Annotated in this window: 120 protein-coding genes (2 of these 120 running past the window's edge); 49 read left to right on the plus strand and 71 right to left on the minus strand. The window is 54.3% G+C overall.

What is annotated here, in order from left to right; translation table 11 throughout:
- From ACYZUM_RS03455 to ACYZUM_RS03495, 9 genes are all read right to left on the minus strand, one after another.
- Window positions 1-176: the 5' portion of a hypothetical protein gene (locus ACYZUM_RS03455; protein WP_473061259.1), read on the minus strand. It extends 820 nt beyond the left edge of the window; only the first 176 of its 996 coding nucleotides appear in the window; the start codon lies at window positions 174-176; the stop codon falls past the left edge of the window.
- 79 nt (window positions 177-255) lie between these two features.
- Window positions 256-852 carry a hypothetical protein gene (locus ACYZUM_RS03460; protein ID WP_473061260.1) on the minus strand — a complete coding sequence of 199 codons (597 nt, stop codon included), beginning with the start codon at window positions 850-852 and terminating at the stop codon, window positions 256-258.
- Between the two features lie 9 nt (window positions 853-861).
- Complete coding sequence (locus ACYZUM_RS03465) at window positions 862-1,287, minus strand: hypothetical protein (protein WP_473061261.1); 426 nt, start codon at window positions 1,285-1,287, stop codon at window positions 862-864.
- A gap of 17 nt (window positions 1,288-1,304) precedes the next feature.
- Window positions 1,305-3,818: a hypothetical protein gene (locus ACYZUM_RS03470; protein ID WP_473061262.1), complete on the minus strand. Its 2,514-nt coding sequence runs from the start codon at window positions 3,816-3,818 to the stop codon at window positions 1,305-1,307.
- An 83-nt stretch (window positions 3,819-3,901) separates the two neighbouring features.
- Complete coding sequence (locus tag ACYZUM_RS03475; RefSeq protein ID WP_473061263.1) at window positions 3,902-7,030, minus strand: hypothetical protein; 3,129 nt, start codon at window positions 7,028-7,030, stop codon at window positions 3,902-3,904.
- An 84-nt stretch (window positions 7,031-7,114) separates the two neighbouring features.
- A complete protein-coding gene (locus tag ACYZUM_RS03480) occupies window positions 7,115-7,579 on the minus strand; it encodes a hypothetical protein (RefSeq protein ID WP_473061264.1) in 465 nt (154 codons plus the stop codon).
- Window positions 7,579-8,253, minus strand: a complete 675-nt coding sequence (locus tag ACYZUM_RS03485; RefSeq protein WP_473061265.1) for a hypothetical protein — start codon at window positions 8,251-8,253, stop codon at window positions 7,579-7,581. The genes ACYZUM_RS03480 and ACYZUM_RS03485 overlap by 1 nt, the downstream gene beginning before the upstream one ends.
- Window positions 8,254-8,462: 209 nt before the next feature.
- On the minus strand, window positions 8,463-8,891 hold the full coding sequence (locus ACYZUM_RS03490) for a hypothetical protein (protein ID WP_473061266.1): 429 nt from the start codon (window positions 8,889-8,891) through the stop codon (window positions 8,463-8,465).
- Window positions 8,888-9,574 carry a hypothetical protein gene (locus tag ACYZUM_RS03495; protein ID WP_473061267.1) on the minus strand — a complete coding sequence of 229 codons (687 nt, stop codon included), beginning with the start codon at window positions 9,572-9,574 and terminating at the stop codon, window positions 8,888-8,890. Before ACYZUM_RS03495 ends, ACYZUM_RS03490 begins: the two co-directional genes overlap by 4 nt.
- Before the next feature lie 146 nt (window positions 9,575-9,720).
- On the opposite strand from ACYZUM_RS03495, the gene ACYZUM_RS03500 reads away from it, so the two are divergent.
- Window positions 9,721-10,290, plus strand: coding sequence for a hypothetical protein (locus ACYZUM_RS03500; protein ID WP_473061268.1), 570 nt, complete (start codon window positions 9,721-9,723; stop codon window positions 10,288-10,290).
- A gap of 41 nt (window positions 10,291-10,331) precedes the next feature.
- Here ACYZUM_RS03500 and ACYZUM_RS03505 read toward each other — a convergent pair whose 3' ends face one another.
- Genes ACYZUM_RS03505 through ACYZUM_RS03525 form a run of 5 tightly spaced genes read right to left on the minus strand, consistent with a single transcriptional unit; the run spans window position 10,332 to window position 12,995 of the window.
- Entirely contained in the window at window positions 10,332-11,102 is a 771-nt protein-coding gene (locus ACYZUM_RS03505; protein WP_473061269.1) for a hypothetical protein, read from the minus strand.
- Window positions 11,099-11,443 (minus strand): hypothetical protein, encoded by a 345-nt coding sequence (locus ACYZUM_RS03510; RefSeq protein ID WP_473061270.1) that lies wholly within the window; start codon window positions 11,441-11,443, stop codon window positions 11,099-11,101. Before ACYZUM_RS03510 ends, ACYZUM_RS03505 begins: the two co-directional genes overlap by 4 nt.
- Window positions 11,444-11,445: 2 nt before the next feature.
- On the minus strand, window positions 11,446-12,204 hold the full coding sequence (locus ACYZUM_RS03515) for a nucleotide-binding protein (RefSeq protein WP_473061271.1): 759 nt from the start codon (window positions 12,202-12,204) through the stop codon (window positions 11,446-11,448).
- Between the two features lie 11 nt (window positions 12,205-12,215).
- Window positions 12,216-12,773, minus strand: coding sequence for a hypothetical protein (locus tag ACYZUM_RS03520; protein ID WP_473061272.1), 558 nt, complete (start codon window positions 12,771-12,773; stop codon window positions 12,216-12,218).
- A 51-nt stretch (window positions 12,774-12,824) separates the two neighbouring features.
- Complete coding sequence (locus tag ACYZUM_RS03525) at window positions 12,825-12,995, minus strand: hypothetical protein (RefSeq protein WP_473061273.1); 171 nt, start codon at window positions 12,993-12,995, stop codon at window positions 12,825-12,827.
- A gap of 356 nt (window positions 12,996-13,351) precedes the next feature.
- Here ACYZUM_RS03525 and ACYZUM_RS03530 point away from each other — a divergent pair, with 356 nt between their 5' ends.
- Entirely contained in the window at window positions 13,352-13,819 is a 468-nt protein-coding gene (locus ACYZUM_RS03530; protein WP_473061274.1) for a hypothetical protein, read from the plus strand.
- 212 nt (window positions 13,820-14,031) lie between these two features.
- Complete coding sequence (locus ACYZUM_RS03535) at window positions 14,032-14,289, plus strand: hypothetical protein (protein WP_473061275.1); 258 nt, start codon at window positions 14,032-14,034, stop codon at window positions 14,287-14,289.
- 52 nt (window positions 14,290-14,341) lie between these two features.
- Here ACYZUM_RS03535 and ACYZUM_RS03540 read toward each other — a convergent pair whose 3' ends face one another.
- From ACYZUM_RS03540 to ACYZUM_RS03605, 14 genes are all read right to left on the minus strand, one after another.
- Complete coding sequence (locus ACYZUM_RS03540) at window positions 14,342-15,019, minus strand: hypothetical protein (RefSeq protein ID WP_473061276.1); 678 nt, start codon at window positions 15,017-15,019, stop codon at window positions 14,342-14,344.
- Window positions 15,009-15,296 (minus strand): hypothetical protein, encoded by a 288-nt coding sequence (locus ACYZUM_RS03545; protein ID WP_473061277.1) that lies wholly within the window; start codon window positions 15,294-15,296, stop codon window positions 15,009-15,011. Before ACYZUM_RS03545 ends, ACYZUM_RS03540 begins: the two co-directional genes overlap by 11 nt.
- A 16-nt stretch (window positions 15,297-15,312) precedes the next feature.
- Entirely contained in the window at window positions 15,313-15,744 is a 432-nt protein-coding gene (locus ACYZUM_RS03550; protein ID WP_473061278.1) for a hypothetical protein, read from the minus strand.
- Window positions 15,745-15,917: 173 nt separating this feature from the next.
- Complete coding sequence (locus ACYZUM_RS03555) at window positions 15,918-16,508, minus strand: hypothetical protein (RefSeq protein WP_473061279.1); 591 nt, start codon at window positions 16,506-16,508, stop codon at window positions 15,918-15,920.
- 225 nt (window positions 16,509-16,733) lie between these two features.
- Window positions 16,734-17,084, minus strand: a complete 351-nt coding sequence (locus ACYZUM_RS03560) for a hypothetical protein (protein WP_473061280.1) — start codon at window positions 17,082-17,084, stop codon at window positions 16,734-16,736.
- A 62-nt stretch (window positions 17,085-17,146) separates the two neighbouring features.
- On the minus strand, window positions 17,147-17,659 hold the full coding sequence (locus ACYZUM_RS03565) for a hypothetical protein (RefSeq protein ID WP_473061281.1): 513 nt from the start codon (window positions 17,657-17,659) through the stop codon (window positions 17,147-17,149).
- Window positions 17,660-17,872: 213 nt separating this feature from the next.
- A complete protein-coding gene (locus tag ACYZUM_RS03570) occupies window positions 17,873-18,166 on the minus strand; it encodes a hypothetical protein (protein ID WP_473061282.1) in 294 nt (97 codons plus the stop codon).
- Window positions 18,167-18,603: 437 nt separating this feature from the next.
- Window positions 18,604-18,888 carry a hypothetical protein gene (locus ACYZUM_RS03575; protein WP_473061283.1) on the minus strand — a complete coding sequence of 95 codons (285 nt, stop codon included), beginning with the start codon at window positions 18,886-18,888 and terminating at the stop codon, window positions 18,604-18,606.
- The gene (locus ACYZUM_RS03580) at window positions 18,885-19,178 is read right to left on the minus strand and encodes a hypothetical protein (protein WP_473061284.1); all 294 of its coding nucleotides are present in this window, start codon (window positions 19,176-19,178) and stop codon (window positions 18,885-18,887) included. Before ACYZUM_RS03580 ends, ACYZUM_RS03575 begins: the two co-directional genes overlap by 4 nt.
- Entirely contained in the window at window positions 19,175-19,735 is a 561-nt protein-coding gene (locus ACYZUM_RS03585; protein ID WP_473061285.1) for a hypothetical protein, read from the minus strand. The genes ACYZUM_RS03580 and ACYZUM_RS03585 overlap by 4 nt, the downstream gene beginning before the upstream one ends.
- Window positions 19,732-20,181 carry a hypothetical protein gene (locus tag ACYZUM_RS03590; protein WP_473061286.1) on the minus strand — a complete coding sequence of 150 codons (450 nt, stop codon included), beginning with the start codon at window positions 20,179-20,181 and terminating at the stop codon, window positions 19,732-19,734. Before ACYZUM_RS03590 ends, ACYZUM_RS03585 begins: the two co-directional genes overlap by 4 nt.
- 214 nt (window positions 20,182-20,395) lie before the next feature.
- Window positions 20,396-20,785: a hypothetical protein gene (locus ACYZUM_RS03595; RefSeq protein WP_473061287.1), complete on the minus strand. Its 390-nt coding sequence runs from the start codon at window positions 20,783-20,785 to the stop codon at window positions 20,396-20,398.
- An 11-nt stretch (window positions 20,786-20,796) separates the two neighbouring features.
- Window positions 20,797-21,471, minus strand: a complete 675-nt coding sequence (locus tag ACYZUM_RS03600; protein ID WP_473061288.1) for a hypothetical protein — start codon at window positions 21,469-21,471, stop codon at window positions 20,797-20,799.
- A complete protein-coding gene (locus ACYZUM_RS03605) occupies window positions 21,468-21,956 on the minus strand; it encodes a hypothetical protein (RefSeq protein ID WP_473061289.1) in 489 nt (162 codons plus the stop codon). The genes ACYZUM_RS03600 and ACYZUM_RS03605 overlap by 4 nt, the downstream gene beginning before the upstream one ends.
- Window positions 21,957-22,109: 153 nt before the next feature.
- On the opposite strand from ACYZUM_RS03605, the gene ACYZUM_RS03610 reads away from it, so the two are divergent.
- Complete coding sequence (locus tag ACYZUM_RS03610) at window positions 22,110-22,268, plus strand: hypothetical protein (protein WP_473061290.1); 159 nt, start codon at window positions 22,110-22,112, stop codon at window positions 22,266-22,268.
- A gap of 51 nt (window positions 22,269-22,319) precedes the next feature.
- Here ACYZUM_RS03610 and ACYZUM_RS03615 read toward each other — a convergent pair whose 3' ends face one another.
- The 4 genes from ACYZUM_RS03615 to ACYZUM_RS03630 all read right to left on the minus strand — a co-directional run bounded on the left by ACYZUM_RS03615 (window position 22,320) and on the right by ACYZUM_RS03630 (window position 25,975).
- Window positions 22,320-23,048, minus strand: coding sequence for a hypothetical protein (locus tag ACYZUM_RS03615; RefSeq protein ID WP_473061291.1), 729 nt, complete (start codon window positions 23,046-23,048; stop codon window positions 22,320-22,322).
- Window positions 23,049-23,050: 2 nt separating this feature from the next.
- On the minus strand, window positions 23,051-23,401 hold the full coding sequence (locus ACYZUM_RS03620; RefSeq protein ID WP_473061292.1) for a hypothetical protein: 351 nt from the start codon (window positions 23,399-23,401) through the stop codon (window positions 23,051-23,053).
- 138 nt (window positions 23,402-23,539) lie between these two features.
- Window positions 23,540-24,319, minus strand: coding sequence for a hypothetical protein (locus tag ACYZUM_RS03625; RefSeq protein ID WP_473061293.1), 780 nt, complete (start codon window positions 24,317-24,319; stop codon window positions 23,540-23,542).
- A gap of 84 nt (window positions 24,320-24,403) precedes the next feature.
- On the minus strand, window positions 24,404-25,975 hold the full coding sequence (locus ACYZUM_RS03630; RefSeq protein ID WP_473061294.1) for a DUF6538 domain-containing protein: 1,572 nt from the start codon (window positions 25,973-25,975) through the stop codon (window positions 24,404-24,406).
- 532 nt (window positions 25,976-26,507) lie between these two features.
- Between ACYZUM_RS03630 and ACYZUM_RS03635 the strand changes: the two genes are divergently transcribed.
- Window positions 26,508-26,762 carry a type II toxin-antitoxin system HicA family toxin gene (locus ACYZUM_RS03635; RefSeq protein WP_108181956.1) on the plus strand — a complete coding sequence of 85 codons (255 nt, stop codon included), beginning with the start codon at window positions 26,508-26,510 and terminating at the stop codon, window positions 26,760-26,762.
- Entirely contained in the window at window positions 26,759-27,091 is a 333-nt protein-coding gene (locus ACYZUM_RS03640; protein ID WP_047598089.1) for a type II toxin-antitoxin system HicB family antitoxin, read from the plus strand. The genes ACYZUM_RS03635 and ACYZUM_RS03640 overlap by 4 nt, the downstream gene beginning before the upstream one ends.
- Before the next feature lie 117 nt (window positions 27,092-27,208).
- Here the strand turns inward: ACYZUM_RS03640 and ACYZUM_RS03645 are convergent, their stop codons facing one another.
- Window positions 27,209-27,415, minus strand: a complete 207-nt coding sequence (locus ACYZUM_RS03645) for a hypothetical protein (RefSeq protein ID WP_047598090.1) — start codon at window positions 27,413-27,415, stop codon at window positions 27,209-27,211.
- A 154-nt stretch (window positions 27,416-27,569) separates the two neighbouring features.
- Complete coding sequence (locus ACYZUM_RS03650) at window positions 27,570-27,761, minus strand: YegP family protein (RefSeq protein ID WP_108181957.1); 192 nt, start codon at window positions 27,759-27,761, stop codon at window positions 27,570-27,572.
- 276 nt (window positions 27,762-28,037) lie between these two features.
- Here ACYZUM_RS03650 and ACYZUM_RS03655 point away from each other — a divergent pair, with 276 nt between their 5' ends.
- From ACYZUM_RS03655 to ACYZUM_RS03680, 6 genes are all read left to right on the plus strand, one after another.
- The gene (locus ACYZUM_RS03655; protein WP_108181958.1) at window positions 28,038-29,003 is read left to right on the plus strand and encodes a glycosyltransferase family 2 protein; all 966 of its coding nucleotides are present in this window, start codon (window positions 28,038-28,040) and stop codon (window positions 29,001-29,003) included.
- A 3-nt stretch (window positions 29,004-29,006) separates the two neighbouring features.
- Window positions 29,007-29,717 carry a class I SAM-dependent methyltransferase gene (locus ACYZUM_RS03660; RefSeq protein ID WP_108181959.1) on the plus strand — a complete coding sequence of 237 codons (711 nt, stop codon included), beginning with the start codon at window positions 29,007-29,009 and terminating at the stop codon, window positions 29,715-29,717.
- A complete protein-coding gene (locus tag ACYZUM_RS03665) occupies window positions 29,714-30,100 on the plus strand; it encodes a GtrA family protein (RefSeq protein ID WP_108184368.1) in 387 nt (128 codons plus the stop codon). Before ACYZUM_RS03660 ends, ACYZUM_RS03665 begins: the two co-directional genes overlap by 4 nt.
- Window positions 30,097-32,181 carry a DUF6311 domain-containing protein gene (locus tag ACYZUM_RS03670; RefSeq protein WP_108181960.1) on the plus strand — a complete coding sequence of 695 codons (2,085 nt, stop codon included), beginning with the start codon at window positions 30,097-30,099 and terminating at the stop codon, window positions 32,179-32,181. The genes ACYZUM_RS03665 and ACYZUM_RS03670 overlap by 4 nt, the downstream gene beginning before the upstream one ends.
- 88 nt (window positions 32,182-32,269) lie before the next feature.
- A complete protein-coding gene (locus ACYZUM_RS03675) occupies window positions 32,270-33,190 on the plus strand; it encodes a LysR substrate-binding domain-containing protein (protein WP_041070352.1) in 921 nt (306 codons plus the stop codon).
- A gap of 170 nt (window positions 33,191-33,360) precedes the next feature.
- Window positions 33,361-33,726, plus strand: a complete 366-nt coding sequence (locus ACYZUM_RS03680) for a 5-carboxymethyl-2-hydroxymuconate Delta-isomerase (protein ID WP_041070350.1) — start codon at window positions 33,361-33,363, stop codon at window positions 33,724-33,726.
- A gap of 3 nt (window positions 33,727-33,729) precedes the next feature.
- Here ACYZUM_RS03680 and ACYZUM_RS03685 read toward each other — a convergent pair whose 3' ends face one another.
- Both ACYZUM_RS03685 and ACYZUM_RS03690 read right to left on the minus strand, forming a co-directional pair.
- Window positions 33,730-34,665 carry a LysR family transcriptional regulator gene (locus ACYZUM_RS03685; protein WP_108181961.1) on the minus strand — a complete coding sequence of 312 codons (936 nt, stop codon included), beginning with the start codon at window positions 34,663-34,665 and terminating at the stop codon, window positions 33,730-33,732.
- Between the two features lie 200 nt (window positions 34,666-34,865).
- Complete coding sequence (locus ACYZUM_RS03690) at window positions 34,866-36,047, minus strand: cyanate transporter (RefSeq protein ID WP_108181962.1); 1,182 nt, start codon at window positions 36,045-36,047, stop codon at window positions 34,866-34,868.
- Window positions 36,048-36,316: 269 nt separating this feature from the next.
- On the opposite strand from ACYZUM_RS03690, the gene rnd reads away from it, so the two are divergent.
- From rnd to ACYZUM_RS03705, 3 genes are all read left to right on the plus strand, one after another.
- Window positions 36,317-37,450 carry a ribonuclease D gene (gene rnd / locus ACYZUM_RS03695; RefSeq protein ID WP_041070344.1) on the plus strand — a complete coding sequence of 378 codons (1,134 nt, stop codon included), beginning with the start codon at window positions 36,317-36,319 and terminating at the stop codon, window positions 37,448-37,450.
- Window positions 37,447-37,740: a YcgL domain-containing protein gene (locus tag ACYZUM_RS03700; protein ID WP_003222599.1), complete on the plus strand. Its 294-nt coding sequence runs from the start codon at window positions 37,447-37,449 to the stop codon at window positions 37,738-37,740. The genes rnd and ACYZUM_RS03700 overlap by 4 nt, the downstream gene beginning before the upstream one ends.
- A 118-nt stretch (window positions 37,741-37,858) precedes the next feature.
- Entirely contained in the window at window positions 37,859-38,791 is a 933-nt protein-coding gene (locus ACYZUM_RS03705; protein WP_041070342.1) for a D-2-hydroxyacid dehydrogenase, read from the plus strand.
- Window positions 38,792-38,872: 81 nt separating this feature from the next.
- On the opposite strand, the gene ACYZUM_RS03710 is transcribed toward ACYZUM_RS03705, so the two are convergent.
- Window positions 38,873-39,466 (minus strand): nitroreductase family protein, encoded by a 594-nt coding sequence (locus ACYZUM_RS03710; RefSeq protein ID WP_047292309.1) that lies wholly within the window; start codon window positions 39,464-39,466, stop codon window positions 38,873-38,875.
- A gap of 165 nt (window positions 39,467-39,631) precedes the next feature.
- Here ACYZUM_RS03710 and ACYZUM_RS03715 point away from each other — a divergent pair, with 165 nt between their 5' ends.
- Both ACYZUM_RS03715 and ACYZUM_RS03720 read left to right on the plus strand, forming a co-directional pair.
- Complete coding sequence (locus tag ACYZUM_RS03715; RefSeq protein WP_086792005.1) at window positions 39,632-40,081, plus strand: YcgN family cysteine cluster protein; 450 nt, start codon at window positions 39,632-39,634, stop codon at window positions 40,079-40,081.
- Between the two features lie 36 nt (window positions 40,082-40,117).
- Window positions 40,118-41,347 carry a hypothetical protein gene (locus tag ACYZUM_RS03720; protein WP_108181963.1) on the plus strand — a complete coding sequence of 410 codons (1,230 nt, stop codon included), beginning with the start codon at window positions 40,118-40,120 and terminating at the stop codon, window positions 41,345-41,347.
- Window positions 41,348-41,424: 77 nt separating this feature from the next.
- Here the strand turns inward: ACYZUM_RS03720 and ACYZUM_RS03725 are convergent, their stop codons facing one another.
- The 4 genes from ACYZUM_RS03725 to ACYZUM_RS03740 all read right to left on the minus strand — a co-directional run bounded on the left by ACYZUM_RS03725 (window position 41,425) and on the right by ACYZUM_RS03740 (window position 43,668).
- On the minus strand, window positions 41,425-41,802 hold the full coding sequence (locus tag ACYZUM_RS03725) for a YgaP family membrane protein (protein WP_108181964.1): 378 nt from the start codon (window positions 41,800-41,802) through the stop codon (window positions 41,425-41,427).
- Window positions 41,803-41,884: 82 nt separating this feature from the next.
- Complete coding sequence (locus tag ACYZUM_RS03730) at window positions 41,885-42,355, minus strand: RNA methyltransferase (protein ID WP_007911337.1); 471 nt, start codon at window positions 42,353-42,355, stop codon at window positions 41,885-41,887.
- A 205-nt stretch (window positions 42,356-42,560) separates the two neighbouring features.
- Window positions 42,561-42,932 (minus strand): YajD family HNH nuclease, encoded by a 372-nt coding sequence (locus ACYZUM_RS03735; protein WP_007944009.1) that lies wholly within the window; start codon window positions 42,930-42,932, stop codon window positions 42,561-42,563.
- A gap of 49 nt (window positions 42,933-42,981) precedes the next feature.
- The gene (locus tag ACYZUM_RS03740) at window positions 42,982-43,668 is read right to left on the minus strand and encodes a spermidine synthase (protein WP_041070327.1); all 687 of its coding nucleotides are present in this window, start codon (window positions 43,666-43,668) and stop codon (window positions 42,982-42,984) included.
- Window positions 43,669-43,749: 81 nt separating this feature from the next.
- Here ACYZUM_RS03740 and ACYZUM_RS03745 point away from each other — a divergent pair, with 81 nt between their 5' ends.
- Window positions 43,750-44,034: a hypothetical protein gene (locus ACYZUM_RS03745; protein ID WP_108181965.1), complete on the plus strand. Its 285-nt coding sequence runs from the start codon at window positions 43,750-43,752 to the stop codon at window positions 44,032-44,034.
- Here the strand turns inward: ACYZUM_RS03745 and ACYZUM_RS03750 are convergent.
- Both ACYZUM_RS03750 and ACYZUM_RS03755 read right to left on the minus strand, forming a co-directional pair.
- Window positions 44,031-44,504 (minus strand): cyclic nucleotide-binding domain-containing protein, encoded by a 474-nt coding sequence (locus ACYZUM_RS03750; protein ID WP_041070525.1) that lies wholly within the window; start codon window positions 44,502-44,504, stop codon window positions 44,031-44,033. The two genes, ACYZUM_RS03745 and ACYZUM_RS03750, sit on opposite strands and share 4 nt — an antisense overlap.
- Window positions 44,505-44,696: 192 nt before the next feature.
- A complete protein-coding gene (locus ACYZUM_RS03755) occupies window positions 44,697-46,751 on the minus strand; it encodes a S9 family peptidase (protein ID WP_108181966.1) in 2,055 nt (684 codons plus the stop codon).
- A gap of 237 nt (window positions 46,752-46,988) precedes the next feature.
- Here ACYZUM_RS03755 and ACYZUM_RS03760 point away from each other — a divergent pair, with 237 nt between their 5' ends.
- Genes ACYZUM_RS03760 through ACYZUM_RS03770 form a run of 3 tightly spaced genes read left to right on the plus strand, consistent with a single transcriptional unit; the run spans window position 46,989 to window position 48,835 of the window.
- Window positions 46,989-47,486 (plus strand): MFS transporter, encoded by a 498-nt coding sequence (locus tag ACYZUM_RS03760; protein ID WP_086791999.1) that lies wholly within the window; start codon window positions 46,989-46,991, stop codon window positions 47,484-47,486.
- Between the two features lie 15 nt (window positions 47,487-47,501).
- Window positions 47,502-48,278 carry a class II glutamine amidotransferase gene (locus tag ACYZUM_RS03765; RefSeq protein ID WP_007969599.1) on the plus strand — a complete coding sequence of 259 codons (777 nt, stop codon included), beginning with the start codon at window positions 47,502-47,504 and terminating at the stop codon, window positions 48,276-48,278.
- A 14-nt stretch (window positions 48,279-48,292) separates the two neighbouring features.
- Window positions 48,293-48,835 (plus strand): DUF2937 family protein, encoded by a 543-nt coding sequence (locus ACYZUM_RS03770; RefSeq protein WP_108181967.1) that lies wholly within the window; start codon window positions 48,293-48,295, stop codon window positions 48,833-48,835.
- Between the two features lie 95 nt (window positions 48,836-48,930).
- On the opposite strand, the gene ACYZUM_RS03775 is transcribed toward ACYZUM_RS03770, so the two are convergent.
- Window positions 48,931-49,845, minus strand: coding sequence for a LysR family transcriptional regulator (locus tag ACYZUM_RS03775; RefSeq protein WP_108181968.1), 915 nt, complete (start codon window positions 49,843-49,845; stop codon window positions 48,931-48,933).
- Between the two features lie 158 nt (window positions 49,846-50,003).
- Here ACYZUM_RS03775 and ACYZUM_RS03780 point away from each other — a divergent pair, with 158 nt between their 5' ends.
- The 4 genes from ACYZUM_RS03780 (at window position 50,004) to ACYZUM_RS03795 (ending at window position 53,721) form a co-directional block, all read left to right on the plus strand.
- Window positions 50,004-51,290, plus strand: a complete 1,287-nt coding sequence (locus tag ACYZUM_RS03780) for an MFS transporter (RefSeq protein ID WP_041070314.1) — start codon at window positions 50,004-50,006, stop codon at window positions 51,288-51,290.
- A gap of 63 nt (window positions 51,291-51,353) precedes the next feature.
- Entirely contained in the window at window positions 51,354-52,106 is a 753-nt protein-coding gene (locus ACYZUM_RS03785; RefSeq protein WP_108181969.1) for a 5-oxoprolinase subunit PxpA, read from the plus strand.
- Window positions 52,103-52,807: a 5-oxoprolinase subunit PxpB gene (gene pxpB, locus ACYZUM_RS03790; protein ID WP_108181970.1), complete on the plus strand. Its 705-nt coding sequence runs from the start codon at window positions 52,103-52,105 to the stop codon at window positions 52,805-52,807. Before ACYZUM_RS03785 ends, pxpB begins: the two co-directional genes overlap by 4 nt.
- Window positions 52,804-53,721 carry a 5-oxoprolinase subunit C family protein gene (locus ACYZUM_RS03795; protein WP_108181971.1) on the plus strand — a complete coding sequence of 306 codons (918 nt, stop codon included), beginning with the start codon at window positions 52,804-52,806 and terminating at the stop codon, window positions 53,719-53,721. Before pxpB ends, ACYZUM_RS03795 begins: the two co-directional genes overlap by 4 nt.
- 88 nt (window positions 53,722-53,809) lie before the next feature.
- On the opposite strand, the gene ACYZUM_RS03800 is transcribed toward ACYZUM_RS03795, so the two are convergent.
- Both ACYZUM_RS03800 and ACYZUM_RS03805 read right to left on the minus strand, forming a co-directional pair.
- Window positions 53,810-54,988, minus strand: coding sequence for a vWA domain-containing protein (locus ACYZUM_RS03800; protein WP_027614532.1), 1,179 nt, complete (start codon window positions 54,986-54,988; stop codon window positions 53,810-53,812).
- Between the two features lie 12 nt (window positions 54,989-55,000).
- Entirely contained in the window at window positions 55,001-55,846 is an 846-nt protein-coding gene (locus tag ACYZUM_RS03805; protein ID WP_003222636.1) for an AAA family ATPase, read from the minus strand.
- 202 nt (window positions 55,847-56,048) lie between these two features.
- Between ACYZUM_RS03805 and ACYZUM_RS03810 the strand changes: the two genes are divergently transcribed.
- Together ACYZUM_RS03810 and ACYZUM_RS03815 are read left to right on the plus strand one after the other, a co-directional pair.
- Complete coding sequence (locus ACYZUM_RS03810) at window positions 56,049-56,279, plus strand: DUF4160 domain-containing protein (RefSeq protein ID WP_097086717.1); 231 nt, start codon at window positions 56,049-56,051, stop codon at window positions 56,277-56,279.
- Complete coding sequence (locus ACYZUM_RS03815) at window positions 56,267-56,764, plus strand: DUF2442 domain-containing protein (RefSeq protein WP_086791990.1); 498 nt, start codon at window positions 56,267-56,269, stop codon at window positions 56,762-56,764. The genes ACYZUM_RS03810 and ACYZUM_RS03815 overlap by 13 nt, the downstream gene beginning before the upstream one ends.
- Here the strand turns inward: ACYZUM_RS03815 and ACYZUM_RS03820 are convergent.
- On the minus strand, window positions 56,761-57,837 hold the full coding sequence (locus tag ACYZUM_RS03820; protein ID WP_108181972.1) for a DUF748 domain-containing protein: 1,077 nt from the start codon (window positions 57,835-57,837) through the stop codon (window positions 56,761-56,763). The two genes, ACYZUM_RS03815 and ACYZUM_RS03820, sit on opposite strands and share 4 nt — an antisense overlap.
- A gap of 127 nt (window positions 57,838-57,964) precedes the next feature.
- On the opposite strand from ACYZUM_RS03820, the gene cysK reads away from it, so the two are divergent.
- Complete coding sequence (cysK, locus tag ACYZUM_RS03825) at window positions 57,965-58,939, plus strand: cysteine synthase A (RefSeq protein WP_041070300.1); 975 nt, start codon at window positions 57,965-57,967, stop codon at window positions 58,937-58,939.
- 184 nt (window positions 58,940-59,123) lie between these two features.
- Window positions 59,124-60,062, plus strand: a complete 939-nt coding sequence (locus tag ACYZUM_RS03830; RefSeq protein ID WP_047292347.1) for an aspartyl/asparaginyl beta-hydroxylase domain-containing protein — start codon at window positions 59,124-59,126, stop codon at window positions 60,060-60,062.
- 260 nt (window positions 60,063-60,322) lie between these two features.
- Here the strand turns inward: ACYZUM_RS03830 and ACYZUM_RS03835 are convergent, their stop codons facing one another.
- Window positions 60,323-60,478, minus strand: coding sequence for a hypothetical protein (locus ACYZUM_RS03835; protein WP_473061295.1), 156 nt, complete (start codon window positions 60,476-60,478; stop codon window positions 60,323-60,325).
- Window positions 60,479-61,324: 846 nt separating this feature from the next.
- On the opposite strand from ACYZUM_RS03835, the gene ACYZUM_RS03840 reads away from it, so the two are divergent.
- Window positions 61,325-62,188: a DMT family transporter gene (locus tag ACYZUM_RS03840; protein WP_041070292.1), complete on the plus strand. Its 864-nt coding sequence runs from the start codon at window positions 61,325-61,327 to the stop codon at window positions 62,186-62,188.
- 135 nt (window positions 62,189-62,323) lie between these two features.
- Here the strand turns inward: ACYZUM_RS03840 and ACYZUM_RS03845 are convergent, their stop codons facing one another.
- On the minus strand, window positions 62,324-63,217 hold the full coding sequence (locus ACYZUM_RS03845; protein WP_086791982.1) for a DMT family transporter: 894 nt from the start codon (window positions 63,215-63,217) through the stop codon (window positions 62,324-62,326).
- Between the two features lie 219 nt (window positions 63,218-63,436).
- Here ACYZUM_RS03845 and aceK point away from each other — a divergent pair, with 219 nt between their 5' ends.
- The 5 genes from aceK (at window position 63,437) to ACYZUM_RS03870 (ending at window position 71,672) form a co-directional block, all read left to right on the plus strand.
- Window positions 63,437-65,158, plus strand: coding sequence for a bifunctional isocitrate dehydrogenase kinase/phosphatase (gene aceK, locus ACYZUM_RS03850; protein WP_108181974.1), 1,722 nt, complete (start codon window positions 63,437-63,439; stop codon window positions 65,156-65,158).
- Between the two features lie 180 nt (window positions 65,159-65,338).
- Window positions 65,339-69,250 (plus strand): ATP-dependent RNA helicase HrpA, encoded by a 3,912-nt coding sequence (hrpA, locus tag ACYZUM_RS03855; protein WP_108181975.1) that lies wholly within the window; start codon window positions 65,339-65,341, stop codon window positions 69,248-69,250.
- Window positions 69,251-69,569: 319 nt separating this feature from the next.
- Window positions 69,570-70,691: a beta-ketoacyl-ACP synthase III gene (locus tag ACYZUM_RS03860; protein WP_108181976.1), complete on the plus strand. Its 1,122-nt coding sequence runs from the start codon at window positions 69,570-69,572 to the stop codon at window positions 70,689-70,691.
- Between the two features lie 106 nt (window positions 70,692-70,797).
- Window positions 70,798-71,412, plus strand: coding sequence for an RNA polymerase sigma factor (locus ACYZUM_RS03865; RefSeq protein ID WP_003222662.1), 615 nt, complete (start codon window positions 70,798-70,800; stop codon window positions 71,410-71,412).
- A complete protein-coding gene (locus tag ACYZUM_RS03870; protein WP_473061296.1) occupies window positions 71,406-71,672 on the plus strand; it encodes an anti-sigma factor family protein in 267 nt (88 codons plus the stop codon). The genes ACYZUM_RS03865 and ACYZUM_RS03870 overlap by 7 nt, the downstream gene beginning before the upstream one ends.
- Window positions 71,673-71,812: 140 nt before the next feature.
- On the opposite strand, the gene ACYZUM_RS03875 is transcribed toward ACYZUM_RS03870, so the two are convergent.
- Window positions 71,813-73,135: a putative porin gene (locus ACYZUM_RS03875; RefSeq protein ID WP_007966005.1), complete on the minus strand. Its 1,323-nt coding sequence runs from the start codon at window positions 73,133-73,135 to the stop codon at window positions 71,813-71,815.
- A gap of 278 nt (window positions 73,136-73,413) precedes the next feature.
- Between ACYZUM_RS03875 and ACYZUM_RS03880 the strand changes: the two genes are divergently transcribed.
- Window positions 73,414-74,538 carry a GNAT family N-acetyltransferase gene (locus ACYZUM_RS03880; protein ID WP_108181977.1) on the plus strand — a complete coding sequence of 375 codons (1,125 nt, stop codon included), beginning with the start codon at window positions 73,414-73,416 and terminating at the stop codon, window positions 74,536-74,538.
- A 94-nt stretch (window positions 74,539-74,632) separates the two neighbouring features.
- Here the strand turns inward: ACYZUM_RS03880 and aqpZ are convergent, their stop codons facing one another.
- From aqpZ to ACYZUM_RS03905, 5 genes are all read right to left on the minus strand, one after another.
- Entirely contained in the window at window positions 74,633-75,328 is a 696-nt protein-coding gene (aqpZ, locus tag ACYZUM_RS03885; protein WP_041070268.1) for an aquaporin Z, read from the minus strand.
- Window positions 75,329-75,543: 215 nt separating this feature from the next.
- A complete protein-coding gene (locus tag ACYZUM_RS03890; RefSeq protein WP_047292369.1) occupies window positions 75,544-77,376 on the minus strand; it encodes an ABC transporter ATP-binding protein in 1,833 nt (610 codons plus the stop codon).
- A gap of 88 nt (window positions 77,377-77,464) precedes the next feature.
- Window positions 77,465-78,022, minus strand: a complete 558-nt coding sequence (locus tag ACYZUM_RS03895) for a peptidylprolyl isomerase (RefSeq protein ID WP_108181978.1) — start codon at window positions 78,020-78,022, stop codon at window positions 77,465-77,467.
- Window positions 78,023-78,025: 3 nt separating this feature from the next.
- On the minus strand, window positions 78,026-78,829 hold the full coding sequence (locus ACYZUM_RS03900; protein WP_108181979.1) for an alpha/beta fold hydrolase: 804 nt from the start codon (window positions 78,827-78,829) through the stop codon (window positions 78,026-78,028).
- A gap of 14 nt (window positions 78,830-78,843) precedes the next feature.
- Complete coding sequence (locus ACYZUM_RS03905) at window positions 78,844-79,767, minus strand: LysR family transcriptional regulator (RefSeq protein WP_041070257.1); 924 nt, start codon at window positions 79,765-79,767, stop codon at window positions 78,844-78,846.
- Between the two features lie 49 nt (window positions 79,768-79,816).
- On the opposite strand from ACYZUM_RS03905, the gene ACYZUM_RS03910 reads away from it, so the two are divergent.
- From ACYZUM_RS03910 to ACYZUM_RS03920, 3 genes are all read left to right on the plus strand, one after another.
- Entirely contained in the window at window positions 79,817-80,131 is a 315-nt protein-coding gene (locus tag ACYZUM_RS03910; RefSeq protein ID WP_108181980.1) for a 3-phosphoglycerate kinase, read from the plus strand.
- 228 nt (window positions 80,132-80,359) lie between these two features.
- Window positions 80,360-80,959: an FMN-dependent NADH-azoreductase gene (locus tag ACYZUM_RS03915; RefSeq protein WP_041070251.1), complete on the plus strand. Its 600-nt coding sequence runs from the start codon at window positions 80,360-80,362 to the stop codon at window positions 80,957-80,959.
- A 325-nt stretch (window positions 80,960-81,284) separates the two neighbouring features.
- Window positions 81,285-82,142, plus strand: coding sequence for a carboxylate/amino acid/amine transporter (locus tag ACYZUM_RS03920; protein WP_086791966.1), 858 nt, complete (start codon window positions 81,285-81,287; stop codon window positions 82,140-82,142).
- 90 nt (window positions 82,143-82,232) lie between these two features.
- Here the strand turns inward: ACYZUM_RS03920 and ACYZUM_RS03925 are convergent, their stop codons facing one another.
- Entirely contained in the window at window positions 82,233-83,531 is a 1,299-nt protein-coding gene (locus ACYZUM_RS03925) for a mechanosensitive ion channel family protein (protein WP_108181982.1), read from the minus strand.
- Between the two features lie 191 nt (window positions 83,532-83,722).
- On the opposite strand from ACYZUM_RS03925, the gene ACYZUM_RS03930 reads away from it, so the two are divergent.
- Complete coding sequence (locus ACYZUM_RS03930; RefSeq protein WP_108181983.1) at window positions 83,723-85,063, plus strand: DEAD/DEAH box helicase; 1,341 nt, start codon at window positions 83,723-83,725, stop codon at window positions 85,061-85,063.
- 63 nt (window positions 85,064-85,126) lie between these two features.
- On the opposite strand, the gene ACYZUM_RS03935 is transcribed toward ACYZUM_RS03930, so the two are convergent.
- The 3 genes from ACYZUM_RS03935 to ACYZUM_RS03945 form a co-directional block, all read right to left on the minus strand.
- On the minus strand, window positions 85,127-85,726 hold the full coding sequence (locus ACYZUM_RS03935) for a hypothetical protein (RefSeq protein WP_108181984.1): 600 nt from the start codon (window positions 85,724-85,726) through the stop codon (window positions 85,127-85,129).
- A 12-nt stretch (window positions 85,727-85,738) separates the two neighbouring features.
- Window positions 85,739-86,323 (minus strand): C39 family peptidase, encoded by a 585-nt coding sequence (locus ACYZUM_RS03940; RefSeq protein ID WP_108181985.1) that lies wholly within the window; start codon window positions 86,321-86,323, stop codon window positions 85,739-85,741.
- 264 nt (window positions 86,324-86,587) lie between these two features.
- Window positions 86,588-86,863 carry a hypothetical protein gene (locus ACYZUM_RS03945; RefSeq protein WP_108181986.1) on the minus strand — a complete coding sequence of 92 codons (276 nt, stop codon included), beginning with the start codon at window positions 86,861-86,863 and terminating at the stop codon, window positions 86,588-86,590.
- 187 nt (window positions 86,864-87,050) lie between these two features.
- Here ACYZUM_RS03945 and ACYZUM_RS03950 point away from each other — a divergent pair, with 187 nt between their 5' ends.
- Entirely contained in the window at window positions 87,051-87,443 is a 393-nt protein-coding gene (locus ACYZUM_RS03950) for a hypothetical protein (RefSeq protein ID WP_041070240.1), read from the plus strand.
- 78 nt (window positions 87,444-87,521) lie between these two features.
- Here the strand turns inward: ACYZUM_RS03950 and ACYZUM_RS03955 are convergent, their stop codons facing one another.
- The 3 genes from ACYZUM_RS03955 to ACYZUM_RS03965 all read right to left on the minus strand — a co-directional run bounded on the left by ACYZUM_RS03955 (window position 87,522) and on the right by ACYZUM_RS03965 (window position 89,577).
- Window positions 87,522-88,391, minus strand: a complete 870-nt coding sequence (locus tag ACYZUM_RS03955; RefSeq protein WP_108181987.1) for a DUF6279 family lipoprotein — start codon at window positions 88,389-88,391, stop codon at window positions 87,522-87,524.
- A gap of 71 nt (window positions 88,392-88,462) precedes the next feature.
- Window positions 88,463-89,182: a TorF family putative porin gene (locus tag ACYZUM_RS03960; protein ID WP_041070236.1), complete on the minus strand. Its 720-nt coding sequence runs from the start codon at window positions 89,180-89,182 to the stop codon at window positions 88,463-88,465.
- Between the two features lie 206 nt (window positions 89,183-89,388).
- Window positions 89,389-89,577: a hypothetical protein gene (locus ACYZUM_RS03965; RefSeq protein WP_016985943.1), complete on the minus strand. Its 189-nt coding sequence runs from the start codon at window positions 89,575-89,577 to the stop codon at window positions 89,389-89,391.
- Between the two features lie 350 nt (window positions 89,578-89,927).
- Between ACYZUM_RS03965 and ACYZUM_RS03970 the strand changes: the two genes are divergently transcribed.
- The 3 genes from ACYZUM_RS03970 (at window position 89,928) to ACYZUM_RS03980 (ending at window position 92,471) form a co-directional block, all read left to right on the plus strand.
- Entirely contained in the window at window positions 89,928-90,764 is an 837-nt protein-coding gene (locus tag ACYZUM_RS03970) for a CvfB family protein (RefSeq protein ID WP_041070234.1), read from the plus strand.
- Between the two features lie 102 nt (window positions 90,765-90,866).
- Entirely contained in the window at window positions 90,867-91,271 is a 405-nt protein-coding gene (locus ACYZUM_RS03975; protein ID WP_108181988.1) for a DUF2177 family protein, read from the plus strand.
- A 267-nt stretch (window positions 91,272-91,538) separates the two neighbouring features.
- Window positions 91,539-92,471 carry a DMT family transporter gene (locus tag ACYZUM_RS03980; RefSeq protein WP_108181989.1) on the plus strand — a complete coding sequence of 311 codons (933 nt, stop codon included), beginning with the start codon at window positions 91,539-91,541 and terminating at the stop codon, window positions 92,469-92,471.
- Here ACYZUM_RS03980 and ACYZUM_RS03985 read toward each other — a convergent pair.
- Window positions 92,416-93,597, minus strand: a complete 1,182-nt coding sequence (locus tag ACYZUM_RS03985) for an MFS transporter (RefSeq protein WP_108181990.1) — start codon at window positions 93,595-93,597, stop codon at window positions 92,416-92,418. The two genes, ACYZUM_RS03980 and ACYZUM_RS03985, sit on opposite strands and share 56 nt — an antisense overlap.
- A 104-nt stretch (window positions 93,598-93,701) precedes the next feature.
- Between ACYZUM_RS03985 and ptrR the strand changes: the two genes are divergently transcribed.
- Both ptrR and ACYZUM_RS03995 read left to right on the plus strand, forming a co-directional pair.
- Entirely contained in the window at window positions 93,702-94,595 is an 894-nt protein-coding gene (gene ptrR, locus ACYZUM_RS03990; protein WP_108181991.1) for a putrescine utilization regulator PtrR, read from the plus strand.
- A 142-nt stretch (window positions 94,596-94,737) separates the two neighbouring features.
- Complete coding sequence (locus tag ACYZUM_RS03995) at window positions 94,738-94,866, plus strand: PA1414 family protein (RefSeq protein WP_003184145.1); 129 nt, start codon at window positions 94,738-94,740, stop codon at window positions 94,864-94,866.
- A 121-nt stretch (window positions 94,867-94,987) separates the two neighbouring features.
- On the opposite strand, the gene ACYZUM_RS04000 is transcribed toward ACYZUM_RS03995, so the two are convergent.
- From ACYZUM_RS04000 to speB, 5 genes are all read right to left on the minus strand, one after another.
- The gene (locus tag ACYZUM_RS04000; protein WP_108181992.1) at window positions 94,988-95,713 is read right to left on the minus strand and encodes an MBL fold metallo-hydrolase; all 726 of its coding nucleotides are present in this window, start codon (window positions 95,711-95,713) and stop codon (window positions 94,988-94,990) included.
- 84 nt (window positions 95,714-95,797) lie between these two features.
- Complete coding sequence (locus ACYZUM_RS04005; protein WP_041070225.1) at window positions 95,798-97,177, minus strand: sodium:solute symporter family protein; 1,380 nt, start codon at window positions 97,175-97,177, stop codon at window positions 95,798-95,800.
- Between the two features lie 185 nt (window positions 97,178-97,362).
- A complete protein-coding gene (locus ACYZUM_RS04010) occupies window positions 97,363-98,874 on the minus strand; it encodes a purine-cytosine permease family protein (RefSeq protein WP_108181993.1) in 1,512 nt (503 codons plus the stop codon).
- 54 nt (window positions 98,875-98,928) lie between these two features.
- On the minus strand, window positions 98,929-99,351 hold the full coding sequence (locus ACYZUM_RS04015) for a YybH family protein (protein ID WP_108181994.1): 423 nt from the start codon (window positions 99,349-99,351) through the stop codon (window positions 98,929-98,931).
- 10 nt (window positions 99,352-99,361) lie between these two features.
- Window positions 99,362-100,312 (minus strand): agmatinase, encoded by a 951-nt coding sequence (gene speB, locus ACYZUM_RS04020; protein WP_003222717.1) that lies wholly within the window; start codon window positions 100,310-100,312, stop codon window positions 99,362-99,364.
- A 323-nt stretch (window positions 100,313-100,635) separates the two neighbouring features.
- On the opposite strand from speB, the gene ACYZUM_RS04025 reads away from it, so the two are divergent.
- Both ACYZUM_RS04025 and ACYZUM_RS04030 read left to right on the plus strand, forming a co-directional pair.
- Window positions 100,636-101,529, plus strand: a complete 894-nt coding sequence (locus ACYZUM_RS04025; protein WP_041070221.1) for a LysR family transcriptional regulator — start codon at window positions 100,636-100,638, stop codon at window positions 101,527-101,529.
- Between the two features lie 5 nt (window positions 101,530-101,534).
- Complete coding sequence (locus tag ACYZUM_RS04030) at window positions 101,535-102,131, plus strand: tRNA-uridine aminocarboxypropyltransferase (protein ID WP_086791944.1); 597 nt, start codon at window positions 101,535-101,537, stop codon at window positions 102,129-102,131.
- A 144-nt stretch (window positions 102,132-102,275) separates the two neighbouring features.
- On the opposite strand, the gene ACYZUM_RS04035 is transcribed toward ACYZUM_RS04030, so the two are convergent.
- From ACYZUM_RS04035 to ACYZUM_RS04045, 3 genes are all read right to left on the minus strand, one after another.
- Window positions 102,276-103,637 carry an HlyD family type I secretion periplasmic adaptor subunit gene (locus ACYZUM_RS04035; protein WP_108181995.1) on the minus strand — a complete coding sequence of 454 codons (1,362 nt, stop codon included), beginning with the start codon at window positions 103,635-103,637 and terminating at the stop codon, window positions 102,276-102,278.
- A gap of 195 nt (window positions 103,638-103,832) precedes the next feature.
- A complete protein-coding gene (locus ACYZUM_RS04040) occupies window positions 103,833-105,995 on the minus strand; it encodes a type I secretion system permease/ATPase (RefSeq protein ID WP_108181996.1) in 2,163 nt (720 codons plus the stop codon).
- 139 nt (window positions 105,996-106,134) lie between these two features.
- Entirely contained in the window at window positions 106,135-107,493 is a 1,359-nt protein-coding gene (locus tag ACYZUM_RS04045) for a TolC family outer membrane protein (protein WP_108181997.1), read from the minus strand.
- Between the two features lie 532 nt (window positions 107,494-108,025).
- On the opposite strand from ACYZUM_RS04045, the gene ACYZUM_RS04050 reads away from it, so the two are divergent.
- On the plus strand, window positions 108,026-110,228 hold the beginning of the coding sequence (locus ACYZUM_RS04050) for a retention module-containing protein (protein WP_108181998.1). 7,145 nt of this gene lie beyond the right edge of the window; 2,203 of the gene's 9,348 nt are visible here — the first part of the coding sequence; the start codon lies at window positions 108,026-108,028; its stop codon lies off the right edge, out of view.

Genomic DNA, 110,228 nt, shown 5'->3' on the forward strand with positions numbered 1-110,228 from the left:
AATCCTTTAAAATCAATAGGCCCACGCTCAACAGGCTTTTTCGGTTCTTCCTCTGAAACTTCAAATGTTGTTGTAGCGTTTAAAGGTGTTCTGAATTCATATGTAGCAGCGATACTTTGAGTTGAAGCTAAAGCAGCAATGGCAACGACCAGTAATGATTTTGTTAATTTTTTCATTTTTAAAATATTTTGTTAGTATAATCATTATATCGTAAATAAACATATAATCAAATTAGTCAACAAAAATAAACCATTTTTAAGTGGTTATTTTCTTTGGCGTGAAAGCATAGTGTTTTTGGTCATTTCCTTTTTTGTAGAAAAAAGACAATCTCTCCTTTGTCGAAGTATTTATTACTCCAATCGCATAATCACTTTCTGAAATTAGATCTTGCCTAGTAGCATTCAAAATCTCTGGATAATCTTTTTTCATGTCATTTATATCAGTGAACAATATCCACTCTTTGTGATTTTCTCTTGTGGTGACAAACAACCCTGAATGAATCTTTAGCTGATATTCACTAGTTTCATACAAATTCAAGTGGATTGCATTGTTGCTCTTTGTCGCGTCGAATGTTTTATAAATATTGTTGTTGTTCATAGATAAACACAGTGCAGCATTGTGAAACACACCAGATTTTAGGGCTTTGCTGCGAAAAATGTCGATTTCCTGATGACGAAACATTATGTAGTTTTCGGCTTTGCCGTCTGGTATCAAAAACCCTAGCCCTGTGTATACCAGCAATGGATTCAACTCTTGAGATTTGATTGTTTCGTCTATTCTGGCAATGAGTTCTGACATTTCATGTTTGAAGGCTTCATAATCTTGGTTATATGGTTTTTCAGTGGCTATCATATCTTCTCCTTAATTTGTTTTTATTTTGATCAAAGCTTTTTCTCTTGCATACACTTCTTTCAGTGCTGGGAATTGTAAAGAGTCCCAAATAGTAATCGAGCTATTAAGTTCAATAAATTCTTTTGCGTATTGGTAGAAGGTTTTGCTGTAGTTAAATTTGTTTTCGTGCAATCTATCTATTTCATCAGTCATTTCACTGTTGATTGAGATAGAGTATGGTTTTTTATTCCTATCACTACCTGTATCTTTTTTTAATACAGTAACGTTATTACAGGATAAAATGCTTCTTAAAAATTCACTGTAAACGTGGGTAATACTTATGCCACAGCGTTTTTCAATGATTCTCTTTAAGTTCGCTATTTGTACAGTATCGACATATATGCATGCAGTTTTTTTACTGACTTGATTTTGTATTGCTGTCGTTTTGTTTTTCATTGTCTCTCCTTGTTGATTTATTTTATGTTACGTCCTACGTTAATCAATTGTTTCTCCGCACTCTGAGCTTCATATCCTAATTGTCCAGAAATGTTATTCTCGATTCTAGATACGGCCTCACTGCCCTCATACACGCCTTTGTAAACGTAATACACGTAGAAGAATAAAGTTATAAAGCCACAGAACACCATATACAAAACGCCAGAGAGATTATTAGCAAAACCAGCTCCACCATTACCCAGCGCAGCAATCCTTTCTCCAGAAATGTAAGTGCTTACGGTTATTGGCACGATTGTTAAAACAATCACCAATCCCAGCATGTAACTTACGAAAGATAAGCTTGAATCAATCATTAAACCCAAAGCACTACCAAAAGCGTTTTCCTTATTTTGGTTTGCAAATCTCACGTAGTAGAAAACCAAAAGCGGGGAGAGCAATGTGAAGGTTAAAAATGAACCGATGAACAAAACGTATCCGTAGCTAATAATTAAATATAAAAAATAACGGAATGAGTAAGCTAAGAAACCAGCGGGATAACCTACTTGCTCCAATTTAGCTAAAAGGTTGTTTGAGGATTTTTCGTTAAACACAAAAACCATTGAAGCCGCTTTTAAGGCATTGCTATAAATAGCAGATTTGGAATCGAAGTCTGCATACATGCTCGGGGTTAAATCTGTATCTAATGCCTCAGAAATTGCAACAGCGCCTACAGCTTGAACAACCATTTTCTTTGCAATAGCTTTTTGAATTGAATCAGTAGCACTGATGAATTGAGTTTTGTTTGCCATTTTGTTTGACAGCACAGCAAATTTTACTTGAGTAACAAACCCAATTATTGAACGCCCTACGGCTGTCATTTCACTTGTTGCTGACCCACAAGAATAACCACTTGCATAGGTATTCTGATTTTCTATTTTTGAGCAGACATTGAATTTGTCTAGATTCAAGAAACCGTTATCACTTTTGATAAGCTCCATTGGTGAATAATCTTCATCGTCAAAAAGCTTATTAAACTCATTCTTTCTATTTTCAGAGAAATTCATAAAATCGCTTTCGTCAAAATCTTCTGGTTTCGCGATTGAGAATTTAGATGAAAATATCGCTGAGTTAGTGTTGGTTTGTTTTGTACTGTCATTCAGATTGTTGTAAACAAATTGAGCAGTGAATTTATCCGCAAAATTTCTTGGTGCTGTATCAATCTCAATTTCATCTTTTATGAGAAAGATCCCAGCTTGAGCTAATCCTTTAGCTCTGTATTGCTGCAAGAAGGTCAATTGCTTTTCAAAGTACAGCGCAGAGGCGCAGCTATAAAGGGACTGGTCACAAGCCTTAGCCACACAATCCTTTACCTGCTTACCGCCCTCACCCGGTCTGTAGAACGGACGGCCACCAGATTGCTCAGCAGACTCACACAGCTCAGCTTGACGGCCAATCAGCATAGGGGAAGGGGTTACATCAGAAATCGACTTGATGAAGGTTGCAGACAGCTTCATGGGTACGACTGTTGCGTATACGTATGAGTCCTTACGGCTCACTGGGAGCGCTAGGTTCACAGGGTTGATGTCTTCTATGGTTTGCGAACTGCTACCCGTTGCATAAGCTGTCGTTGTGGCCTGTACAGCGGCTGCTGTCTGTTGAAGCAGTATGTCTACAGACGCTTTCAGCTTCTGCTTTTGGATTTCATCAAAGTTACCAACAGAAAGGCCGTACAGAGATACATCGTTCTGTAGATTTGAGTCATAACCAATATTCATTTGTAGTGTGCAATATTTGTAATCCGCTGTAGCCCTCAGCGTAGAATCGTCAATCTTAGAAAAATTCAGGGAAATATCAGCACCGCCCCTTGAGGCTACACACAAACCGAATCTCAATAATTCTTGTGTTTCGAGTATTTTATTATTTACGTCTGGAACTTTTATTGATTCAAGGTAAAGCCTTTTGTTGTCAAATCTTTCCAAATTCATTTGTTCAGCGATATTCCAAAACGTACCGCCAACCCATAGCCAGCTCATAGTTATGTAGCTGATTGGTTTATTGTTCGGAAGATTAACAATCGTGACTATTGCAAAAACAGCTAAGATATTACTTGTAAAGAAAAATAGCGAAACCCTTCTAACCATGTGGCTATAGTTATATTTAACTAAATAGACAACGAGTAACAAAATCAAAATTATGACTACGCCAGCGTTTATCATTTCAGCGGTTTCAAGCGTGACAGCGTTCGCAATCCAAGTTTTTGCTCCACCAACGGATTGTGTGTATTGCTCTAATTCTGAATCCGTTAGGTTTTCGATTTGCTTAATAACATTATCCGAAGCGCTGTAGCTTACAAAGAAAGCACAACCATGTTGACCAAAGACCGAACAGATAAAAGCTGATGTTGTATTTTGGAAAACCTGTTCAATGTCATTGAATATAATGTGATCTTTCAAATAGTCTCTTTCTTTGTATCCCTCAGCGAAAGCTGATTGAGATTGCAAAAAAAATACTGTTATGAAAACCATCAGGCATTTATAAAATTTATTAGTCATATGATTGTTGTTGTTATATATTTTATTATAGTGTTAAATTAATATAATGCAAATCGTTTGGAATAAAAAACCGCACAAGGCGGTTAAATATCTTCATCTGGTTTATCATTCTTAATACCTCTTTTTTCATTTAGGAATTTCTCTGATTCCTTTGCAACCTCTTCATCTAAAGCTTTTTCAGCTTCACGTTTTGCTTTGGCCTCATCTAATTCTTTCTTGATTAGACGTTTAGACTTCGGTTGTCCATTTTCGTGTGTATCACTAACCTTTAAATCTTCAACCTGATTTTCATTTTCATGGGGTTCAGCTTTTTCTTTACGTTCTGCTTTTTTCAATAGGCGCTTATCTTCTTTGGTTAGCGTGCTCGCTCTGGCACCACGTTTTCTGTAAGCACCATCCTTGAAAGCTTTTGTGACGTTATAAACCACAAGGTAAGTACCGTTTTTAAATCTTCTTGCAATGTCTATTGCGCCTTGTGTATCCATTGCTAACACGCCCATTATTTTCATAGTTTTTTGGTAGAAAATCGTATAGCAGTTTCTAAAAACCCAAAGAATGATTGCAGGTGGGAATGTCAAAAATGCAACAAATATTAAGAGATACACAACAACTGTACCAATCCAAGACCCAGAACCAGTTATAGCCGTTATCATAATATCAACGTTCATTAAGAATAAATAAAATATTGTCACTGTAAGGTTCAATAATGAGTCAGCCAATAAGAATGTGAACGTTGCTACTGGTTGTGTGAATAATAAAAGTATTGTTGAATAAGTTAAAAACTTTATTATTGTCTGCATGTGGCCTTTAGCTAGAAGTGCCCAGACGATGACAGGCCCAGCTAGCACATAGAAGGAGAGCATGATTTGAAAGCTAATTTGTATTGTCGTATGGAATGCAAAAGGCAGATAATCAGTCACTACCTTTGTAGTCGCAGAGAGGAAAAGAACAGTAGAGGATATTTTCATGAGCAAATCAGAAAATAAACCCCAGCTCTTTTCTTTCGCCCCGCTGGTTCTTTTCTTCTTGGCAGTTTTAGCCTTTTTGTCAGATAACCCTTTCTCCTTATCTTTCTCAAAACTCACATTGCCGCCGTTTTCAGCCGCTTTTGAGTCTTCATATTTCTTCTTTTTCATGTCCTTACTAAATTCATAATCCTTTGCAACGCTGTATCCATCTGCCACCATCGAAGAAACTAAAGCAATAGAGAATAGCTGTGCATACTGGTTGAAAACTGATTGTGAGAAATTACTAACACCAAACATAAAATCATTCTGGGGGGCAGGGCAGAGACTTTTGTCTATGTCAAAACAAGAATACATTCCCTCAGACGTGAGCTTTGCAGTATCCTTTATGCCAAGGCTATTTCTTAGCATTGTGTCAGGTGATCTCAAATCGAATAAAGCACCATCATCGGTTGCATTTTGAACCTTGTTATTGAGCTGGGTTTCAATGTCATCAGGCTCCATGTAATCCGAGTATTTTAATAAAGGCATGCTTTTAGCAAACATAGCGTCAATCGTGTTTTTTAGATCCGTTGTATCCCCAAGCTTCGCTTGAATTTCTTCAAACTCACTGTTGCCGGTGCCGTTGAAGTTTTCATCAATATCAGGAGTGATTTTGAGGCTGTGTCTGAGGTTCGCTATGTCTTGAATCACAGCGTTGCGTGAGCTGTATTTAACAGCCTCTGGGAAGTAGGCAATGCCCTTGGCTCTGTAGTCGGCCCAAGCGTCAAAGCTCACGTAGGGTATGCCCGCTTCATACCTAGCCTTCTCGATCTGGAGCTTTGCCTTCACGATAAGCTCTAGGGTTGCGCTAATGGTCGCGTTACCGTTGGTTAGCAGTGCGTCATACGTCACACCGTCTTTCAGTATCAACGTGCTGTAAACGCTCCCTGTGTCGTCCCACGCACCACAGAGCTGGATCTGTTTCTTTCGCTCTAGAAGAATATTTGTAAAGCCAACGTTGGGGTTTCTTATGCAGTCAGCAGAGATAGAATCAATAGCAATTGATCTGGCTTTTTTGTTGATAAGATCAAAGGATTTTCTATAAACTTTATCGTCAATTTTATTAATTGAAATTAAATCCGCACTCATCGTTTGAAAATAATGGTTGAGAAATACTTTAACGATTTGTTTTTTCTGGTCTGTGTCTACTTGCCCCAGCTCACCAAGCAAACGTCTTTCAACTTCGTTCCAACCATCTTTAACGCTTTTAGTATCTTCAACTGATAATTCTGAAATGGCTTTTTCAAGGATATTTGTGTACGTAATATCCATAGCGTATTTTTTTATCTTTGGATCTAGATTGTTCAAATTGACGAAATTGGTTTCCATTTTGCCAATCGTGTTTACTGTGTCTACGTCACTGATGAGTTTGAAAGAACTACCCACGGAAAAGTTTCTATTCAGCATAGTTACCTGTGTTGTGTTTACAATGAGTTGCGTTGTTGCATCCTTGTGAGCGACTTTTATTTTATTTTCATCATTGATGAGGGCAACGTTCATTTTGACGAGTTTGGATAAATCAACATAAGCCAGATAGTAGTTTTCGTTTCGTTTCAAGGATTGTTCTGACTTTACATATTCGTCTATGTCAGTCAAATTTGTTACTGAGTCAGCGGTTTGTATGAAAGAAAGATAAGTAGAATAAATGATTGTGCCTAGCGACAAGCCTTTAACAGCAATGAAAAGAAAAAACAACTGTAGGAAGGTGTAACCACTGAAAGCCGGGTAAAGAATGATTATGCAAAATCCAACAATGATTAAATCTCGCACTGCATTATCTACAGTCATATCAAATTGATCTTGAGTAACAATTGTATGCTTACCGATGAAGTTTATTAAGAAACAAACCATGATTAACAGCGTGCCACGGCCAAAATCGAAAAAAGCTCTACTGACAGATGAATAGGAATGTTCGTTTTCTTTAAGCTCTACTATCTTATCTTCACTCGCAAGATTGTCTGAGTGCTGAATAATATTCTCAATCGTAAATTCTTTTAAAGGCAAATACTGTTCACAAGCAGTTGGAAACAGTCTACATATGTTGGTTAGGTTTAAATCTTTTTTACTTAAACAACCTGAAAACGGTTCAATAAGGTTGTTATTGATTCCGCAGCCGCTGGCTAAAATGGGTGATGTAGTCTTATCGTCTGAATAGGCAGTTAGGGACAATAGAGCCAAAAATATAAATGCAATAATTCTTTTCATGTTGTTTTTATTGTTATTATTATTATTGTATTGTAAAAATAATATAAAGCAAGATTGCGGATAAATTAAAACCCCATTACGGGGTCATTTTTGCTTGGGTGTATTGTTTGCGTTGTAGCCTTCCGTTCTTATATACGCCAATTTGTAATAGCTCATGTTGTTCAGTGGAATCATTTCTTTCACACACTTTTCCTCAAATGCTTCAAGCTCAAACAGCGGCCTCAGCTTGTGAAGATTTTGTAGCACTGTGTCATCAGGATATTCTTTTACTACGAGCTGATTAAGATACTCGGACATGATTTCATTATCTGTGTTTTCAAAGCCCGTTTTCTGCAAGCTGTTAGCCATGAATAAGCTGTGTAGGAAGTGAGTTTTGGAATCCTTATTCTCTCTTAACTCAATGCATTTAAGAGAATATTCACTGTCCAGAACGCTCAATATTGATATTCTCTGTTCCTTGCAGTTATTCGCTATTTCAACCAGTAAAGCTTTTATATCCATGTCCTTTCGGCTAATGCTGGATCGGATTATTTTTAATGAATCTGACATTAGTGTTTCCTCCTTTTCTCTATGATGTCCTCATATTTTTGATTTGTGAGAGAAATAATCCAACTATCCAGATCAATCATTTCTTTCTTTGTGGCTTTCTTTTTTGCGTGGGTTGATTGTACAAGCAGCCCTTCAATGAGTTTGTTCAGTCTTGTCGATTTTCCATCATAGATAACTTCGCTGTTCTGTATTAACAGCAGATCAAATTCTTCTTTACCATTGTTCGTGTTAACAGAGGTTCGCCACGAGGCAGGCTCTTTTGGGTTTTTTCTAAAATCATCATCTGGGTTTTTTGTGTAAGCAATGGCTTTTTCTATGTAACGCTCAACGAACAATTCTGTTAAATACCTAAAATACCCCCTCACAAAGTTTGTAAAACTTTGCCCAGATGCTTTTGAAAATGCTTCTGGCTTCTCTGGTTTTAGGATTGATTCAAGTCTGATGATTAAATCGCGCACGACCTCAAGATCCAGTTCAGCAAGAGAGGTGTGTAGGGAGGGGATTGAAATGAACTCGCCTGATTCTTCTAGGAGTTCGTATTCAAAGAAGCATGAGTTTTTTATTTCCTGCACGTCTAATGCAGTGAAGTTCTGGACTGATTCGTTTTGCTTTATCTTGTTGTAAAGCTCAGTAGAAACACGATTCTGGATTTGTTTGTGGAATTTCTCATTCATTTAATTTAATGTTGTTAGTTATTTTTATTATAATATTTCCTTTCTCATTTACAATACTCCGCAGTCAGCAGGGTTTATCAAAAAACTATGCGTGCGAATTGTGCAAGATAATGTATGAAAATTAAAAAACCAGCATACATTGAAACTTCATAAACCAATCTGATACTTTTCTTTAAAATGTACATATTCAATTACTCCTTTTAGTTGCATTAATTATTGCGTAACCCTTTTAGTTTTTCAATACCTTTTGTCGGCTTTATTGTATTCTTGTAAGAGTTATAATCCTGATAAAGAGCTACATTTATCAGCGCATAAGTTCCTATGAAAATATATGTCGAGGTTGAAAATAAACCATACGAAACCCAAGCTGGAATCAACGTCATTGAAAAAACTACAAATGATATAATGCCTGTTGCCATTCTGAAAATATATTTAGCTTTAGCGTATTTTTCAGTTTCATCCTTGTTGTAAAAGCAATTTTTTATCCATTTGAAATTACCAAATAAAAACTTTATGGCTGGAATCAAAGGGTATCCACTTACTCTCAAACCAGCGTAGAGAATATAATAAACTATCGTTAATGGAATATTCAGTATGTCTACTGTTTTCCACCAGATTTTCTTTAATGTCGCAATCATAAATCACCAGCTATTTTTTGACTGGCCTTAGCCTTCTTCACAATAGCTGTAATCTGTTTAACCAAAGTTTTGTCATTGTATTTGTTGTAAAACCAAGTCACTTTATGGTCAAAGAAGGTTCTGTTTACCGTGTCGTCATCGAGCAGCTCTATAGCGTCTATACCCTCAATAATCTCAGGTTCAATGTCAAATTCTTTGATAGCCGCATGATTCAAGAACTTTACAATTTCATCTCTGTTTGGAAGTTTTTTGTAAGCTTCAAAGTATTCATCAGTACCATAACTGTTAATCGCAATCTGAATTTTTGCCGCATAGCAGAAATCAATAAGGTTTAAAGCGAGAATTTCAAAAAAGTCAATCTCCTGATTCGATATTGTTTTTTTGTAATCAGAGAGTTTGAAGCTTTCAGACGCCAAACGATTATCGACAATATAATATTTTGATTCATAGTCGCCACCCAAGATATTTTCCATTATTTCAGTGTGGCTCATATTGGCTTTTCTCTCAGCGATTATATGATCATCTTTCTTTACAGTCTTAAAGCCAATTAGGTATGAATAAATACCAATATCCAGCTTGGTTTTTCTTAGAACTTGGCTTATCACCTTTTCTTCAATGCTCTTATATTCTTTGAATTGTTCTTCTGTTATAAGTTTTAAAGCAGGCGTTCTTTCGTAAATCATATTAAACCTTTTTATTATCTATATAATCATCTTATCATTTGATATTAATAGATCAAGAGTAAATCAAAAATAAATATAAGGCTCCGCACTATTTACTTGTTAAATATATATGATAAATTGTTAATAACAATATCAATAGAGGGTTTATGGAATTACAAGGTGTTAGCTACAAAAAGGAATCAATAGACGAACTGGCTGCACTCTTTGAGCAAGCTCAAAAAGTTATTAAAACGAAAAATGGTGTTTTGGTTATTGAGACTAGAGACACATGTACAGCAATGAACACTATCATTGAATCTCTAGATAAAACTGCTGTATTTGAAGCCGGTTTGTTTCACGCAGAGAAGAAGTCAGTTAAGCGCAAAACGCTTATCAGTCCTAAAATTTGCTATTCAACTGAGATTGAATCGGTTGAGATGCATAACAGAAAGAAGATTTTTTATGTTAGGAAAGAGGTTAGGGAAACAAAGAATGGAGAGAAAAAGCTAGCCCAGATTTTCAAGTTCAACAATGAAAACACGATTCTCATAAAAGAAAAAAAGAAGAACCAGATCAGAATGAATGTCGGAGAACTCACAATACTTTATTTCCCCGGCTTTGACATAAACACAGTTGTAATTAAAGAAAACACAGTGTCACAATCAAAAAGCAAAATAATTGATAAAGAAATTCACTTGGATAAAGCCTCTGGGGTTTATTATTATTTCATTGATTGAGGTTGAAGGCAGGCTAAAGTTAACACTCCAATTGGAGTGTTTTATTTATTGTGGTTGTGGATTTGTATACTGAGATCTGTAGGAAAAACTCTGAACAAATCATTTTCATAATGGTCTTGCGCCTTTTGTACAATATCCAGTGCTATTTTTTGAACATGCTTCTTATTGAATCTATCATAAATCAATTCTCCTTTGGTTTCGTCAATCAAAATGCACATTTCTAAATCACTATTCACTAAAGTATCAAAAGTGTCAGGGCTTATGTTGTAGTAAATATTTGATAGGTAGACAGCCTTGTCGTAAATCTCAGACCTACGATTGTATTGAAGATTGTAAAAGAGCTTTAAGTCATGATCTGGTGCTTTTGTTTGGTTTAAATACAGCGGATAAAATAGCTCTAGGATATTGTTTATGTAAATTCGATCAACCAGTGAGTCTCTGAGGTTTCTAAAAAACGGTGTTCTACAGTCTTCATTAATTTTGTGCAGGTATACAAAATCACCAATATTATTTTTGAAGTATTCATGGTTGACGATTATTTTGTGATCTGTAGCAAAGCTTGCATAATCTGAAGTTGTAAGCATGCAGTAAATTTCATCGTCAATGTAGCCCGACATAGCATAGTCGTTTAAGAAATTTTGGTTATCAGTGATTGCAGAAGTGAAAATTTCAAAATCATGTGCGCCGAAAAGAACCTTTTGAAAATTTAGAGTAGGGTTTAAATTTATGCTTGTGTAAACCATGTATTCAATCTTGTCTAAAATTTCTTCCTGTTCGTCGTTAATGATTCTTACATTGTTGTAAAAGCTCATTGCTCCCCTTTCAATTTTTTATATTCTTCAACTATTTTTGCATTTTCTTTGATTATTTCAAGGCGTTTAACTTCTTCCGTTAAGAAAAAAGCTAAAGCCTTCCTATAGAGCTGTGCATTCAATTCTATGTCTGCCCCAAGCTCTAAACATTGTTCAAACAAGGCCACTTCTTCATGCTTAGAATTTGGCCTTAGTTTAAGCTCTTTATATGCGCGATTAGGTTTTTCTGGTGTTGGTGGGGTAATGACTTTTTCTTCTTCAACAATTGAAATTTGTTGAGTCCTATTGAAGTGCATTTCTTTGAACATATCATCGAGATTACCAATAACTTTTTTTGACATGATTACCCTCTATTTTTTATTATGTTGTGTCTTGTGTTCATGAAATCTAAGTAAAGCGCTTTTATTTCCTGTTTAGCATTGTGGTAAGACATAATTTTATTTTCTGTATCGAGTTCAAAAATAGAAGCCCCAGTGTTCATACATTCCGTGAAAGGCTCCCTACGGCAGATATTGAAGTCACATTGTTGAATCAATCCCGTTGCTACTAAATCATCAACAGGTTTTCGGCACTTGCCTAACTGTTTCTTAGCGACATTAGGAATGGGGCTGACTCCGTTATAAAAGGTCTTGTATACACAGGATTTTGTGATCCCGGTTTCCTTCCTTAATTTAATATCTGCTAAAATTCCTACTTCAAATTCTTTTGATTTGTATGTTGAAACATTGCTAACGTCGCATAGGTGATAAGCAATATCTGAAAAATACTGGACTTTTGTTAAATCAATATTGTCTGCACCGGCTGTATCAATAAAGATAAAATCTGACGTGTGGGAAGCATCCAAAATATCTTGAGCAAAAGTGGAGTCTGATTTTTTCTTAATGATTTTGAGATTTGGCAGATCAGGAAGCTTGTTTTTCTTTCTGTCAGCCATTAACTCGATCATACTTTGCTGGGGATCAGCGTCAAAAATTATTACTTCCATTCCTTTATTAAACATAGCCACTGCAAGTGCACACTGAGCATGAATGAATGTCTTTCCTAGACCTCCTTTAATATCTGGACTTGAAGCGATTATGCAATTATTTTTAGTTTTTATCATTGTAGTCTCCATTATTGTTTTTTCGTTACAGCTTCCTTATTCATGTGTACAGCGTAAACCTCTTGAGTTTTCTGCGCTTTTATTTCCAATATTCTTTCAAATGATGGTTTGAAGCTGTCTTTTATTAAATTCATTGCGGAAGTTAATTGCTCACTGACAGCCTTGTATTTGATATTTTTATCTCTAAGTGAATCGCTGCTGTCTTTAATAGTGTTGAGTAAATTGACGTACTGGCCTAACTCAACTGTTTGCATTTCATAAACACTGTTCTCTAACTTATCAAAATCTTCGCTGTAATTAGCATTGATTTCTTCAACCTTTCTTTTAGTCGCTTCCAAGCTATTTGAGTCTTCTGACAACTCAGATATGGCGTGCATGGACTGTATAACTTTTGCTGATTCAACAGTTTTTGCCCCGCTGGATTGTTTCAAACTGCATTCAGTTTTCTTTGCGTTTTTGCATGTATCTACTGCGTTCACTATATTGGTTTGCTCAACTGCATTTGAAACCTGAATCGCCCCGAAAAATAGTAATATGGCGAGTGTTATATTGTTGATAGTGTTTTTCATTTTAGTCTCCTTAGTTTTATTGTTGTTAGCCTTGCTTTGTTTCTAAAGCTCTTACTTTTCAATTTTACTTATTTTGTGTTTTGTTACTTCCGAATTAATCACTTTCTCAAAAAAATCAGTAGCCATTTCGTTTTGCTCAATAAGCATTTTCTCAAGACTCTTTTTTAACTCTGGTTTTATTTTGAAATTGATTTGCTGTGTTCTTCCTTTTTTATCTTTCATGTATTCACTTTATTAATGTTGTTTTTAATAAATTAGCACGCCGTAAAATTAAATCAATAGTAAAGATATAAAATATATAGATATATTCTATCTTTTTGATTTGATGGTTAAAGAATGTTAAGATGAATGTTATACAACAAACATTTAATTATATGATTTTATTGATACAGAAGCTTTATATAGCCTTACGCTCAGAGATTGAACTCAACAAAATAATCACTAACCAGATTTCCAGAATCGATCAAGAAAATAAAGAGCTAAAAATAGATAGTAAAAAGATATAAAATTTATATCTAATCTATTGATGTTTTATTTATTCGTGCTATTGTTATATTATGTAGACAAATATTATAATAATGAAAATACTAAGCCCGTTTCAAATTGAAGAAATAAAAAAACAAAACCTACAATCTTTTATCGTTAATGAAGAAAAGATATACGACTTCCTCAAGCACTCCCCAGCAATTAGACTTTCGCACAAAATATCTTCTTTAGCATTGAAAATGCTATCAGTCTCAGCTTTGCTTTCCTGCATTCCTCTTTTAGCAAATAACTTGATGATTCCAAGCTCTTTGAGCGAAAGCGCAATTTTTGTGTTTCTGTTTTCAATCGAAGCTTTAGTGATCAACTTAATATTCCAAGCTTTTTTGAACAATTACATTGAGCATAAAGCCATAACCACAGATGAAAAATATTCTGAGGTTGTCGATACAGACATTGCTATAGAAGAATTCCACCATGTTTTGAACGTCACTGATGGCTCTCAGCTTGCAGTATTCAATTACTACTGCATCAACCGTGAGGCTTTTCATGCCAGTGCTTAAGCTCCTTATGGTGCTAGCACTCACAGCCTCTACAAACGTTTATGCCGTACCAACATCACCAGATGCACCAGCAGTAACCCCAGAGACTTCAACGTCTGAGGGAGCAACACAGGAAGCCGGAGAGGGCACACAAAGCCCAATCATCAAGGCGCTTTTGAAAAAAGACGAAAAGAAGGAAACCAAAATAACTAACAAATAAAATAGGCTAAATCATGAGAAAATTACAAACTAAAAAAGACGACAGACAGTATTATATAAATCTTGAGGCAGATAGAGTTTTTAACGAATTAACATTTGAATTAGAAAAAATTAAAAATCATGTTGATATTTTTGCGTTCTTTGGAGTGGGCACGAAAATAGCTTTATTGCTTTTGCGTATTGATTACGACAACTCTAAGCCAGAATGTATAAGTATTGTTACAGAAAAATTCTATGAAAAGTATGGGAAAGATAGTAGCAAAATTCTATGATTAAACGAGTATAAAAAAAGCAGCTATAGGCTGCTTTAATTTTATCTTGAATTTATGAAGTCATGCCAAAGCTTTTAAGTGCATTGAAAGCTAATTCAATCACGAATCCCATGTTACAAAGACAGCCGCCGAAAAACATCATTGCGAACGCTCTTGAATTACTCTCACCAGTACCTTTGTAATGAATGCTGTAAAGCATGAACACAGCCTTAATTATCGTGAATACACCAAGCACTAGGAATCCATAGAAAACAGTATCAATGATTTCCATAAATGCTTTTGAGCCGCCGTTTATAGCTTCAACTTTATCTCTAATTGGTCCTGTTAGTTCTGAGCTTGCAGCGCTCCAACAACCAGAACTATCGCTTGATAGGCCGTCACAATATTTGTGATCCCCGCCAAGCAATGTCACTGTTATGAGATTTAAAAATTTTGGAAGGTTTAAAAGCAGCGCTGCAAAGACCATGCAGGCTAATGGCTGAGCGAATGATTTAGGTCCGTTTTGTGTATTCAAGCCTAAAAACATTTTTATTGATTTTATCAACAGGAATAAACCAGCAAACATTGAAAGGCTTTCAATGAACATGTGAATCTTTTGTAAACCATCAGCAAAACTAGAAACACCGTTTGCTGTTGATTCTAGGTCTGTAGCTGCAAATGTATAGCCAATGCTGCAATATAGAATCAGTGTGATTATCGCGGCCTTTGATATTCCTTTATCATTTACCATTGCTCTCCTGTGTTTGTTTATTTATTTCTGACTCTATGTAAGCGTCAATTCCTTTAAAACGTTCATAATTTCCTACCAAATCAAGAGCTACTATTATCGCGACTACTACTGATGCAAACCCGAGCATGAAAATAACGCCCGCGCTGTGTGGGTATGTTGAAATCATAAACATCAAGTTTGTCGTGTGAGCAATAAGCGTTACTGAAATTAAAGCCATGAAGGCGCTTATAGGTGTTGTGTGTTTGAGTATTCCTTTTATGTTTTGTAAGGTGTTCATTTTTTCTCCTTTTTTATTATAGGTTAGCATTTTGTTTTGTTTCATCAATAGCGTTATTAAAATATTTATATGGCTCCGCTTTTTCAAGCATTGCACAAAAAGCTGTCTGCAAATGCAAATAAACTAATAGCGTGCTCATAGTTAGGTTAAAAAACATTGCCACCAAATAAAAAGGAGTTATAAACATTCCAAGAACGTCCTCAAAGGCATTACTGGAGTTTCTATAGACGCTTATAATTAAGTCTTGAATGTTATGACTGTTATTCAGAGTTTCTAATAAAAAATCCGCTTGTTTCGTAAGCGCTGTTACTGCTGGTTCGAAAAATCCATTTAAAAATATCGTAAATGCCGCACCGATTCCAAGCGTTATCAAACTCATAACTATGCAATACGCTACATCAAATATTTTCCATTTTCTTTTCATTTTCATATACATAGGAATTGTCATGTATTCTGATCCTTTGAGTCTTTTGTCTGAAATCATATAATATCTCGTTGTTATATAAATAGTTATATCATTTATTTTAACCTTATCAATAGTGTATTAAAAATAAATACAAGGCTCCGCAAATTCTAGGCAATAAAAAACCAGCTTTTAGCTGGCCTCTTAAAACTAACTTCCTACAAGACTTTATATTTGAGATACGCACAGAGCATGTCTATATCTTGCTCAGTGAGCTTTTCTTTGAATGACACTACAACGTCACTACCGTCTTTAAGCAACAGCTTAACCACCTCAACAGCTTCCAGAGGCTTTGCAGGATCTACAGCTAGGACTGGTTTTGTGTTGAGGGGAAAGGTTATAGGGGCTGGGACAGGCGCAGCAGGTGGGGAGGGTGTACCTATCGGCATGAAGGATTCAATCAAAGCTCTCCCTTGGGCTATGGCGTCCTTTTCATCGTGGATTGAGTAGGTTCTAGCGTCCTTGGCAATTAACGCCTTAAACCAGCCTTTAAACGTGTCCTGAAAGACTTTCACGTCGAAGAACTTACCATTGCCGCCGTGTAGGTGAAGATGCTTCTGGAGGTGGTTTGCGAAGTCTTTGATGATTCTGTGCTTAGCAGTAGGGCCAGCGTAAGCTAAAATCATACGCTGGTTCACGCTTACCTTAATGTAGTAAATGTTCTTTTCTTTTAGCAATACCGTCTCAGGAAAAGGTACTGTTAATAAGGGTGCTGCTATTTTATCTTTCTTGTATGTTTGTTTAGTCATATTGTTCCTTTTTGTTGTTGTCTAATTATTATTCTATTATATAAAAGGTAAATGTAAATAGAGGAATTAAAATATTTATAAGGCTCCGCAATAATGTTAAATATTAAAAGCAATGCCGTATTCCCATTAAACCCAGAAAAAGCTATAGAGCATCTGGAGCGCCTATGGCGTGGGAAAGGATTTTCTAAAGACACAAAAAAAGCGCCTTAGCGCTTCGATTCAATGTTAATCAATTTTGCAAAATCGTTCGTGACGTGTGATTGGGAATGAAAAACCATGCTGTAGAAGATCAAATCCCTTTGGCGTGATTCTATAAAATCTCTCTGTTTCGTAATATCCGTCATAGTCGCCATAAATTCTAGACATCTGTTTATGCGTAACTTTGTTTTCAGTGCATTCCAGTAGTTTCTGTTGAATCAAATACTGAATCCTTCTGTAACGTAATGTCGTGCCCGTGTTGCTACCTGTTCGGTATAGATGACCGCCATTTTCATTCATAAAATTTATACGGTCTAGGAGATTGGTCGGTGTTATTAGTCTGAATAAAAATTTTACTTCATTTTTACTTATTTCCATTTATGCTCCTTATAGGTTATTAGAATATTTTGTTCGGTCTTTGTCGGAGTTAACTTTCAGAATCATTTAAAAAATTCATCTTTGGCTTCGCCGCCCGCTGCTGGGACAACTCTTACACGTCTTATTTCTACATCATCGTTATTTTCATTGTTTGATAAGTCTTCTCTTTCTTTTTTAACGGCACTGAAATAATTCAGGAGGTTTGTATTGTATGACAAAGCTTTTTTAAAATCCTCATTAGACGGCTGTGAATTGTTATTTATTTTCAACCCTTCAACGTGAGGCTTTTCTAAGATAGCGTTTCCCTTATCTTCATAATCAGTCCCAAATGCTTCTTCTGCTTTTACATATGGGCCACCGTTGTCCGCAAATGGGTTCATTCTAATGGCTCCCATAAGAAAAATCATAATGACTGTAAAAGCTAATGTGACAATGAATAGAATGATTTCACTTTTGATATTTTTGGAATCATCAAGGGTATCATCTTCTTGAGTTACTTCTTTGGTTGCTGTTGCAGATTCTAGTTTCAACTTCTGTCTAGCTTGATTCTTTTTTGCTCTTTTAGTTGTTTTCATATTTATAATTGTTGTTTATATATATAGTTATACCATTTGAATTAGTAACGTCAATAGTAAAATGAAAATAAATATAAGGCTCCGCAAAATCTAAAAGTTTATTTACAAAGACGTTAACCTACCGCACCAAAACTCCCCAGAAAGAGCTGTAGAGCTTCTGGTGTGCCTATGGCACTAGAAAAGGGGCTTTTCTACAGACACAAAAAAAGCACCTCAAGGCGCTTTATCATCAAACAGAAATTTCAAAAAGTTTAGTTCATCGACCCCGGACGAATAAGAATCTTCTTTGGACAACCTTATTTTATCCTCTAAAGTTATCTCGATATATTTAAATTCTGTACCGTCATACATGAAATCTAACTGGGTAACATCAAACGTCGAAGCGTATTCCCTAGAAAGCTGTATTTTTGTTTCTTCTGGTACTTCTGAGTAATCCTCTATTATGCCTTTTTTAGCGTTGTAAATTTTAGTATCCCTCAATCTAGTTGTTTGTTTATTTTTATTCATATGTCTCCTTTATTTTGTTATCTCAGTTTCTTTTGATTTATCGGTTAAACAAGAATTTCTCACAGTCTTTGATATAAGTCTTCATGTCGCCGCTAAATTTTGGTATCAGTTCAAATTTAAATCTGTTGTGTTCATCTTTTTCAACTTGTTCAAGATTGCTTTGTATTAGCATGTATGGCGCTAATTTCTGTGTTCTGTTTGGCACTATCATTTTCTTCTCCTTGATATTATTAATTCTATCACTGATTTATAAAACTCTGACACTATAATTGGAAAAGCTAAAATTGACCAGAAACCTACCAAAAGCATTGAGATGAAACCAAGTATCGGATAATTTGTTTCATAATAAGGAGTTTTAGTTAGAAGCATAAATAATATTACATATGTTCCTGCTTTCGAATGAATGGGCATGTGCTTAAAGAAATCTAGTACCCTCTTCATATTTCCTCCTGCTTTTTCAGTTCAGATTTTATCAGCGCCATTCTTAAAATTAGGCCACCTATTAAAATTAATAGTGCGCCGGGAGCAAAAAAGCTAGAGAAAAAGTAACAAGTGCTAATGCCTTTGTCGAGGATTGCACCCATAATGGAATTTGGATTTACAAAGACGTATGCTTTAAGAAGATAGAATATCAAACTAAATGTAGCTGGTACAAATAGAAGCGCTAATGCTGTAAATTCTAAGTCGAATAAGACAATTTTGTTTTTTTGTGTATTTTTCATTTTTTCTCCTTTTTTTTATGTGCAATTATTTTATCTAATATTTTTAATAGGCGAATTGCAATCAATGCTGGTATCGCACAAAGAGCAAATGAAAATAACAGCCAGAAAGAAATGATAAAACCTATATAAGTAAATAACCCAAAATAAGAACTTGGATTCACAAAGGCTGATATTTTTAGTAAATAAAATATTCCAGTAGATGTAGCGAGTATGAGCAACATTAAAATCATACCTATTTCATTGTGACATTCTTTAAGCAATAATTCGTATCTTATTTTTAGATTTTTCATGATTTCTCCTTAGCTTCTTCACCTTCACCTTCCTCTAATTCTTCATCCTTTGTTGGGTATAAGAAGTAGGCCCACGCTAACCACATAAAATAATGACTTGAATAGCTGCTGATAAGGAAGTTGAATAGGTCTTTAAGAAAGATTTGTGTATTCTGTAAAGTTGTATAGGATTGTTTTTTTCGTTCTAACTCTGCAATTAATTCTTCTTTGTATGCTCTTGCATAGCATTGACCAATTTTACTGACATATTCCTCCTTCTCTTTGTCTTTGCATTCAAACTCAGGGATTGCTGTTAAGTCATTCAATCCGTTTTCTTTTCTAAATGAAATGTCAGAATTTATCATGGCTTCCATTATGGGACCGCCAAATTTGTCACCATAGATTCTCATGTTCAAATTTGGGATCAGCTTATACTCTAAAGAATCCCAATATTTTCTAGTTTCCTCTAATCTGTCTTTCTTAACATATTCCTTAAAGTTACCAATGTCTGTACCTATTAATATTCCAAAAAAAACAAGGATTAAATATATGTAAGTATTCTTCGATATGATTTTCATAAAATAACCTTTGCTTCTTGTTCTTTATATTTTCCAAATCTCTGTATCACTAAACCTAATAAAAAGAAGCCACTCACAGATAAGACGAGAATTAAAAATAGTGGTGTTTCCTCTGTAGGTCTCTCATAAGCAATATAATGATTGAAGATTTTGTAATTCAGTTCCTCAGCGTTAATCATTGGTAAAACCTTCAAAGTGTCTTTATCAAAGGTTTCTTGTTTTTCTAATTTGATTCTGAAAAATCCCGCATTACCTGAATGGCGTAATGTTGAGAGTTCTGATTTCAGTGTGTCTAACTCTACTTGAGAGTTAATCATTGAAACTCTAATTTCTTCGATTCTATTTTTAACAGTTATTTCTCTTGAGGATTCTAGATAATCACCAGCAAGGCTTATACTTGAAAAAGCTAAAAGAGTGAATGCGTAAACTATTGTTGATATTTTCATTTGGTGTTTAATTGTTATCTATATATAGTTATATCACTTAAATAATTAACATCAATAGCAAAATGAAATTATTTATAAGGCTCCGCAAAAGATAAACAATAAATCCAACAACACTACGAACTAGCCCCAGAACAGATCAAAAGCTTCTGGTGTGCCGTAGGCACTAGGGAAGGGCATTACTTAAGGCGTAAAAAAAGCGCCTTTAAGCGCCGTTTCAGGTTAGAAGAATCAAACTTCCATATATCGGGTTCCTATGTGTCCTTCTCAGCCTCACAAGCCGTTTCTGATAGATCTGCGCACGACTCACCGCAAGTGTTGCCATACGCGCCAAGCGAGCCTTTGACCACGTATAGAGAGCCTTCTGTATGAATAGATAGAAACCCTTGAGAGCTGGAGTCAGCACGAAGCCCAGTAAGCTCATGTACACAGCCGCTATAGCCACGCTGGAGGCTTCAACGACCTTACCCGCTATGGCTTTCACTAGTGACGATTTAGGCACGTCCTGTTCAGCTACAGAAGGATTGCCGATAGCAGGTAAAGCAGCGGCGGCACCACCCACCGATAGCATTAGCGTAAGGAGTATTGTGGTTATTGTTTTTTTCATTTGGTTCTCCTTCATAATTTATTGTTGTGAGTTTTAACTTTTGTAGCATCAACAGTTTTCAATATGATTCTGTTCGCAACTACCTTTTCTTCTTTGTTTGTAGAGGCGTGTCTCTGTTGTCGTATTTTTTGTTGTATTTTCTCGACGGCTTCCTTCCTCTTTTTATTCTGTAATTCCAAGTTGGTATCCGTCACAAGTTTTGATTTTTCATCATATGCTTCATCAAAAATATCATTTTTAAAAATATAACTAAGAATTAAAGGTATTCCTTTTGCAATAAGAATAATCGTCCAAGGTATTATATAGAATCCCAAGAATACTGTAAGTCCTATATCTTCATAATCAATAAGTGAAATTGAGCTATCGTATTCATAGTTGTGTGCCAGTATTTTTAGAAATATGTAACATCCTGATGAAAGAGCTAATTTAGTGTAATTTACGTGCTCAAGTATAAACTTTATCGGTTTTTGAAATTCCTCAATGTTATTATATGCAAAGTCAATCGTGTAAGCAAAAAGTGTGAGCGTTAAAAAGACATGTAAAGCAGTTTTTTTTAAATCTAGCTCGCCTTCTGGATCTAATAAGTTTATGCCAAGCGCATATAGGATTAACGAAGGAAGTAAGCTTGTAATTGCCAGAAGGATAAACAATTTAGCAAGCATTTTATCTTTTTCTGGTTTATTCATGCTTCACCCTTTGTTTTATTACAGTTCTTTATCCTTTTGGTCGTTGTCTTTATCAAAGATGCTGACTGGATTAGGAAGACTAAAAAGAAAAATATTAAAGCGTAAAAAAGCCTTTGAAATACATCAAGTGATAAAAGCATTATGGTGAATGTAGATATAAGACCTACGCACATCAAGGCTGTATTGAGCATAGAAAATGGGTTTTCTAAAATCACCAATAGGAAGCATAAAGTGATAAGGAAGGCATAACCATAAAAGAATGTATTTACAAAAATATCTTCGAATTTTTCAAGTAAAAAAAGCAATATGGTAAATGTAATAATAATTCCTGCGCACATCAAGGCTATAGAGAAAATAGAAAGTGGATTGACTAGAGTCTTTAAAATAATTAATATGAAGGAAAAGGCAGTCAAGGAAGTCATTAATACAGAAAGAATTAATGTGGGTATGGCTGCTATGTACTTGGATATAGTTTCAATATTCATGAAGCTTTTATTTGTTGTTATTATATTAATACCACACACAAAACTTTCATCAAGTCGAAAACGAAAATAAATATAAGGCTCCGCAAATTTACAAGTTTGCCATTTTATTTGTACGGGTTATATTTTAATGAGAATATCTAAGAAAGGAGTTGTATGAAGAAAACCGCAAAGAACAAACCAACCAAGACAGAAGACCAGACGGAAGATGAAATCATTATTTCAGAAAAGGTTGATATGTACCTCAACAGCTTACCAGTCGGCGCTGGCGAACCTTTGGGACTTATGAAGGACTATTACAAGCTTTTTAAATAAAGGCATTTCTGGGGCGCTTTGCGCTTGGGTAGGGCTTTGAAGGACTGCCATTCATTCTACATTTGGAAATGCTATCACTGTGAAGAAACGGTTCGTCCTTTCCACTTCAATTCCCGCCTGTTTCATCACGTCATATCCACGATTTGTGATCCTACAAACAATCCCAGACACTGATTCATATGAGTCCATGTGGACTGATTTTGTATAAGCCAGATCCATACAGGCTAAAAGTTGAAAATAATCTATTAACCATTTAGATGAGGGAAATGGATTTTTGCTATTGCCAGAACGTGTTTTTTTTATGATTTCATCTTTATAAAGATAATGAATCATTGAAGCTTCACTATGTTTTTTTGTGAGCTTCAATCGCTGTCTTTCCAAGCACTCTATTCTTTTTATCAGATAACTTAAGTCTTCATTGTCTAAACTATATTGAACGTCATTGTCTCTAATCAGCAATGCTGTGATTGTTCCTGTGTGTCCTTTACACCTTCGGTCTGTGAAGAATCCGTTTGTCGAATCTCTATCAAAATATAATTTAAGCTTCAACGTGTTTTCATCAATGTACTCCACAAGCCTTGTGTTTGTAGCAAGTGATACCGCTGAAATGATGTATTCAAAGAAATATCTTTCGATATCCAGATTTAAAACCTTGCTCACGTTAATCTGAAAGTTTTGCTGGCTTGTACTGGAATCATAAAGTTCGTTAATCAATGCAAGAATGCCGTTTGCATCACGGTCAGCGACTAGGGTTGCGTAATCCAAATTGAGAATCTTCATACTCAACGCCCAAGACTTGGTTTTTTGAAATGATTGTGCGGCTTCTCAGCTTGAGCATCGACAGCTTTAAAATACCTGTCTAAACCTGTCTCATCGTCTTTTAAAATACCTACACGAAAGATTGGCTGTGCCATTATTTCAATCGCCTGCACTGGGCCTTTCTGCTTGTCTTTGATAAGCCCTTCAATTTTGTCTGAGACGCTTCTTGCGAGCTTTAAATTGAAATCGCTAGCTTGGATACCAGCAAACTCTAAAATGTCCTTGTCAGACCATGCAGAAACCCCAAAGCCGTTCATTTCATAATTGCAGTCGATCAACTGAACAAGCTTGTCTATTTTGTCGTTTAAATCCATATGTCTCCTTTTGTTGTTTTTATATAATTAATTATCTCATGCCTTAAGATTAATTCAAGTTTGCGTAATCTGGGTTTGTTCTGAAAAGGTCAAAATTAATACAAAAAATAAAAGCCTTGTTTAAAGGCTTTTTTGTTTTCATCTTAATTGTAGCATGGGTATGAGACTTTCCATTATTTCTAGATGCTCTTGTTTCTTTAATATTGTTTTGGATTTGTAGTCCACATCTAGATATATCAATTCATTTGCTATTTCGTGATAGCTTGTAGAAAGAATTTCGTTTGTTCCTTTGTTTATGAACTCTACTTCATGACTAAATTTGTCACTGCCTGTTTTAAATTCATTGAAGTTTAGTTCTTCTGCTGAATTATCTTTATGGCTGCTTACCAATGATTTGACGAAGCGAACCATTTGTTCAGATTTCTTTGATAATCTTTCTAGCCAAATGTCAGCTTGTTTTTCTATAAGAGCAATATCATCTTCTAAAAAAACTGTATCGTGTCTATAAGTATTGTTTTCTAGAAAAGTTAGTACGACTGTAGCAGTGCCATCCAAATCTTTGAAGTATTTACCAGAATTGTTTTCTCTGAGTTTAATCTTCATCAAAAATTCATTTTCTGAAATAAATTCCCCGTAAATAAAAAATTCATTTTCGTCATCTTCATACCATTCCATAAATTCTGAATGAGAAACCAATGGATTTGTTTCGTGATTGAATATCTCTGATATTTTATCTTTAAGTTTTTCTTGACCTGTGAAATCTTCAACAACGTCGTTTATGTTGATTAAGTATTCATGCTCATAGTGCATTCTCCATTGGATTTTATCTAAAAGATCGCTCTTTTTTATTGTTGATCTTGCGCTAAATGTGTTTTTGTTTCTGATTCTCGATAGTATTTCTTGATCTGTCATTGTCATATTTTAGTCTCCTAGTTTGATTTTGGTATTCATCTAGTTAAATGAATACCTTAACCGTAACATATAATAATATTAATTCAATGCTCATTCAAAAATATACTTGATTTTTTGAATGGCTTCATATTTTTGTTTTGCAGAAGCCCCATCTGAATAAATATCAAAAGTTACTGTGCCGTGGTCATGACCAACAATTGAAACGATAGTTAACGCTGGAACGTCTGCGCGTTGCAATTCTGTAATGACCGTGCCACGGAAACTATGGAATACGTATTTGTCATCGAAGCCCATTGAGGTTTTCAAACGTCCAAATGCTTTGGACAAATAATCAGACCTTATTCCATATTTATTCCCAGCAGGGGAGGGCATTAGGAAACCATCTTTGGAGTCGGCCTTGAGGCGTTCAATCAAAGGCAAAAGGTCAGGGTGAATAGGAATGTTGCGGATTGCTGATTCGTTCTTACCATCGTCCAGCGAAAAGCTATACACCCCTTCATCATCAATCAAATCACGCTCAATAACGAGCTTGCAGATTTCTTCAATCCGCATTCCTGTAAATGCGCCAATACGGATTGCATCAAGCAAAGGCTGTTTGTTTTTGCCTTTCATTTCTTTAGCTTTAGCGTAAATGCTTTCTACTTGATCTTTCGTGTATTTCTTACGCTTACCCTCTTTTTGTGCTTTACCAGTACGTGCTATTGGGAATTCATGATTCTGAAACGGGGGCTTTATGTCCTGATATTTTTCTTCAAAGTCAGGAACGTTATTCATGGCCCATTTGTAGAACGTATTCCCCGCAAGAATGTATTGCTTCTTGGTCTTTGCTGTAATTGATTGCTCTGTTTCAATCCACGTCCTAACGCTTTTATGATTTAGCTCAAGCTTTTCTTGAGTCATAAATTCACGAATCGTTTTCAAGCGACTGACTTGCATATCAACAGTTTTTTGAATCACCTTTCTGACTTCGATTTGGTGCTTTGAAAAGTCTTCAAGACGACTATCAGAGAAAGGCGTTTTTGGAGTAAAAGAAATTGGTGAAACCAAAATCTCTTTTACACGCTCAGTTTCTTTTGGTTTTAGATTTGAATTGTGTGTGATTTCACTAGCTGCAAGGTCATTAAATACTTTCGTGAATTCAGAATATGCTTGAACCTTTTCACCAATCGAGAGATTAGTTTTGTTGCCGTTAGCGTCTTGGCTGAATTTTTCAGGCTTGTACCAATCTGCTTTCCATTTTTCAAAATACTGAGTCAAATGATCAAATTGATTCTTGCTCATTTGTTTTTGTTCAAAGCTCGATCTGAAAAAGAAAAGCTGTGTTTGAAGCATTCCTTCAATCGTGTGCGCGTAGTCCAGCCACATTGATTCTTTGAGTATTTTGCTAATCGTTTCTTCACCTAGACGCTCAAATTCTTTCGAGTAATTGAACGCTTTTTCCTCAAAATCGAATGTCGTCCCTTTCTCAAGCTGTGCCCTTGCACGGTCAAATTCCTTTCGCCACACCGCCAGCACTTGGCTTTTGCGGGCGTTGGCTTCTGCCTTGTTGCCGGTCTTGAGGCTCTTAGTCAGCTCGTACTTGCCCAGTACCTGCCGCAGCTCTGGCGGCACTGCTACGCGCACGTGATACGTGCTTACCTTCAATCTGAGGTTGTCTGTCATAGCCGTTTCTCCGAGTGGCGCAATCTGTATAATCGGAGGCTAGCATCATTTTTGACATTTCTGGACCAGTTTTCTGGACCAAAAATGCGAGGTAAGCTTGAAAGGTGCCTGAAAATGCCCATTTTAGGAGGGGTTTCGGTTTTTGCGTAGGGGGGGACTTAGAATCCCTATCTCTCCGCCATTACATAGAAAAAGCCCCGTAGCTGAAGAGTTACGGGGCTTTTTTGTTTCTGCTCGCTTGAGTAATCAGAAAATCCTGTCGTCGGAACCCGAGGTTGAAAAGTCGATAATCGGATGTGACTCGATTGATGCCGGTTCGTACGTAACTCTCGGAGTCTACCTACAGCTCTGTTTCAAATCACTCCTTATCCTGACCTGCGTGCCCAATATTGACCGAAATTCGGAGAAAAAGACGCCGCTTTTCAAGCCTGGAGGGTGGCGTTGTCCGCTTGTTCAAAGGGGGGCGCTTCATCGATCAGCGATATGAATCGCGATTGGCAATTTTTCCTGCGCGGTATCATGGTGTAATACTATGAACAACAAACAGCTCGGTACGCTCGCAGCTATATTTTCACGACCCACACCCGCCACGTTGGAATGGGCGCGCATCGAGTCTCTTTTCAATGCGGTCGGGGCCAGAACCTTGGAAGGCAATGGCTCGCGAGTTCGGTTTGAATTAAGAGGTGTGGTCGCTACGTTCCACCGACCTCACCCGGATAAAGAAGCAAAGCCCTATCAGGTTCGTGATGCTCGGGCTTTTCTTGAACAAGCAGGAGTCACTCCATGAACGTGATGAATTACAACGGGTATGCCGCCCGAATTGAATACAGTGATGAAGATGGTCTTTTTGTTGGTCATATCGCTGGGATCAAGGACGTTGTAGGTTTTCATGGCGAATCTGTAAAAGAGCTTCGGTCAGCGTTCGAAGAGGCTGTTACTGACTATCTGGAGACTTGCGCAAAACTGGGCCGTGCTCCTCAAAAGCCTTATTCGGGCAATCTCAGTCTGCGTTTGGCGCCAGCTCTTCATGCGACTGTTGCCGTAAAAGCGCAATTGGCTCAAAAAAGCATTAATCAGTGGGTTGCGGATGTTCTTGACCGAGAGGCCCATGCCTAGCTTGATTCTGGTCTGTCGGTTGTACGTCGTTCCCGAACAGAGCAAATAGCCCCGTAGCTGAGAAGCTACAGGGCTTTTTTGTATCTGCGGGCTTTACCAAACACCCGCCTCAGCCACTTACGGCTGTGAATGCCCCAGCTTCTGCTTGATCAAGTCATACACTTCCTTATGCGTAGAGTTACGCAGGGTGTTGTCCTTGCAAGCCGAGGCCAGGAAGGTCTTCACTTCATCCTTGGCGTGCGGGTAGAGGCTGGCGACGTAGTCGGCTTCGTGTGTTTGGGTGCAGTTGAAGTGTTTGTCGTCTTTTGCTTTGTCTCTAGCCATGGTGCGGCTCCTTTTTTGAGTTGAACGTCATATGGCTTAACAGGGCTGGATCGCCCCATACGCTGAAGAGCGTAGGGGCGCAGAAGTGCTTCGCCAGTGGTGCAGGCAAAAAAGGAAGAGGCTGTAGGACGCAGCGCTGTGCTGCCCGGTGCGGTCAGATCTCCTTCACCGGCGTATCGCTCTGCACACCCTTGATCAAATCGATCACGTGTAAACAGTCAGCCTTGTTCACATAGGACTCGCCACTGGCAACCGTCTCGTGGTTTCCCGCCCGCAGCCGCCAGCGCCATTGGCCTTTGCCGGTGCTCGAGGTGCCTCGGGATTGCCTGTAGATCTCGAAATACATTCAGTTCGCTCCTTGCGATGGTGTTTGCGACAACCTGTGTGTCGCATCGACGCAAGCCTAGCGGAGCGAGTTTTTTTCGCTATCGAGCATTTGTTTCCAATCGTTGGCAGATGTTTCTGAGGAGTGCGGGCTAGAGCGTGCGCAATGGCGTCTGGATTGGCCGGAATGTCGCCATTTGCGCCTTGCAAGGCTAACAGCGCTACTGCTTAATACGGGACGGCTCATGGTGTCGAAAATGCTTCGACGACCGACAAACACTATAAAAAGAGCATTCCCTTGACTGAGCATGGAACAGCACAGGCCACACGGGTCACGTTATCGCTGGTTATCCCGGTTTTTAACGAGGAGGACAGTCTCGACGCGTTCATTCTGCGCATCGACGAAGTCTTCCGGCAGCAGACCTCGATTGCTCTGGAACTGGTGTTCGTCAATGACGGCAGTACCGATGCCACGCTTGAGGGGCTGCTGGAGCGGCAACGGCACGACTCGCGGCTGCGCATCGTCGATCTGAGCCGTAACTTCGGGAAAGAGGCCGCCTTGTCCGCTGGCCTGCAGATTGCCACCGGGCAGATCGTTGTCCCCATCGATGCCGACCTGCAGGACCCGCCCGAAGTCATTCTGCAAATGATCGAGCGCTGGCGCGAAGGCTATGAAGTCGTGCTCGGCCACCGCATCAGTCGCCGCAGCGACACCTGGGCCAAGCAGACTTCCGCCCACTGGTTCTATCGCCTGCACAACAAGATCGCCGAACAACCACTGCCGGAAAACGTCGGTGATTTCCGCCTGATGGACCGTTGCGTGGTCGACGCCTTGCTGACTTTGCCCGAGTCTCGGCGCTTCATGAAGGGCCTGTTTGCCTGGGTCGGGTTTCGCACCACCCATGTGGATTACGAGCGGCCCGAACGCGTGGCCGGGCAGAGCAAGTTCAACGGCTGGCGGCTGTGGAATTTTGCCCTGGAGGGCATCACCAGTTTCAGTACCGAACCGCTGCGAATCTGGACTTACATCGGCGCGGCGGTGTCGCTGGTCTCGTTTGCCTTCGCCATTTTTATTGTGGTGCGCACGCTGATCCACGGCGTCGACATGCCCGGTTATGCCTCGTTGATGGTGGCTGTGACGTTCCTCGGTGGCCTGCAGTTGATCGGCATCGGCGTACTCGGCGAGTACTTGGGGCGTACTTACATCGAATCCAAACGCCGGCCGGTTTTTCTGGTGCGTCGCGTCTATGACCCCAAGGACTGATACATGGATCTCAAGGAAACCGACATCCTCGGCGACAGCATTGGCGAGCATTGGTATTACTGCTCCAAAGCGGCGGCAACGCGGCGCCTGCTCGGTGAGGCACCGATCACGCGGATTCTCGACGTGGGCGCCGGGTCGGGTTTTTTTTCGCATCATCTGTTGACCCAAACCTCGGCGCAGGAGGCGTGGTGCGTCGATATCAGCTACCCTGCCGATTCTGATGCAAGCACTGCCGGCAAACCGGTGCATTATCGTCGCGATATCGAAGCCGTCGACGCGGATCTGGTGCTGCTGATGGACGTGCTGGAGCATGTCGACGACGACCTCGGCCTGCTCAAGGCTTACGTCGATAAAGTGCCGTCCGGCAGCCGTTTTCTGATGACCGTGCCGGCGTTTCAGTTTCTGTGGAGCGGGCATGACGACTTCCTCGAACACAAACGCCGCTACACCCTGGCGCAGTTTGAAGCCCTGGCCCGTGACGCCGGCTTGACTGTGCAGCGCGGTGCCTACTTTTTCGGTGCGGTGTTTCCGATCGCGGCGGTCTTGCGTTTGCTGCCCCAAGGCCCGCAGGCCGCCGCGCCGCAGTCTCAACTCAAGCGTCATCATCCGTTGGTCAACGGCGTGCTCAAGACCCTCTGCCGCCTTGAACTGCCGCTGATGGGCATGAACCGTCTGGCCGGTCTGAGCGTGTTTGTGCTGGCGTGCAAACCGTGACTTCAGCCGATAGATCGGCGTTGATCCAGCGCGGCTTGCGCTTTGCCGTGACCGGGCTGTTCGTCACCGCTCTGCATGCGCTGGTGGCGGTGCTGTTCATCAACTTCGTGGCCCCGCATCCGCCGTTGGCCAACGGTGTGGCATTCGCTGTGGCGACGGTGGTGTCCTACGTGATCAACACCACCTGGAGTTTCTCCGCGCGGCTGCATGGCAGAACATTGGTGCGGTTCATGCTGGTGTCCTTCGGCGGGTTCTTGCTGGCGATGTTCGTTGCGTGGGCAGCGCAATTGGCTGGACTGCACTATTTGCTGGGCATCGGTGCCGTGGCACTGATCATTCCGGCGTTCACCTTTGTGCTGCACAATTTCTGGACGTACCGATGAAAGGCTTGAACAAGCATCCGGCCTTGGCGCTGTTGCCGCTCCTGCTCGGAGCGCTGGCGTTTTTCCTGGTGATCGGCCCGCGTGCCCTTGATCCGCAAAACATTGCCTGGCTCAAGGACGGCGACCCGGCGACGCATTACCTGGGCTGGGCGTTCTTTCGCCACTCGCCCTGGACCTTTCCGCTCGGGCTGAATCCGTCCTATGGAATGGAGTTGGGCAGTGCGATCATTTTTTCCGATTCCAATCCGTTGCTGGCGTTGCTGTTCAAGCCGTTCAGTGCGTGGCTGCCGGAAACATTCCAGTACTTCGGCATGTGGTTGTTGCTGTGTTTCGTTCTGCAGGCCTGGTTTGCCTGGAAGCTGCTCGGACTGATCACCGACAATCCCGAGTTGCGCTTGCTCGGCACCGGGCTGCTGGTATTTTCGCCGCCGATGTTTCTGCGCACCGGTGGTCATCTTTCGCTGGCCGGGCACTTTCTGATTCTTGCGGCGCTGTACCTGGCGTTGTATCCGGCACTGCAGCGGCGGCGTCTGGCATGGGGCATGTTGCTGGCCGCGACAGCGCTGGTGCATGCCTACCTGTTGGGGATGGTGGCGCTGATCTGGGTGGCTGATCTGCTTGGCAAGCTGCGGGGCGGCAAGCTGATCCGCCGTCAGGTCCTGATCGAGCTGGGCAGTTTGTTCGCACTGGTGAGCGTGTGCTGTTGGCAGGCGGGTTATTTCAGTATTTCCGGTGGCGCGGTGAGCGGTGGTTTCGGCTTTTATCGAATGAACCTGCTGTCGCTGGTGGATGCGGACGGTTGGTCTTACATTTTGACTAACATTCCCACGGCCGGCGGCGATTACGAAGGCTTCAATTATCTGGGGCTTGGCGTGCTGTTGCTGGTGCCCTTGGCCTTGATTGGCGGGTACCGCAGCGGCATTTCGCTGAAGGCACTGGTGAGCCGTCGTCCGTTGCTGTTCTGGGCGTTGATCGGGTTGACCTTGTTCGCGCTGTCGAACCATATCGGCGTCGGCCTGCAGACTTTCAGTTATCCGTTACCGAAGTTTGTGGTGAAGCTTTCGAATATTTTTCGTGCCTCGGGTCGGATGTTCTGGCCGGTGTTTTACGTCATCGTGATATTGCTGACTTATCTGGTGGTGCGCGGCTATCGAACGCGAGTCGCCATGGGGCTGCTGGCGCTGGCGTTAATGGTGCAAGTCACCGACACCCGGATTGCCTGGGCAGGTTTGAGAGCAGCGAAAATGCTGCCCGAAGCGTCGGCCTGGGCCAGCCCGATGCATGATCCGTTCTGGGCCAGTGCGGCGGCGCACTACAAGAGCATCCGTGCCGTGATGCCGAAAAATCAACCGGACCAGTGGCAGGCGATTGCCGATTTCGCCGCCACCCATGGGCTGAAAACCGATGCCGCCTACCTGGGGCGTACGAGCCCCCAAGCCCTGGAAAAGCTGCAGCGCACGACGCAAAGCCAACTTGCCAATGGCCAGTACGACCCCGACTCGCTGTACATCCTTGATGACGATGCGCTGATGCTGGCGGTAAAAAGCATTCGCAGCGACAGCGATCTGTTGACCCGGGTCGACGACTTTGTCGTGCTGGCTCCTGGCTGGAAACACTGTGATCAATGCCTGGCGATGGTCGATCAGGGGCGAGCGCTGTCGCCGATACCCTTGAGCCAGCCGGGGCTGGTGCAGACGTTCAACCGCAGTACTCGACAACTGGTCAAAGGCTGGTCCACACCGGAAGCCTGGGGCACCTGGAGTGACGGACAGGATGCGCAACTACTGCTGCGCGTCGCTCCCGGCTCGCATGCGCTGGTGATTGATGCCCTGGCCTTTGCCATGCCGCCGAACCTCAGCCAGCGGGTGATCGTCAGCATCAATGGCGTCGAGGCGTTGTCGACGCGTCTGACCCAGGTGCAGGGTAATCGGCTGGAAATTCCGCTCAGCGCGGCGCAGGTCGCCGAGGAGTATCTGAATGTCCAGCTGCATCTGCCAGATGCGGTCAGCCCGAAAAAACTCGGCTTCAATGACGATGCGCGAGTCATGGGGCTGGGATTGCAAACCCTGACGGTGCAGTGAAATTGTCGAACAAACCGCCAATCGTCTGATAGACGCCGATCCCAAGGACTTCATACACTGCCAGCAGTCTGGGGATCGGGGGCAATGGATGAATCGAAATGAACTACGCAAGGCCGACATCAACCTGATGGTGGTGTTCGAGACCTTGATGCTCGAGCGCAACGTGACCCGGGCGGCGGAGAAGCTGTTTCTCGGCCAGCCGACCATCAGTTCGGCGCTCAATCGCTTGCGCGCGATGTTCAATGACCCGCTGTTCATCCGCGTCGGCCATCGCATGGAACCGACCGCCCGCGCCGAAGAGTTGTTCAGGTATCTGTCGCCGGCGCTCGACTCGCTGTCGGTGGCGCTGAGCCTGACCCACGACTTCGACCCCGCCGTGAGCAACATGACGTTCCGGATCGGCCTGTCCGATGATGTCGAGTTCGGCCTGTTGCCGCCGCTGTTGCGGGCACTGCGCCAGGAGGCGCCGAGCGTGGTGTTCGTGGTGCAACACGTCGACTACTGGCGCATTCCCGATCTGCTGGCTGCCGGCGATATTACCGTCGGCATCAGCCAGACCCGTGGCTTGCCGGCCAATGCCAAACGCAAGCTGCTGCGGCATATCCAGCCGAGCATCCTGCGTGCCGATGCTTCGGACTCACCGCTGACCCTCGACGAATACTGTTCACGCCCACACGTACTGGTGTCGCACACGGCCAACATCAGCGGCTATGCCGATGAGTGGCTGGCGGAAATCGGTCGCACCCGGCATGTGGTGTTGTCGGTGCCGCAATACAGTGCGCTGCCGGCGTTGCTCGCCGGTACCGACCTGATCGCCAGCCTGCCGGACTACACCGCCGAAGCCATGGCGGCTTCAGGTCGATTGTTCAAAGAACCGTTCCCGTTCAAGACCCCGATGCTGGATCTGTCGATGGTCTGGCTCAGCCATGTCGACAGCGATCCGGCCGAACGCTGGCTGCGTTCGCGGCTTGAGGCATTCATGAGCGAACGGCCACTGACCGCGCCCTGAATTCCACCACAAATCTCCCCTGTGGGAGCGAGCCTGCTCGCGAAAGCGCAGTATCAGACAATATTGATTTGACTGAGACGTCCTCATCGCGAGCAGGCAAAAACCCGCACGGGAGCAGGGCAATGCTGTGGTATATGTACGACCTTTCTGCCGACTGACTGGAGCACCCCATGCCACATCTGCACATGGAATACACCGCCAACCTGCCGCAATTGAACGCGGATGTGGCGTTGATCCGGCTCAACAACACGCTGGTGGGGTCCGGTCAGTTCGCGGCGGAGTTCGATATCAAAAGCCGGGCGGTGAAGGTCGAGACTTTCAAGGTGGGCACCGGCATGGGCGAACGCGCCTTTGTCCACGTGAAGCTGGCGCTGCTCAGCGGTCGTTCGCCGCAAATCAAGAAGCAGCTCTCGGAAAGTCTGTTGGCGGTGCTCCAGGATCTGTGCGAGTGGCCGGCTGGGGTTGAAGTGCAGCTCTGTGTGGAGTTGCTCGATATCGACCGCGATTCCTACACCAAGACCGCCATCGGCGTGTAGGACTCAGGCCGCTTCCAGCTCACTGCAGACCTTGATCACCTGCTCGCGCAGCCAGACGTTGGCGCTGTCCTGATCGGCGTTCTGGCTCCATTGCATGTCGAGGGTGAACCCCGGCAGGCCGTTCGGCGCTTCGCAATGATTGAACACCGCGTCGTTGGTCAGCAGACGCTGGATGCGCCGGGGCAGGGTGAGGATGAAGTCGGTGCCGGTGATCATTTTCAGCGCCGCGCTGTAGCTGTTGGAGCGGGCGACTATCTGCCGTTTCTGCGCCTGGCGCGCCAGCCAGCCATCAACCATGTTAGTGGAGGACGTCCACGGTGTCGGGAACACGTGTCGGCGCTCGGTGAACGCCTGCAGGCTCAGACGCGGTTCCAGTGGTGTGGCGCGTTTGTCGAAGACGCAGACCAGATCGTCTTCCAGCAGCATTCGCGACTTGAGGTCGGTGTGGCTGCGGTGGAAGTTGGGGCCGAAACAGATGACCAGATCGAGGCTGCCTTCGCGCAGTTCGTCGGCGGGTACGTCGGTCTCGAACTTGTGCATGTTGACCACCACCGGCAAATCGTCGAAGTCGAAACGCTTCAACAGGCGCGGCAACACCAGTTGCTCGAAGTATTCCGGCGCACAGATGTTGAAGGTTTTCGCTTGGTGGGTCGGGTCGAAGGCCGGGGCACCGGCGTGGCACAGGTTGATGCTTTCGAGAATTTTCTGCACATGGCCGTACATGGTGCCGGCCTTGTAGGTGGGGCGCATGCCTGTGCGGGTGTTGATGAACAGATCGTCTTCGAAACTGGTGCGCAATTTTTTCAGGCAGTAGCTGACAGTGGACTGGCTGACGCACAGCGTCTCCGAGACATCCGTGACGCTGCTTTGCTCATACACCGCGATAAACACCATGAGGTCCTGCATGTCGAGCTTTCGAAGCAAGTTACTGTTCAGCATCCGTTCCGTCTCGCTGTGCTCCTTGCGCTGAATCCGCGCAAACGTGTGCGCATGATCGTAACGGAACGATGGTGCCAGGACAAAGCTTTGTAGGACGATTCAATGTCAGTTGTGGGACAGAAAGTTTTAGCAACACGACGTCGCCAGATAAACCGCAAAAAGATGGCAAGAAGCCTCTAGCCCGGCGATGGTATCTGGCTTTAACGGATGTGTCGGGCGTACTGCCGAGGGTCGAAACGCAGCACCATCAGCAACATCACCGTCATTACTGCAGTCAGCGACCACCAGGCCCATTCGAAGCTGCCGAGCCGGTCGCGGATCATTCCGGCCAGCAGCGGCGAAAGCCCGGCGATCAAGTAGCCGACACCTTGCACGAATGCGGTCAGGCTGCCGGCGCGCTGCGGGTTGTCGAGGTGATCGAGTGAGACGATCAGGCTCATCGGGAACAAGCCGCCGATGCCCAGCCCCAACAGGCACGGCCACAGCAGGCTGAGGTGTTGCGGACTGAGGACCAGCCCGCAGAAGCCTGTGATGATCAGCAGCAGTAAGGCTGCCAGGACCGCGCGACGATCACGGCTGCGGTTGGCGATGGCTGGCGTCAGCAGTCCGGAAATCACCTCCATGGCGGTCAGAAAACCCAGCAGTAGCCCGGCATCCTGTTCGTTCCAGCCTTGTTCCACGTAATACGGCGCCAGCCACGCGAGTACGCAGGTGTAGGACGCCGTGCCGAGGCCGAAAAAGATGGCAAGCAGCCAGGCACGGGTATTACGCGCGAAGGATTCTTTTCCTGCAGCGGTGTTCTGGATGGATGACGAGGGCGACTGTGTCCGCCAGACCAGCAACGCGAGCAAAGAAAGTGCCGCCCAGATCGCCAGCCCGATACGCCAACTGCCGGACTGCACCAGCACCAGCGGCGACAACGAGGCGGCCAGTGCGGCGCCGCCCATGATCGACGTGACATACAGGCCCATGCACAGCGCTACATGATCGGGGAAGCGTGACTTGATCAGCGCCGGCATCAACGCCTGAATCAAAGCAATGCCAATCCCCGCCAGCACCGCGCTGCCAATCAACGGCGGCGCCGAATCGAGCCACAGCCGCGACAGCGTCGCCAGTCCGATAATCAGCAGCGACAGGATCACCGCGCGTTGCTCGCCCAAACGTCGACTGATGCCAATACCGAAAAACATCGCCAGTCCCATCGCCATCACCGGCAGCATGGTCAGCAGCGAAGCCAGGCTGAAACTCAGTGCAATGTCGCCGCGTATGGCCGACAGCAAGGGACCGACGGCGGCCATGGACGGGCGCAGATTCAGCGCGACGAGGATGATCCCGAACATCAGCCAGACAGCGGGGCGGGCGGTGGTGCGGACGTTTTCCATCGGCAGACTCTGGATTGCGGAGGCTGCTGATTAGGCGGTGTGGCGCACTTATCGGCAAATCAGATTTCCCCGGTACTATTTAAAAACTAAATATCACTCTCCCCGTGTAGGAGCTGCCGCAGGGTGAGGTTCGGATTCATCTTGTTGCTCACGCTGTCAGACTATTCTTTATCTCTGGCAGGATATTTCGTTACAGCTCTGGTCCTGCGCAGGCGCGTAAAACGCCGGCGGCGATATATACTGCGCGCCATTCTTCAAGGGAGAGCCGTGTGGCCATCGATATTCACTGGATTCGCGACAACGAAAGCCTCGCGCAGCTTTGCGCCGAGTGGCAGCAACTGCCGTTCGTTGCCCTCGACACCGAATTCATGCGGGTCGACACCTTCTACCCGATTGCCGGTTTGCTGCAGGTCGGTGACGGCAAACGCGCCTACCTGATCGATCCGCTGACCATCGACGCCTGGCAACCGCTGGCAGCGCTGCTGGAAAACCCGGCGGTGCTCAAAGTCCTGCATGCCTGCAGCGAAGACCTCGAAGTGCTGTTGCGTCTGACCGGCAGCTTGCCGGCGCCGTTGTTCGACACTCAATTGGCCGCGGCCTATCTGAACCTCGGGTTCTCGATGGGCTATTCGCGGCTGGTGCAGGAGGTGCTCGGTATCGAGCTGCCCAAGGGCGAAACCCGTTCCGACTGGTTACAGCGTCCGCTGTCCGACACGCAGATCAGCTACGCCGCCGAAGACGCGGTGCATCTGGCGGAAGTTTTCGTACAACTGCGGCCGAAACTGTCTGACGATAAGTTCGCTTGGGTGCTGGAGGACGGCGCCGAACTGGTGGCCAACCTGCGCCGTGAAACCGACCCGTACGAGGTCTATCGCGAAGCCAAGTTGGCGTGGAAACTGTCTCGTGCGCAATTGGCGGTGCTGCGTGAGTTGTGCGCCTGGCGTGAAAAAGAAGCCCGCGCCCGTGATCTGCCGCGCAACCGTATCGTCCGTGAACACTCGCTGTGGCCGCTGGCCCGCACGCAACCGGACAACCTCGCGGCGTTGGGCAAGATCGAAGACATGCACCCGCGTACCGTGCGTCAGGACGGCCAGTTTCTGCTTGATCTGATCAAGCGCTCTGGCAGTGTGGGGCCTGATCAATGGCCGCCGGCGGTGCCGGAGCCGTTGCCGGTCGAAGCCGCTGCGCTGATCAAGCAACTGCGCGCCCTCGGCCAGGTCGAAGCCGAGCGTCTGGGCATCGCGCCGGAACTGATGCTGCGCAAGAAAACCCTCGAAGCGCTGGTTAAAAGCGGCTTCCCCGAGGGTCCTTATCAATTGCCTGAGTCGCTGCGTGGCTGGCGCCGCGAACTCATGGGCCAGAAGCTGCTCGACAGCCTGGCCACCGCCGGAGAACAGCCTTGAAACGTATTTGCTCCATTTACCAAAGTTCGAAGAAACCCGGGATGTATCTTTATGTGCTCAAGAGCGATGCGCTTGAGCGCGTGCCCGAGGCGCTGATGGCGGCCTTCGGCAAGGCGAAGCATTCCTTTGACCTGGTACTGACCCCCGAGCGCACACTGGCGCGCGAGGACATCACCGTGGTCCTGGAAAACCTCGACAAGCAGGGCTATCACCTGCAGATGCCACCGGCCGAGGACGAGTACATCGAGCACCTGCCCGAAGAGTTGCTGCGACGCAACGACCCGGTCTGATCTGCGAGGCCCTGTTCTGGGCCTCTTGCCACCCTGGAACTGATTTTACGGCGACGACCGCCACGAAGGAGCACGGCTCTTTCGGCGGTTGCCTGCACGGTTTGCGAAAGGTTTGAAGATGCGCGTTCTGATTGCTGAACACGACCACGCGGTGTACGCCCGGCTACTGCGCCAGATGGCCCCCGAACTTGAAGTCCTGACCAGTGGCGACTCTGCCGAACTGGCGCGTCAGGCTGCCGATTGCCCGGTGTGGCTGGGGCAGCCGGACCTGTTGGCGACCCTGCTGCGTCAGGGCCACCAGCCGCAATGGCTGCAATCGACCTGGGCCGGCATCACGCCGCTGCTCGCTGATGGTCTGCGCCGCGATTACCGCCTGACCCGCGCGGTGGGGATCTTCGGTCAGGTGATGGCCGAATACGTACTGACCTACATGCTCGGTCACGAACGGGAAGTGCTGGCGCGGCTGGTCAGCCAGGTCGAGCGCAAGTGGGATAACCGCACCGGCCAGAGTCTGGTCGGGCGCAAGGTGCTGATCGTCGGGACCGGCGATATCGGTCAGAGTGTGGCGCAGTTCCTGCTGCCGTTTGGCGTCGAGTTGTACGGCATTGCCAGCAGCGCGCGTGAGCAGGCGCCGTTCATCGAAGTCGGTTCGATGGCCGATCTGCCACGGCTGGTGGGCGCGGTCGATTACGTGGTCAACCTGCTGCCGAACACTGCGCACACCCACGATATCTACGATGCGGCGCTGTTCAAGCAGTTCAAGCCGACCGGGTTGTTCATCAACGTCGGACGCGGCGTGGCGGTGGTGGATGCGGATCTGGTGGAAGCCTTGAAGGAAGGGCATCTGGCCGGTGCGGTGATCGACGTTTGCCGTCAGGAGCCGTTGCCGCAACGCCATCCGTTCTGGACTGCCTGGGGCCTGCTGCTGACTGGACACAGCTCGGCGCCGACGTCGCCGGCGTTGATGGTGCAGTTGTTCGTCGAGAACCTGAAGGCGTATCAGGCGGGAGAAGCGTTGCGCGGGGAAGTGGATTTCAACCGCGGTTACTGAGGTGTAATCAAAAGATCGCAGCCTTCGGCAGCTCCTGCATTGATCCCAGTAGGAGCTGCCGAAGGCTGCGATCTTTTGCGTTTAAAGGGTGAAGTTGCCTTCCGCCGCCAGCTCGCTCAGCGGACGACGCGGGCTCGGCTCCTCACGGGCCTGCAGGTACTCGGCCAGGGTCGCCTTGTCACCCAGCTTGCCGACAGCGACCGCCGCATGCAGCGCATAACCTTGCGGAATATTCAGCTCCTTGCGGGTCAGCTCCTGATCGAAACCGGCCATGCCGTGGGTGTGCCAGCCGCTGATGCTCGCCTGCAGCGCCAGGTGGCCCCAAGCGGAGCCGGTATCGAAGGTGTGCCACAGCGCCGGGGTCTCTTCGCTGGCACCGGGTGCGGTGAAGGTGGTTTTCGAAATCACGATCACCAGCGCCGAAGCGTGTTGCGCCCAGCTGCGGTTGAATTCATTCAGCAGCCCCAGGAAGCGTTCCCAGTTCGGCGTGTCACGGCGCGCATACAGAAAACGCCACGGCTGCGAGTTGTACGCCGAAGGCGCCCAGCGTGCGGCTTCGAAAAAACTCAGCAGGGTTTCTTCCGGGATCGCTTCGCCGGTGAAGGCACGAGGCGACCAGCGATCGGTGAACTGCGGGTGAATGGCGTAATCGGCAACGCGAGGGTTGGCACTCATCAAAAGATTCCTTGCTGTGTTTGCGTCATGAATTCGTGGCAAAACCCTACTGGGCGGCGATTCGGCTGACAAGCGCGATTTACCGACAGTCGCCAGCGCTTGGCCCGCAGGGCCTTGGGCACTAGACTGGCGGCCTTTTCACCACCTGATGTTGATGCTTGAGCCATGGCCGCCAAAGTCGAACCGTTCTGGAAACGCAAAACCCTCGAGCAACTGGATCACGAGGAATGGGAATCGCTGTGCGACGGCTGCGGTCTGTGCTGCCTGCAGAAACTCGAAGATGAAGAAGACAACAGCGTCTACTACACGCGCATCGCCTGCAAACTGCTGGACCTGAAGACCTGCCAGTGCAGCGACTATCCGAATCGCATCAAGTTTGTCCCGGACTGCATTCAGCTCACTCCGGGCCAGGCCGAATCATTTAAATGGCTGCCGCCGACTTGCGGTTATCGCCTGGTCAGCGAAGGCAAGGATCTGCCGCTGTGGCACCACTTGGTGTGTGGCGATCGTGACGCTGTGCACCACGAACGGATTTCCCAGTCCGGACGCATGCTCGCCGAAGGCAGCGTGCCGGAGGATGACTGGGAAGATCACCTGATTTTCCGCGCCGGTTAAGCACCAAGGGTTTCCAGGATTCAACAAGGAGTGTGTATGGCTGGGGGATTGCTGCGGGCATTGCTGATCGCCCCGCTGGCGCTAAGCGCACCGGTGTGGGCGGCAAAGAAAGTCGATCTGGATTACCACGTGCGCCTGCTGCCGCAAAGCGATCAGGCCGAAGTGCGCCTGACCCTGGCCAAGGGCGAAGCGGTACGCAGCCTCGATTTTGACCTAGGCGATGGCAGCCACTACAGCGACTTCAAGGCCGATGGTCAGTGGCAATTGTCTCCGGGCAAGCACGCTCGGGGCCTCTGGCGTCCGAGCGGCGACAAGCCCAGCCTGACTTACCGCGTCAGCATCAGCCACGGCCGCAAGAGCGGCAGCTTCGACACGTGCATGACCCCGACCTGGGCGCTGCTGCGCGGTGATGATCTGGTGCCGCCGGCCCGGCTCGATCAGCAGGATGGCGTCGAGCTGGTGTCACGTCTGCAATTCGAACTGCCCAACGGCTGGCAAAGCGTCGAAACCGCCTGGCCGCGCATCGGCAAAAACACATTTCGCATCGACAACCCTTCACACCTGTTCGACCGCCCGACCGGCTGGATGCTCGCCGGTCACCTCGGCAGCCGCCGCACGCGCCTGGGCGAAACCGAAGTCACCGTGGCTTCGCCGCAAGGGCAGGGCATGCGCCGCATGGATGTGCTGACCTTGCTGACGTTCATCTGGCCGCAGGTGCAAGCGGTCTATCCCCGGCATCCGAAAAAATTGCTGATTGTCGGCGCCAACGACCCGATGTGGCGCGGCAGCCTCGGCGCGCATGAATCGATCTATCTGAATACGCGCTTGCCGCTGGTCAGCGAGAGCGGCAGCAGTGCGCTGGTGCGTGAGCTGGCGCAGGTGTTCGGGCGCATCAACGATGAACATCGCAGTGACTGGATCAGCGAAGGCTTTGCCGAGTATTACGCGATCGAGCTGGTGCGCCGTGCCGGCGGCATGAGCGATGAGCGCTATCAGGCGTTGCAGGCGAAGTTGACCCGGGACAGTCAGAAGGTGACGACGTTACGCGGCGAACAGATCAGTGCGGCGCAGCTTGCAAAAGCGGTGATGGTGTTGCAGGAACTGGATCGCGAGATTCGCTTGAAGACGCGCAACAAGCGTTCGCTGGATGATGTGTTGCGCGGGGCGATGCATCTGGGGGCGGTGAGTACTAAAGAGTTTGTGCAACTGGCTGAGAGCGTGCTCGGCGAGACCTCTAAAGTCCTTGATACCGCATTGTTGCAGTAAAGATCAAAAGATCGCAGCCTGCGGCAGCTCCTACACCAATCTCTGTAGGAGCTGCCGCAGGCTGCGATCTTTTGCTTTTAAACCCCGGCTTTCGGTGATTTCACCGAATCATTACCGGTAACGGTGGCGGTCTTGGTCGCCGCCTCGGCATTGGCCTTGAGCTGGCTCAGTTCTTCACCGGCGCGCTCGATCTTCGCCCGCACGTTGTTCATGTCCTGACGGCTTTTCTCCAGCAGGCTCTTCACCGAGCTGTGCCCGGTGATGCCACGGGCCATCGCCACGCCGCCAATCGCCACTTGAATCAGACCGAACACGCCGCCACGGCGCAGGCCCTTGCCAACCATGATCACGCCACCGGCCAGCGAGCCGATGCGCTCCCAGCCCTGGACGTTCTGCTCGGTGGGGCTCTGGAACGGGGTGGAATCGATACGTTGGACGCGTTTGAGTTCGGTCATGATCTGTCTCCCAGGCAATGTGCAATAGATAGATAAGCTGACTGCCGCAGCGCCCGGCTCGTTCCATCGGATGTGCGACGTTTCAGCGGAATTTCGGTCCCGAGCGGGTGTTCAGGCCTTTGGCCATGCGGTCGTAGAGCACCACGTTGACCGTCGCCGCCAGGTTCATGCAGCCGGTGGTCGGGATGTACACAACGTCTTCGCACCAGTCGCGGATCTCTTTATCCAGCGAGCCGTCTTCCGGGCCAAAGATGTATAGCGCGCGATCCGGGTGGGTGTATTCCGGCAGCGGGCGGGCGCCCTCGACCAGTTCCACGGCGACCGGGACGCAGTTGAGCGGGAGGATCTTTTTCAGGTCGTCGATGCCGATCAGCGGGATGTCGTAGTGCACACGCTTGGTGTCGGTGACGAAGTCGGCGGCGCGTTCATAACGCTTCCCGGTGTAGAACACCGACGCCACGCCGTAACAGCCTGCGGCGCGCATCACCGAACCGACGTTCTCCGGTGATTTGGGGTTGTACAAACCAATGCAGCTGTAACGTTTGTCTGCCACGAGCGGGGTGCCTTCGGGAAAAAGAGGGCGATTATACGGGGATTGGGGGAGGGCGGGCAGATTCGAGATCTGTGGTGTCTGGTCTGGCCTCATCGCTGGCAAGCCAGCTCCCACAGGTATCTCGGGTGTTCACAAAATTTGTGAGCGACCAAAATCATTGTGGGAGCTGGCTTGCCAGCGATGGGGCCAGTAATGGCAATGAAGATCAGTCTTCTTTTTTCATCAGGCCGGCGAGGGCGGCAAACGGGTTATGCGTGGCCTTGGCGATTTTCGGTGTGCTCAGCGAGCCTTCGCCGAAATACTGCTGGTCGGTGTAGCGCGAGTGCTCATTGTCGTGGCAATACAGGCACAACAGTTCCCAGTTCGAGCCGTCCTGCGGGTTGTTGTCGTGGTTGTGATCGCGGTGGTGTACGGTCAGTTCGCTCAGGCGCTTGCCGGAAAACTCACGGGCGCAGCGGCCGCAGACGTGCGGGTACATCTTCAGGGCCTTGTCGCGGTAGCCCATTTCCTTGTCGCGCTGGTTGTCGGCAAGGATGCGATCGAGCTTCGACGTGTTGGTCGGGGTGGACGAACTCATGGGTTCACCTTAGTAAAAAGACTAATGACGGTTATGTGCAGAGTTTAGCTCAGCCCTTGAGCTTCTCGGCAATCCAGATCGTGTGGCGGGTGCCCTTGTTGCCGTGGGCGAACACCTGGACTTCCTCGGCCTTGAAACCGGCCTTCTTCAATTTGTCGGAAAACTGCCGGTCGGCGCTGGCCGACCACACCGCCAGCACGCCCTTGGGCCGCAGGGCCTTGGCGCAGGCGTTCAGACCGGCGGCGGAATACAGCCAGCTGTTGGCCTTCTGGGTCAGGCCTTCGGGACCGTTGTCGACGTCGAGCATGATTGCGTCGAAGCCGTTCGGCTCGCTTTGCAGGACCTTGGCGACGTCGTCCTGGCGGATCACCGTGCGCGGATCGAGCAGCGGGCGCCCGGACTTTTCCCCGAGCGGGCCGCGGTTCCACTCGACCACGCCGGGCACCAGCTCGGCGACCACCACTTCGGCGCTCTTGCCCAGATGCTTGAGTGCCGAGGCGAGGGTGAAGCCCATGCCCAGACCGCCAATCAACACCCGTGAATTCGGCCGTCCGGCCACCTTGCGGCAAGGAATCTCGGCTAGCGCATCTTCCGAACCGTGCATGCGCGTGTTCATCAATTGCCCGCCGTCGCCGCCCTGGATCTTGATGACGAAATCCTCGCCATACTCGAACAGGCACAGGGCGCCGCCGCTGTCAGGGATCGGCGTGGTGTCGAGCAGAACGAAACGTTTCATGGAAATCTCTACAAGGGGGGAAGGCAAGCAGGCCCGTTGGGAGTAGCCTGAACGCAGACTAGAGGCCAAACGGAGCCCTTGATGAAGCGCATCATTCTAACGGCCATTGCCCTGGCCGCGCTCGCGATTACTGCAGTGCAGGCGCAGCAGACCATTCCGGTCAGCCCGACGCCGCAACCCGGCTCGCCGGGTACCGCTACGCCAACACCGTATCCGCAAATCACCCCGATCAGCGCACCGAAGGCCGGCGCCGGCAGTGGCAGCCCGCCACTGGTGCCAATCGAAATGCCCAGCCCGCCAAGCAAGGATCAACCGGTGCCGGGCATCGAACCGAACAGCACCAAGGCCAAATCCCCCGGCGGTTAAACCTGTTGCGCCGCCAGTTGGCCGTCGGCCATGCGCAGGCGTTTGGAAAGGGACACGGCGAGGGCGCGAATGATCTTGGCGGCGATCTTCGGCGCGTCGTTGAGCATTTTTTCCAGCGAGTCCTTGCCCAGGTTGAGCAGTTGGCAGTTGCTCGCCGCAACGCAGGTCGCCGAACGGCGCTCACCATCGAGCACCGCCATTTCGCCGAACGCCCGACCGCTGCGCAGGGTGGCCATGGTGATGACCTGGCCGTCAGGGCCAGTTTTCTGCACCGCGACCTGACCGGTGTGGAGGATGCACATGAAACTGCCGGCATCGCCCTCACGGAAAATCGCTTCACCTTCAGCCACGGTGCTAATGCTGAAGTAGCCCGAGGCCGCGGCGAAGTCCGCCAGTTGCAATTGATCGAACAGGCCACAGTCCATCAGCCAGTCGCGGATTTCGTTGTTCAGTAAGGTCGGTTCTGACATGTCGTTGCGGTCTTTATTGTTTTCACATTTTCAAGGCACTACACGATCCCCTGTAGGAGCTGCCGAAGGCTGCGATCTTTTGATTTTGAAAGGCAAGATCAAAAGATCGCAGCCTTCGGCAGCTCCTACACGGGTTCATGAGTATCGGCCTCTTGGGTCTGGAGTTAAGACCCAAGTGACCGATGGAGTTCCTCAGGCCAGGCCCAAAACCTTGAACACAAATGCATATTCGAGCGCTACGTCACGTAATCCCTGGTAACGCCCGCTCATGCCGCCATGCCCGGCGCCGTGTTCGGTCTTGAGCAGTAGCACGTTGTCGTCGGTCTTGGTCGCGCGCAGTTTTGCCACCCACTTGGCGGCTTCCCAGTACTGCACGCGGCTGTCGTTGTAGCCGGCGATCACCAGCATTGCCGGATAAGCCTGCGCGGTGACGTTTTCGTATGGCGCGTACGCCTTGATCCGCTCGTAGACGTCCGGCTCTGCGGGGTTGCCCCACTCGTCGTACTCAGTGACGGTCAGCGGCAAATCGGGGTCGAGCATGGTGTTGAGCACGTCGACGAACGGCACTTCGGCAATCGCCACGCGGAACAGGTCCGGACGCTGATTGAGCACCGCACCAATCAACAAACCGCCAGCGCTGCCACCGCTGATCGCCAGTTTTTCAGCGGTGGTGATGCCGTTGAGGATCAGAAATTCGGCGCAGGCAATGAAGTCGCTGAAGGTGTTGTGCTTGTGCTCCTGTTTGCCGGCGCGGTACCACGCTTCGCCCAGCTCACCGCCGCCACGCACGTGGGCGATGGCGAACGCCATGCCGCGATCCAGCAGGCTCAGGCGCGCGTGGGAGAACCACGGGTCGAGACTGGAGCCGTAGGCGCCATAACCGTACAGATACAGCGGCACCGGTTTGCCGACCATTTCGCGTTTCATCACCAGACTGATCGGCACCTGCGTGCCGTCCGGCGCGGTGGCCCACAGGCGTTGGCTGACGTAGGCGTCGGCGTCGAACGGGCCGAGCACCGGGGTTTCTTTCAGGACGGTTTGTTCGCCGCTGTCCAGCCGTAACTGCCGCACCTGCGCCGGACGATTCAATGCCTCGTAGCGCAGACGGATGCGGTCGCTTTCGAACTCCAGGCTGTTCTGCACATAAAGGCTGTAAGCCGCGTCCGGCAATTGCACGCGATACGGCGTCTGGCCCTGTGGGTGAACTTCGATGATCGGCAGACCGCCTTCGCGCAGGCTCAGGGTCATGGCCGCCGTGTTCAGTGTCACGCCGTCGAGCATCACTGTGTCGCTGTGCGGGATCAGGTTCTGCCAGTCGGCCTCGCTCGGCACCACACCGGTGTCCGGCGCCTGATACAGGGCGAAGTTGATGCCGTCGCGGTTGGTGCGGATGAACCAGGTCCACGCGCCATCCAGCGCGCCGTGGTCGACATCGTATTCGTGATCCTCGACCCGGGGCGCCAGGCAGGTGAAGGGCAGGTGCGGCTGATGCGCGTCCAAGGCCCAGACTTCGCTGGTGGTCTTGCTGCCCAGGGTCAGCAGCAATTGCTGCTCGGAGCTGGAGCGGTAGCAATGCAGGAAGAAACGTCCGTCCGGCTCGTGGAACACTTCTTCGGCAGCGGTGCCGTCGAGGCGATAGCGAAACAGCTTGTGCGGGCGATGGGTGTCGTCGAGCACGCCGAAGAACAAGGTCAGGCTGTCGTTGGCCCAGGTCATGCTGCCGTCGCAGTCCTGGAATTCCAGCTCGCTGACCTTGTCGCTGGCCAGTTCCTTGACGAACAGCGTGTAGATCTCGTCGCCCGAAGCATCGACGCTGTAGGCCAGGCGCTGGTGATCCGGGCTGATGCTGAACGCGCCGAGCGAGAAGAAGCCGCCGTTGGCCAGCACGTTGGGGTCGAGCAGCAGTTGCTCGCGGCTCTCGTCGAGGGTCAGGCTGTCGTCGGCCGGACGCGGGCAACGGTAATGGCGGGCGTACTCGTCACCCGCCGTGGTGCGCGTGTAATACAGATACGGGCCCCAGGGCGAGGGCAGGGACAGGTCGGTTTCGAGGATCCGGCCCTTGATCTCTTCGAACAGGCTTTCGCGCAGGCCGGCCTGATCGGCGGTCTGTGCTTCCTGATAGGCGTTTTCAGCCTTGAGGTAGTCGAGCACCGCGTCGGCGTCGCGTTCCTGCAGCCAGGCATACGGGTCGGCACCAGCAGCCTTGTGGGCGATCGGGGCGCGGATGACGTGGGCGGATTCGGGCATGGAAGGCTCTCGGACAATATTCGGAATAAAGGTTTTCGCAGCTCTTGAAACCATCGCACTCTCCTGTGGGAGCGAGCTTGCTCGCGAAGGCGTTCTGTCAGATGACATTTGTTTCACTGACCCGACGCTTTCGCGAGCAAGCTCGCTCCCACAAGGTTTGCTGTTGGCCGTCTGGCATTGGGACAAGCCTGACAGGCGAAAAGTCGTTACTATAAGCGCCTCTTTGCCTGCCTTGCCATGGACACCATGACCGAGAACGACTATCTGATCGCCTGGGGCCTCTACGCCTTCGCCGCTGTGGGCTGCCTGTTGGTATGGATGCGCCTGACCCGCTGGATGTGGCGCTGGCTGCGCGAGCCGCTGCGGGTGCTGATGGCGGTGTTGCTGTTCAGCCCGACCATCATTGATCCGGTGAAAGCCAAGGTTGCACCGTCGATCGCCATTACTGCGCTGGATCTGGCCTTCAAGGTCGGCAACAACGCCTGGCGGGCGATTTCCGACCTGTTCATGTACGGCATGATTGCGTTCGGCATCTACCTGATTTTCGTGCTGATCCGCTTCCCGATCGAACGCGCCTCACGCGCCCGTCGCGAGCAGGCCGAAGCCGCCAAGGCCGCGGCGCGTGCCGATGATCGCGACGACGATCAGCCGTTCGGCGCTGCCGGTGATGACCGCTACGGTCGCCCGCCATTGCCGAACAATCCGCAGCGCATGCGCGTCGAGCCGCGTCTGTAATCACGAGGTCAGCACATGTGTGAACTACTGGGCATGAGTGCCAACGTGCCGACCGATATCGTGTTCAGCTTCACCGGCTTGATGCAGCGCGGCGGGCGTACCGGCCCGCACCGCGACGGCTGGGGCATCGCCTTCTATGAAGGGCGCGGTCTGCGCCTGTTTCAGGACCCGGCCGCCAGCAGCGAGTCGGAAGTCGCCAATCTGGTGCAGCGCTATCCGATCAAGAGCGAAGTGGTCATCGGCCACATTCGTCAGGCCAACGTCGGCAAGGTCTGCCTGTCCAACACCCACCCGTTCGTCCGCGAACTGTGGGGCCGTAACTGGTGTTTCGCGCACAACGGCCAGCTCGCCGATTTCACCCCGATCAAGAGCTTCTACCGCCCGGTGGGCGACACCGACAGCGAAGCGGCGTTCTGCGATTTGCTCAACCGCGTGCGTGCAGCCTTCCCGGAACCGGTCGATATAGAAGTGCTGCTGCCGGATCTGGTTGCTGCCTGCGCCGAATACCGCAGCAAAGGCGTGTTCAACTGCCTGCTCAGCGACGGCGACTGGCTGTTCTGCTATTGCTCGACCAAACTGGCACAGATCACCCGGCGCGCACCGTTCGGCCCGGCGCGGCTCAAGGATGTCGATGTGATCGTCGATTTCCAGGCGGAAACCACGCCCAATGACGTGGTTACGGTGATCGCCACCGAGCCTTTGACCGAAAACGAAACCTGGACCCGTTACCAACCGGGCCAATGGAGCCTGTGGCGACGCGGCGAATGCGTCAGCCAGGGCACGACCGAATAAAGGATCTCTCCTCGATGTTGCTCAGTTATCTACGGCTGGTGTTGTTTGCGGCGGGCCTGTTGATCGGTGTCCAGGTGCCGGGGTTCATCAACGATTACGCCAAACGCGTCGAAGCCCATCTGATCGAAGCGCAGACCGCTCTGCGCGGTTTTCAGGGCACCGCCGAGCAGTTTTTCAAGGGCGACTTGCAAGCGCTGGTCGCGCACTACCGCGCCAGTGACGACCCGGTATTTCGCAGCGATGCCGACAGCCTGAGCACCTTGCTCAACCGCCAGACAGCGCTGGATAAACAGTTCCAGGCGATGCAGGGCCCGTGGTACATCCGCTTCCTGCAAGTGGTGCTGGCCGCCGACCCGGACATTCGCAAGGAAACCTGGAACGGCTACAGCTACCAGATCCTGCTGACCCCGGAAGCGATGATCTGGGGCATGAGCGGCGCGTTGCTGCTGTCGTTCGGCATCGAGTGCCTGATTCGTCTGATTGACTGGGTGGTGCTGGGTGGCCGGCGTTTGCGCCAGAGCCGGCCGATAGAAGATCGCGACGTGCGCGGCTTGTAAAAGGTCTAGAGCAAAAGATCGCAGCCTGCGGCAGCTCCTACAGGGAAACGCATATTCCTGTGTAGGAGCTGCCGAAGGCTGCGATCTTTTGCTTTTCAGCTACTCAAAACAATGTACTTTTCACCGACCTTGCGCGCATACCCCGCCAGCACCTGCTGACACAACGTCACCATCTCCTCGACCCACTCCACGCCAACTCGCCACGACACCACCACCTGCAAATCCGACGGTCGCAGATCGATATCGAGCAAGGTCAATTCCCCCCGCGCCAATTCCTCGGCCACCAGCACCGGCGGCAGTACGCCAATACCAAAACCGTCACGCAACAGCCGGGTGATCGCCGACACCGAATTCACGCAGTTCAGGCGCGGAGCCAACACACCGTTGGCCTGCATCAATGCCAGCAGATCCTGATGCGGTCGGGAGTTTTTCGAGTAGGTGATGATCCGTTCCTGCGCCAATTCACCGAGGTCGGCGTAGTCACGGTTGTAGATTGAGTTGCTCGCGACGATCCAGCCCAGCGGATGGCTGGCCAGCTCGAGGCTGCGCACGCTTTCGTGGCGCACCAGATCGGTTTGCAGAACGATGTCGAGAAAGCCTTTTTGCAGCTGATCGCAGAGATTCAGCGAGGTATCCGCCACCAGCTCGATTTCCACCCGCGGATACCGTTCGGTCATCTGCGCCACCAACGGGCTGAGCCAGGTGTGGATTACCGTGTCCATCACGCCGATGCGCACCCGGCCGACCTTGCTCGAGCGGGTCTCGATTGATTGCTTGAGCGCCGACATCGTATCGAGCATCTGCTCGGCGTAATCCAGCACTTTCAGGCCTTCGGGCGTCAGGCTGACGCCGCGTGAGTCGCGCAGAAACAGCTTCACCCCCAGCTCGCCTTCGAGCACCGCGATGCGGCTGGAAATCGACGCCTGGGTGGTGAACAGCTTGTCGGCGGTCAGGCGAAAACTCTTCAGCCGGGCGACCCAGACAAAGGTCTCGAGAAACTTCAGGTTCATGGCAACGGCTCGGGTGACAAATTTTTCTTATGCCTAAGGCGGGTTTTTATTCGTTGGACGCAGCAGGGCCGGGCGACGAAAAATCGGCGCATCCGGTTCCCACGATAGGCGTCGTCGGAACTTCGAACAAGACCAATAAAAGCCTGCGGAGACTTGCCATGCGTGCGCCCGACACCCTCGACCTCCCCAAGAGCACGGCCCGTCCAGGACCGTTCGACTGGTATCGCAATATCAATCAGCAAGAGCGTCGCACCTTCTGGAGCTGCAAGATCGGCTATGGCCTGGACGGCATGGACACGCAGATGCTCAGCTTCGTGGTGCCGACCCTGATTGCCATGTGGGGCATCACCACCGGGCAGGCCGGGCTGATTCACACCAGCACCTTGATTGCCTCGGCCATCGGCGGCTGGGTCGCGGGGATTCTCTCCGACCGCATCGGCCGCGTGCGCACCCTGCAACTGACGGTGCTGTGGTTCGCTTTTTTCACCTTCCTTTGCGGTTTCGCGCAGAACTACGAACAGCTGCTGATCGCCCGCACCCTGATGGGCTTCGGTTTCGGTGGCGAATGGACCGCCGGCGCGGTGCTGATCGGTGAAGTGATCCGCGCCAAGGATCGCGGCAAAGCGGTGGGCATGGTGCAATCCGGATGGGCGCTGGGGTGGGGGCTGACGGCGATTCTGTATGCGTTGCTGTTCTCGGTGTTGCCGCCGGAAGAGGCCTGGCGGGCGCTGTTCATTCTCGGCATCGTCCCGGCGATTTTTGTGATTTTCGTCCGTCGGCTGGTGAAAGACCCGGAAATCTACCGCGAAGCCAAGGCGGCGCAAACCCCGGAAAACCCGGCGAAGTTCTACGAGATCTTTGCCCCGGGCATGCTGTTCACCACGTTCCGCGCCTCCTTGCTGACCACCGGTGCACTCGGCGGTTACTACGCGATCACTTCGTGGCTGCCGACCTTCCTCAAGAACGAGCGCGGTTTGAGCGTGCTCGGCACTGGCGGGTATCTGGCGATGGTGATTGTCGGCTCCTACGTCGGCTATGTGATCAGCGCTTATCTGACTGATCTGCTCGGGCGAAAAAAGAACTTCATCCTGTTCGCGGTCGGCTCGTTCACCATCGTCTTGCTGTACACGCAAATGCCGGTCAGCAATGGCGTGATGCTGTGGTTGGGCTTTCCACTGGGCTTCTTCGCCTCGGGGATTTTCAGCGGCATGGGCGCGTTTCTCACCGAGTTGTTTCCGACGCGGATTCGCGGTTCGGGGCAGGGTTTCTGCTACAACATCGGCCGGGCGCTGGCGGCTCTGTTCCCGCTGCTGATTGGCCTGCTCAGCCAGAAGGTGCCGCTGAGCGTGGGGATCGGTGCGTTTGCGGCGGTGTCCTACGGCGTGGTGATTCTGGCCGCGTTGAGCCTGCCGGAAACCCGTGGCAAGCAACTGGATGCGCAGTAACTGATAACCTGCCGGGCAAGTGTCCTACAGATAAAAAGACCAGAAGCTACAGGAGTGTTCACCGTGAGCCGCCTGCTATTGAACTGTGACATCGGCGAGAGTTTCGGCAGCTGGACCATGGGTCTGGACGCCGAAGTCATGCCCTTCATCGACTGCGCCAACGTGGCCTGCGGCTTCCATGCCGGTGACCCGGGCATCATGCGCAAGACCGTCAGTCTGGCCCTGAGCCACGGCGTGCAGATCGGCGCACATCCGGCCTATCAGGATCTGGTTGGCTTCGGTCGGCGTTCCATGGCTTATTCCGCGCAAGAGCTGCAAGACATCCTGCATTACCAGATCGGCGCGCTCGACGGCATTTGCCGCGCGCAGGGCGGGCGAGTCAGTTACGTCAAACCCCACGGCGCGATGTACAACGACATGATGGCCAACCTGGCACAGTTGCGTGCGGTGATTCAGGCCGTCGCTGCTTACGATCGCAGTTTGCCGCTGATGTTAATGGCCACCCGCGACAACGCGGCGGCGCAACAGCTCGGCGACGAATATGGCGTGACCCTGTGGTTCGAAGCCTTCGCCGACCGCGCCTACGACAGCGCCGGCCGACTGGTGTCGCGGCAACTGGCGGGCGCGGTGCATCACGAACCAGAAACAATCATCGAACAGGCCCTGACCATCGCCCGTGGCGGTGAACTCGTCGCCAGCGACGGCAGTGCGCTGCATCTGCAGGCCAACACCTTGTGCGTGCATGGCGACAACGCCAGTTCGGTGGCCGCCGTGCAGCGCATTCGCGAGGCCCTGAATCAGCAGAGCGCGCCATGAGCCCACGGATTGAAGTGGTGGCCCTCGACTGCCTGATGTTGCGCCTGTTCGATGAAATTGCCGAAACCAACATGCCGTGGATGCTCGCCGCCAGTGAGCGTCTGCGCGCGGTATTTGGCGCGCAGTTGATCGACTTGGTGCCGTCCTACACCACGTTGATGGTGCATTACGACCTGACTGCGTTGAGCCCGAGTCAGGCCCGGGAACTGATCGCTGAAGCCTTGATCGACCTGTCGCCGAATGCGCGTACCAGCGGCCAGTGCCATGTGTTGCCGGTCTGGTACGACCTGAGTGTCGGCCCCGAACTGAGCCTGCTGGCGCAGCGCAGCGGGTTGGCGGTGGAGGAGGTGATCCGCCGTCACAGCGCTCGTGAATATCAGGTGTTTGCCCTCGGCTTCGCACCGGGATTCGCCTTCATGGGGCTGGTGGAAGAAATTCTCGCGGCGCCACGCCTGGACACCCCGCGCAAGAAAGTCGCGGCCGGCAGCGTCGGTATTGCCGAGCGGCAGACCGCGGCTTATCCGGTGGTGTCCCCCGGCGGCTGGAACCTGATCGGCCGCACCCCGGCGAAACTGTTCGACCGCCATCGCGACGGCTACAGCCTGATGCAACCCGGCGACACCGTGCGTTTCGAAGGGGTGAGCCACGCCGAGTTCGTCAACCTGGGCGGCGATGATACGCCACTGGAGGCGCTGGCATGAGCCGATTGACGATTGAGGCCAGCACGCCGCTGTGTTTGTTGCAGGACGCCGGGCGTTTTGGCGTGCGCCATTTGGGCGTGACTCAGGGCGGCGCGGCAGATTGGTGTTCGATGAACTGGGCCAACTGGCTGCTGGGTAACCGGCTGGATCTGCCTGCGATCGAAATCACCCTCGGCGGATTTGCCGTGGTGGCGCAGGACGACTGCTTGCTGGCGCTGGCCGGCGCTGATCTCGGTGCGCAGATTGATGGGCAGGCGCTGGCGCCGTGGCGCAGTTTCAAACTGGGCCAAGGGCAAACATTGAGGTTCACCCAACCGCTGCTCGGCGCCCGGGCTTATCTGGCGGCGCCCGGTGGTTTCGACGCGCCGCAGGTGCTGGGCAGCAGTGCCACGGTGGTGCGCGAAGAACTCGGTGGATTGGATGGTATGGGGTTACCGCTGACCAAGGGCGCGACATTGAGTTATTGCGGTGCGGCGCTGCAGGTGCGTGAAGTGCCGCTGGCGCATCGACCTGATTTGCGCCTCAATGCACCGCTGGATCTGGTGCTCGGCGCACAGATCGGCCAGTTCAGCGGGCAGAGTCTGTTTGATGTGTTCAACAGTCCGTGGACGCTCGACAGTCGCGCCGACCGCATGGGCATTCGACTGTTGGGCAAGGCGTTGCAGTACCAGGGCCGGCCGATGATTTCCGAGGGCATTCCGCTGGGCGCGGTGCAGGTGCCGCCGGACGGGCAGCCGATTGTCTTGCTCAATGATCGGCAGACGATTGGCGGGTATCCACGGTTGGGAGCGTTGACGCCGTTGGCGCTGGCGCGACTGGCGCAATGTCTGCCAGGGGCGCAGGTGCGGTTTAGGCCGGTGGTGCAGGACGTCGCACACCGCGAGCATGTCGAGTATTTGCAGCGCTTTGGTTGAAGATCAAAAGATCGCAGCCTTCGGCAGCTCCTACATGGAAACGCGAATTTTTCTGTAGGAGCTGCCGAAGGCTGCGATCTTTGGCTTTTTATTTGGACAAAAACCGCATCCCTTCCTCAAGCCCACGCAACGTCAGCGGATACATCTGATCCTCGATCAAATCGCGCACGATATTGGTCGACGAGGTATAGCCCCACGTGTCCTTCGGATACGGATTGATCCAGATGAGCTTCTTGTACTTTTCCATGAAACGCTGCATCCACAGGTATCCCGGCTCTTCGTTCCAGTGCTCGACGCTGCCGCCGGCCTGGGTGATTTCGTAGGGCGCCATGGCGGCGTCACCGATGAAGATCACTTTGTAGTCGGCGCCGTACTTGTGCAGCAGATCCTGCGTCGAGAAGCGTTCGGACGTGCGGCGCATGTTGTTCTTCCACACCGATTCATAAATGAAGTTGTGGAAGTAGAAGTACTCCAGATGCTTGAACTCGGTCTTGCACGCCGAGAACAACTCCTCGCAGATCTTCACGTGGGCGTCCATCGAGCCGCCGATGTCGAACAGCAGCAACAGCTTCACCGTGTTGCGCCGCTCCGGGCGCATTTGGATGTTCAGCAGGCCGGCGTCTTTGGCGGTGTGGTCGATGGTGCCGTCGATGTCCAGCTCTTCCGCCGCACCTTGCCGGGCGAATTTGCGCAGACGCCGCAGAGCAACCTTGATGTTGCGCGTGCCCAGTTCCACCGAATCGTCGAGGTTCTTGTATTCGCGCTGATCCCAGACCTTGACCGCTTTGCCCTGACGCTTGCCGGCATCGCCGACCCGAATGCCTTCCGGGTTGAAGCCGCCGGAGCCAAACGGGCTGGTGCCGCCGGTGCCGATCCATTTGTTGCCGCCGGCGTGGCGTTCCTTTTGTTCTTCGAGGCGCTTCTTGAACTCTTCGATCAGCTTGTCGAGGCCACCGAGGGACTGGATCTGCGCGCGTTCCTCATCGGTCAGCGAACGCTCGAATTCCTTGCGCAACCAGTCTTCGGGAATCAGCGCCTGCAAGTGATCGTCGAGCTTTTCCAGGCCATTGAAGTAGGCGCCGAACGCACGGTCGAACTTGTCGAAATGCCGTTCGTCCTTGACCAGAATCGCCCGCGACAAGTAGTAGAACTCGTCCATGTCGGCGAAGGTTACGCGCTGCTTCAGCGCGTTGATCAGGTCGAGCAGCTCGCGCACCGACACCGGCACCTTGGCGGCACGCATTTCATTGAACAGGTTGAGCAACATGGCATCAGCCTCTTAGCGAGAACCGCGACGGCTCATGAACGCCAGGCGCTCAAGCAACTGCACGTCCTGCTCGTTCTTCACCAGCGCACCGGCCAGTGGCGGAATGGCTTTGGTCGGATCGCGCTCGCGCAGCACCGCTTCGCCGATGTTGTCAGCCATCAGCAGCTTCAGCCAATCGACCAGCTCGGAGGTCGACGGCTTCTTCTTCAGGCCCGGCACCTTGCGCACGTCGAAGAACACGTCCAGTGCTTCACTGACCAGATCCTTCTTGATGTCCGGGTAGTGCACGTCGACGATTTTCTGCAGGGTGCTACGGTCGGGGAAGGCGATGTAATGGAAGAAGCAGCGGCGCAGGAAGGCGTCCGGCAGCTCTTTCTCGTTGTTCGAGGTAATGATGATGATCGGGCGCTTCTTGGCCTTGATGGTCTCGTCGATCTCGTAAACGTAGAACTCCATCTTATCGAGTTCTTGCAGCAGGTCGTTGGGGAACTCGATGTCAGCCTTGTCGATTTCGTCGATCAGCAGAATGACGCGTTCTTCGGACTCGAACGCCTCCCACAACTTGCCCTTCTTCAGGTAGTTGCGCACGTCGTGGACTTTTTCGTTGCCCAGTTGCGAGTCGCGCAGACGGCTGACCGCGTCGTACTCGTACAGGCCCTGATGGGCCTTGGTGGTGGACTTGATGTGCCAGGTGATCAGCTTGGCGCCGAACGATTCGGCCAGTTGCTCGGCGAGCATGGTCTTGCCGGTGCCCGGTTCGCCCTTGACCAGCAGCGGCCGCTCCAGGGTGATGGCGGCGTTGACCGCCAGCTTCAGGTCATCGGTGGCGACGTAGGCCTGGGTGCCTTCGAACTTCATCTGCTAATCCTCGAACGGTAACGCCGACCTGCACGGGCAGGGCGGGGGCGAAAAAATCGGATGCCCCGACTATAACGCGCAGCCCGGTCGACTGTGAACGCAGACGGCTTATTCAGTCTCTGAATGGGGCGTCACATGTTGACTCGGTTTCGGCCAGAGGCCAGTATTCAGGTATCGCCGATTTGGCGATAGTCTGTCGGGCATGACGACTAAATACCGATTTCGCGACAAATACCGCATTCAGTTACGTGAGAAGGATCACCCGCCACCCCATGTCCACTTGATCGGTGGCGGTGTGGACGTGATGCTGAGCCTTGAAACCGTCGAAGTCATGACGGGCAAGGCACCGCCGCTGATTATCAAGGAAGCGCTGGCTTGGGTTGCGGCTCATCAAGTGCAACTGCTGGAGGACTGGAAACGATGTTACCCATGAAAAGGCCTCGGCTGACGGCTGTGCAGGCACTGTCAGGTTATCGATTGAAACTGACCTTTATTGATGGTCAGGATCTGACCCTTGACCTGAGCCGAGATATCCACGCTTATCCAGGTCTGCAACCATTGCTTGATCCCGAAGTGTTTGCGGCTGCGACCCTTGACGACAATGGCTGGACGGTCGAATGGCTTGAGCCCGATATACAGATCGGCGCAGACACGCTTTATATGGATGCGCTGGCCCAAAACACTGTCGATGAAAACACTCGGATTTTCATCGATTGGCGTGCACGTACCGGACTCTCACTGAATCAGGCAGCCGAGGCGCTGGGTGTCAGTGCCCGCAGCATCAGCCGATACAGTAATGGGCGGGAGGCGGTGCCAAGGTCATTAGCCTTGGCTTGTCTTGGTTGGGACTCATTGCAGCAAAAGTCCACGCTGGCGGCTGAAGAGTCTGGTCGATATGTCGTTAATCGTAAGAATTAGCCCGCATCCGGCTTCGGCCGCTCATACCGCGCATTGAAAGCCTGAATGAAGCCATTACGCAAAATCTGCAAAAACGCTTCGAACGCACTGATGTTTTGCTGATGCACGTTGCCACTGAGTTCGACCTTGGTGGCGAACTGGTTTTTGGCCTGGTTCTTCAGCACGGTTTCCGTGCCGCCGACGATGGCCTCCCAGACGGAGCGGAAGATGCTCTTGTCCTTGTTTTCCACGTCCTGCTGCCAGTTGAACACTTCGACGTCGCGCAGCAAGGGTTTGATGTAGCCGCTGACCTGGGCTTTTTTCGCCTGGGCTTCGATGACCACGTCGCCGTGGCCGGCGTTGAAGTCGAACTTGCCGTAGGCCGAGGCAAAGTCGTTCATGCTTTTGAGTTCGATGTCGCGGGCGCGCAGGCGGAACTGGAAGTCTTCGAAGTTGCTCAGCGGATCGAAGGTGGCGCTGGTCTCCAGCGGTGCATGGCCGAGCAGTTTTGCCTTGCCTTCGAAACGGGCGTCGCGTTTGCCCTGTTTGTCGACCACGTTGGTCAGGTTGTAGATGCTCGCCTCGACGTTGCTGGCGTTCATGTTGACCGGCGGTTTGGAGTTGAAATTGCGGAAAGTGATCTTGCCGTCGTGGATCTGCACCTCGTCGAGAGTGATCGGCAGCAACTTGCCCAGTTGCGCCCGCCAGTCGGTGCCTTTACCAGTCTGCGAGTTCTGCTTGTTGGGGCCGCCATCGACGAAGTTGATCTCGGGATTGAAGAACTGCACCTGCGCCACCACGGCATGGTCGTACCACAGCGAATGCCAGCTGACCGCCAGATCGATCACGGGCGCATTGACGAACGGCACCGGCACCTTGCCGTCGACCTTGACGATTTTCAGGCCGTTGATCTTATAAGCGCCGCGCCAAAGGGCCAGATCGACATCGGTGATCTGACCGCGGTAATCGCCCATGTCGGCGAGCTTGCCGTTCAAGTAATCGCGTACCACGTAGGGCAGGGCGATGTGCAGGGCGATCAGCAGCACGACGATGATGGCGAAAATTCCGATGGGCCAGCTGTAGCGACGCTTCATGGCGGTAGTTCCCGAACGATGTAAGCGATTGACTGTTGCGCGTCGCAGACGTTCGACCCGACTGGACTGCATCAGGCAACAGGCATACCTTGAAAGGCTGAATTCAACGCTGCATAAGGACCCAGCCATGAGCCGCATTTTCGCTGACAACGCCCATTCCATCGGCAATACGCCGCTGGTGCAGATCAACCGCATCGCGCCGCGTGGCGTGACCATTCTGGCCAAGATCGAGGGACGCAACCCCGGTTATTCGGTCAAATGCCGAATCGGCGCGAACATGATCTGGGACGCCGAGAGCAGCGGCAAACTCAAGCCGGGCATGACCATCGTCGAGCCGACGTCGGGCAATACCGGCATCGGTCTGGCCTTCGTTGCCGCCGCCCGTGGTTACAAATTGATGCTGACCATGCCGGCCTCGATGAGCATCGAGCGGCGCAAGGTGCTCAAGGCCCTCGGCGCAGAACTGGTCCTGACCGAACCGGCCAAGGGCATGAAAGGCGCAATCGAGAAGGCTGCCGAGATCGTTGCCAGTGATACCGGCAAATACTTCATGCCGTCGCAATTCGATAACCCGGCCAACCCCGCGATCCACGAAAAAACCACCGGCCCGGAAATCTGGAACGACACCGATGGCGCCGTCGATGTGCTGGTGGCTGGCGTCGGGACCGGCGGAACCATCACCGGCGTTTCGCGGTATATCAAGAATACCCAGGGCAAACCGATTCTGTCGGTCGCGGTAGAACCCGTCTCTTCGCCGGTGATCAGCCAGGCCCTGGCAGGAGAAGAGATCAAGCCAAGCCCGCACAAGATTCAGGGAATTGGCGCCGGTTTCGTGCCGAAGAACCTCGATTTGTCGATGGTTGACCGGGTGGAGCAGGTCACCGATGACGAGTCCAAGGCCATGGCGCTGCGCCTGATGCAGGAAGAAGGGATCCTGTGCGGGATCTCATGCGGCGCGGCCATGGCCGTGGCGGTGCGTCTGGCCGAAAAGCCGGAAATGCAGGGCAAGACCATCGTGGTGATTTTGCCGGACTCCGGTGAGCGGTATCTGTCGAGCATGTTGTTCAGCGATCTGTTCACCGAGCAGGAGAATCAGCAATAGTCGAATTGACTCAGATCAGCCGGGGTTCAGGATCGTTATGCTAATAAATGCTTTGTTGCGCAATTCTTAACACTGAATCTTGGGTTCAGCGGGTTTTTCCCGAGGCCGGTAGTGTTTATCATGGCCGGCTGCCATGCCGGCTAAAGGGCATTGCGCAGCGTTGTCTTTATTCAAGGAGTCGTTGATGACCTTTTCGTTAGCCGCCAAGGTGTTGGTGTTGCTGCTGTTTGTGGGCAGCATCCTCTATGTGCATTTGCGCGGCAAGGCGCGTTTGCCGGTCCTGCGTCAGTTCGTCAACCACTCGGCGCTGTTCGCCCCGTACAACGCGCTGATGTACCTGTTCTCCGGCGTGCCGTCCAAACCGTATCTGGATCGCAGCAAGTTTCCGGAACTGGATGTGCTGCGCGATAACTGGGAAACCATTCGCGACGAGGCCATGCATCTGTTCGATGAGGGCTACATCCGTGCGGCCGAGAAAAACAATGACGCTGGTTTCGGCTCGTTCTTCAAGAAGGGCTGGAAGCGTTTCTACCTCAAGTGGTACGACAAACCGCTGCCGTCGGCCGAAACCCTGTGCCCGAAAACCGTGGCGCTGGTCAGTGCGATCCCTAACGTCAAAGGCGCGATGTTCGCGCTGTTGCCCGGTGGCAGCCACCTGAACCCGCACCGTGATCCGTTTGCCGGCTCGCTGCGTTATCACTTGGGCCTGTCGACGCCGAACTCCGACGACTGCCGGATCTTCGTCGACGGTCAGGTCTACGCCTGGCGCGACGGTGAAGACGTGATGTTCGACGAGACCTACGTGCACTGGGTGAAGAACGAAACCGAACAGACTCGCGTCATTCTGTTCTGCGACGTCGAACGCCCATTGAGCAACCGTCTGATGACCCGCATCAACCGCGCCATCAGCGCCTGGCTGGGACGTGCCACCGCCCCGCAGAACCTTGATGACGAACGTGTCGGCGGCATTAACCAGGCTTATGCCTGGAGCAAGAGCTTCAGCGACAAGTTCAGTGGCGTGGTCAAACAGTGGAAACGCCGCAATCCCAAGGCTTACCGCATCCTGCGTCCGGTATTGGCGGTGCTGGTGTTGACGTTGCTGGGGTATTGGCTGTTTGGTTGAGGCTGGGTGTTGAAATAAAAAAACCGCTCCTTGTGAGCGGTTTTTCGTCTGCTGATAAATCTACAGTCGGCCAGCGGCGAGTACATTCGGCTCTTCGCTTTCAGTGCCCTTTATCAGTAACTGCAGCAGACGCCTCTGACTCGCAGTGAGCGTTATCTCACCGGATTTTTTGCCGAGAGGAGGTATCTCTTTTCTGGAGGACGGCTTCTTTGTTGATTTGCTCATTTCTCCTCCTGTGTTGATCGTTAATTGAACAGTTTTCACGATACTAGGTTCTCCAGGGTTTTGACAAGGCGGCCACCAGTGTCGAAGCCGAAGCCAAGCTCTTGATAGTGTGAAATCGCGCCCTTCAAAGGTTCTTGGATCTCGAGAACCTTGCTGCCTATGAGTTGGGCGTATTGTTCAATCACAATCATCGCCAGTGCCCCGATACGTCTTTTTAACGGATGGGATGGGATTCGTAGGGGCGTCCCTCCAGGCGCACAATTCGTATTCTGTTTTTGCTGGCATTTGGATTTGCGAAACACAGCCCGCACAGTTCCTCTTCAAACCAGATAGCGATGTCCAGAGATAAAGGCTCTCGACCTTTCCACTCAATGACCTCATTCCAGCAAAAGTGCTGGTCTCTCCAGAGGGTTGATGCCTGAAGTGCTTGTTGGTCGATAGGTTCGAAACGTACTTTCGACAAATCGATGGCAGTCGGACCATGGCGTTCCAACTGAAGCTGTAGTTGAAGGGTAACGATAGCAGCCTGCTTCCGCGCCTCTGACCGATAGACCTGATACCGCAAATATGTCCGTTCCCTTGGCATGTGATCCCGAGCATTCCCTGTCTCCCCATCAATGGGCCTATCCGTTGCTCATCAGCCTATTCACCTCGCCGCCAACTGTCCCTGCTGGCCCTTTGTCCAAATCGTTGCAATCCATGTCCCACGCTGGTTATAGTCGGCGCTCGTGAATCAGCTGATTCACTCTCCAAACCCTTCAAAAAAGATCAGCCCAATGCCTGCATCCCTCATCAACGCGGTAGTCGATTCAGCGGTCAACGCTGGCGTCGTGCCGTGCGGGAATCAGCAGCCTGGGCAGATCAGTCATTACCCTCCACCTGTCAGTAGCACGCCGGTGTGCGTTGTCGTATCACCGCCGGGCGTTGGCGTTGCGGGCTGATCGGCATTCTCCGCTGACCCCCTGCGCCCGCCAGAAACACCTACTGAATTTCAGCCTCGGCTGAGTTGGCTATTTGCCTGACTACAGGTGGTATTCATGTTTGTCCTTTCGAAAAAATCCGCGCTCGCGGCGATGTCCACGAGCCTGTTCGTTCTGCTGTGGAGCAGTGGTGCGATCTTCTCCAAATGGGGCCTGGCCCATGCCTCGCCCTTTGCCTTTCTGCTGATTCGCTTTGTGATCGCCCTGTGCGGGCTGCTGCTGTTGACGCCGCTGCTCAAGTTGAAGCTGCCCAAGGGCGGCAAACCGATGCTGTTCGCGATTGCAACGGGCCTGGTGTTGTTGGGGGCGTATCAGATTTTCTATCTGCTGGCGCTCAACACCAAGGTCACGCCGGGGGTGATGGCGACCATCATGGGTGTACAGCCGATCCTCACCGTGGTGTTGATGGAGCGGCAGCGCTCGGCGAGCCGGATGTTCGGTCTGGCGCTGGGCTTGGCGGGGCTGATCATGGTGGTTTACCAGGGGATCGGTCTGGCGGGGATGTCTTGGGCCGGCATGCTGTTTGGCCTGCTTGCACTGGCGAGCATGACTCTGGGTTCGATCATGCAGAAACGCATCACCGACAATCCCCTCGGCACGCTGCCAGTACAATATCTGGCCGGACTGCTGTTGTGCGGGATATTTGTGCCGTTTCAACCGTTCCACTTTGAGCACAGCGCCGGTTTCATCGTGCCGGTGTTGTGGATGGGACTGGTGGTGTCGGTGCTGGCGACGCTGTTGCTTTACCGCCTGATCGCTCGGGGCAATCTGGTGAACGTCACCAGTCTGTTCTATCTGGTGCCAGCGGTGACGGCGCTGATGGACTATCTGATTTTCGGCAATCGTCTGGCGGCGCTGAGTGTGCTGGGGATGCTGTTGATCATTGTCGGTCTGGCGTTTGTGTTCCGTAGAACTGCTTGAAAACCTTCAGGCCGCCCCGGGCATTTTCAGTGTCTGGGCCGGCCTCTTCGCGGGCAAGCCCGCTCCCACAATTGGAATGCATTCCTCCTGTGGGAGCGGGCTTGCTCGCGAAGACTGACTTATCAACGCCGCAAATCAGCGGGCTGTAGCTACCGCCGGCTTCAACACCAACCACAACGCCAGCGCAATCAACACCCCGCCGTACAAGTGAGCCATCGACAGCGGCTCATCCAGCAGCAACGCACCCCACAACACGCCGAACGCCGGGATCATGAAGGTCACGGTCATCGATTTGACCGGGCCGATGGAACTGAGCAAGCGGAAATAGATGATGTAGGCGAACGCCGTGCAACCCAGACCCAGGCCCAGCAGCGACAGCCAGACGTTCCACCCACCCCAGCTTGCCGGAGGGGCGGTGATCACGCTGTAGCCGAACAGCGGCAACAGAAACAGCGAAGCGCCGAGCATGCTGCCCACCGCCGAGAGACGACTGTCGAGCCCGCCGCTGTGATCCAGCCAGCGTCGCGTGAGAAATCCGGCGAAGCCGTAGCAGGTGGTGGCAAGCAGGCAGGCGAGGGCGCCCATCAGCAATGGCAGATCGAAAGCCACCGGCCCTGCACGCGTCAGCACACCGACACCGAACAAGCCGAGAAACACCCCAGTCAGCTTCGCGGCAGTGAGTTTTTCACTGAAAAACAGCCCGCCAATCAATACGCCCATCAACGGCGTGGTGGCGTTAAAGATTGCCGAGTAACCGGCGGGCAACACCTGCGCCGCGACCGAATACAGCGTTGCCGGAATCCCCGAATTGATCACGCCCAGCAACATCACGGTTTTAAGCTTGCCTTTGAAGTCCCAGCTGATGCGCATCAACCCGAGAATCACCAGCAGCCCGACGGCCGCTATCGACACCCGAAAGAACGCAGTCGGAATGGTGCCGATGACCGGCGCAATAATGCGCATGAACAGGAAACTCGCGCCCCAGATGGCTGCCAGCGACAGCATGCGGAAAATATCGACAGCGCTCACGATGGCACTCCTTCCTTGATCGGGACGAGAGTGTTGCCGAGCGCCCCGGCGATGGCAACCGCTAATCGGGCATTTAATTCGCTGCAGCGGGTTGCCTGGTGAAAAATGCCCGCGATGTGCGCTGGCGTTCCGGTTTTGGCAGAAATTGCACTTCACCTTCACCCGGTTCCGTGGCTAAGCTCAGGCACAGATTTCCACTTGCACGCCGAGGTCTCATCTATGCCGCAGCAATGGCCAGCCACCGACATCGCCCGCATGATCCTCGATGGCTTTGACGATTACCGCGAGCATTTTCGGCGGATCACCGACGGTGCGCGCGAGCGCTTCGAGCAGGCGCGCTGGCAGGAAACGCAGACCGCCTCGGCGGCGCGGATCAATCTTTACGAGGAAAAGGTCGGCGAAACCATCGCCCGCCTGCGCGAGCATTTCGACGACGAGACGTTGATGAATGTCGGCAGCTGGCCGTTGGTGAAAAGCGCCTACATCAGCGTGATCGACCTGCGCTTCGACGATGAGCTGTCCGAGACCTGGTACAACTCGATCTTCTGCGGGCTGTTCAGCCACGACCTGATCAGCGACGGCTGCATGTTCATCCACACCACCCGGCCAAGCCTGCGCCGCGCCCGGGCTGCGCAAACCCGCACCTACAAGCCGCAGGGCCAGTTGTCGTCGATGCTTGCAAGCATCTTTGCCGACTACCGTTTCAGCGAGGATTACGCCGATCTGCCCGGCGATCTGCAGCGCCTCGAAGCGCAACTGCGCGAGAATTTGCCGGACTGGGTGTGCAAGGATCCGGAGCTGAGCGTCGAGCTGTTTTCCTCGGTGCTGTACCGCAACAAAGGCGCGTATCTGGTCGGGCGCATCTACACCCGCGACGAGCAGTGGCCGCTGGTGATTCCGCTGCTGCACCGCGAAGGCCGCGGGATTCAGATTGACGCGCTGATCACCGACGAAGCCGATGTGTCGATCATCTTCTCCTTCACCCGTTCGTATTTCATGGTCGATGTGCCGGTGCCGGCCGAGTTCATCGGTTTCCTGCGGCGCATTTTGCCGGGCAAGCACATCGCCGAGCTGTACACCTCGATCGGCTTCTACAAACACGGCAAGTCCGAGTTCTACCGCGCGCTGATCAATCACCTGGCCAACACCGACGATCAGTTCATCATGGCGCCGGGCGTGCGTGGCATGGTCATGAGCGTGTTCACCCTGCCGGGCTTCAACACCGTGTTCAAGATCATCAAGGACCGTTTCTCGCCGTCGAAAAACGTCGACCGGGCGACGGTGATCGAAAAATACCGATTGGTGAAAAGTGTCGACCGCGTCGGGCGCATGGCCGATACCCAGGAATTCGCCGACTTCCGTTTTCCACTGAGCAAGTTCGATCCGGCGTGCCTGGAAGAACTGCTGGAAGTCGCGCCGTCGACGGTCTCGGTCGAAGGCGACACGGTGCTGATCCGTCACTGCTGGACCGAGCGCCGCATGACCCCGCTCAACCTCTACCTGGACAACGCCAACGACGCGCAGGTGCGCGAGGCGCTGGAGGATTACGGGCTGGCGATCAAGCAACTGGCGGCGGCCAATATCTTCCCCGGCGACATGTTGCTGAAGAACTTCGGCGTCACCCGTCACGGGCGGGTGGTGTTTTACGATTACGACGAGATTTGTTTCCTGACCGAAGCCAACTTTCGCCACATCCCCGCGCCGCGCACCCCCGAGGACGAAATGGCTTCCGAGCCGTGGTATTCGATCGGGCCGCTGGATGTGTTCCCTGAAGAGTTTCCGCCGTTCCTGTTCGCCGATGCCGGGCAGCGCAAACTGTTCGATCAACTGCACGGCGAGTTGTACAACGCCGATTACTGGAAGGGTCTGCAGGAGGCGATTCGCGCCGGGAAAGTCATCGACGTGTTCCCTTACCGCCGCAAAGGACTGGATAACGAATAACCCGTTGTCACCTCAATCCTGTAGGAGCTGCCGCAGGCTGCGATCTTTTGACTTTGATTTTTAAAAACAAGATCAAAAGATCGCAGCCTGCGGCAGCTCCTACAGGGGAAGCAGGTCAATCGAGAGCAAATCTGCGACAATCCGCCCCCTGCACATATAGACGACCGAATTGCGTACCCGATGACCGACGAATCGCCCTCCATCGACAAACTGCTGAAAAACCTTGATCACGCCATGCTCGCCGACCGTCACCGGCTGCGGCGGCAGTTGCTCGAGCTGCGCAAGAAACCCGACGAGGCCAAACTGGCCCAGTGGGTGGCGCGTCTGCAGGCGTCCAGTGATCAGGTGCTGGCGCGCCGTGCCAGCCTGCCGGTGATTCGTTACGACGACAGCCTGCCAATCGCCGCCAAGCGCGATGAGATCAAGGCTGCGCTGGAGAAGCATCAGGTTCTGATCATCGCCGGCGAAACCGGTTCGGGTAAAACCACCCAGTTGCCGAAAATCTGTCTTGAAATCGGTCGCGGCCAGCATGGCTTGATCGGCCACACCCAGCCACGCCGAATCGCGGCGCGCAGTGTGGCCAGCCGGGTCGCCGAAGAGCTCGGTACGCCACTGGGCGCGCTGGTCGGTTATCAGGTGCGCTTCGAAGATCAGAGCGATGCCAACACCCTGATCAAACTGATGACCGACGGCATCCTGCTGGCGGAAACCCAGAACGACCGTTATCTGGAACGCTACGACACGATTATCGTCGACGAAGCCCACGAACGCAGCCTGAACATCGACTTCCTGCTCGGTTACCTGAAAACCCTGCTGCCGCGTCGTCCGGACCTGAAAGTCATCATCACCTCGGCGACCATCGATCTGGAGCGCTTCTCCAAGCATTTCGATGACGCGCCGATTGTCGAGGTGTCCGGCCGCACCTTCCCGGTTGAAACCTGGTATCGCCCGCTGACGCTTGAGCAGGATGAAGAAGGCAACCGCGTCGAAGACGACCTGACCGTGGATCAGGCGATCCTCGCCACCCTCGACGAGATCGCCGCCTACGAACGCAGCGAACGCCGCAGTCCCGGCGATGTGCTGGTGTTCCTGCCCGGCGAGCGCGAGATTCGCGACGCCGCCGACATGCTGCGCAAGGCCCAGCTCAAACACACGGAAATCCTGCCGCTGTACGCGCGCCTGTCGCCGGCTGAACAGCAGCGGATTTTCCAGTCGCATCCGGGGCGGCGCGTGGTGCTGGCGACCAACGTCGCCGAGACCTCGTTGACCGTGCCGGGCATCCGGTACGTGATTGACAGCGGCACCGCACGCATCAGCCGCTACAGCTATCGCGCCAAGGTGCAGCGCCTGCCGATCGAAGCGATTTCCCAGGCCAGTGCCAATCAGCGTAAAGGTCGTTGCGGCCGGGTTGAACCAGGGATTTGCGTGCGGCTGTACAGCGAGGAAGATTTCCTCGGTCGCCCGGAATTCACTGACCCGGAAATTCTGCGCACCAACCTTGCCGCCGTGATCCTGCAGATGCTGCACCTGCGCCTCGGTGATATCACCGCGTTCCCGTTCATCGAGCCGCCGGACGGCAAGGCGATCAGCGACGGTTTCAACCTGCTGCAAGAACTCTCGGCGGTGGATCGCAACAGTCAGCTGACCCCGCTCGGTCGCCAGCTCGCGCGCCTGCCGGTGGACCCGCGCATGGGCCGCATGCTGCTCGAAGCGGCCAGGCTCGGCAGCTTGCAGGAAGTGCTGATCGTCGCCAGCGCCATGTCGATTCAAGACCCGCGTGAGCGTCCGCCGGAGCGTCAGCAAGCGGCGGATCAGGCCCACGCGCAGTGGAAGGACAGCGATTCGGACTTCGCCGGTCTGGTCAATCTGTGGCGTGGTTTTGAAGAACAGCGCCAAGCGCTGACCGCCAGCCCGCTGCGTAACTGGTGCCGTAAGAATTTCCTCAATTATCTGCGTCTGCGCGAGTGGCGCGATTCCCATCGCCAGTTGAGCCTGATCTGCCGCGACATGCAGTTGAGCCTCAACAAGGAACCGGCGGATTACCCGAAACTGCACAAAGCGGTGCTGGTCGGCCTGCTCAGTCAGATCGGCCAGAAAACCGAAGACGGCGATTACCTCGGTGCCCGGCAACGGCGCTTCTGGATTCACCCGTCGTCGGGCATCGGCAAGAAGCGCCCGCAGTGGTTGATGACCGCCGAACTGGTGGAAACCACCAAGCTCTATGCGCGCATGGTCGCCAAGATCGACGCCGACTGGATCGAGCCGCTGGCCGGGCACCTGATCAAGAAAAACCACTTCGAACCGCACTGGGAGAAGAAGCGCGGCCAGGTCGTGGCCTACGAGCAGATCACCCTGTTCGGGCTGATCGTGGTCGGTCGCCGCCCGGTGCATTACGGCCCGGTGGATCCGGTGGTGTCGCGTGAGCTGTTTATCCGCGAGGGCCTGGTGCGTGGCGAGATTCAGTCGAAAGCCAAATGCCTGAGCGCCAACAAACAATTGCTCGAACAGCTCGACGAACTGGAAGCCAAGGCCCGGCGCCGCGACATTCTCGCTGACGAAGAAACCCTGTACGCGTTCTACGATGCGCGCTTGCCGGCGGAGATTCACCAGACCGCGACCTTCGACAGCTGGTATCGGGTCAACAGCCAGAAGAACCCGCAGCTGCTGATCATGCGCGAAGAGGACGTGCTGGCCCGCGAGGCCAGTGAGGTCACCGCGCGCGACTACCCGGACACGCTGCACATTGGTGATCTCGAACTGGCGCTCAGTTATCACTTTGAACCCAATCACCCGCGCGACGGCGTGACCCTGCGCGTGCCGGCACCGCTGCTGCCGATGCTGCCGCCGGAGCGTCTGGAATGGCTGGTGCCGGGGCTGATCGAGGCCAAGTGCATTGCGCTGGTGCGCAATCTGCCGAAAGCCCTGCGCAAAAACTTCGTGCCGGTGCCGGATTTCATCAAAGCGGCGTTGCAGCGCATGAGCTTCGCAGAGGGCTCGTTGCCGCAATCGCTGGGTCGCGAACTGCTGCGCATGACCGGCGCCCGAGTCAGCGATGAGGCTTGGGCGGAAGCGGCGCAGCAGGTCGAAAGCCATCTGCGGATGAACCTGGAAATCGTCGACGGCCAAGGCAAGTTTCTTGGTGAGGGACGCGATCTGGCCGAGCTCACCGCGCGCTTCGCCGAAGCCAGTCAAGCGGCTTTGGCCGTGCCGCAAAGTGCGAAAAGTCAGCAACCGGTGGAAGCCAAAGTGTTTGCTCCGGTGGCGGAAAAGACTCAGCAGAAGATTGCCGGCCTGTCGATGACGGTCTATCCGGCGCTGGTGGAAGAGGGCGGCACGGTCAAGGAAGGGCGGTTTTCGACCCCGGCCGAAGCCGAATTCCAGCATCGCCGCGCCTTGCAGCGGCTGCTGATGCAGCAACTGGTGGAACCGGCGAAGTTCCTGCGCAGCAAACTGCCGGGCATCACCGAGTTGGGCCTGCTATATCGCGAGTTGGGCCGAGTGGATGCGCTGGTCGAAGACATTCTGCTGGCCAGTCTCGACAGCTGCATTCTGGAAGGCGAAGACCCGTTACCCCGTGATGGCGCCGGGCTGGCGGCATTGGCTGAGCGCAAACGCGGCAGCTGGACCGAACACGCCGAGCGCGTCGCGCGGTTGACGCTGGAGATTCTCAAGCTGTGGCACGGCCTGCAAAAACGCTTCAAGGGCAAGATCGATCTGGCGCAGGCTGTGGCGCTGAATGACATCAAGCAGCAAATCAGCCATCTGGTGTATCCGGGTTTCGTCCGGGAAACACCGATGCAATGGCTCAAGGAGCTGCCGCGCTATCTGAAGGCGGTCGAGCAGCGTTTCGAGAAACTCGGTGCGCAAGTACAGAAGGATCGCGTCTGGAGCGGTGAACTGGCCGGCCTCTGGGCGCAATACCAGACCCGCGCGGCGAAACATGCCCAGGAAGGCAAGCGCGATCCGCAGCTGGAGTTGTACCGCTGGTGGCTGGAGGAATACCGGGTGTCGCTGTTCGCCCAGCAGTTGGGAACGAAAGTGCCGATCTCGGACAAGCGGCTGAGCAAGCAATGGAGTCAGGTCGAGGCTTGAACCCGCGACAGGCAAGGACTTTGTAGGAGCTGCCGAAGGCTGCGATCTTTTGATTTTGCTTTTTAAAGGATCAAGATCAAAAGATCGCAGCCTTCGGCAGCTCCTACAGGGAGTGCGTTTAGCGGGAGAGGCGCCAAAACCTTGGGTTTATGGCAAACTTCGCGACCATAAACGCCGGTTTCGTGACCCAGAGCCTTCGGCCGGGTCACGTGGCGGAATAAAGCGATGCCAGGTCAGCGTCCCCGGACGGGAACAGACCCTTTGTGTGTTGGTACGTCGGTGCCAGCGCTTTCTGCCTGAACAGATTAGAGAAACGACCATGCATAACGTCGTCATCAGCGGCACCGGCCTGTACACCCCGGCCAACAGCATCTCCAACGAAGAGCTGGTGCAGTCTTTCAATACCTACGTCGCGCAGTTCAACGCCGACAACGCCGACGCCATCGCTCGCGGTGAAGTCCAGGCGCTGACCGAATCCAGCGCCGCGTTCATCGAAAAGGCCTCTGGCATCAAGAGTCGCTTTGTCATGGACAAGGATGGCATTCTCGATCCGCGACGCATGGCCCCGCGTCTGCCGGAGCGTTCCAACGACGAATGGTCGGTCCTCTGCCAGATGGCCATCGGCGCCGCCGAACAGGCGTTGCAACGTGCCGGCAAGACCGCCGCCGACATCGACGGCGTGATCGTCGCCTGCTCCAATCTGCAGCGCGCCTACCCGGCCATCGCCATCGAAGTCCAGGAAGCACTGGGCATTCAGGGCTTCGGTTTCGACATGAACGTGGCCTGCTCCTCGGCGACCTTCGGCATTCAGGCTGCGGCCAACAGCGTGCAACTGGGTCAGGCCCGGGCGATCCTGATGGTCAACCCGGAAGTCTGCACCGGTCACCTGAACTTCCGTGACCGTGACAGCCACTTCATCTTCGGCGACGCCGCGACGGCAGTCATCATTGAGCGCGCCGACCTGGCGACCTCCAAGTACCAGTTCGATGTGGTCAGCACCAAACTGCTGACCAAGTTCTCCAACAACATTCGCAACAACTTCGGTTTCCTCAATCGCGCCGCGGAAGAGGGCATCGGTGCCCGTGACAAACTGTTCGTGCAGGAAGGCCGCAAGGTGTTCAAGGATGTCTGCCCGATGGTTGCCGAGCTGATCGGTGAGCATCTGGAAGAGAACAAACTCAACGTCGGCGACGTCAAGCGCTTCTGGCTGCACCAGGCCAACCTGAGCATGAACCACCTGATCGTGCGCAAGCTGCTGGGTCGTGAAGCCACCGAAGACGAAGCCCCGGTGATTCTCGACACCTACGCCAACACCAGCTCTGCGGGCTCGGTGATTGCCTTCCACAAGTATCAGGACGATCTGGCCGCCGGTTCGCTGGCCGTGCTGAGCTCGTTCGGCGCCGGTTACTCGATCGGCAGCGTGATTCTGCGCAAGCGCTGAGTGCGCCTGAAAAGATCGCAGCCTGCGGCAGCTCCTACACTGATCTCTGTAGGAGCTGCCGCAGGCTGCGATCTTTTGCTTTCGACCATCTGAAAACGAGGCGCGCATGGCCGCAACGGACGACACCCAACTGCTCGAACGCCTGTTGGCCGGTGAGCAAAAAGCTTTCAAGGAACTGGTCAGCACCTACCAGAGCGCCATGCGCGCTGTGGCTTACGCGATTGTCGGCCAACGTCATGTCGAAGAAGTGGTGCAGGACGCCTGGCTTTCGGTGGTGCGCCACATCGGTAGCTTCGAGGGCCGTTCCAGTCTCAAGACTTGGCTGCTGACCATCACTGCCAACTCGGCCAAGAGCCGCTACAAACAAAACCGCCGCGAAGTCTTGATGGATGATCTACCGTCACCCCATGGCACCATCGACGATGATCGCTTTTCTCCCGGTGACGGTCATTGGCTGGTGGCGCCGTTCGCCTGGCATCAGGACACGCCGGAAGCCTTGCTGACGGAAAGCGAATTGCGCGACTGCCTGGAGCACACCTTGCTCAGCCTGTCGGAACTGCAAAGCAGTGTTTTGCTGCTGCGCGAGCGTCAGGGCCTGGAGCTGGAGGAGATCTGTAATCTTCTGGAGATCTCGCTCTCCAATGTCCGTGTGCTGCTGCATCGTGCGCGGCTGAAAGTCTTCGCCACGGTGGAGCATTTTGAGGAGACCGGCGAATGCTGACCTGCAAGGAACAAGTAGCGCGCTCCAGCGATTACCTCGATGGCCAGTTGAGCTTTCGCGAGAGACTGTTGGTGCGCCATCACCTGATGTTCTGCCCTAACTGCCGGCGTTTCATTCGCCAGATGCGTTTGATGCAGGCTACGTTGAAGGCGATGCCGGAGAAGCCGCAAGAGGGTATGGATGCGCTGGCTGAGCGCCTGGCCGAGCAACGCCGCAAAGATACTCTCCTTGAGGGGCTGCCGGAGGCTGCGATCTTTTGATCTTGTTTTCAAGGATCAAAAGATCGCAGCCTCCGGCAGCTCCTACATGTTTTTTGCATCTTGAAGAAATAGCCCGACGCGGATGAAACGAACGGATGATGGGGATCGTCCCGCCCGCGTCAGGCTACAGGTGACGCTTTTTAGAACTTCGCTTCCGCGTCCAGCTGCAGGGTGTTGGTGTCTGCGTCACGCTGGGTACGGCTGGAGAAGTCGGCCTTGGTCAGGAAGTAGGTGGCGCCGATGGCGAAGTTCTTGTCGATGTCGTAACCGACCTTGAACTTGTGGCCACGGGAACCGGTGGTGCCGTTGGCGAAGTCGGAGTCGGTGAATGCGCCGACCACGGCGTCACGCTGTACGTCACGATAGTTGTAGTCCAGGTTCAGGCCGAAGACTTTCGACTTGGCGCCGACCAGCCACGCAGTGTCGGCATCGGTCACGGCATCGTTGTTCTTCACGTACTGGCCGTAGAACGACAGCGGCATTGGCAAACCACCGATATCGATCTGGCTGAAGCCCTCGTACAGACGGAATTCGTTGTTGGCCGAGTTGCCGTTGACCGACAGTGCGCACGGTGTGGACGTCCCGGTGCAACGGCTGTCCTCGTCGTTCTGGTAGGCGTAGACGCTGCCGCCCAGGGTCAGTTTCAGATTGTCGGTGATCGCGAAGCGGCTGCCCAACTGGCCAGCGGTCAGGCGCAGGTCGTGGCGAAATTGCACGCCTTCGCCGTCGACGTTGTCCTTGAGGGTGTAGTTACCCAGGCTGCCGAACAGTTCGGCGCTGCTGCCCAGCGGGTATTTGTAGGTCACGGCCAGACCTTCCGGGTTGATGTCGCTGTCCCAGATCACATCGCCCATGCTGACCCACGGTTGCAGCATCTTGCCGCCGATCACGTGCAGGTTCTTGATGGCATCGGGGTGGTAGTCGATGTAACCCAGATCGAGCCAGATCTGCTTCTTGTCGAAGTAGTTGTCCATGTCCTGGTTGGTCGAACGGGCATCGTCACCGCCGCCGGTGGCAATACGGATACCGGTGTCGACTTGCGGGTTGATCTCGGTGTAGGCGCCGAGGCGGGCACGGATACGCTGGCGATCCTTGTCGCGACCACCGTTGTTGGATTCACCGTCGATCTTGACGGTCTCCTGACGGATACGCACATCACCCTTGAACTGGGTCTTGGCGGCCCAGGCAAGTTTCTGGTCGAAGGAGCTCAGCTCATTGGTTTTCTTCGCGGTTGCCGCGATTTGCTCGTTGGTCTCTTGCTGCGCCTGCTGCGCGATTTGCTGAGCCTTCTGATCCTTGGCCAGTTCAGTTTGCAGTTCAATGTACTGCGCCTGGGAAATGGAACCGTTAGCCTTGAGCATGTCGAGCAGTTTGGCGTCGACTGCAGCACTGGCCGGAACGCTCATGGCCAGCAACAGGCCACCGCACAGGGCCGCCGCAGTTTTCGTGGAAGCAAGACGCATAGCAATCTCCGAAGATGAGAGGGATGGCTGAACCATCCTGGGCACACCGACGCGCACGTCGGAAAACAGTGTCCGGGTAGAACCCGGCGCTCTAAAAACAGGAACGAGTATCGCGATGGTTTATGACAGAGCAGTGGCTAAGTGATGTCATGTCGATGACGATGCAAAGTCTTCGTGAACTATCGAGCCAGAGCACTGTCGCCCGAATGAGCGTGTGCAATGGAAGCTGATCAGCGATACTCGCGGGGCTTTGACGCCAAGATGTGGAGAGCCAGTTGATGCCGTTGCAACGTGTGCAAAACCTGTCAGAAATCGCCCCCGCGACCTGGGATGCGCTGGTGCCCGAGAACCAGCCGTTTCTGCGCCATGCGTTCCTCGGCGCACTGGAAGACAGTGGCAGCGTCGGCCCGCACACCGGCTGGCAACCCGAGCATCTGCTGCATGTTGAAGGCGATCGGTTGATCGCCGCGCTGCCCAGTTATCGCAAATGGCATTCCTACGGCGAGTACGTCTTTGATCACGGTTGGGCCGATGCCTGCGCCCGCGCCGGGATCGATTACTACCCAAAGCTGCTGACAGCGGTGCCGTTCAGTCCGGTCAGTGGCCCGCGCTTGCTGGCGGCGAATGTCGAGGACGGATTCGAACTGCTCAAGAGCCTGCCGGGTTATCTGGAAATCGAAGAACTTTCCAGCGCACACATCAATTTCACCGACCCGTTCACCGACGCCGCCATGGCCGAGCAACCGGGCTGGCTGCAACGCATCGGCTGTCAGTACCACTGGCAGAATCGCGGTTACCGGGACTTTCAGGATTTTCTCGACGTGCTCAGCTCGCGCAAGCGCAAGCAGATGCGCAAGGAGCGCGAGCAAGTGGCGGGGCAGGGCTTCGAGTTCGAATGGCTGCAGGGGCACGAGCTGGACGAGGCACAATGGGATTTTGTCTACGCCTGCTATGCCAACACCTATGCCGTGCGCCGACAGGCGCCGTACCTGACGCGCGAGTTCTTCAGTCTGCTGGCTGCGCGGATGCCGGAGGCGATTCGGGTGGTCTTCGCCAGACAGGGTTCACGGCCGGTGGCGATGGCCTTCAGTCTGGTCGGGGGCGACAGCTTCTACGGACGCTATTGGGGCTGTCTGGCCGAGTTTGACCGGCTGCATTTCGAGACGTGTTTCTATCAGGGCATGGATTACGCGATCGCCCACGGCTATCAGCGCTTTGATGCGGGTGCCCAGGGTGAACATAAACTGATTCGCGGCTTTGAACCGGTGATCACGCATTCGTGGCACTACCTGCGCCATCCCGGGTTGAAAGCGGCGGTGAAGGATTTTCTGCAGCAAGAGCGCGCTGGTGTCCTTGCGTACGCCGAGGAAGCCAGATCAGCCTTGCCCTACCGCCAAGCCTAGATCCCTGTAGGAGCTGCCGGAGGCTGCGATCTTTTGCTCTTTAAAAGTCAAAAGATCGCAACCTCCGGCAGCTCCTACAGGGGAGGTGGTGGTTTCAGGATTCCTCTTTACCCAGCCAGCGATAGATTCCGCCGCCCACCACCGCGCCCAGCAGCGGCGCGACCCAGAACATCCACAACTGCGCGATCGCCCAGCCGCCGACCATCAGCGCCGGCCCAGTGCTGCGCGCCGGGTTGACCGAGGTGTTGGTGACCGGGATCGAGATCAGGTGAATCAACGTCAGACCCAGGCCGATGGCGATCGGTGCAAGGCCCGCCGGAGCGCGTTTGTCGGTAGCGCCGAGGATGATGATCACGAACATGGCGGTCATCACCAGTTCGGTGACAAAGCCTGCGGCCATCGAGTATTTGCCCGGTGAGTGCTCGCCATACCCGTTGGAGGCCAGACCTGCGGCAATATCGAAACCCTCCTTGCCGCTGGCAATGTGCGCAATCAGCGCCGCGGCGAGAATCGCGCCGAGCACCTGCGCGATGATATAGGCGGGCAACTCTTTGGCCGGAAACCGGCCGCCAACGAACAGACCGACCGAGACGGCCGGGTTGAGATGACATCCGCTGATGTGGCCAATGGCGAACGCCATGGTCAGCACCGTCAGACCAAATGCCAGGGCCACCCCCAGCACTCCAATGCCCAAGGGCGAAGACGCAGCGAGCACTGCACTGCCGCATCCACCCAGAACCAGCCAGAACGTACCCAACAACTCAGTGACTGAACGTTTGAACAGAGACATGAGAGAGTCCTTGATAGGCGTGCTATCGAGACTGTATCGAGTTGTGCTTCCTTGCAGATTTACGACAGGCTCCCTGCTGGAGCCTTGGCTGAGTACAGCAGGCTTTGGATGGATTGCCAGCAGACATGAAAAAACCGCCAGAGCCCGTGGTTGGCGGGCTGGGGCGGTTTTTTGGCGGACAAACATTGTGTGGCGAGGGAGCTTGCTCCCGCTGATCAATCGATCCCGACAAATCCTCCGGTCTGGTGCGCCCACAACCGCGCATACAAGCCGCGATGCGCGAGCAATTCGGCGTGGGTGCCGCTCTCGGCGATCTTGCCGTTTTCCAGCACCACCAGCCGATCCATGCGGGCGATGGTCGAGAGGCGGTGAGCGATGGCGATCACGGTTTTGCCTTGCATCAGGGTTTCCAGGCTTTCCTGGATTGCTGCTTCGACTTCCGAATCCAGTGCCGAGGTTGCTTCGTCCATGATCAGGATCGGCGCGTCCTTGAGCAGCACCCGGGCAATCGCGATGCGCTGGCGCTGGCCGCCGGACAGCTTCACCCCGCGCTCGCCGACGTGCGCATCGAAACCGGTGCGGCCCTCGGCGTCCGACAGCAACGGAATGAACTCGTCGGCGCGAGCCTTGTGCACCGCATCCCAGAGTTCGGCGTCGGTGGCGTCAGGCTTGCCGTACAGCAAGTTGTCGCGGATCGAACGGTGCAGCAGGGAGGTGTCCTGCGTGATCATGCCGATCCGTGCGCGCAGGCTTTCCTGGCCGACTTCGGCGATGTTCTGCCCATCGATCAGGATCCGTCCACCCTCGACGTCGTACAGGCGCAGCAGCAGGTTGACCAACGTCGATTTGCCGGCGCCGGACGGCCCGATCAAGCCGATTTTCTCGCCCGGTTTGATGGTCAGGTTGAGGTCGCCGATGATGCCCTTCTTCTTGCCGTAGTGAAAATCCACATGCTCGAAACGCACTTCGCCACGGGCCACCGCCAGCGGTTTGGCCTGTTCGCGATCAGTGACGCTGACCGGTTGCGAAATGGTCTGCAGACCGTCCTGGACCATGCCGATATTTTCGAAGATGCCGGTGACCACCCACATGATCCAGCCGGACATGTTGACGATGCGAATCACCAGACCCGTAGCCAGCGCGATAGCGCCGACCGTGATCAACGACTGCGTCCACAGCCACAGCGCCAGCGCGGTGGTGCCGACGATCAGCAGGCCGTTCATGGCGGTGATTGCCACGTCCATGCTGGTCACCACGCGGCCGGCCATCTGCGCCTTGACCGTCTGTTCCTCAATGGCTTCCCTGGCGTAATGCTGTTCAAAGTTGGTGTGGGCAAACAGCTTCAGCGTGGCGATGTTGGTGTAGCCGTCGACGATCCGCCCCATCAGTTTCGAGCGCGCATCGGAGGCCTCCACCGAGCGATCCTTGACCCGTGGCACGAAGTAATACAGGGCGCCGATGTAGGCGGCGATCCACGTCAGCAACGGGATCATCAGGCGCCAGTCGGCTTCGGCGAACAGCACCAGCGAACTGATCGCGTAGATCACCACATGCCACAACGCGTCGACCGCTTGCACGGCGGAGTCACGCAGTGAGTTGCCGGTCTGCATGATGCGTTGGGCGATGCGCCCGGCGAAGTCATTCTGGAAGAAATTCAGGCTCTGTTTGAGCACATAGCTGTGATTCTGCCAGCGGATCATGCTGGTCATCCCCGGGCTCAGGGTCTGGTGCACCAGCAGGTCGTGCAGGCCGAAAAAGATCGGCCGCAGTACCAGCGCAACCACCACCATCCACGTCAGTTCGAGGGCGTGGTCGCTGAAGAAATTCGGGTTGGGCGTGCCCTGGGCCAGGTCGATGATACGGCTCAGGTAACTGAACAGCGCCACTTCGATCAACGCAGCAAACAGGCCGACCACCAACAGAGCGGCAAAGCTCGGCCAGACTTGTTTCAGGTAATAGGTATAGAAGGGCAGCACGCGATTGGGCGGAGCCGCCGTCGGAGCGTCGCGGAATATGTCGATCAGTTGTTCGAAACGGCGATAGAGCATCAGATAACCGCCCGGATGCCGGGCTCTCCTTTTATCGGTGTGAGCGGCGTGGTTTCAGGCCAGCGCCGCTCGATACGCCCTGTACAGCTTAGTCGATGACTTTGGCCGACTTGATGATCACAGGGTCGGAAGGCACGTTTTGCATGCCCTGTTTGGTGGTGGTTGGCGAGTTGACGATGATGTCGACCACGTCCATGCCTTTGACCACTTTGCCGAATACGGCGTAGCCATCACCCTGGTCGAGGAAGTCGTTGTCCTTGACGTTGATGAAGAACTGGCTGGTCGCCGAATCGGGTACGGAGGTGCGCGCCATGGACAAGGTGCCGCGAACGTTGGCCAGACCGTTTTTGTGTTCGTTCTTGATCGGCGCCTTGGTTTCTTTCTGCTGCATCTGTGGCGTGAAACCGCCGCCCTGAGCCATGAAGCCCGGGATCACGCGGTGGAAAATGGTGTTGGTGTAAAAGCCGCTGTTGACGTAATCCAGAAAGTTTTTGGTACTGATCGGCGCCTTGACCGGGTCCAGTTCGATTTCGATCTGGCCGTTGGTGGTGTCCAGCAGCACGTGCGGCGCTTTGGCCGGGGTGGCAGCCATCAGGTTGGCAGCGAACAGCACGGTGCCGGCGGCGAGGGCGATTTTTTTCAGCATGGGTCAGTGATCCTGAGATTGAATGTCGGCTGCGGCGAGAAACTCCAGCAGCGTTTGATTGAAGCGGTCGGGTTGATCAAGCGGGGTGGCGTGGCGCGAATCGGCGATGACCACCAGCCGCGCATCGGGCAGCAGTTTTACATAGGTTTCTTTCAGCGCCACCGGTGTGTAGTCACGGTCGGCAGTGACGATGAGGGTTGGACAGGTCACCCGGGAAAGTCGTTCCTGAACGCCCCAGCCAACAATCGCATCGAAGCTGGCGAGATAAGCACGTTTGTCGTTTTTTGCCCAGCGTTCGGACATTTTCTGCCGCAAATCAGCCTGTTCCGGTTTCGGAAAAAGTTTGCCGCCCAGCGCCTTGCCGATGGTTGCCAGGCTTAGCACACGCATCAGGCTCCAGCGTTTGAACCACTGCCAGTAATCGTCGCGGCTGCGGAGTTTGACTTCGGGGGCGCTGTTGACGATGGTCAGGCTTTTGAGTCTTTGCGGCTGATCGACGCCAAACTGAAAGCCGATCATCCCGCCCATCGACAGGCCGACGTAATGCACCGGACCGAGGTGCAAGTGGTCGAGCAACGCCAGCAGGTCAGCGCTGAAACCGGCGATGCTGTAGCGCTCGCGGGGTTTGTCCGAGCGACCGTGACCGCGTATGTCCGGGACGATCACCCGGTAATGCGCCGACAGTGCCGGAATCTGCATTTCCCAGTCCAGGGTGCTTGAGCCGAGCCCGTGAACCAGCAGCAACGGCGTACCGTGGCCATATTCCTCGTAGTGCAGGCTGCAACCTTCGTGCTCGAAATACGCCATCGGTGAACTCCGTGTCAGGCTTGTTCGGGGGCAGCGAACGGTGCGTCCAGCGGCAAGGTGTCGAAGGTACGCAGCAGTTCGATGAGGATTTGTGTCGCCGGGCCCAGCGGTTTGTCCTTGTTCGAGTAGAGATAGAAACTCGGGTTGCGGCTGCCGCCCTGAACCAACGGTAGCAGCTTGAGCGTGCCTTCCTTCAATTCACGTTCGATCATGTGTCGGGGCAACCAGGCGAAACCCAGGCCGCTGCTGACGAACGTAGCGGCAGTGGCAAGGCTGCCGACCGTCCAGCGCTGTTCGGCACCCAGCCAGCCGACGTCGCGTGGCTGCTGGCGCCCGGAGTCGCGAATCACCACCTGCATCTGGGTTTCCAGATCCTGGAAGCTCAGTTCGCGATTGAGCCGATGCAAGGCGTGGTCCGGGTGGGCGACGGCAACAAACTCGACATCGCTCAATTCCGCACCGAGGTAGCCGGGAATGCTCAGACCGGTGATCGCCAGATCGGCCACGCCTTCCAGCAGCACTTCTTCGACCCCCGACAACACCTCCTCGCGCAGCCGCACGCGGCAGCCACGACTTTGCGGCATGAACGCGGTCAGCGCCCGGACGATACGTGCGCTCGGGTAGGCCGCATCGACCACCAGCCGCACCTCGGCCTCCCAACCTTGCTCCATGTGGTGGGCGAGGTCTTCCAGTTGGCTGGCCTGTTTCACCAGTTGCCGCGAGCGGCGCAACAGTACGCCACCGGCTTCGGTGAGTACCGCCTTACGCCCGTCAATGCGCAGCAAGGGCACGCCGAGCTGGTCCTGCATGCGGGCGACGGTGTAACTCACCGACGATTGCGAACGGTGCAGTGCCTCGGCGGCTTGGGCGAAGCCGCCGTGATCGACCACGGCCTGCAATGTTCGCCATTGATCAAGGGTCACGCGGGGCGCTTTCATCAATAGCTCCTCTTGTCCTAAGCTGGCCATCCCTCATGGAGACTGGCGAATGAAAAAATTCTGTTGTGTGTTGCTGGCGCTGCTGCCGCTGACAGCGTTTGCTTACCCGATCGATGTGCAGAAAAATCTCAATGGCTTGAAGATCGACTACGAAACCTATGACACCGACAAGGACATCGGCTCCATAAAAGTGGTCAACTTCGGTGATGTCGATGCCGTCTGCAAAGCCGTTTTCAACAATGGCCCGGAAGCGCCACGTACGCGCAATATCGAAGTCCCGGCCCGCAAGCATACGAACGCCACGGCCAAGTTCTCTCGCGAGATCATCAGGCTGCGCATTGAACTGAGTTGCAGCCCGAAATAACGGCGATCCCTGTGGGAGCGAGCCTGCTCGCGAAGGCGTAGTGTCAGTCGACACCTTCTCTGGCTGACCCGCCGCCTTCGCGAGCAGGCTCGCTCCCACAGGGTACAAACTGCATCTAAACGAATTATTCGATGCTTTGCAGCAATTATTTGCGCTTTTTCATCGATACAACCCTGTTTAACCTTCACTCCATCGACCTACAACATTCTCGGATGGAGACTACACACCATGTCCCGCGTTCTGATCATCGAAAGCAGCGCCCGCCAGCAAGACTCGGTTTCCCGTCAACTGACCCAGACCTTCATCGGTCAGTGGAAAGCGGCGCACCCCAACGATCAGATCACCGTGCGTGACCTCGCCGTGAACCCTGTACCCCACCTGGACGCCAACCTGCTGGGTGGCTGGATGAAGTCTGCCGAACAGCGCAACGCCGACGAACAATCGTCGCTGGATCGCTCCAACGAATTGACCGAAGAGTTGCTGGCCGCCGACGTATTGGTGATGGCAGCGCCGATGTACAACTTCGCGATCCCGAGCACTCTGAAAGCCTGGCTCGACCACGTGCTGCGTGCCGGTGTGACCTTCAAGTACACCGAAACCGGCCCGCAAGGCCTGCTCAGCGGCAAACGTGCCTACGTGCTCACCGCTCGCGGCGGGATCTACGCCGGCGGCCCGGCCGACCATCAGGAACCGTACCTGCGCCAGGTCATGGGTTTCATCGGCATCCACGACGTGACCTTCATTCACGCCGAAGGCATGAACCTGGGCGGCGACTTCCAGGAGAAGGGCTTGAATCAGGCCAACGCCAAACTGTCCCAGGTCGCTTGATGGGTTAATCGCCAGATAATCGCCGCTTGTTTAAGTGACCTGGCGCAACCCCTTCAAGGCTCTACGCGCATCGAACCTCCCTTTGCACTTGTTGCTCCTGAGTGCTGTAGCCCGATTGAACGCTTTAGCGAGATCGGGCTTTTTTTTGCCTGGGATTTCTCTGATTCACTGCTCTCCCTGTAGGAGCTGCCGCAGGCTGCGATCTTTTGATGTTGTTTTTTACAATCAAAAGATCGCAGCCTGCGGCAGCTCCTACAGGGGATTTTGTGTTGGTTGCGGAATGTAAAACCGGCTATCGTCGCCGCCATTCGAAACAGAGGCGACCATGGGCTATCTACTTTTTGTCACGCTGATCCAGGCGTTTTCCTTCAGTCTGATCGGCGAATACCTCGCCGGGCACGTCGACAGCTACTTCGCGGTACTGGTGCGTGTGGTGCTGGCCGGGCTGGTGTTCATTCCGTTGACCCGCTGGCGTTCGGTGGAACCTTCGTTCATGCGCGGCATGCTGCTGATCGGCGCGTTGCAGTTCGGCATCACCTACGTTTGCCTGTACCTGAGCTTCCGCGTGCTGACGGTGCCGGAGGTGCTGCTGTTCACCATCCTCACACCGTTGCATGTGACGTTGATCGAAGATGCGTTGAACCGACGCTTCAATCCATGGGCGCTGGTCGCTGCATTGGTAGCGGTGGGCGGTGCGGCAGTGATTCGTTTTGATCGGATCAACCCGGATTTCTTCATGGGTTTCCTGTTGCTGCAACTGGCCAACTTCACCTACGCCGCCGGCCAGGTGCTGTACAAGCATCTGGTGGCGAAACACCCGAGCGACCTGCCGCATTACCGGCGTTTCGGCTTCTTCTACCTCGGCGCACTGGCGGTGGTGTTGCCGGCGTTTCTGCTGTTCGGCAAAGCCAACTTCCTGCCCGAAGCACCGCTGCAGTGGGGTGTGTTGCTGTTTCTCGGCCTGGTCTCCACCGCGCTGGGCATGTACTGGTGGAACAAGGGCGCGTGCATGGTCAACGGTGGCACGCTGGCGGTGATGAACAATTTGCATGTGCCGGTGGGCTTGCTGCTGAACCTGCTGATCTGGAATCAGCACGAAGAGCTGGGGCGATTGTTGCTCGGCGGCAGCGTCATCCTCGCCGCAGTATGGATCAGCCGCCTCGGTATCCGCCGCACCGCATAACTGAATGTAGGAGCTGCCGCAGGCTGCGATCTTTTGATTTTAAAGATCAAAGGATCGCAGCCTGCGGCAGCTCCTACATTGGGGATGGTGTTACATGAGGTGTTTTTGCGGTTCCGGAATGTGCGCCGAACCCAGCACCGCCGGCAATAACCCCGAACGCAAATCCCCGCCACTCGGCTGCTGATACAGGCTCAAGCCAAACTCCGGTAGCACCGCCAGCAGATAATCGAAAATATCCCCCTGAATCCGCTCGTAATCGGCCCACACCGTGGTAGTCGTGAAGCAGTAGATTTCCAGCGGAATGCCCTGCGCCGTGGTCTGCATCTGGCGCACCATGCAGGTCATGTTCGGCTGGATCTCGGGATGGCTTTTCAGGTAGGCCAGTGCATAAGCGCGGAAGGTGCCGATGTTGGTCATGCGCCGACGGTTGGCCGCCATTGCCGCTACATTACCCTGCGCCTCGTTCCACGCTTTGAGTTCGGCTTTCTTGCGGCCCATGTAGGCGGTCAGCAGGTGCACCTGGGAGAGCTTTTCTTCTTCATCGTCGCGGATGAAGCGCACGCCGCTGGCGTCGATGAACAGGCTGCGCTTGATCCGTCGTCCACCGGACTGCTGCATGCCGCGCCAGTTGCGGAACGATTCGGACATCAGGCGCCAGGTCGGGATCGAGACGATGGTCTTGTCGAAATTCTGCACCTTGACCGTGTGCAAGGTAATGTCGACCACGTCGCCATCGGCGCCGACTTGCGGCATTTCGATCCAGTCGCCGACCCGCAGCATGTCGTTGCTGGTCAGCTGTACGCTGGCGACGAACGACAGCAGGGTGTCCTTGTAGACCAACAGAATCACCGCCGACATCGCACCCAGACCGGACAGCAGCAACAACGGCGAACGGTCGATCAGGGTGGCGACGATGATGATCGCGCCAAACACGTACAAGACCATTTTCGCCAGTTGCACATAGCCCTTGATCGAGCGTGTGCGCGCGTGTTCGGTGCGCGCATAGATGTCCAGCAACGCATTGAGCAGGGCGCTGACCGACAGCAGCAGGAACAGGATGGTGAAGGACAGCGCCACGTTGCCGAGGAAGGTCATCGCGGTTTTGCTCAGTTCCGGCACCAGGTGCAGACCGAACTGGATTACCAGCGATGGCGTCATCTGCGCCAGACGCTGAAACACCTTGTTGTGGCGAAAGTCGTTGATCCAGTGCAGCGCCGGCTGGCGCCCGAGCATGCGGCTGGCGTGCAGGATCAGATAGCGCGCCACTCGTCCGAGGAGCAGCGCGATCACCAATAGCAGCATCAGCGCCAGGCCGGATTGCAGGAACGGGTGCTTTTCGAGGGCACCCCAGAGGTCTTGGGCGTTGAGCCAGAGCTGTTTGAAATCCATGTGAGCAACGATTCTTCTGTAAGACGCGATGGGCGATTAGAGCATTTAAGACGCTGTGTATTACCGTTGGAGACAAATCGAGCAACAAAAAAGCCACTGATTACGCCCGTTTGTATAAAGAAACTCGGCCTGAGCGCTCGAAACCGGTAACCTATGCAGCTGTTTTTTTGCATATCTTCGAGGTAGCACCCGTGTTTTCCCAATTCGCCCTGCACGAACGCCTGCTCAAAGCCGTGGCCGAGCTGAAATTTGTCGAGCCAACGCCTGTGCAAGCAGCGGCCATTCCGCTGGCGCTCCAGGGGCGTGACCTGCGGGTGACGGCGCAAACCGGTAGCGGCAAGACCGCCGCTTTTGTCCTGCCGATCCTCAACCACCTGATCGGCCCGGCGAAGATTCGCGTCAGCATCAAGACCCTGATCCTGCTGCCGACCCGCGAACTGGCCCAGCAGACCCTGAAAGAAGTTGAACGCTTCTCGCAGTTCACCTTCATCAAGTCCGGCCTGATCACCGGCGGTGAAGACTTCAAGGTGCAAGCGGCGATGCTGCGCAAGGTGCCGGACATCCTGATCGGTACCCCGGGCCGGATGATCGAGCAACTCAACGCCGGCAACCTCGACCTCAAAGAAGTCGAAGTGCTGGTGCTCGACGAAGCCGACCGCATGCTCGACATGGGTTTCGCCGAGGACGTGCAGCGTCTGGTCGACGAATGCCCGAACCGTCAGCAGACCATGCTGTTCTCCGCCACCACCGGCGGTTCCGGCCTGCGCGAGATGATCGCCAAGGTGCTGAACAACCCTGAGCACCTGCAGCTCAACGCGGTCAGCCAGCTGAACTCGACGACTCGTCAGCAGATCATCACCGCCGACCACAACCAGCACAAAGAGCAGATTGTAAACTGGCTGCTGGCCAACGAGACCTACCAGAAGGCCATCGTCTTCACCAACACCCGGGCCATGGCCGACCGCATCTACGGCCGCCTCGTGGCTCAGGAATACAAAGCGTTCGTGCTGCACGGCGAGAAAGACCAGAAGGATCGCAAACTGGCGATCGACCGTCTGAAGCAGGGCGGCGTGAAGATTCTGGTTGCCACCGACGTCGCGGCCCGTGGTCTGGACGTGGATGGCCTGGATCTGGTGATCAACTTCGACATGCCACGCAGCGGCGACGAATACGTGCACCGCATCGGTCGTACCGGTCGCGCCGGCAACGACGGTCTGGCGATCTCGCTGATCTGCCATGGCGACTGGAACCTGATGTCGAGCATCGAGCGCTACCTGAAGCAGAGCTTCGAGCGCCGCACCATCAAGGAAGTCAAAGGCACCTACGGCGGGCCGAAAAAGGTCAAGGCCTCGGGCAAAGCTGTCGGCGTGAAGAAGAAAAAGACCGACGCCAAGGGCGACAAGAAGAAAACCGCCGCCAAGACCCCGACCAAGCGCAAGAGCGCCAATCGGCCGAAGCCTGATTCGCTGGTGAGCAGCGACGGCATGGCCCCGCTCAAGCGTCGCAAGCCGGCTGAGCCAGCGGCTGAATAAGTCGCCACAAATGGCCAATAAAAAACCCGGACAGTGTCCGGGTTTTTTTATGCGCTGGGTCTGTCAGTTCCCCAACTGTCCGCTGGTGTCCGCGTCAAAGCGCTGCCTGGCGCGATCTGCCGCCGGTTTGAGCAGCGCGAGCAGCGCGGCTTCGCTGTACAGCCGTGAGTCGCCCAGCTCTTTTGGCGTCGGCTCAATCGGGATCAGCACATCCTCACCGTCCGCATGCAGCCAGATCGCCACGACGTGCAGCGCCGAGACAAACAGCACGCGCAGTTCAACGCTTTTGCCTTGCAATTGCGGCGCCTGTTCCGCCAGTTTCAACGCGCCCACGGTGTCGGCGGCCCGGGTGCCGTGGTTCAGCGAAGCGAACTCGACATGGCCACGCACCTCGGCCAGTTGCGCATCGGCAATGCTGACGCCGTCGGCAAACACCAGGTAATGCCAGTCACCGACGCGTGCGTCTTTCAAACCCTTGCCCTGGCTCAGATCGTCGAGTGTCAGCGAGTAGCCGCGATAGGCTTCGCTGAGGCTGACTTTGGCCGGTGTCGCGGCGGCGAACTGGCGATTAATGCCGAAACCCTGTGTTTGCAGTGCGGCTTGCAGCGCGGGACGCAAAGTCTGAACACCGTTGGAAGGCGCCTTTGGATAAGTCAGTTGCATGATGTCGCCCTCCTAGTTTTTTGCGGTGAAGTAAGTGTGAGTCCAGTTGCCGCCGCCGTTGTACGAACCCGGGAATGAGTTCAGCGCGCGGGTCGAGTAACCGTAGATCGAGTCGGCGACCAGCACGTAGTTGCCGTTGGTGCCGTAGATCGCCAGGAAGTGCGCACCGCCACCGTACCAGGCACAGCGCAGGCCGACCGGGCGGCCCATGTTGATCTGGTTCTGAATGGCCGACATCTGCAGCGAACCCTGATTCATCCCGTTATAGCTGCGGGTGGTCTGCAGGGCCGAATCCAGATAGCCGTAGACGTTGCACGGCCCCGGCTGGCTGCAGCAGTTGCGGTCCAGTTGGGTGCTGGCGACGCCGCACTGGGTCCAGTTTCCAGTGCCGTAATAATTGCCGACCGAAGCGGAAACAGCGGCCCAGCACCAGTTGGTCTGAGTCTGTTTCTGCATGCTGAAGTTGAGACTGGCAGCGGCCAGTACGGCGGTTTGTGCAGTGGCTTGAACCTCGACCAGTTGCGGGTCGAGCAGATGGCCGACAAGGCACCTTGGCAGGCTCTCGCCGGTGAATGATGTGGCTTGAGTGGTTAACATTTTTTCAGTCCTCCATGAATGAAAACAAGCGTCCAGCTTGTGGTGGTGTTGCGGTATTGCCGAGCGATCGGTGGGTAACGGTTTTCATCTGCGATGAACGGTGCCGATCTCCTTGCTCGAGGTAACCTTAGTCTGGATATGCGTTTATGCAAGAAAACAAATGCACAAATGCATTTTTAAGATCAAAAGATCGCAGCCTTCGGCAGCTTCTACAGGGTCTGGTGTAGGAGCTGCCGAAGGCTGCGATCTTTTGATCTTGTGCTTTTAGCTGTCGGTTTTTTTCTCAGCCGAGTCCAGTTCCTTCAAGCGCTGATCAATCAACTGGCACTTGTCCGGCAAATCTGCACTGGCCGTGCCCAGGTCAATCTTCTGCAACTCGGCATTGATTTCCTTGGCCTTGGCCGGATTCTGTTCGGTGAGCTTGGCCACTTCCTTGGCCAGTTGTTCACGTTTGGCGGTGGCTTCTTCTGGGGTACAGGCCCAGACCGGCAGGGCGCAGGCGAGGGTGGCGGCGAGGGTGAGTTTGAGCAGGGTTTTCATGGGGCAGGCCTCCGTTCCGGTTAAGGCGGGTTATTGGGTGGAGGCCTGGATGCGACGAAAAGTTCAGAGTTGTCGCAAACAGCATGTCGGTCGCTCGCTGCGGAAAATGCAGCTGAACGGCTGCGGCACGCTCGGGTCACAACCTATGACAGTGCCCCAAATCACGCGCACCGGAGGTTGAATCAGGATGACGACTTATAACTGGGATTTGATTGAACGCTTGCTGCATGAAGTGCAGAACAGTGCAGGCGAAAGTTTCGCGCCGCGAAAATATGCCGAGGACTACGCAGCAGAGAAAGCCAGTGCGGGCGAGCCGATCGAGAATCTGGATCACCTGAAAACGGTGGCCTGCGAGTACGAGAAGTTACTGCTGGACCGTGGGTTCATCGAACCGCGTCCGGATCATGAGGGCAGCACCGGTAACAATTTCATACTGACCCAGCGGGGTTCCAGCTTGTTGAGCCTGATCGACAGCAGCATTCCCGGCAATGATCATCCGCGGCAAGTGCTGGATGAGCAGGTGGATGCGCTGGATGAGGCGACGTTTGATGAGGTGGCTTCTAAAGCGCAAATTGCCTGAAAACAAAAGATCGCAGCCTTCGGCAGCTCCTACACATAACCCTGTAGGAGCTGCCGAAGGCTGCGATCTTTTGATCTTCTATTCCTGCTTTACTGCTTTCAGACACTTCAAATCATTGAAGTCCTTACGCACACCCTCGATCTTCTTCAACAACCGCTGACGCTGCTGCGGCGTACTCTCGGCCATCAGATCCACCGCCAGCGAACGCGCCTGCGCTTCGGTGTTGGCGTAGGCTTTTTGGTAATCCGCTGTCCATAAACGCTCGCGATTGACCAGAAGTGTCTCGATCCGTTGTGGGAATTCGGCACTTTTACGCTGGGCAACGGCGTTACTGAACTGCTGCTGCCAATGTGCGCGGTTGGCGATCCATTGGGTATTCTGATCGCCCAGGGCGGTCGACCAAGCCATTACCCGTTGTTCCTGAGTCACGCTCAACGGACCCAGCCAGTCGGTCAGGCGCTTGTCCATGCGTGCGCCGCGTTCGGCAATCTGTTGCGCCAGCGGCGGTTTAACGTATTCCTTTTCACGTTTGCGCAGATCCTTGGCGAACGCGTCGTTCATTTCCGCCACTTGTTTGTCGTCCAGCCCTTGCAGTAACTCGATGGCCGACGGTGTGATCTGGCGTGCGGTTTCGGCGATGGCCTGTTTGGCCTCTGCGGTTCGCGCTTGCAGCGCAGCGTCGGTCACCTGATTGGTTTCAACCATGTTCTGCAAACGGTCCAGCCAATCGAGGTAGCCTGGCAATTGTGTGGTGCAGTGCCAGTTCAGGTGCTCCTTGAGCCGTTCGTTGAACCAGTCTTTTTGCTCGCCGTTCATGTCCAGGTAGTCGCCGAGCGTCCACGGGATGATCACGTCGAGGTTGCGGTAGGCCAGGCCGACACGGCTGCAGGCGCCGAGGGCAAGGGTGAAGATCAGCAGGGTAGCGAGGTGTTTGAACCAGCGAGACATGGGCGAATCCTTGCGAGAGCCTGACGTCTGATTCTCATGTGAACGCAGGAAGCTCCCGGCAGTTCAGCCGATCAATAGAATGCGCGCTCTGCCTTGAGCGTCACCAGCCCGTCGCACTGACTGTTGTGCCCGGAATACGCCGAGCAATCGCTGCCACTGAGGTTGGAATTGCTGTAGATCAGGTCGAGATCGACGCCCATGAACGGCCGGGAAAATTTCACTGACCAATCGGTAAAACTGCTGACATAACCACCGTCCACTGACACCGGCGTGTTCAATTGATGGGTGGTGTATTTCATGCTGATCCCGATGCCGAACGGCTGATTGCCACCCAGATCGGCGAACAGCGTGTTGTTCTGTTTGTCCGGGTCATTGCTGACGGCTATACCGAAACGGCTGCCGAGCAGGGTCAGGCCGCCGAACAGCTCCTGACTGTCGAGGGTCTCGACCTTGGGATAGCTGTAGTGGATCATCCCGACTTCGTAGCCGAGGGTCTGATCGAAAGGTTGTTTGAAGCCGACGTAGGAGTCGATTTCCAGGTTCTTGCCCGGGGTCAGGCCCATACTCGGCGCGTATTGGCCGACATACAGGCCGCTGTCGTGGCTCAGATCGAGGCCGCCGTGGAACGAGCCGACGGCCGCCGGCTTGACCAGACCTTGGGCCATGCTGCGGCTGGGCGTGGTGCCGAGTTTGAGGTCGAAGTCGCCTAGCTCGCGCTGGAAAATCTGCGCGTGCACCGATGACCAGGCCAGTAGGCCCACAAGCAATAAACAGGAATTTGATTTGAGCATGCGTCACTCCATGAACAGCGAGGGCAGGGCTGAGCCTGCTGAAACGCTTGATCCAGACGCGTGCAAGGATACCGGCGAATGCTCGGCAATGATGGCCGTTCGTCGATTTTCAAAAGATTGATTAAACAGAAGTGAGGGTGTTGCGCGGGTGCCTGTCCAGACGCTTCGAAGCTCAAAGCGTCTCAGGACGGGTGTTTTACCGGGTGTTACTTCTTGCCCAGGCTGATCTGCTTGGACGGGCCGAACGTCTGGCCGCTGACGCCTTTGGCAATTTGCTGGATTTCGCCGCCGGACTTGAGGAACGCTGCGATTTGATCATTGATCGATTCGCTGGTTTCAACGGCTGGAGCTGGCTTTGCTTTGCTGGTGGATGCTTTTACACGCATGGCGGCCATTAACCTGTAGAAAAGTAACTCGGCCAGGCATCGTACAGGAATAACTTGACAATTGCTTGATAAATATCCCCGGGAATAACTGAGTGTGCGGGTCGATTATTCTCGCTTAATTATTCGAAATATCCGCCTAAGCCACTGTTTTAAATAACAACATTTATTGCTCATTACGCAAAAGGTAAGCCGTGAAACGCTGCGTGAGGTGCCGCACTGGCCTGACGAATGGCGAGTCGCTTGCGCCAAACCCAGGAAAATCAAGGTGCCCCGCGGATTTTCTTCGCCAGGCTGCTCGCTCGGCGAACGAGACCGGCAAAACCGGGTAGAATGCCGCCACGCAATGAGGGTTTTGGAAAATGGCTTTAGTCGGGCGTTACAACAGTTTGCAAGTGGTTAAACACACTAACTTCGGTTTATATCTGGACGGCGGTGCTGACGGCGAAATTCTTTTGCCCAACCGTTATATCCCTAAAGATATTCCCAGCGAAGATGAAGACTGGCTCAACGTATTTATTTATCTGGACAGCGAAGACAAACTTCTCGCTACCACTGAAAAACCAAAAGTTCAGGTCGGTGAATTTGCCAGTCTGAAAGTAGTTGAAGTCAACAGCATTGGTGTCTTCCTCGATTGGGGCCTGCCGAAGGATCTGTTGCTGCCGTACTCCGAAGAAAAGCGGCAGATGACCGCTGGCGAGTACTGCGTGGTGCACGTGTACCTCGATAAACACACGCGCCGCATCACCGCGACCGCACGTCTGGATCGCTACCTCGACAAGACCCCGGCCAACTACAGCGCCGGTCAGGAAGTTGATCTGCTGGTGGCTGAAGCCACCGACATGGGCTTCAAGGCGATCATCAACAACAAGCATTGGGGCTTGATCCACAAGAATGAAATCTTCAAGTTCATGCGCTCCGGCATGCGCGAGAAGGGTTTCATCAAGGAAGTGCGCGCCGACGGCAAGATCAGCCTAAGCCTGCAACCGGTAGGTCAGGAAGCGGCGAGCAGCCTCAGCTCGAAAATCCTCGCCAAGTTGCGCGAAAACAATGGCACGCTGGCCGTCAGCGACAAGAGCGATCCGGCGTTGATCAGCAGCCTGTTCGGTGTCAGCAAGGGCAACTTCAAGAAGGCCATCGGTTCGCTGTACAAGGAAGGCAAGATCGTCATTCATGCTGATCGCATTGAACTAACCTGAGTGACCGTCGGCCCCATGTAGGAGCTGCCGCAGGCTGCGATCTTTCGATCTTCAAAGGCAAAAGATCGCAGCCTGCGGCAGCTCCTACATGAGGGTTTGCAGATGAAGAAAGCGTTGATTGCCTATGGCGCCACACTGCTGGCGTTTCTGTTGCTCGACGGTATCTGGCTCGGCGTATTGATGGCGCCCACCTACCGCGAGCTGCTCGGTTCGCTGATGCTCGAAAAACCGCTGCTGGTTCCGGCAGCGGTTTTTTATTGCCTGTACGTTGTTGGTTGCGTGCAGTTTGTGGTGTTGCCGGCGCTGAACTGGCAACGGGCTGCACGAATGGGCGCGTTGTTGGGGCTGGTGGCGTATGGCACGTATGACCTGACCAATTGGGCAACGTTGCGTGGGTGGTCGGTTCAGGTGAGTTTGATGGATTGGGCGTGGGGGACGTTTGCCACGGCTGTTGCCTGCTCGGTTGGTTTATTGGTGACGAAACGACTATTGAGTTCAGCTCCCTGATCTGCGTTGATCGAACTGACGTCATCGCTGGCAAGCCAGACTCCCACAGCGTTTTGTGGCGAACCAAGAATCAGTGAGCAACCCGGTCATTGTGGGAGCTGGCTTGCCAGCGAATGGCGGCGCAGCCGACAGGCATACACCGCTGACGTTACTGACTCAGACAAAGTCTTTTTCAGACGGCTTTTTTTGCCCGACTGATTGATAATCCCCGACACAGATTTTCGACCAGTGGACGGCTGCCATGTTGTGTGTTTTCGAGGTGTTGCGGTGAGTGTCGAGCGGCGCAATGCCGACGGGTTTGCCTTGCAGGTGATGATCGGCCTCTGCCTGATCTGGGGCGTGCAGCAAGTGATGATCAAGTGGGCCGCGCCGGACATCGCGCCGGTGATGCAAGCCGCCGGGCGCTCGGGTATTTCTGCGCTGCTTGTGGGCCTGCTGCTGTGCTGGAAGGGCGGTTGGGATCAGGTGAGCAACACCTGGCGCGGCGGACTGCTGGCCGGTGCGTTGTTCGGTCTGGAGTTCTTCTTCATCGCCGAAGGTCTGCAGCTGACCACCGCCGCGCACATGTCGGTGTTCCTCTACACCGCGCCGATTTTCACCGCGCTGGGCGTGCATTTCCTGTTGGCCAGCGAGCGCCTGCGCCCGCTGCAGTGGCTGGGGATTCTGCTAGCGTTCGTCGGCATCGCGATAGCCTTCGCCGGCGGCGTGTCGTGGGACAACCTCGACCGGCGCATGCTGCTGGGCGATGCGTTCGGTGTCATTGCCGGCGCCTGCTGGGGCGCGACCACCGTGGTGGTGCGCGCCTCGCGTCTGTCAGAGGCGCCAGTGACGCTGACCCTGTTCTATCAGTTGATCGTCGGCTTCGCTGGACTGTTGTTGATCGCGTTGTTCAGCGGCCAGATCAGCCACGTCAGCCTGACCCCCGTGGCGGTGGCCAGCGTGTTGTTTCAGGGTCTGGTGGTGTCGTTTTTCAGTTACCTGACCTGGTTCTGGCTGCTGCGCCGCTATCTGGCGGCCAATCTGGCGGTGTTTTCGTTCATGACGCCGCTGTTCGGCGTCACCTTCGGCGTGCTACTGCTCGGTGAAGAATTGAGCGTGAACTTCGTCATCGGCGCGGTACTGGTGTTGCTGGGCATCACTTTTGTCAGCGCTGAGCAGTGGGTGCGTCGGCGTTTGCGCCAAGCCCTCGGCCAGCGCTGACTGACTGCAAGGCCAGCCCACCGGCAATCAGCAGACCGCTGCCGGCGATCACCAGCGCCGGTTGCAAGCCGCCGCTGAAATGGCTGCTCAGCGCCGCCAGCAGCGGGCCGCTGAGCTGGCCGACGGCAAAGCACGCCGTCAGCAGCCCGGCGTTGCGCTGGGTGCTGTGCGGCGCCAGTTCCCGCGAGCGTTGCATCACCAGTTGCATGCAAGCGAGGAACGGCATGCCGCACAACACCACCCCCAGCGCCAGGCCATAACCGCTGCCCAACAGACAGGCAAAGACCCCGAGCGCTTGCAACCACAGGGTGGCGGTCAGCCAGTGCCGTGTGGTGTTCGGGTCGTGGCGTCGCAGGCTCACCAGCAACACGCCGATGGCCGCGCCAAGGCCGAAGCACGGCCAGAACAGATCGGCCTGCCATTGCCCGTGAAACTGCGCGTTGGCCATTTGCGAAAGGAATGTGGCCGGGATGATGTAACCCACGCCATACAGCGCATACACCACTGCCAGTCGCGGGATGCCGCGATTCGAGTGACTGGCATTGAGGGTGGCGACCGGCGTGTGGGTGCCCGGTTGCGGCAGGATTCGCACGATCCCCAGCAGCATCAGCATCGCCACGCCGGCATAGATCAGCCACAACGTGGCAGAGGTCTGGTTCAGCAGATGTGAGAACAGTGCCAGCAACCCGGTCAGAAAAATTCCCAGTCCGGGGCCGGCAAATACCAGCGCACCCAGCCGTGGCCGGCCTGCCGCCGCTGCCAAGGGCTGACTCAGCGCCGTAATCATCACCAGCACCCAGGCACTCGCCACTCCGGTGCCGAAGCGCAGCAGCAAATGCGCCCAGAAACCGTTGGCCCAGAACGATGCCAGCGTCAGCACCACGCACAACCACAAACCGCCATGCAAACGCCGCTGCACTTGCGGCGGACGATGGGCGAACATCGCATCCACCGCGCCCAACAGATAGCCGAGGTAGTTGGCCGCGGCAATCAGACCGGCGGCCGTCAGGTCGACCTGACCTTCGCTGAGCAGGTGCGGCAGTTGCGGGGTGAGGGCGAAACGCCCGATGCCCATGGCCATCATCAGGGCGATGAAACAGGCGGATAAGCGAATCAGTGGCGACATGGTCAGGATTCCTTTAGAGGAGCAATGACCGTCAGGCTAGAACCGATTGACTTTCTTTAAAATTGAATAATAGTGAGAAACTTGTTCTGTTATGGAGAAGGTTTGTGGAGTTCAGCCAATTGCGGATCTTTCAGGCAGTGGCCGAGGAAGGTTCGATCACCCGCGCCGCCGAGCGTCTGCACCGGGTGCCGTCCAACCTGTCGACCCGGCTCAAACAGCTGGAAGAGCAATTGGGCGTCGAACTTTTCGTCCGTGAGCGTCAGCGTTTGCAGTTGTCCCCTGCGGGAAAAGTCCTGCTGGACTACACCGGCAAGCTGTTTGCCCTGCGCGATCAGGCGAGTGCGGCGGTGATGGGCGGGCAACCGGCCGGGGATTTTGTCCTCGGCACGCTGTACAGCACCGCGGCGATCCATTTGCCGGCGTTGCTGGCGCGTTATCACAAGCAATACCCGGCGGTGAACCTGCAAGTGCAATCCGGGCCCAGCGGCGAGTTACTCGAAGGCCTCGTCTCCGGGCGTCTTGATGCGGCGCTGGTGGACGGTCCGCCGCAATTGGCCGGGATCGACGGCGTGCCGCTGTGTGAGGAGCGTCTGGTGCTGATCAGCGAGGCCGATCATCCGCCGATCCGCAGCGCCAAGGACGTCGAGGGCAGGGCGGTGTTTACCTTCCGCCATGGCTGCGCCTACCGCGCCCGGCTGGAAGCGTGGTTTGTCCACTATCAGGCGGCGATGGGCCGGGCGATGGAGATCGAGTCCTATCAGGGCATGCTTGCCTGCGTGATTGCCGGCAGCGGTGTGGCGCTGATGTCGGAGTCGATGCTCGCCAGTCTGCCGGGGCGTGAAAGCGTCGCGGTGCACCCGTTGGTCGAGCCGTTCGCCAGTGCGACAACGTGGCTCATGTGGCGCAAGGGCATGGTCGGGGCCAACCTCAATGCCTGGATTGAGCAGCAGCAAGCGCTCTATCCCGTGGCATCGAGTGAACCCCGGCACACGGCGTGAACCAACCCATCGTAATTCTGTTCAATTCAGTAACAGATCATTGCGGATTTGGCCGAGCATTGCGTAGGACTTCGGACTATTATCAGTGCGAAGCGGCCTCAGAATTCCGGCCGCTCAGCACTACCCTGAAGGGGGCATGACGATGAAAGAGAAAATTCAGAACTGGCTGCACGATTTGGGTGTAGCCCTCGGCTTGATCGAACCGCCTCTGCAACCCGTACCGATCCGCACCGATGACGAACAGCGCCGGCGTCAGCCTCGCCGGCGGTAGTGCTCAAATAAAAGATCAAAAGATCGCAGCCTTCGCCAGCTCCTACAGGGAATGTGTTTCCTGTAGGAGCTGCCGAAGGCTGCGATCTTTTGCTTTTGTGGTGGAGCTCAAACTTCAGGCCTCAAGCGTGCCCGCGCAGCCATTGGTCAATCATCGAACGTAAATGCCCGCCGGAAAAACTGCCGAAATGCCCGCCATGCACGGTGCGGATCGGCAGCACCTGCAAGCGCCGCAGGCTGGCGGCGTAATCCTCCAGATTGGAGTGGTAGGCGTCTTCGATCAGCGGCCCGTCGTAGATGATGTCGCCGCTGAACAAGGTTTCGGTCGCCGCTTCATACAGGCTGATGCCGCCCGGTGAATGCCCCGGCGTGTGCAGCACCTGCAAGGTGCGATTGCCCAGATCCAGCACATCGCCATCCTCGACAAACCCGGTGGCCGGCGCGGCCTTCACCCGGTATTCGGCGTAGCACAGCGGACAGTCCGGATGCGCCTCGAACATGTCGTCGCCGACAAAGGCCCGGCTCAAATCGTTCTCGCCGTCCGGCGCGGCGAGGATGTCAGCTTCGGCGCGATGCACCAGGCGCTCGGCGAATTCGTGATGCCCGGCGATGTGGTCGAAATGGCAGTGGCTGGCGACGGCCACCAGCGGCCGTTCAGTCAGCCAGGGCAACTGTTCGCGCAGGCTGACCAGTCCCGAACCGCTGTCGAGCAGCAGATCCCTGTCGCGGCCCTGGATGTGCCAGAGGTTGCAGCGGTAGAACGGGCGAATATACGGCTCGTGAATCAGGCGAATGCCATCGCTCAAATTCAGAACTTCGAACCACTGATCGCGCGAAACGATCTTCATAAACCATTTCTCCAGACGTAAAAAAACGGGTGTGGCAACCGACGCCACACCCGTCGAAGAAAGCATCAAGTCGTTACGTAAAGCTTAGATCGCACTCGCCACCGTCGCCGGGCGAGGGGAGACCAGGCTGACCACCACAAAACTCACCAGGCCCACAGCCAGGCTGTAGTAGATCGGCGTGTTCGCATCCAGACCGTCCTTGAACATGAACAGCAGCGCGGTGGCGAAACCCAGGCCCATGCTGGCAATGGCGCCGGCGGTGGTCGCACGTTTCCAGAAGATCGCGCCGATCAGCGGAATCAGCATGCCGCCGACCAGCAGGTTGTAGGCCAGGGTCAGGGCGCTGATCACGTCGTTCACCACCAGCGCGATGCCGAGCACCACGACACCGGTGAGCAGAGTGAACAGACGGTTGACGCCTAAGCTCGACTGTTTGCCGCCGCGCAGCTTCGGCAGCAGGTCTTCGGTCAGGGTGGTGGCCGCGGCGAGCAGGCCAGCGCTGGCGGTGGACATCATCGCCGCCAGAGCAGCAGCGATCACCAGACCACGGATGCCGTCCGGCAGCGACAGTTTGACGATGGCGGCAAAGGCGTTGTTGACGTTGTCCAGATCCGGGATCAGCACGTGCGCAGCCATGCCGATCAGCGCGCAGGCCAGCCCGTAGAGGATGCAGTAGATACCGGCGATGCTGCCGGCGTACTGCGCGACTTTGGCGGTCTTGACGGTGAACACCCGTTGCCAGATGTCCTGACCGATCAGGATGCCGAAGAAGTAGATCATGAAGTAGGTGATGATCGTGTCCCAGCCGATGGTGGTGAAGTTGAACGCCGCTGCCGGCAGCTTCAGCACCAGTTCGTCCCAGCCACCGACGCGGTACAGGCAGATCGGCAACAGGATGAACATCAGGCCCACGGTCTTGATGATGAACTGGACGATGTCGGTCAGGGTCAGCGACCACATGCCGCCGATCGCCGAGTAGATCACCACCACGCCACCGCCGAGCAATACCGAGATCCAGAAGGGCAGGCCGAACAGCACTTGCAGCACGGTGCCGATGGCGAGGATCGAGGTCACGCCGATCATCAGCGCGTAGGCCAGCATGATCGCCGCGCTCGCCGAGCGGGCCATCGGGTTGTAGCGTTTTTCCAGGACTTGGGTAACGGTGTAGATCTTCAGTTTCAACAGCGGTTTGGCGAGGAACAGGTTCAGCGCGACGATGCCGCAACCCAGTGCCGCGCACAGCCAGAAACCGGAGATCCCGTGCACGTAACCCAAGCGCACGGTGCCGACGGTGGACGCGCCACCGAGCACGGTCGCGGCCATGGTGCCCATGTACAGGCTCGGGCCCAGGTTACGCCCGGCAACGAGAAAGTCCTCGTTGGTCTTGGCCTTGCGCATGCCGTAGTAGCCGAGCAACAGCATGCCGGCGGCGTAGATGAGGACGACGAATAAATCCAAAGCCATGATGGCGTGTCTCCGATTGTCTTTTTTATGTGGAACGCTGAATCGAATGCCTCTCTGTGGCGAGGGAGCTTGCTCCCGCTGGGCTGCGAAGCGGCCCCAACAGCTTCATTGCGACTGCTGCGCAGTCGAGCGGGAGCAAGCTCCCTCGCCACAAGAACTCCAATCCTTCAAATTTTCTGTGTGAATCAGGCCGCTTGGCGCAGTGCCGATTTTGCTTGCGCCGCCGCGCCTTGGCTGCGCACATCCTGCGGTCCAAACACCTCCCGCGGTTCCGGGAACAGGCTCAGCAACGTCAGGTACACCACCGACGCCAGACCCAGCGTTACCGGCAGGCTGATGTCGATACCACCGGCCATTTCACCCAGCGGGCCGACGAACTGCCCCGGCAGGTTGACGAAGCACAGGCCGACCGCCGCGCTCGGGATCCATGCACCCAGGCCACGCCAGTTCCAGCCGTGGTTGAACCAGTAGCGTCCGCCTTGCTCGCCGCGAGTGAACACTTGCAGGTCATCCGGGCAGTAGAAGCCGCGACGCACCAGCAGGCCGATAATCATGATCACCATCCACGGGGTAGTGCAGGTGATGATCAGCACGGCGAAGGTCGACACGCTCTGCACCAGGTTCGCCGCGAAGCGTCCGATGAAGATGAAGGCAATCGACAGCACGCCGATCAGCAACGTTGCCTTGACCCGCGACAGCACCCGTGGGAACACGCTGGACATGTCCAGCCCGGTGCCATACAGCGAGGTGGTGCCGGTGGACATACCGCCGATCACCGCAATCAGGCACACCGGCAGGAAGAACCAGCTCGGCGATACCGCCAGCAGACCACCCACATAATTGTTCGCCGCGATGTAGTCCGGCGCCTTGATCGCGACGATGGTCGCGGTGCTCAGGCCGAACAGGAACGGGATGAACGTGGCGATCTGCGACAGCACCACGGCGGCCATGATTCGCTGCTTGGAGGTGTCACGCGGGATGTAGCGCGACCAGTCGCCGAGGAACGCACCGAACGAGATCGGGTTGCTCATCGCCACCAGCGCCGCGCCGATGAACGCCGCCCAGAAGCCCGGTTGCCCGAGGTTCACCGTACCGGCGTAGTTGACATCGAAAGGACCGGCGAAGGCGAACATGCCCAGCAGGAACAACAGACTGGCGCTCCACACCGCGATCTTGTTCACCCACAGCAGAAAGCGGAAGCCGTAGATGCACACGGTCAGCACCAGAATCGCGAACAGACCGTAGGCCAGGCCCAGGGTCAGGTCGGTTTCCGGCAGACCGATCAGGCGTTTCGCCCCGCCGATCAATGCATCGCCCGAACTCCACACCGAGAGCGAGAAAAACGCGATGGCGGTCAACAGCGACAGGAACGAACCGACGATCCGCCCGTGCACGCCGAAGTGGGCGCCGGAGGACACGGCATTGTTGGTGCCGTTGATCGGGCCGAACAGGCCCATCGGTGCGAGGATCAGCGAGCCGAGCAGCACGCCCAGCACAATCGCCCAGACACCGGCCTGAAACGACAGGCCGAACAGTACCGGGAAACTGCCGAGCACGGCGGTGGCAAAGGTATTGGAACCACCGAAGATCATCCGGAACAAGTCCGTCGGGCCTGCGGTGCGTTCGTGGTCCGGGATCTGTTCGACCCCGTGGGTTTCAATTTGCGTAAGGCTTTGGTCGTTGTTGTTGTTATTCATGATCTGCTCCGATCATAAAGGCGCGCTCATCGTGCGTGAGCGTCACCTGTTTGGCTAAGGGGATGGCAGCCCTTCCGGCATTGCGGACAAATGTTCGTGGCAGGCCAGCCAATGGCCTTGTTGTTCTAGGCTCGACGTTTGTTTGCGGAAAACAATCGTCTCGCGCTCCTGGCTGAAATGTTGCTCCCCTTGCATGCGCAGCTCGGTGGCCACGTCATGGATAAACACCGCCACGTCACCTTGCAGGCTGACGAAGGCGTTGCTCGAAGTGCACGACAGCACTTCAAAGCCATCCTCGGCGCGCCAGGTGTCCCACAACGCCTGATAGGCATCGCGCGACAGCAGCGGCTGTTCGAGGGTGTAAAACACGAAGCTTGCGTCGGCGCTGAACGCGCCGAAATAAGCTTCGCGATCGTTACGCGCGAAGGCGGACACCAGATCGGCAGCCGCTTTCAACACCTGATCACGTTCGTTCATGGCCGAACCCTCAGCGGTGGACCACGCCAGGCAGTACGCAGAGCATTTCGTACAGCAGGTTGGCGGCCAGCAGCGAGGTGTTGCCGGTGGTGTCGTAAGCGGGCGAAACTTCTACCAGATCGCAGCCGATCAGGTCGAGGCCCTGGCAGCCGCGAACGATTTCAATCGCCTGAATGGTCGTCAGACCCCCGATTTCCGGGGTGCCGGTACCTGGCGCCCAGGCAGGGTCGATGCCGTCGATGTCGAAGCTCAGGTACACCGGGCCGCCGCCGACTTTCTCGCGCACTTCGGCCATCAGCGGCGCCAGCGACTTGTGCCAGCACTCTTCGGCTTGTACGACGCGGAAGCCCTGATCGCGGCTCCAGTTGAAGTCGTCAGCGGTGTAACCCTGCGCGCGCAAACCAATCTGCACCACGCGGTCGCAGTCCAGAAGACCTTCTTCGACGGCGCGACGGAAGGTTGTGCCGTGGGCGATCTTCTCGCCGAACATGTGATCGTTGACGTCAGCGTGGGCATCGATGTGCACCAGACCGACCTTGCCGTGCTTCTTGTGAATCGCCCGCAGGATCGGCAGGGTGATGGTGTGGTCGCCACCCAGGGTCATCGGGATCACGTTGTGCTCGAGGATGTTGTCGTAGGCCTCTTCGATGATGCGCACGGCGTCGAGCAGGTTGAAGGTGTTGATCGCCACGTCACCGATGTCGGCGACCGACAGCGAGTCGAACGGCGCGGCGCCGGTGGCCATGTTGTACGGGCGGATCATCACCGATTCGGTGCGGATGTCGCGCGGCCCGAAGCGGGTGCCGGGGCGCAGCGAAGTACCGATGTCCAGGGGCACGCCAACGAAGGCAGCGTCCAGGCCGGCAGCGGTCGGTACATGGGGGAGTCGGAGCATGGTGGCGATGCCGCCGAAGCGCGGCATTTCGTTGCCGCCCAGTGGTTGGTGAAGAATCTTGTCCACGGGTAGGGCCTCATCGTCTTTGTTTTATTTATGTCGGCGCACCGTCGAGCACAGGTTCGGACGCCGCTGTGGGGCCGATTCTGCGAAATGTAGTGCGGGGGAAGAATCGCTACGGGCAAAAACTTAGTTCAGATTTTTCTAAACTAATGGCGATGCCCGAGCTAGACTTCTCCCGCTGCCGAATCACCCTGTAGGAGCTGCCGCAGGCTGCGATCTTTTGATTTTCGGCGCCTTCAAAGCTGCCAGAAATCAAGATCAAAAGATCGCAGCCTGCGGCAGCTCCTACAGGGATCGGCGAGTTCAAATGGTTTGTGGAGTACCTGATGGCCAACGCTTTACCCGACCTGAAACTATTGCGCATCTTCGTCAGCGTGGTCCGGCATCAGGGTTTCGCCAACGCGCAACAGGAGCTCAACCTGTCGACCTCGGCGATCAGCACCTATATGAGCCAGCTCGAAGCGGCGCTTGGTCTGGTGTTGTGTCATCGCGGACGGGGCGGGTTCAGCCTGACCAGCAAGGGCGAGCTGTTCCATCAGGAAACCCTGCGCCTGCTGGCCGAACTTGAAGGTTTCGAGCAATACGCTGCTGCACTCAAGGGCGAACTGCGCGGTACGCTCAATCTCGGGGTGATCGACTCCACCGTCAGCGACAAGGCCTTGCCGTTCGCGGAAGCCATCGGCGCTTATAGCCAGGAGCACCCGGCGGTGCATTTGCACTTGTCGGTGATGAGCCCCTACGAACTGCAACTCGGTGTGCAGGACAACCGCCTCGATCTGGCCATCGGCGCGTTTTCCACGCGCATGAGCGGCCTGGTGTACATGCCGCTGTACCGCGAGCAGCACTGGCTGTATTGCAGCAGCCGCCATCCGTTGTTCCACGAGCGGCGGATTCCCGAGCAGGTCATCACCCAGCAACGCATGGTCGGCCGTGGTTATTGGAGTCAGGCGGAACTGGCGCGCCACGGTTTCAAACACAGCGCGGCGACCGTGGAAAGTATGGAGGCACAGCTGATTCTGGTGCTGTCCGGCGCCTACATCGGCTACCTGCCGGAGCACTACGCTCAGGCCTGGGCCGACAAAGGAGACTTGCGCGTGTTGCTGCCGGCGACCTTCGGTTATCAGGCGCCGTTTTCGATGATCATGCGCCGGGGCCGCAGCCGCGAACCGTTGATTCAGACCTTCCGTGATTTGCTCAAAGCACAGCTCAATCAGGCATAAGAACCATGTCCAGACCCCAATGTCCGCGCTGCCTGCGTCCACAAAGCCACTGCCTGTGCCCGCTGATCCCGAGCCTCGACAGCCGCACCCGCGTTCTGCTGTTGCAGCATCCGAGCGAGGTTAACCATGCGTTGAATACTGCGCGGTTGGCGGCGCTGGGTTTGGCCAATGCCGAGTTGATTGTCGGTGAGATATTCGAGGATCTGCCGGCGCTGCTCAATCGGCCGGGATATCAGGCGCGGTTGCTGTTTCCCGCTGACGATGCGCAGCCGCTGCAGGCTTACCGCGAATCCGATCAACCGTTGTTGCTGGTGGTGCCGGACGGCACCTGGCGCAAGGCACGCAAGATGCTTCATCTCAACCCGCTGCTGGCGGCGTTGCCGCGGGTGACGCTGGCGCAGGGTGGGGTATCGCGCTATCGGTTGCGCAAAGCGCCGGGGCCGGGGGCGTTGTCAACGATTGAGGCGATTGTGCAGGCGCTGGAAACTCTGGAAGCGCCGATGACGTTTGCGCCGTTGCTCAAGCCGTTCGAGGCGCTGATCGAGGGGCAGATTGCGGCGATGGGGGCGGAGGTTTTTCAGCGCAATCATGGCGACAGATAGTTGATGTCTGGGCTGGCCCCATCGCTGGCAAGCCAGCTCCCACAGTGTCCGTGTCGAACACAAAATCTGTGAGCACCTCAGAACCTGTGGGAGCTGGCTTGCCAGCGATGAGGCCAGTCAATTCACCACCAGATCCAGAAACTTCTACCGCTCGCGCATCGCCTCGGTCCGCGCTTTCAGCACCGGTTTCAGCAGGTAATCCAGCACACTTTTCTCCCCAGTAATAATGTCCACCGTCGCCACCATCCCCGGGATGATCAGCAGCGGTTTCACATCGCCGCCCAAGTGGTTTTTATCGGTGCGCACCTGAATCAGGTAGAAGCTGTTGCCCTTGTCATCGGTAATCGTGTCGGCACCGATCAGTTCCAGTTTTGCGCTCAGCCCGCCGTAGATCGTGTAGTCATAGGCACTGAACTTGACCATGGCTTTCTGGCCCGGATGGAGGAACGCGACGTCTTGCGGACGCACCTTGGCTTCGATCAGCAGGTTGTCCTCCAGTGGCACGATTTCGACCATGTCGCTGCCCGGCTGCACCACGCCGCCGATGGTGTTGACCTTGAGCTGCTTGATGACCCCGTGCACCGGCGAGGTCACGGTGGTGCGGCTGACGCGGTCGTCGATGGCGATGCTCGAGGCGGTGATTTTCGACAGGTCGGTGCGTTTCTGATTGAGGTCTTTGGCCGCGTCGGAGCGGAAGGTCTGTTCCGATTCGTCGATCTTGCTCTTGATCTCGTTGATTGCCGATTCCGCCCGTGGGATCGCCAAGGTCGTTGCGTTCAGTGAGCCGCGAATTTCCACCGCGCTGCGTTTCAGTCGCAGGATCTCCACCGGTGACACCGCACCAGTGCCGACCAGTGGCGCCGACATGTTCATCTCCTGCTGCAGCAGCGCCAGGCTGGAACTGTACTGGCCTTGCTTGGAGCGGAACTCCGCCAGCTCCTGAGTCTTCTGCCGCAGCTGTTCGGTGAGGGTGCGTTGTTCGCTGGCCAGACGCCGTTGGCGCTGGTCGTAGAGTGCCCGTTCGTCTTCGGCGACCTGTGGCGCCTTGGCGATCACCTCGTCAGACAGTTTGAACGGACGGCCCTCGGCTTCGGCGGAAAGGCGTTCGACTTGCGCGGTCAGGGCGTAACGATCGGCCTCGCTCTCACCCTTGTTCGACAGGAAGCGTGTGTCATCCAGGCGCAGCAACTTGTCGCCCTTGTTCACCATCTGTCCTTCACGAACAAAAATCTCGGTGACGATCCCGCCCTCCAGGTTCTGGATCACCTGGACCTTGCTTGACGGAATCGCCTTGCCTTCGCCCATGGTCACTTCTTCAAGCACGGCGAACTTGGCCCAGACCAGCGCACTGATCAACAGCGCCGCTGCGAGCCACACGGTGATCCGCGACCAGCGCGGCGAATCCTGCAGCGAAGCGCCGGCGGTTTCCGGCATGAACTCGGCTTCGGCGCTTTTGCCGAAACTGTCGAAGTAACTGCGTGATTTGCTATCTGAAGATGCAGACATGGGGCGATACCCCTCAGTTAAGAAACATCAAACCGCACAACCCATGCGTCGCCCGGAACACTTACTTGTGGTGAGGGGATTTATCCCCGATAGGGTGCGAAGCGCCCTCAGAGTCTTTGGGGCCGCTGCGCAGCCCATCGGGGATAAATCCCCTCGCCACAGGTTTTGTGAGAGCCATAAATTATGTTCACGCATCTAAACCGCCGCCGAGCCGACGCGGCCCTTGCGCAGTGCATCGATGACCGCTTCTTTCGGGCCGTCGGCGACGACCCGGCCGTTGTCCAGGACCAGCAGCCGGTCCACCAGGCTCAGCATCGAGGTGCGGTGGGTGACCAGCAGCAGCGTCTTGCCTTGCACCCAGCCGTGCAGCTTCTGGCGCAGCAGGTCTTCGCTGCTATTGTCCATGGCGCTGGTGGGTTCGTCGAGCAGCATGATCGGCGGGTCGAGCAGCAGCGCCCGGGCCAGCAACACCGCTTGGCGCTGGCCACCGGAGAGCAGTTGTCCGCGCTCGCCCACCGGCCGGTCGAAACCTTGCGGATGCTGTCGCGCCAGTTCGGTAACGCCGGTCAGTTCAGCGACTTCGAGCATGCGCGAGTCGCTGATGTAGCGGGCGCCGAGGGTCAGGTTGTCGCGCAGGCTGCCGGCCAGCAGCGGCAGGTCGTGGGCGACGTAACCGATCTGCTGGCGCAGGTCGGCGACATCCAGTTGCCGCAGGTCGAGGCCGTCGAGCAGCAACTGGCCTTCCTCGGGTTCATAGAAACCCATCAACAGCCGCGCCAGGGTGCTTTTGCCCGAGCCGCTGCGACCGATGATGCCGATCCGCTCGCCGGGTTTCATGCTGAAGCTGACGTTGCTCAGCGCCGGTGCATTCTGACCGTTGTAGTGAAAGGTCACGCCACTGACGTCCAGCGCACCTTGTAGCTGTGTACGTTCCAGTGGCCGCTGCTTGCCGTCACGCTCCTGCGGCAGGCCCATCAGCGCGTCGGTGCTTTTCATGGTCAGTTGCGCTTGCTGGTAGCGGGTGATCAGCCCGGCGATCTGCCCCAGCGGCGCAAGAACCCGGCTGCCGAGCATGTAGCTGGCGACCAGCGCACCGACGCTGAGGTTGCCGGCGATGATGCTGTAGACCCCGGCAACGATCGTCGCCATCCCCGAGAACTGTTGGATGAACAGTGTGCCGTTGGTCGCCAGCGCGGAGAGGTTGCGCGCATGGCTGTCGAGGCGGGTGAGGGCGCCGTGGGTGCTTTCCCATTTGTGCTGGCGCTCGCTTTCGGCGCTGCAGGCCTTGAGGGTTTCCAGGCCGCCGAGGGTTTCGATCAGCAGCGCCTGCCGCTCGGCGCCGAGGCTCAGGCTTTTCTGCACGGTGTCGCGCAGGCGCACCTGAATCGCCAGAGCAAAAATGATCGTGATCGGAAATGCCAGCAGTGGGATCACCACCAGCCAGCCGCCGAGCAGGCCGATCACCACCAGCATCAACACCACAAAGGGCAGGTCGATCAGGCTGGTCAGGGTCACGGCGGTGAGGAATTCGCGCAGGCCCTGAAAGTCATGAATGCTCTGGGCGAAACCGCCGATGGTCGCCGGCCGGGCCTTCATCGCCATGCCGGTGATGCGTTCAAATAAAGTCGCGGAAAGGATCACGTCGGTTTTCTTGCCGGCGGTGTCCAGCAGGTGCGCGCGCACCACCCGCAACACCAGCTCGAAACCGGTGCCGATCAACAGGCCGATCGCCAACACCCATAGGGTCGAGGTGGCCTGATTCGGTACCACGCGGTCGTAGGTCTGCATGACGAACAGCGGCACCATCAGGCCCAGCAGGTTGATCAGAAAACTGGCGAGGATCGCATCGCTGTACAGCCATTTCGACAGCTTCAGCGTGTCGCGAAACCAGGCGTGGACCCGTGGCACCAGCGGTGAACGCAAGTCTTCGAGTTCGTGGCGCGGACGGGCGAACAAGGCTTGACCGCTGTAGTGCTCGGCCAGTTCTTCGCGCTCGACCCATTGCTCGCCGCCATCGGCTTCGCTGGGCAGGATCAGCGCCTTGCCGTCATCGCCAAAACGCCGCAGGACGGCGGTGCGCCCATCCTTGAGCAGCAACAGGATCGGCAGATTCAGTGCAGAAATATCCTTCAGTTCACGCCGCAACAGGCGCGCCTGCAAACCGGCCCGGGCGGCTGCGCGGGGCAGCAGGTCCAGGCTCAGGCGTTGCTTGTTCAGGGGCAGCCCGGCACTCAGGCTGGCACGACTGACCGTCGCGCCGTGGAGCTTGCAGAGGATCAACAGACCGTCGAGTAACGGGTCATCGAAGCTCAGCCGCGGATCGATCCCGGTGTGTCCGCCTTCGGTCATGCTGGTCATATTGATCGCCCCTGTTGAACGGACTCGACTATCGACACATCTCCCTGTAGGAGCTGCCGAAGGCTGCGATCTGTTGATCTTGATCTGCAAAAACAACATCAAAAGATCGCAGCCTTCGGCAGCTCCTACAGGGGTTACTTCATTTCAGCTCAGGCAGGCGCGCTTCGTTTTTGACTTCGGTCGCCGCGATCGCATCCGCCGGCAGCACCACCCGTTGCTTGCTCAGCAACTGGCCCATGTTCGCCAGCACGCGGTACATCGAATATTCCTCGGTGTAGCGGATTTCGGTGTAGCGGCGGTTGGCGTTGTAGAGCTCGTTTTCACTGTCGAGCAAGTCGAGCAGGGTGCGTTGGCCGAGGCCGAACTGATCCTGATACGCCGCGCGCACGCGTTTGGTGGTCTCGGCGTATTCACGGGCGGTCGGGGTCTGTTTGTTCGCGTTGACCATGGCGTTCCACGCCAGGTGGATGTTCTCGTTCAACTGGCGCAGGGCGTTGTTACGAATGTCCATCGCCTGGTTGATCTGGTGCGCATCGGACGCCAGTCGGGCCTTGTCGCTGCCGCCACGGAACAGGTTGTAGTTCATGATCACGCCCACGCGCCATTCGTTGTCGTGGCCCTCATCGCCTTGCACGTTGTTGTTCGCACCCACCGCCGCTTCGGCATCGAATCGAGGATAGAACGGCGACTTGGCAACTTCGTACTGGCTCTCGGCTGACTGCACGTCCGCCTGCGCGGATTTCAGATACGGGTTGTTCTCGACCATGCTCTGCTGGGCTTCCGGCAGGCTGGTGGGAACCTCGCCGCGAGTCGACGGTGGCGCTTCGAGTTCATCGGGCATGCGCCCGACCACGGCGTAGAAGTTCGATTCGGCGTCGGCCAGATCGACTTCGGCGGTGTCGAGGTTGTTTTGCGCCAGCGCCTTACGGGCGACCGATTGATCGGAGTCGGCGGTACTGCCGATGCCGCGCTGGGTGCGCAGGCCGATCTGATCATTCACGCGCAGGTGCGCTTGCAGGTTGTTCTTGGCCAGGGTCACCAATTCGCGCCGCTTGAGCACTTCGAGGTAGACCTCGATGGTGCGCAGCGCCAGATCCTGGGCGGTGCCTTGCGCGTAGTAGGCGCGCGAGTTGGACACGCCCTTGGTGCGCTCGACTTCATTGGCCGTGTTGAAGCCGTCGAAGATCATTTGTCGCAGTCGCAGTTCCGACTGGGTGTAATTGAGAATCTCGGTGTGGTGATTACCGAAAGCCCGGGTATTGGTGTTGTCGCTGTAGCCGCGCCCGTAGGCGGCATTCAAGTCGACGGACGGATAGAAGCCGCCCTTGGCCACTTTCACTTGCTCATCGGCCGACAGTTTGGCGTCCACACGCGAGGCGAGATCCGGGTGGGTGGCAATGGTGCTCTGAATTGCTTCGGTCAGGTTCATGGCCTGGGCTTGAGAAGTGCAAGCCATGGCCAGCAAAACCGCGCTGCAAAGGGGGGTTAAAACGCGCATGGGGTGCATCTCCCTGGTCCTGATGGTGTGTTACTGTCGCCAAATATTTGACGATAATTTAAGGTGTAAGCGTTTCACTCTTGTAACAACAGAGCTAAGAACATCCTGAAGCGTAGCTAAGAAAAAATTTTCATAAGGCTTATGCCGAAAAAAACTTATGCGCTTGGCCAAAATCGGCACATTGTTCAGGACGAAAGCCTTTGTTTATGCGCTTCAGGGAGCACGGAGAGGCTTGAGGAAAGTTCCATTCACTTTGCGACATACGGCGAAGTAATGCTGAAGGGGAGGGACGCGTAGCGGCAGATGGGTGACGGTTTTTTGTCACTCGGGTGATTCACCACCGTTACGTAGCGCTAGTGGGTTTGCGGCATCAATCAGGATTGCGCAGTGCTTGAAAGCACTGACCTTTCCTTGTTTGCGCTACCTGCGAAACGAACTGTCGAGGTGCGAGCGTCACCCCGGCAACCCGCTTGAGCCATGGGCGTGCTTCGCGAACCAGTGCCGACGGTGTTCGGCAGCGGAGGAGTTTCACATGGCAACGCTCATCGGGATCGTCACTAAAGTCATTGGTCAGGTTTTTGCTCAAGGCACCGACGGCACTCGCCGCGCTTTGGTCGAGGGCGACCGCTTGTTTGCCGGCGATCAAGTGATCACCGGCGCAGAAGGCGCTGTCGCCATTCATTTGCAAAATGGCCACGAACTGACCTTGGGTCGCGACAGCAGCATGACCCTTTCCGGGCAACTGCTGGCCAATCAGGCGGTGCATGTCGACTCCCCTGAAGCGCTGACGCCGAGCGAAGCACAGCTGACTGACGTCGAGCAGATTCAGAAAGCCATCGCTGCCGGCGAAGACCCGACCAAAGCCGCTGAAGCCACCGCTGCGGGCCCGAATGCGCCGACTGGCGTGCCGGGCGAGGCGGGCGGTGGTCACAGCTTTGTGTTGCTGACTGAAGTCGGTGGACGAGTGGATCCGGTCATCGGCTTCCCGACCGCCGGTTTCAATGGCATTCCCGAGTTTCCCGAAGAGCGGCATAACGCGGTGATCGACAATGGCAACAACACGCCGATCGTGCCGCCGCCGGTCAACAATCCGGTGACGCTCAGCGGCCTCGCGGTGCCGGGGGGCGAGCAGACCCTCAACGAAGCCAACCTGCCCGACGGCTCCTCCTCCAACCCCGGCGCGCTGACTCAGAGCGGCAGCTTCACGGTGTCGGCGCCGGACGGCTTGAGCAGTCTGAACATTGGCGGCATCAGCGTGATCAGTGGCGGCGTGGCGGCGGGTTTCCCGCAGTCGATCACCACGCAACTGGGCAACACCCTGACCATCACCGGTTACAACGCTGCGACCGGGGTCGTCAGTTACAGCTACACCCTCAACGGCAATGACGCCCATCCGGCCGGTGACGGCGCCAACAGCCTCAGCGAACATTTCACCGTGACTGCCGGTGACAGCAATGGCGACAGCGCCACCGGCTCGCTCGACGTCAACATCATCGACGACGTGCCCAGAGCGGTGAGCGACAGCAACGCCAATACCGCGTCGGAAACCCTGCTGACCCTTACCGGCAACGTGCTGACCAACGATGTGCAAGGTGCTGACCGCGTGCCCACCGGGCCTGTGACTGCGGGCACCTTCACCGGAACTTTCGGTACGCTGGTGTTGAATGCCAATGGCACGTACACCTACACCCTGAACACCAGCGACGCGGATTTCAAAGCGCTGCACGGTGGCGGTAACGGCACAGAGACGTTCACTTACACCATCACCGATTCTGACGGTGACACCAGCACCGCGAATCTGGTGCTGCAGATCCACAACAACGACGATCCGGTGGTCCTCAACGGTCTCGACGTCAACGGCGGCGAACTGACGGTCTACGAGAAAAACCTCAGCACCGGCAGCGCGCCGGACGCTAATGCACTGACTCAGAGCGGCACCTTCACCATCACTGCGCAAGACGGTGTAACGAGCCTGACCGTGGGCGGTATCGCCGTGGTTACCAATGGCGTAGCTGCAGGCTTCCCACAATCGGTCACTACTCCGTTGGGCAGCACGCTGACCATCACCGGTTTCAACGCAGCGACCGGTGTAGTGAGTTACAGCTACACGCTGGATCACAACGACGCCCACCCAACTGCCAACGGCGCCAACAACCTGCCCGAGCAGTTCGCCGTCACCGTCGTGGACGACAACGGCACGACTGCCAATGCAACCCTCGATGTGAACGTGATCGACGACCTGCCCAAAGCGGTGAACGATTCCAACGCCAACACCGCTTCGGAAACCAACCTTACGCTGACAGGCAACGTTCTGACCAACGACGTACAAGGCGCTGACCGCGTACCCACCGGCCCCGTCACTGCCGGTACGTTCACCGGCACCTATGGCACCCTGGAGCTGCACACCGACGGCACTTACACCTACACGCTCAACCCGACCGATGCCGACTTCAAGAATTTGCACGGCGGCGGCAATGGGACAGAGACGTTCACTTACACCATCACCGACTCGGACGGTGACACCAGCACCGCGAATCTGGTGCTGCAGATCCACAACAACGACGATCCGGTGCTGATCAATGGCTTGAACGCCGAGGGCGGCGAGCTGACTGTTTACGAAAAAAATCTCAGCACTGGCAGCGAGCCGGATTCCAACGCACTGACCCAAAGCGGCACCTTCACCATCACCGCTTTGGACGGCGTCACCACGCTGACTGTCGGCGGTATCGCTGTCG

The organism is Pseudomonas sp. m6p (assembly GCF_055760375.1).

Coding starts and splice junctions, on each gene's coding strand:
- ACYZUM_RS03460 (WP_473061260.1), bottom strand. CDS start 852: ATGATAGCCACTGAAAAACCATATAACCAAGATTATGAAGCCTTCAAA.
- ACYZUM_RS03465 (WP_473061261.1), bottom strand. CDS start 1,287: ATGAAAAACAAAACGACAGCAATACAAAATCAAGTCAGTAAAAAAACT.
- ACYZUM_RS03470 (WP_473061262.1), bottom strand. CDS start 3,818: ATGACTAATAAATTTTATAAATGCCTGATGGTTTTCATAACAGTATTT.
- ACYZUM_RS03475 (WP_473061263.1), bottom strand. CDS start 7,030: ATGAAAAGAATTATTGCATTTATATTTTTGGCTCTATTGTCCCTAACT.
- ACYZUM_RS03480 (WP_473061264.1), bottom strand. CDS start 7,579: ATGTCAGATTCATTAAAAATAATCCGATCCAGCATTAGCCGAAAGGAC.
- ACYZUM_RS03485 (WP_473061265.1), bottom strand. CDS start 8,253: ATGAATGAGAAATTCCACAAACAAATCCAGAATCGTGTTTCTACTGAG.
- ACYZUM_RS03490 (WP_473061266.1), bottom strand. CDS start 8,891: ATGATTGCGACATTAAAGAAAATCTGGTGGAAAACAGTAGACATACTG.
- ACYZUM_RS03495 (WP_473061267.1), bottom strand. CDS start 9,574: ATGATTTACGAAAGAACGCCTGCTTTAAAACTTATAACAGAAGAACAA.
- ACYZUM_RS03500 (WP_473061268.1), top strand. CDS start 9,721: ATGGAATTACAAGGTGTTAGCTACAAAAAGGAATCAATAGACGAACTG.
- ACYZUM_RS03505 (WP_473061269.1), bottom strand. CDS start 11,102: ATGAGCTTTTACAACAATGTAAGAATCATTAACGACGAACAGGAAGAA.
- ACYZUM_RS03510 (WP_473061270.1), bottom strand. CDS start 11,443: ATGTCAAAAAAAGTTATTGGTAATCTCGATGATATGTTCAAAGAAATG.
- ACYZUM_RS03515 (WP_473061271.1), bottom strand. CDS start 12,204: ATGATAAAAACTAAAAATAATTGCATAATCGCTTCAAGTCCAGATATT.
- ACYZUM_RS03520 (WP_473061272.1), bottom strand. CDS start 12,773: ATGAAAAACACTATCAACAATATAACACTCGCCATATTACTATTTTTC.
- ACYZUM_RS03525 (WP_473061273.1), bottom strand. CDS start 12,995: ATGAAAGATAAAAAAGGAAGAACACAGCAAATCAATTTCAAAATAAAA.
- ACYZUM_RS03530 (WP_473061274.1), top strand. CDS start 13,352: ATGAAAATACTAAGCCCGTTTCAAATTGAAGAAATAAAAAAACAAAAC.
- ACYZUM_RS03535 (WP_473061275.1), top strand. CDS start 14,032: ATGAGAAAATTACAAACTAAAAAAGACGACAGACAGTATTATATAAAT.
- ACYZUM_RS03540 (WP_473061276.1), bottom strand. CDS start 15,019: ATGGTAAATGATAAAGGAATATCAAAGGCCGCGATAATCACACTGATT.
- ACYZUM_RS03545 (WP_473061277.1), bottom strand. CDS start 15,296: ATGAACACCTTACAAAACATAAAAGGAATACTCAAACACACAACACCT.
- ACYZUM_RS03550 (WP_473061278.1), bottom strand. CDS start 15,744: ATGACAATTCCTATGTATATGAAAATGAAAAGAAAATGGAAAATATTT.
- ACYZUM_RS03555 (WP_473061279.1), bottom strand. CDS start 16,508: ATGACTAAACAAACATACAAGAAAGATAAAATAGCAGCACCCTTATTA.
- ACYZUM_RS03560 (WP_473061280.1), bottom strand. CDS start 17,084: ATGGAAATAAGTAAAAATGAAGTAAAATTTTTATTCAGACTAATAACA.
- ACYZUM_RS03565 (WP_473061281.1), bottom strand. CDS start 17,659: ATGAAAACAACTAAAAGAGCAAAAAAGAATCAAGCTAGACAGAAGTTG.
- ACYZUM_RS03570 (WP_473061282.1), bottom strand. CDS start 18,166: ATGAATAAAAATAAACAAACAACTAGATTGAGGGATACTAAAATTTAC.
- ACYZUM_RS03575 (WP_473061283.1), bottom strand. CDS start 18,888: ATGAAAAATACACAAAAAAACAAAATTGTCTTATTCGACTTAGAATTT.
- ACYZUM_RS03580 (WP_473061284.1), bottom strand. CDS start 19,178: ATGAAAAATCTAAAAATAAGATACGAATTATTGCTTAAAGAATGTCAC.
- ACYZUM_RS03585 (WP_473061285.1), bottom strand. CDS start 19,735: ATGAAAATCATATCGAAGAATACTTACATATATTTAATCCTTGTTTTT.
- ACYZUM_RS03590 (WP_473061286.1), bottom strand. CDS start 20,181: ATGAAAATATCAACAATAGTTTACGCATTCACTCTTTTAGCTTTTTCA.
- ACYZUM_RS03595 (WP_473061287.1), bottom strand. CDS start 20,785: ATGAAAAAAACAATAACCACAATACTCCTTACGCTAATGCTATCGGTG.
- ACYZUM_RS03600 (WP_473061288.1), bottom strand. CDS start 21,471: ATGAATAAACCAGAAAAAGATAAAATGCTTGCTAAATTGTTTATCCTT.
- ACYZUM_RS03605 (WP_473061289.1), bottom strand. CDS start 21,956: ATGAATATTGAAACTATATCCAAGTACATAGCAGCCATACCCACATTA.
- ACYZUM_RS03610 (WP_473061290.1), top strand. CDS start 22,110: ATGAAGAAAACCGCAAAGAACAAACCAACCAAGACAGAAGACCAGACG.
- ACYZUM_RS03615 (WP_473061291.1), bottom strand. CDS start 23,048: ATGAAGATTCTCAATTTGGATTACGCAACCCTAGTCGCTGACCGTGAT.
- ACYZUM_RS03620 (WP_473061292.1), bottom strand. CDS start 23,401: ATGGATTTAAACGACAAAATAGACAAGCTTGTTCAGTTGATCGACTGC.
- ACYZUM_RS03625 (WP_473061293.1), bottom strand. CDS start 24,319: ATGACAATGACAGATCAAGAAATACTATCGAGAATCAGAAACAAAAAC.
- ACYZUM_RS03630 (WP_473061294.1), bottom strand. CDS start 25,975: ATGACAGACAACCTCAGATTGAAGGTAAGCACGTATCACGTGCGCGTA.
- ACYZUM_RS03635 (WP_108181956.1), top strand. CDS start 26,508: ATGAACAACAAACAGCTCGGTACGCTCGCAGCTATATTTTCACGACCC.
- ACYZUM_RS03640 (WP_047598089.1), top strand. CDS start 26,759: ATGAACGTGATGAATTACAACGGGTATGCCGCCCGAATTGAATACAGT.
- ACYZUM_RS03645 (WP_047598090.1), bottom strand. CDS start 27,415: ATGGCTAGAGACAAAGCAAAAGACGACAAACACTTCAACTGCACCCAA.
- ACYZUM_RS03650 (WP_108181957.1), bottom strand. CDS start 27,761: ATGTATTTCGAGATCTACAGGCAATCCCGAGGCACCTCGAGCACCGGC.
- ACYZUM_RS03660 (WP_108181959.1), top strand. CDS start 29,007: ATGGATCTCAAGGAAACCGACATCCTCGGCGACAGCATTGGCGAGCAT.
- ACYZUM_RS03670 (WP_108181960.1), top strand. CDS start 30,097: ATGAAAGGCTTGAACAAGCATCCGGCCTTGGCGCTGTTGCCGCTCCTG.
- ACYZUM_RS03675 (WP_041070352.1), top strand. CDS start 32,270: ATGAATCGAAATGAACTACGCAAGGCCGACATCAACCTGATGGTGGTG.
- ACYZUM_RS03680 (WP_041070350.1), top strand. CDS start 33,361: ATGCCACATCTGCACATGGAATACACCGCCAACCTGCCGCAATTGAAC.
- ACYZUM_RS03685 (WP_108181961.1), bottom strand. CDS start 34,665: ATGCTGAACAGTAACTTGCTTCGAAAGCTCGACATGCAGGACCTCATG.
- ACYZUM_RS03690 (WP_108181962.1), bottom strand. CDS start 36,047: ATGGAAAACGTCCGCACCACCGCCCGCCCCGCTGTCTGGCTGATGTTC.
- ACYZUM_RS03705 (WP_041070342.1), top strand. CDS start 37,859: ATGCGCGTTCTGATTGCTGAACACGACCACGCGGTGTACGCCCGGCTA.
- ACYZUM_RS03710 (WP_047292309.1), bottom strand. CDS start 39,466: ATGAGTGCCAACCCTCGCGTTGCCGATTACGCCATTCACCCGCAGTTC.
- ACYZUM_RS03715 (WP_086792005.1), top strand. CDS start 39,632: ATGGCCGCCAAAGTCGAACCGTTCTGGAAACGCAAAACCCTCGAGCAA.
- ACYZUM_RS03720 (WP_108181963.1), top strand. CDS start 40,118: ATGGCTGGGGGATTGCTGCGGGCATTGCTGATCGCCCCGCTGGCGCTA.
- ACYZUM_RS03725 (WP_108181964.1), bottom strand. CDS start 41,802: ATGACCGAACTCAAACGCGTCCAACGTATCGATTCCACCCCGTTCCAG.
- ACYZUM_RS03735 (WP_007944009.1), bottom strand. CDS start 42,932: ATGAGTTCGTCCACCCCGACCAACACGTCGAAGCTCGATCGCATCCTT.
- ACYZUM_RS03740 (WP_041070327.1), bottom strand. CDS start 43,668: ATGAAACGTTTCGTTCTGCTCGACACCACGCCGATCCCTGACAGCGGC.
- ACYZUM_RS03745 (WP_108181965.1), top strand. CDS start 43,750: ATGAAGCGCATCATTCTAACGGCCATTGCCCTGGCCGCGCTCGCGATT.
- ACYZUM_RS03750 (WP_041070525.1), bottom strand. CDS start 44,504: ATGTCAGAACCGACCTTACTGAACAACGAAATCCGCGACTGGCTGATG.
- ACYZUM_RS03755 (WP_108181966.1), bottom strand. CDS start 46,751: ATGCCCGAATCCGCCCACGTCATCCGCGCCCCGATCGCCCACAAGGCT.
- ACYZUM_RS03760 (WP_086791999.1), top strand. CDS start 46,989: ATGGACACCATGACCGAGAACGACTATCTGATCGCCTGGGGCCTCTAC.
- ACYZUM_RS03765 (WP_007969599.1), top strand. CDS start 47,502: ATGTGTGAACTACTGGGCATGAGTGCCAACGTGCCGACCGATATCGTG.
- ACYZUM_RS03770 (WP_108181967.1), top strand. CDS start 48,293: ATGTTGCTCAGTTATCTACGGCTGGTGTTGTTTGCGGCGGGCCTGTTG.
- ACYZUM_RS03775 (WP_108181968.1), bottom strand. CDS start 49,845: ATGAACCTGAAGTTTCTCGAGACCTTTGTCTGGGTCGCCCGGCTGAAG.
- ACYZUM_RS03780 (WP_041070314.1), top strand. CDS start 50,004: ATGCGTGCGCCCGACACCCTCGACCTCCCCAAGAGCACGGCCCGTCCA.
- pxpB (WP_108181970.1), top strand. CDS start 52,103: ATGAGCCCACGGATTGAAGTGGTGGCCCTCGACTGCCTGATGTTGCGC.
- ACYZUM_RS03795 (WP_108181971.1), top strand. CDS start 52,804: ATGAGCCGATTGACGATTGAGGCCAGCACGCCGCTGTGTTTGTTGCAG.
- ACYZUM_RS03800 (WP_027614532.1), bottom strand. CDS start 54,988: ATGTTGCTCAACCTGTTCAATGAAATGCGTGCCGCCAAGGTGCCGGTG.
- ACYZUM_RS03805 (WP_003222636.1), bottom strand. CDS start 55,846: ATGAAGTTCGAAGGCACCCAGGCCTACGTCGCCACCGATGACCTGAAG.
- ACYZUM_RS03810 (WP_097086717.1), top strand. CDS start 56,049: ATGACGACTAAATACCGATTTCGCGACAAATACCGCATTCAGTTACGT.
- ACYZUM_RS03815 (WP_086791990.1), top strand. CDS start 56,267: ATGTTACCCATGAAAAGGCCTCGGCTGACGGCTGTGCAGGCACTGTCA.
- ACYZUM_RS03820 (WP_108181972.1), bottom strand. CDS start 57,837: ATGAAGCGTCGCTACAGCTGGCCCATCGGAATTTTCGCCATCATCGTC.
- cysK (WP_041070300.1), top strand. CDS start 57,965: ATGAGCCGCATTTTCGCTGACAACGCCCATTCCATCGGCAATACGCCG.
- ACYZUM_RS03830 (WP_047292347.1), top strand. CDS start 59,124: ATGACCTTTTCGTTAGCCGCCAAGGTGTTGGTGTTGCTGCTGTTTGTG.
- ACYZUM_RS03835 (WP_473061295.1), bottom strand. CDS start 60,478: ATGATTGTGATTGAACAATACGCCCAACTCATAGGCAGCAAGGTTCTC.
- ACYZUM_RS03840 (WP_041070292.1), top strand. CDS start 61,325: ATGTTTGTCCTTTCGAAAAAATCCGCGCTCGCGGCGATGTCCACGAGC.
- aceK (WP_108181974.1), top strand. CDS start 63,437: ATGCCGCAGCAATGGCCAGCCACCGACATCGCCCGCATGATCCTCGAT.
- hrpA (WP_108181975.1), top strand. CDS start 65,339: ATGACCGACGAATCGCCCTCCATCGACAAACTGCTGAAAAACCTTGAT.
- ACYZUM_RS03860 (WP_108181976.1), top strand. CDS start 69,570: ATGCATAACGTCGTCATCAGCGGCACCGGCCTGTACACCCCGGCCAAC.
- ACYZUM_RS03865 (WP_003222662.1), top strand. CDS start 70,798: ATGGCCGCAACGGACGACACCCAACTGCTCGAACGCCTGTTGGCCGGT.
- ACYZUM_RS03870 (WP_473061296.1), top strand. CDS start 71,406: ATGCTGACCTGCAAGGAACAAGTAGCGCGCTCCAGCGATTACCTCGAT.
- ACYZUM_RS03875 (WP_007966005.1), bottom strand. CDS start 73,135: ATGCGTCTTGCTTCCACGAAAACTGCGGCGGCCCTGTGCGGTGGCCTG.
- ACYZUM_RS03880 (WP_108181977.1), top strand. CDS start 73,414: ATGCCGTTGCAACGTGTGCAAAACCTGTCAGAAATCGCCCCCGCGACC.
- aqpZ (WP_041070268.1), bottom strand. CDS start 75,328: ATGTCTCTGTTCAAACGTTCAGTCACTGAGTTGTTGGGTACGTTCTGG.
- ACYZUM_RS03890 (WP_047292369.1), bottom strand. CDS start 77,376: ATGCTCTATCGCCGTTTCGAACAACTGATCGACATATTCCGCGACGCT.
- ACYZUM_RS03895 (WP_108181978.1), bottom strand. CDS start 78,022: ATGCTGAAAAAAATCGCCCTCGCCGCCGGCACCGTGCTGTTCGCTGCC.
- ACYZUM_RS03900 (WP_108181979.1), bottom strand. CDS start 78,829: ATGGCGTATTTCGAGCACGAAGGTTGCAGCCTGCACTACGAGGAATAT.
- ACYZUM_RS03905 (WP_041070257.1), bottom strand. CDS start 79,767: ATGAAAGCGCCCCGCGTGACCCTTGATCAATGGCGAACATTGCAGGCC.
- ACYZUM_RS03910 (WP_108181980.1), top strand. CDS start 79,817: ATGAAAAAATTCTGTTGTGTGTTGCTGGCGCTGCTGCCGCTGACAGCG.
- ACYZUM_RS03915 (WP_041070251.1), top strand. CDS start 80,360: ATGTCCCGCGTTCTGATCATCGAAAGCAGCGCCCGCCAGCAAGACTCG.
- ACYZUM_RS03920 (WP_086791966.1), top strand. CDS start 81,285: ATGGGCTATCTACTTTTTGTCACGCTGATCCAGGCGTTTTCCTTCAGT.
- ACYZUM_RS03925 (WP_108181982.1), bottom strand. CDS start 83,531: ATGGATTTCAAACAGCTCTGGCTCAACGCCCAAGACCTCTGGGGTGCC.
- ACYZUM_RS03935 (WP_108181984.1), bottom strand. CDS start 85,726: ATGCAACTGACTTATCCAAAGGCGCCTTCCAACGGTGTTCAGACTTTG.
- ACYZUM_RS03940 (WP_108181985.1), bottom strand. CDS start 86,323: ATGTTAACCACTCAAGCCACATCATTCACCGGCGAGAGCCTGCCAAGG.
- ACYZUM_RS03945 (WP_108181986.1), bottom strand. CDS start 86,863: ATGAAAACCCTGCTCAAACTCACCCTCGCCGCCACCCTCGCCTGCGCC.
- ACYZUM_RS03950 (WP_041070240.1), top strand. CDS start 87,051: ATGACGACTTATAACTGGGATTTGATTGAACGCTTGCTGCATGAAGTG.
- ACYZUM_RS03955 (WP_108181987.1), bottom strand. CDS start 88,391: ATGTCTCGCTGGTTCAAACACCTCGCTACCCTGCTGATCTTCACCCTT.
- ACYZUM_RS03960 (WP_041070236.1), bottom strand. CDS start 89,182: ATGCTCAAATCAAATTCCTGTTTATTGCTTGTGGGCCTACTGGCCTGG.
- ACYZUM_RS03965 (WP_016985943.1), bottom strand. CDS start 89,577: ATGGCCGCCATGCGTGTAAAAGCATCCACCAGCAAAGCAAAGCCAGCT.
- ACYZUM_RS03970 (WP_041070234.1), top strand. CDS start 89,928: ATGGCTTTAGTCGGGCGTTACAACAGTTTGCAAGTGGTTAAACACACT.
- ACYZUM_RS03975 (WP_108181988.1), top strand. CDS start 90,867: ATGAAGAAAGCGTTGATTGCCTATGGCGCCACACTGCTGGCGTTTCTG.
- ACYZUM_RS03985 (WP_108181990.1), bottom strand. CDS start 93,597: ATGTCGCCACTGATTCGCTTATCCGCCTGTTTCATCGCCCTGATGATG.
- ACYZUM_RS03995 (WP_003184145.1), top strand. CDS start 94,738: ATGAAAGAGAAAATTCAGAACTGGCTGCACGATTTGGGTGTAGCCCTC.
- ACYZUM_RS04000 (WP_108181992.1), bottom strand. CDS start 95,713: ATGAAGATCGTTTCGCGCGATCAGTGGTTCGAAGTTCTGAATTTGAGC.
- ACYZUM_RS04005 (WP_041070225.1), bottom strand. CDS start 97,177: ATGGCTTTGGATTTATTCGTCGTCCTCATCTACGCCGCCGGCATGCTG.
- ACYZUM_RS04010 (WP_108181993.1), bottom strand. CDS start 98,874: ATGAATAACAACAACAACGACCAAAGCCTTACGCAAATTGAAACCCAC.
- ACYZUM_RS04015 (WP_108181994.1), bottom strand. CDS start 99,351: ATGAACGAACGTGATCAGGTGTTGAAAGCGGCTGCCGATCTGGTGTCC.
- ACYZUM_RS04025 (WP_041070221.1), top strand. CDS start 100,636: ATGGCCAACGCTTTACCCGACCTGAAACTATTGCGCATCTTCGTCAGC.
- ACYZUM_RS04030 (WP_086791944.1), top strand. CDS start 101,535: ATGTCCAGACCCCAATGTCCGCGCTGCCTGCGTCCACAAAGCCACTGC.
- ACYZUM_RS04035 (WP_108181995.1), bottom strand. CDS start 103,637: ATGTCTGCATCTTCAGATAGCAAATCACGCAGTTACTTCGACAGTTTC.
- ACYZUM_RS04040 (WP_108181996.1), bottom strand. CDS start 105,995: ATGACCAGCATGACCGAAGGCGGACACACCGGGATCGATCCGCGGCTG.
- ACYZUM_RS04045 (WP_108181997.1), bottom strand. CDS start 107,493: ATGCGCGTTTTAACCCCCCTTTGCAGCGCGGTTTTGCTGGCCATGGCT.